This is a genomic window from Streptomyces sp. 3N207 (assembly GCF_052246355.1).
Lineage (GTDB): Bacteria > Actinomycetota > Actinomycetes > Streptomycetales > Streptomycetaceae > Streptomyces.
The window spans coordinates 170,947-285,164 of the sequence record NZ_JBQQBV010000010.1; the positions used below are offsets into that span (position 1 = coordinate 170,947).

The 114,218-nt window shown below is 70.6% G+C and carries 97 protein-coding genes, 2 pseudogenes and 1 riboswitch (2 of these 100 only partly in view); of the genes and pseudogenes, 49 read left to right on the forward strand and 50 right to left on the reverse strand.

What is annotated here, in order from left to right; all coding sequences use genetic code 11:
- A protein-coding gene (locus ACTWP9_RS17740; protein WP_443247147.1) for a carbohydrate kinase family protein crosses the window boundary here: on the forward strand, nt 1–639 show its 3' portion. It extends 336 nt beyond the left edge of the window; the window shows 639 of its 975 coding nt (coding positions 337–975); the start codon falls outside the window, past its left edge; the stop codon is at nt 637–639.
- A 190-nt stretch (nt 640–829) separates the two neighbouring features.
- Here the strand turns inward: ACTWP9_RS17740 and ACTWP9_RS17745 are convergent, their stop codons facing one another.
- The 4 genes from ACTWP9_RS17745 to ACTWP9_RS17760 form a co-directional block, all read right to left on the reverse strand.
- Nucleotides 830–1,522, reverse strand: coding sequence for a response regulator (locus ACTWP9_RS17745; RefSeq protein ID WP_443247148.1), 693 nt, complete (start codon nt 1,520–1,522; stop codon nt 830–832).
- Nucleotides 1,519–2,835, reverse strand: a complete 1,317-nt coding sequence (locus tag ACTWP9_RS17750; protein ID WP_443247149.1) for a sensor histidine kinase — start codon at nt 2,833–2,835, stop codon at nt 1,519–1,521. Before ACTWP9_RS17750 ends, ACTWP9_RS17745 begins: the two co-directional genes overlap by 4 nt.
- Before the next feature lie 143 nt (nt 2,836–2,978).
- The gene (gene pspAA, locus ACTWP9_RS17755) at nt 2,979–3,257 is read right to left on the reverse strand and encodes a PspA-associated protein PspAA (protein WP_443247150.1); all 279 of its coding nucleotides are present in this window, start codon (nt 3,255–3,257) and stop codon (nt 2,979–2,981) included.
- A 45-nt stretch (nt 3,258–3,302) separates the two neighbouring features.
- Nucleotides 3,303–4,091, reverse strand: coding sequence for a PspA/IM30 family protein (locus tag ACTWP9_RS17760; protein ID WP_443247151.1), 789 nt, complete (start codon nt 4,089–4,091; stop codon nt 3,303–3,305).
- 253 nt (nt 4,092–4,344) lie between these two features.
- Between ACTWP9_RS17760 and ACTWP9_RS17765 the strand changes: the two genes are divergently transcribed.
- Both ACTWP9_RS17765 and ACTWP9_RS17770 read left to right on the forward strand, forming a co-directional pair.
- A complete protein-coding gene (locus tag ACTWP9_RS17765) occupies nt 4,345–4,941 on the forward strand; it encodes a DUF3043 domain-containing protein (RefSeq protein ID WP_443247152.1) in 597 nt (198 codons plus the stop codon).
- Nucleotides 4,938–5,624, forward strand: a complete 687-nt coding sequence (locus ACTWP9_RS17770) for a class I SAM-dependent methyltransferase (RefSeq protein ID WP_443247253.1) — start codon at nt 4,938–4,940, stop codon at nt 5,622–5,624. Before ACTWP9_RS17765 ends, ACTWP9_RS17770 begins: the two co-directional genes overlap by 4 nt.
- Nucleotides 5,625–5,635: 11 nt before the next feature.
- On the opposite strand, the gene ACTWP9_RS17775 is transcribed toward ACTWP9_RS17770, so the two are convergent.
- On the reverse strand, nt 5,636–6,073 hold the full coding sequence (locus tag ACTWP9_RS17775; protein ID WP_443247153.1) for a hypothetical protein: 438 nt from the start codon (nt 6,071–6,073) through the stop codon (nt 5,636–5,638).
- A 57-nt stretch (nt 6,074–6,130) separates the two neighbouring features.
- Nucleotides 6,131–6,367, reverse strand: a complete 237-nt coding sequence (locus ACTWP9_RS17780) for a hypothetical protein (protein WP_443247154.1) — start codon at nt 6,365–6,367, stop codon at nt 6,131–6,133.
- Between the two features lie 84 nt (nt 6,368–6,451).
- Here ACTWP9_RS17780 and ACTWP9_RS17785 point away from each other — a divergent pair, with 84 nt between their 5' ends.
- From ACTWP9_RS17785 to sucB, 6 genes are all read left to right on the forward strand, one after another.
- Complete coding sequence (locus ACTWP9_RS17785; RefSeq protein WP_443247155.1) at nt 6,452–7,660, forward strand: bifunctional adenosylcobinamide kinase/adenosylcobinamide-phosphate guanylyltransferase; 1,209 nt, start codon at nt 6,452–6,454, stop codon at nt 7,658–7,660.
- A 235-nt stretch (nt 7,661–7,895) separates the two neighbouring features.
- Nucleotides 7,896–9,017 (forward strand): nicotinate-nucleotide--dimethylbenzimidazole phosphoribosyltransferase, encoded by a 1,122-nt coding sequence (locus tag ACTWP9_RS17790; protein ID WP_443247156.1) that lies wholly within the window; start codon nt 7,896–7,898, stop codon nt 9,015–9,017.
- 41 nt (nt 9,018–9,058) lie between these two features.
- Nucleotides 9,059–9,874, forward strand: a complete 816-nt coding sequence (locus ACTWP9_RS17795) for an adenosylcobinamide-GDP ribazoletransferase (protein ID WP_443247157.1) — start codon at nt 9,059–9,061, stop codon at nt 9,872–9,874.
- A 121-nt stretch (nt 9,875–9,995) separates the two neighbouring features.
- Nucleotides 9,996–11,570: a leucyl aminopeptidase gene (locus ACTWP9_RS17800; protein WP_443247158.1), complete on the forward strand. Its 1,575-nt coding sequence runs from the start codon at nt 9,996–9,998 to the stop codon at nt 11,568–11,570.
- 205 nt (nt 11,571–11,775) lie between these two features.
- The gene (gene lpdA / locus ACTWP9_RS17805) at nt 11,776–13,182 is read left to right on the forward strand and encodes a dihydrolipoyl dehydrogenase (RefSeq protein ID WP_443247159.1); all 1,407 of its coding nucleotides are present in this window, start codon (nt 11,776–11,778) and stop codon (nt 13,180–13,182) included.
- A gap of 61 nt (nt 13,183–13,243) precedes the next feature.
- A complete protein-coding gene (sucB, locus tag ACTWP9_RS17810; protein ID WP_443247160.1) occupies nt 13,244–15,076 on the forward strand; it encodes a 2-oxoglutarate dehydrogenase, E2 component, dihydrolipoamide succinyltransferase in 1,833 nt (610 codons plus the stop codon).
- Between the two features lie 93 nt (nt 15,077–15,169).
- On the opposite strand, the gene ACTWP9_RS17815 is transcribed toward sucB, so the two are convergent.
- From ACTWP9_RS17815 to ACTWP9_RS17825, 3 genes are read right to left on the reverse strand one after another with little or no spacing between them, the layout of a single operon-like run.
- On the reverse strand, nt 15,170–15,742 hold the full coding sequence (locus tag ACTWP9_RS17815) for a hypothetical protein (protein ID WP_443247161.1): 573 nt from the start codon (nt 15,740–15,742) through the stop codon (nt 15,170–15,172).
- A 31-nt stretch (nt 15,743–15,773) separates the two neighbouring features.
- Complete coding sequence (locus ACTWP9_RS17820) at nt 15,774–17,249, reverse strand: hypothetical protein (RefSeq protein WP_443247162.1); 1,476 nt, start codon at nt 17,247–17,249, stop codon at nt 15,774–15,776.
- 24 nt (nt 17,250–17,273) lie between these two features.
- Nucleotides 17,274–17,762, reverse strand: a complete 489-nt coding sequence (locus tag ACTWP9_RS17825; protein ID WP_443247163.1) for a hypothetical protein — start codon at nt 17,760–17,762, stop codon at nt 17,274–17,276.
- Nucleotides 17,763–17,983: 221 nt separating this feature from the next.
- Between ACTWP9_RS17825 and ACTWP9_RS17830 the strand changes: the two genes are divergently transcribed.
- The 3 genes from ACTWP9_RS17830 (at nt 17,984) to ACTWP9_RS17840 (ending at nt 22,826) form a co-directional block, all read left to right on the forward strand.
- Entirely contained in the window at nt 17,984–18,610 is a 627-nt protein-coding gene (locus ACTWP9_RS17830; RefSeq protein ID WP_443247164.1) for a GntR family transcriptional regulator, read from the forward strand.
- A 264-nt stretch (nt 18,611–18,874) separates the two neighbouring features.
- On the forward strand, nt 18,875–21,565 hold the full coding sequence (gene aceE, locus ACTWP9_RS17835) for a pyruvate dehydrogenase (acetyl-transferring), homodimeric type (RefSeq protein ID WP_443247165.1): 2,691 nt from the start codon (nt 18,875–18,877) through the stop codon (nt 21,563–21,565).
- A gap of 223 nt (nt 21,566–21,788) precedes the next feature.
- The gene (locus ACTWP9_RS17840; protein ID WP_443247166.1) at nt 21,789–22,826 is read left to right on the forward strand and encodes a helix-turn-helix transcriptional regulator; all 1,038 of its coding nucleotides are present in this window, start codon (nt 21,789–21,791) and stop codon (nt 22,824–22,826) included.
- Here ACTWP9_RS17840 and ACTWP9_RS17845 read toward each other — a convergent pair.
- Nucleotides 22,817–23,797, reverse strand: a complete 981-nt coding sequence (locus tag ACTWP9_RS17845) for an SDR family oxidoreductase (RefSeq protein WP_443247167.1) — start codon at nt 23,795–23,797, stop codon at nt 22,817–22,819. The two genes, ACTWP9_RS17840 and ACTWP9_RS17845, sit on opposite strands and share 10 nt — an antisense overlap.
- Nucleotides 23,798–23,954: 157 nt before the next feature.
- Here ACTWP9_RS17845 and ACTWP9_RS17850 point away from each other — a divergent pair, with 157 nt between their 5' ends.
- Nucleotides 23,955–24,476 (forward strand): DUF4240 domain-containing protein, encoded by a 522-nt coding sequence (locus ACTWP9_RS17850; RefSeq protein WP_443247254.1) that lies wholly within the window; start codon nt 23,955–23,957, stop codon nt 24,474–24,476.
- Between the two features lie 36 nt (nt 24,477–24,512).
- Here the strand turns inward: ACTWP9_RS17850 and ACTWP9_RS17855 are convergent, their stop codons facing one another.
- A complete protein-coding gene (locus tag ACTWP9_RS17855; protein WP_443247168.1) occupies nt 24,513–24,956 on the reverse strand; it encodes a MarR family winged helix-turn-helix transcriptional regulator in 444 nt (147 codons plus the stop codon).
- A gap of 203 nt (nt 24,957–25,159) precedes the next feature.
- Here ACTWP9_RS17855 and ACTWP9_RS17860 point away from each other — a divergent pair, with 203 nt between their 5' ends.
- From ACTWP9_RS17860 to ACTWP9_RS17880, 5 genes are all read left to right on the forward strand, one after another.
- A complete protein-coding gene (locus tag ACTWP9_RS17860; RefSeq protein ID WP_443247169.1) occupies nt 25,160–26,164 on the forward strand; it encodes an SMP-30/gluconolactonase/LRE family protein in 1,005 nt (334 codons plus the stop codon).
- A gap of 43 nt (nt 26,165–26,207) precedes the next feature.
- Entirely contained in the window at nt 26,208–27,095 is an 888-nt protein-coding gene (locus tag ACTWP9_RS17865; RefSeq protein WP_443247170.1) for a TIGR01777 family oxidoreductase, read from the forward strand.
- A gap of 255 nt (nt 27,096–27,350) precedes the next feature.
- Nucleotides 27,351–28,850, forward strand: a complete 1,500-nt coding sequence (locus ACTWP9_RS17870) for an FAD-dependent oxidoreductase (RefSeq protein ID WP_443247171.1) — start codon at nt 27,351–27,353, stop codon at nt 28,848–28,850.
- 108 nt (nt 28,851–28,958) lie between these two features.
- A complete protein-coding gene (locus tag ACTWP9_RS17875; RefSeq protein ID WP_443247172.1) occupies nt 28,959–29,282 on the forward strand; it encodes a hypothetical protein in 324 nt (107 codons plus the stop codon).
- A gap of 100 nt (nt 29,283–29,382) precedes the next feature.
- Entirely contained in the window at nt 29,383–30,387 is a 1,005-nt protein-coding gene (locus tag ACTWP9_RS17880) for a DMT family transporter (RefSeq protein WP_443247173.1), read from the forward strand.
- Here ACTWP9_RS17880 and ACTWP9_RS17885 read toward each other — a convergent pair.
- Nucleotides 30,302–32,539, reverse strand: a complete 2,238-nt coding sequence (locus ACTWP9_RS17885) for a terpene synthase family protein (RefSeq protein WP_443247174.1) — start codon at nt 32,537–32,539, stop codon at nt 30,302–30,304. The two genes, ACTWP9_RS17880 and ACTWP9_RS17885, sit on opposite strands and share 86 nt — an antisense overlap.
- A 160-nt stretch (nt 32,540–32,699) precedes the next feature.
- On the opposite strand from ACTWP9_RS17885, the gene ACTWP9_RS17890 reads away from it, so the two are divergent.
- From ACTWP9_RS17890 to ACTWP9_RS17905, 4 genes are all read left to right on the forward strand, one after another.
- A complete protein-coding gene (locus ACTWP9_RS17890; RefSeq protein WP_443247175.1) occupies nt 32,700–33,431 on the forward strand; it encodes a DUF7873 family protein in 732 nt (243 codons plus the stop codon).
- 450 nt (nt 33,432–33,881) lie between these two features.
- A riboswitch (cobalamin riboswitch) is annotated at nt 33,882–34,063 on the forward strand.
- A gap of 66 nt (nt 34,064–34,129) precedes the next feature.
- On the forward strand, nt 34,130–35,170 hold the full coding sequence (locus ACTWP9_RS17895) for an ABC transporter substrate-binding protein (protein ID WP_443247176.1): 1,041 nt from the start codon (nt 34,130–34,132) through the stop codon (nt 35,168–35,170).
- A gap of 242 nt (nt 35,171–35,412) precedes the next feature.
- The gene (locus ACTWP9_RS17900; protein ID WP_443247177.1) at nt 35,413–36,429 is read left to right on the forward strand and encodes a FecCD family ABC transporter permease; all 1,017 of its coding nucleotides are present in this window, start codon (nt 35,413–35,415) and stop codon (nt 36,427–36,429) included.
- On the forward strand, nt 36,426–37,241 hold the full coding sequence (locus tag ACTWP9_RS17905) for an ABC transporter ATP-binding protein (protein WP_443247178.1): 816 nt from the start codon (nt 36,426–36,428) through the stop codon (nt 37,239–37,241). Before ACTWP9_RS17900 ends, ACTWP9_RS17905 begins: the two co-directional genes overlap by 4 nt.
- Nucleotides 37,242–37,260: 19 nt before the next feature.
- On the opposite strand, the gene thrS is transcribed toward ACTWP9_RS17905, so the two are convergent.
- Both thrS and ACTWP9_RS17915 read right to left on the reverse strand, forming a co-directional pair.
- A complete protein-coding gene (thrS, locus tag ACTWP9_RS17910) occupies nt 37,261–38,487 on the reverse strand; it encodes a threonine--tRNA ligase (RefSeq protein WP_443247179.1) in 1,227 nt (408 codons plus the stop codon).
- Between the two features lie 234 nt (nt 38,488–38,721).
- Nucleotides 38,722–39,090, reverse strand: coding sequence for a hypothetical protein (locus ACTWP9_RS17915; protein WP_443247180.1), 369 nt, complete (start codon nt 39,088–39,090; stop codon nt 38,722–38,724).
- Between the two features lie 129 nt (nt 39,091–39,219).
- Here ACTWP9_RS17915 and ACTWP9_RS17920 point away from each other — a divergent pair, with 129 nt between their 5' ends.
- Entirely contained in the window at nt 39,220–40,605 is a 1,386-nt protein-coding gene (locus ACTWP9_RS17920) for a DUF5685 family protein (protein WP_443247181.1), read from the forward strand.
- A gap of 43 nt (nt 40,606–40,648) precedes the next feature.
- Here ACTWP9_RS17920 and ACTWP9_RS17925 read toward each other — a convergent pair whose 3' ends face one another.
- Nucleotides 40,649–41,122 (reverse strand): Lrp/AsnC family transcriptional regulator, encoded by a 474-nt coding sequence (locus tag ACTWP9_RS17925; protein ID WP_443247182.1) that lies wholly within the window; start codon nt 41,120–41,122, stop codon nt 40,649–40,651.
- A 93-nt stretch (nt 41,123–41,215) separates the two neighbouring features.
- On the opposite strand from ACTWP9_RS17925, the gene ACTWP9_RS17930 reads away from it, so the two are divergent.
- The gene (locus ACTWP9_RS17930) at nt 41,216–41,683 is read left to right on the forward strand and encodes a rhodanese-like domain-containing protein (protein ID WP_443247183.1); all 468 of its coding nucleotides are present in this window, start codon (nt 41,216–41,218) and stop codon (nt 41,681–41,683) included.
- Between the two features lie 191 nt (nt 41,684–41,874).
- On the opposite strand, the gene ACTWP9_RS17935 is transcribed toward ACTWP9_RS17930, so the two are convergent.
- A complete protein-coding gene (locus tag ACTWP9_RS17935) occupies nt 41,875–44,094 on the reverse strand; it encodes an NADP-dependent isocitrate dehydrogenase (RefSeq protein WP_443247184.1) in 2,220 nt (739 codons plus the stop codon).
- A 180-nt stretch (nt 44,095–44,274) separates the two neighbouring features.
- Nucleotides 44,275–45,744 (reverse strand): glyceraldehyde-3-phosphate dehydrogenase, encoded by a 1,470-nt coding sequence (locus ACTWP9_RS17940; RefSeq protein ID WP_443247185.1) that lies wholly within the window; start codon nt 45,742–45,744, stop codon nt 44,275–44,277.
- A gap of 235 nt (nt 45,745–45,979) precedes the next feature.
- Between ACTWP9_RS17940 and arsM the strand changes: the two genes are divergently transcribed.
- Both arsM and ACTWP9_RS17950 read left to right on the forward strand, forming a co-directional pair.
- Complete coding sequence (arsM, locus tag ACTWP9_RS17945; RefSeq protein ID WP_443247186.1) at nt 45,980–46,801, forward strand: arsenite methyltransferase; 822 nt, start codon at nt 45,980–45,982, stop codon at nt 46,799–46,801.
- Nucleotides 46,802–47,350: 549 nt separating this feature from the next.
- The gene (locus ACTWP9_RS17950) at nt 47,351–48,595 is read left to right on the forward strand and encodes a PP2C family protein-serine/threonine phosphatase (RefSeq protein ID WP_443247187.1); all 1,245 of its coding nucleotides are present in this window, start codon (nt 47,351–47,353) and stop codon (nt 48,593–48,595) included.
- Nucleotides 48,596–48,704: 109 nt separating this feature from the next.
- Here ACTWP9_RS17950 and ACTWP9_RS17955 read toward each other — a convergent pair whose 3' ends face one another.
- A complete protein-coding gene (locus tag ACTWP9_RS17955; RefSeq protein WP_443247188.1) occupies nt 48,705–49,232 on the reverse strand; it encodes a DUF5994 family protein in 528 nt (175 codons plus the stop codon).
- Between the two features lie 301 nt (nt 49,233–49,533).
- On the opposite strand from ACTWP9_RS17955, the gene ACTWP9_RS17960 reads away from it, so the two are divergent.
- From ACTWP9_RS17960 to ACTWP9_RS17970, 3 genes are all read left to right on the forward strand, one after another.
- On the forward strand, nt 49,534–50,109 hold the full coding sequence (locus ACTWP9_RS17960; protein WP_443247189.1) for a DUF5994 family protein: 576 nt from the start codon (nt 49,534–49,536) through the stop codon (nt 50,107–50,109).
- Between the two features lie 5 nt (nt 50,110–50,114).
- A complete protein-coding gene (locus tag ACTWP9_RS17965; RefSeq protein ID WP_443247190.1) occupies nt 50,115–50,261 on the forward strand; it encodes a hypothetical protein in 147 nt (48 codons plus the stop codon).
- Nucleotides 50,262–50,384: 123 nt separating this feature from the next.
- A complete protein-coding gene (locus ACTWP9_RS17970; RefSeq protein WP_443247191.1) occupies nt 50,385–50,645 on the forward strand; it encodes a hypothetical protein in 261 nt (86 codons plus the stop codon).
- Nucleotides 50,646–50,793: 148 nt separating this feature from the next.
- Here ACTWP9_RS17970 and glnA (ACTWP9_RS17975) read toward each other — a convergent pair whose 3' ends face one another.
- Nucleotides 50,794–52,209 (reverse strand): type I glutamate--ammonia ligase, encoded by a 1,416-nt coding sequence (gene glnA, locus ACTWP9_RS17975; protein ID WP_443247192.1) that lies wholly within the window; start codon nt 52,207–52,209, stop codon nt 50,794–50,796.
- A gap of 395 nt (nt 52,210–52,604) precedes the next feature.
- On the opposite strand from glnA (ACTWP9_RS17975), the gene ACTWP9_RS17980 reads away from it, so the two are divergent.
- The gene (locus tag ACTWP9_RS17980; protein WP_443247193.1) at nt 52,605–53,075 is read left to right on the forward strand and encodes an RDD family protein; all 471 of its coding nucleotides are present in this window, start codon (nt 52,605–52,607) and stop codon (nt 53,073–53,075) included.
- 97 nt (nt 53,076–53,172) lie between these two features.
- On the opposite strand, the gene ACTWP9_RS17985 is transcribed toward ACTWP9_RS17980, so the two are convergent.
- The 4 genes from ACTWP9_RS17985 to lipB form a co-directional block, all read right to left on the reverse strand.
- Complete coding sequence (locus ACTWP9_RS17985; protein ID WP_443247194.1) at nt 53,173–53,862, reverse strand: DUF4191 domain-containing protein; 690 nt, start codon at nt 53,860–53,862, stop codon at nt 53,173–53,175.
- A 149-nt stretch (nt 53,863–54,011) separates the two neighbouring features.
- A complete protein-coding gene (locus ACTWP9_RS17990; protein WP_443247195.1) occupies nt 54,012–54,200 on the reverse strand; it encodes a hypothetical protein in 189 nt (62 codons plus the stop codon).
- Between the two features lie 207 nt (nt 54,201–54,407).
- Entirely contained in the window at nt 54,408–55,349 is a 942-nt protein-coding gene (gene lipA / locus ACTWP9_RS17995; protein ID WP_443247196.1) for a lipoyl synthase, read from the reverse strand.
- A gap of 150 nt (nt 55,350–55,499) precedes the next feature.
- On the reverse strand, nt 55,500–56,351 hold the full coding sequence (gene lipB / locus ACTWP9_RS18000; RefSeq protein WP_443247197.1) for a lipoyl(octanoyl) transferase LipB: 852 nt from the start codon (nt 56,349–56,351) through the stop codon (nt 55,500–55,502).
- Between the two features lie 249 nt (nt 56,352–56,600).
- On the opposite strand from lipB, the gene ACTWP9_RS18005 reads away from it, so the two are divergent.
- Entirely contained in the window at nt 56,601–58,322 is a 1,722-nt protein-coding gene (locus tag ACTWP9_RS18005; RefSeq protein WP_443247198.1) for a regulator, read from the forward strand.
- Between the two features lie 57 nt (nt 58,323–58,379).
- Here ACTWP9_RS18005 and ACTWP9_RS18010 read toward each other — a convergent pair whose 3' ends face one another.
- The gene (locus tag ACTWP9_RS18010; RefSeq protein WP_443247255.1) at nt 58,380–59,639 is read right to left on the reverse strand and encodes a sensor histidine kinase; all 1,260 of its coding nucleotides are present in this window, start codon (nt 59,637–59,639) and stop codon (nt 58,380–58,382) included.
- 340 nt (nt 59,640–59,979) lie between these two features.
- Here ACTWP9_RS18010 and ACTWP9_RS18015 point away from each other — a divergent pair, with 340 nt between their 5' ends.
- Complete coding sequence (locus ACTWP9_RS18015; protein ID WP_443247199.1) at nt 59,980–62,319, forward strand: MMPL family transporter; 2,340 nt, start codon at nt 59,980–59,982, stop codon at nt 62,317–62,319.
- Nucleotides 62,320–62,382: 63 nt separating this feature from the next.
- Here the strand turns inward: ACTWP9_RS18015 and ACTWP9_RS18020 are convergent, their stop codons facing one another.
- From ACTWP9_RS18020 to ACTWP9_RS18030, 3 genes are read right to left on the reverse strand one after another with little or no spacing between them, the layout of a single operon-like run.
- Nucleotides 62,383–63,846 carry an APC family permease gene (locus ACTWP9_RS18020; RefSeq protein ID WP_443247200.1) on the reverse strand — a complete coding sequence of 488 codons (1,464 nt, stop codon included), beginning with the start codon at nt 63,844–63,846 and terminating at the stop codon, nt 62,383–62,385.
- Nucleotides 63,846–65,435, reverse strand: a complete 1,590-nt coding sequence (locus ACTWP9_RS18025) for a GMC family oxidoreductase (RefSeq protein WP_443247201.1) — start codon at nt 65,433–65,435, stop codon at nt 63,846–63,848. The genes ACTWP9_RS18020 and ACTWP9_RS18025 overlap by 1 nt, the downstream gene beginning before the upstream one ends.
- A 19-nt stretch (nt 65,436–65,454) precedes the next feature.
- Complete coding sequence (locus tag ACTWP9_RS18030; RefSeq protein ID WP_443247202.1) at nt 65,455–66,921, reverse strand: aldehyde dehydrogenase family protein; 1,467 nt, start codon at nt 66,919–66,921, stop codon at nt 65,455–65,457.
- A 196-nt stretch (nt 66,922–67,117) separates the two neighbouring features.
- Here ACTWP9_RS18030 and ACTWP9_RS18035 point away from each other — a divergent pair, with 196 nt between their 5' ends.
- Nucleotides 67,118–68,005 carry a Gfo/Idh/MocA family protein gene (locus ACTWP9_RS18035; protein WP_443247203.1) on the forward strand — a complete coding sequence of 296 codons (888 nt, stop codon included), beginning with the start codon at nt 67,118–67,120 and terminating at the stop codon, nt 68,003–68,005.
- Between the two features lie 104 nt (nt 68,006–68,109).
- On the opposite strand, the gene ACTWP9_RS18040 is transcribed toward ACTWP9_RS18035, so the two are convergent.
- Entirely contained in the window at nt 68,110–68,907 is a 798-nt protein-coding gene (locus ACTWP9_RS18040) for a putative protein N(5)-glutamine methyltransferase (RefSeq protein ID WP_443247204.1), read from the reverse strand.
- A 370-nt stretch (nt 68,908–69,277) separates the two neighbouring features.
- Between ACTWP9_RS18040 and ACTWP9_RS18045 the strand changes: the two genes are divergently transcribed.
- The 8 genes and pseudogenes from ACTWP9_RS18045 (at nt 69,278) to ACTWP9_RS18080 (ending at nt 79,146) form a co-directional block, all read left to right on the forward strand.
- Entirely contained in the window at nt 69,278–69,658 is a 381-nt protein-coding gene (locus ACTWP9_RS18045) for a hypothetical protein (protein WP_443247205.1), read from the forward strand.
- Between the two features lie 71 nt (nt 69,659–69,729).
- Nucleotides 69,730–70,770, forward strand: coding sequence for a S1 family peptidase (locus ACTWP9_RS18050; protein WP_443247206.1), 1,041 nt, complete (start codon nt 69,730–69,732; stop codon nt 70,768–70,770).
- Between the two features lie 95 nt (nt 70,771–70,865).
- Nucleotides 70,866–71,243 (forward strand): annotated as a pseudogene (locus tag ACTWP9_RS18055) (VOC family protein); the annotation flags it as partial.
- Nucleotides 71,244–71,309: 66 nt separating this feature from the next.
- Nucleotides 71,310–71,756: pseudogene (locus ACTWP9_RS18060) on the forward strand (nuclear transport factor 2 family protein); the annotation flags it as partial.
- 67 nt (nt 71,757–71,823) lie between these two features.
- Nucleotides 71,824–72,471 carry a LuxR C-terminal-related transcriptional regulator gene (locus ACTWP9_RS18065; RefSeq protein WP_443247207.1) on the forward strand — a complete coding sequence of 216 codons (648 nt, stop codon included), beginning with the start codon at nt 71,824–71,826 and terminating at the stop codon, nt 72,469–72,471.
- Nucleotides 72,472–72,559: 88 nt separating this feature from the next.
- A complete protein-coding gene (locus tag ACTWP9_RS18070) occupies nt 72,560–75,829 on the forward strand; it encodes an alpha-N-acetylglucosaminidase (protein WP_443247208.1) in 3,270 nt (1,089 codons plus the stop codon).
- 63 nt (nt 75,830–75,892) lie between these two features.
- Nucleotides 75,893–77,005 (forward strand): histidine kinase, encoded by a 1,113-nt coding sequence (locus tag ACTWP9_RS18075; protein WP_443247209.1) that lies wholly within the window; start codon nt 75,893–75,895, stop codon nt 77,003–77,005.
- Between the two features lie 341 nt (nt 77,006–77,346).
- Complete coding sequence (locus ACTWP9_RS18080; RefSeq protein WP_443247210.1) at nt 77,347–79,146, forward strand: hypothetical protein; 1,800 nt, start codon at nt 77,347–77,349, stop codon at nt 79,144–79,146.
- A gap of 16 nt (nt 79,147–79,162) precedes the next feature.
- On the opposite strand, the gene ACTWP9_RS18085 is transcribed toward ACTWP9_RS18080, so the two are convergent.
- Nucleotides 79,163–79,933, reverse strand: a complete 771-nt coding sequence (locus ACTWP9_RS18085; protein ID WP_443247211.1) for an ABC transporter permease — start codon at nt 79,931–79,933, stop codon at nt 79,163–79,165.
- Between the two features lie 2 nt (nt 79,934–79,935).
- Nucleotides 79,936–80,874, reverse strand: a complete 939-nt coding sequence (locus ACTWP9_RS18090; protein ID WP_443247212.1) for an ABC transporter ATP-binding protein — start codon at nt 80,872–80,874, stop codon at nt 79,936–79,938.
- Between the two features lie 188 nt (nt 80,875–81,062).
- Here ACTWP9_RS18090 and ACTWP9_RS18095 point away from each other — a divergent pair, with 188 nt between their 5' ends.
- Complete coding sequence (locus tag ACTWP9_RS18095) at nt 81,063–81,713, forward strand: response regulator transcription factor (protein ID WP_443247213.1); 651 nt, start codon at nt 81,063–81,065, stop codon at nt 81,711–81,713.
- A 10-nt stretch (nt 81,714–81,723) separates the two neighbouring features.
- Here ACTWP9_RS18095 and ACTWP9_RS18100 read toward each other — a convergent pair whose 3' ends face one another.
- From ACTWP9_RS18100 to ACTWP9_RS18120, 5 genes are all read right to left on the reverse strand, one after another.
- Complete coding sequence (locus ACTWP9_RS18100) at nt 81,724–82,731, reverse strand: LacI family DNA-binding transcriptional regulator (RefSeq protein WP_443247214.1); 1,008 nt, start codon at nt 82,729–82,731, stop codon at nt 81,724–81,726.
- On the reverse strand, nt 82,728–84,392 hold the full coding sequence (locus ACTWP9_RS18105) for a glycoside hydrolase family 13 protein (protein WP_443247215.1): 1,665 nt from the start codon (nt 84,390–84,392) through the stop codon (nt 82,728–82,730). The genes ACTWP9_RS18100 and ACTWP9_RS18105 overlap by 4 nt, the downstream gene beginning before the upstream one ends.
- 61 nt (nt 84,393–84,453) lie before the next feature.
- Nucleotides 84,454–85,284: a sugar ABC transporter permease gene (locus ACTWP9_RS18110; protein WP_443247216.1), complete on the reverse strand. Its 831-nt coding sequence runs from the start codon at nt 85,282–85,284 to the stop codon at nt 84,454–84,456.
- A 5-nt stretch (nt 85,285–85,289) separates the two neighbouring features.
- Nucleotides 85,290–86,216: a carbohydrate ABC transporter permease gene (locus ACTWP9_RS18115; RefSeq protein ID WP_443247217.1), complete on the reverse strand. Its 927-nt coding sequence runs from the start codon at nt 86,214–86,216 to the stop codon at nt 85,290–85,292.
- Between the two features lie 353 nt (nt 86,217–86,569).
- Nucleotides 86,570–87,844: an extracellular solute-binding protein gene (locus ACTWP9_RS18120; protein WP_443247218.1), complete on the reverse strand. Its 1,275-nt coding sequence runs from the start codon at nt 87,842–87,844 to the stop codon at nt 86,570–86,572.
- A gap of 244 nt (nt 87,845–88,088) precedes the next feature.
- Between ACTWP9_RS18120 and ACTWP9_RS18125 the strand changes: the two genes are divergently transcribed.
- From ACTWP9_RS18125 to ACTWP9_RS18135, 3 genes are read left to right on the forward strand one after another with little or no spacing between them, the layout of a single operon-like run.
- Entirely contained in the window at nt 88,089–89,783 is a 1,695-nt protein-coding gene (locus ACTWP9_RS18125; RefSeq protein WP_443247219.1) for a glycoside hydrolase family 13 protein, read from the forward strand.
- 25 nt (nt 89,784–89,808) lie between these two features.
- Nucleotides 89,809–90,876, forward strand: a complete 1,068-nt coding sequence (locus tag ACTWP9_RS18130) for a LacI family DNA-binding transcriptional regulator (RefSeq protein ID WP_443247220.1) — start codon at nt 89,809–89,811, stop codon at nt 90,874–90,876.
- Between the two features lie 36 nt (nt 90,877–90,912).
- The gene (locus ACTWP9_RS18135) at nt 90,913–91,794 is read left to right on the forward strand and encodes a phosphatase PAP2 family protein (RefSeq protein ID WP_443247221.1); all 882 of its coding nucleotides are present in this window, start codon (nt 90,913–90,915) and stop codon (nt 91,792–91,794) included.
- 22 nt (nt 91,795–91,816) lie between these two features.
- Here ACTWP9_RS18135 and ACTWP9_RS18140 read toward each other — a convergent pair whose 3' ends face one another.
- Together ACTWP9_RS18140 and glnA (ACTWP9_RS18145) are read right to left on the reverse strand one after the other, a co-directional pair.
- Nucleotides 91,817–94,831, reverse strand: a complete 3,015-nt coding sequence (locus tag ACTWP9_RS18140; RefSeq protein ID WP_443247256.1) for a bifunctional [glutamine synthetase] adenylyltransferase/[glutamine synthetase]-adenylyl-L-tyrosine phosphorylase — start codon at nt 94,829–94,831, stop codon at nt 91,817–91,819.
- 184 nt (nt 94,832–95,015) lie between these two features.
- Entirely contained in the window at nt 95,016–96,377 is a 1,362-nt protein-coding gene (gene glnA, locus ACTWP9_RS18145) for a type I glutamate--ammonia ligase (protein WP_443247222.1), read from the reverse strand.
- 280 nt (nt 96,378–96,657) lie between these two features.
- On the opposite strand from glnA (ACTWP9_RS18145), the gene ACTWP9_RS18150 reads away from it, so the two are divergent.
- Both ACTWP9_RS18150 and ACTWP9_RS18155 read left to right on the forward strand, forming a co-directional pair.
- On the forward strand, nt 96,658–97,779 hold the full coding sequence (locus ACTWP9_RS18150; protein ID WP_443247223.1) for an LLM class flavin-dependent oxidoreductase: 1,122 nt from the start codon (nt 96,658–96,660) through the stop codon (nt 97,777–97,779).
- Entirely contained in the window at nt 97,776–98,429 is a 654-nt protein-coding gene (locus ACTWP9_RS18155; RefSeq protein ID WP_443247224.1) for an FMN reductase, read from the forward strand. Before ACTWP9_RS18150 ends, ACTWP9_RS18155 begins: the two co-directional genes overlap by 4 nt.
- 79 nt (nt 98,430–98,508) lie before the next feature.
- On the opposite strand, the gene ACTWP9_RS18160 is transcribed toward ACTWP9_RS18155, so the two are convergent.
- From ACTWP9_RS18160 to ACTWP9_RS18180, 5 genes are read right to left on the reverse strand one after another with little or no spacing between them, the layout of a single operon-like run.
- Nucleotides 98,509–99,183, reverse strand: a complete 675-nt coding sequence (locus tag ACTWP9_RS18160) for a hypothetical protein (RefSeq protein ID WP_443247225.1) — start codon at nt 99,181–99,183, stop codon at nt 98,509–98,511.
- Nucleotides 99,180–100,040, reverse strand: coding sequence for an SMI1/KNR4 family protein (locus ACTWP9_RS18165; protein WP_443247226.1), 861 nt, complete (start codon nt 100,038–100,040; stop codon nt 99,180–99,182). Before ACTWP9_RS18165 ends, ACTWP9_RS18160 begins: the two co-directional genes overlap by 4 nt.
- A 14-nt stretch (nt 100,041–100,054) precedes the next feature.
- Entirely contained in the window at nt 100,055–100,207 is a 153-nt protein-coding gene (locus tag ACTWP9_RS18170; RefSeq protein ID WP_443247227.1) for a DUF397 domain-containing protein, read from the reverse strand.
- Nucleotides 100,204–100,395 (reverse strand): DUF397 domain-containing protein, encoded by a 192-nt coding sequence (locus tag ACTWP9_RS18175; RefSeq protein WP_443247257.1) that lies wholly within the window; start codon nt 100,393–100,395, stop codon nt 100,204–100,206. Before ACTWP9_RS18175 ends, ACTWP9_RS18170 begins: the two co-directional genes overlap by 4 nt.
- Nucleotides 100,304–101,227: a helix-turn-helix domain-containing protein gene (locus ACTWP9_RS18180; RefSeq protein WP_443247228.1), complete on the reverse strand. Its 924-nt coding sequence runs from the start codon at nt 101,225–101,227 to the stop codon at nt 100,304–100,306. The genes ACTWP9_RS18175 and ACTWP9_RS18180 overlap by 92 nt, the downstream gene beginning before the upstream one ends.
- A 144-nt stretch (nt 101,228–101,371) precedes the next feature.
- Here ACTWP9_RS18180 and ACTWP9_RS18185 point away from each other — a divergent pair, with 144 nt between their 5' ends.
- The gene (locus tag ACTWP9_RS18185; RefSeq protein WP_443247229.1) at nt 101,372–101,587 is read left to right on the forward strand and encodes a hypothetical protein; all 216 of its coding nucleotides are present in this window, start codon (nt 101,372–101,374) and stop codon (nt 101,585–101,587) included.
- Between the two features lie 135 nt (nt 101,588–101,722).
- Here the strand turns inward: ACTWP9_RS18185 and ACTWP9_RS18190 are convergent, their stop codons facing one another.
- The 8 genes from ACTWP9_RS18190 to ACTWP9_RS18225 form a co-directional block, all read right to left on the reverse strand.
- On the reverse strand, nt 101,723–102,469 hold the full coding sequence (locus tag ACTWP9_RS18190; RefSeq protein WP_443247230.1) for a hypothetical protein: 747 nt from the start codon (nt 102,467–102,469) through the stop codon (nt 101,723–101,725).
- Between the two features lie 114 nt (nt 102,470–102,583).
- Nucleotides 102,584–104,563 carry a glycoside hydrolase family 127 protein gene (locus ACTWP9_RS18195; RefSeq protein ID WP_443247231.1) on the reverse strand — a complete coding sequence of 660 codons (1,980 nt, stop codon included), beginning with the start codon at nt 104,561–104,563 and terminating at the stop codon, nt 102,584–102,586.
- Nucleotides 104,560–106,587, reverse strand: coding sequence for a glycoside hydrolase family 31 protein (locus ACTWP9_RS18200; RefSeq protein ID WP_443247232.1), 2,028 nt, complete (start codon nt 106,585–106,587; stop codon nt 104,560–104,562). Before ACTWP9_RS18200 ends, ACTWP9_RS18195 begins: the two co-directional genes overlap by 4 nt.
- A 5-nt stretch (nt 106,588–106,592) precedes the next feature.
- Entirely contained in the window at nt 106,593–107,435 is an 843-nt protein-coding gene (locus tag ACTWP9_RS18205) for a carbohydrate ABC transporter permease (RefSeq protein ID WP_443247233.1), read from the reverse strand.
- Nucleotides 107,432–108,439 (reverse strand): carbohydrate ABC transporter permease, encoded by a 1,008-nt coding sequence (locus tag ACTWP9_RS18210; protein ID WP_443247234.1) that lies wholly within the window; start codon nt 108,437–108,439, stop codon nt 107,432–107,434. Before ACTWP9_RS18210 ends, ACTWP9_RS18205 begins: the two co-directional genes overlap by 4 nt.
- 22 nt (nt 108,440–108,461) lie before the next feature.
- Nucleotides 108,462–109,712, reverse strand: coding sequence for a sugar ABC transporter substrate-binding protein (locus ACTWP9_RS18215; protein WP_443247235.1), 1,251 nt, complete (start codon nt 109,710–109,712; stop codon nt 108,462–108,464).
- Nucleotides 109,709–110,764: a LacI family DNA-binding transcriptional regulator gene (locus tag ACTWP9_RS18220; RefSeq protein ID WP_443247236.1), complete on the reverse strand. Its 1,056-nt coding sequence runs from the start codon at nt 110,762–110,764 to the stop codon at nt 109,709–109,711. The genes ACTWP9_RS18215 and ACTWP9_RS18220 overlap by 4 nt, the downstream gene beginning before the upstream one ends.
- A 79-nt stretch (nt 110,765–110,843) precedes the next feature.
- On the reverse strand, nt 110,844–113,621 hold the full coding sequence (locus tag ACTWP9_RS18225) for a cellulosome protein (protein WP_443247237.1): 2,778 nt from the start codon (nt 113,619–113,621) through the stop codon (nt 110,844–110,846).
- Nucleotides 113,622–114,142: 521 nt separating this feature from the next.
- Between ACTWP9_RS18225 and ACTWP9_RS18230 the strand changes: the two genes are divergently transcribed.
- On the forward strand, nt 114,143–114,218 hold the 5' portion of the coding sequence (locus ACTWP9_RS18230; protein ID WP_443247238.1) for a CAP domain-containing protein. It continues 401 nt past the right edge of the window; only the first 76 of its 477 coding nucleotides appear in the window; it begins with the start codon at nt 114,143–114,145; its stop codon lies off the right edge, out of view.

Below are 114,218 nucleotides of genomic sequence, written 5' to 3' on the forward strand. Positions count from 1 at the left end.
ATCGGCTCGTTCTACACCGGCGCCATGAGCGAGGCCCGGAACATCGAGATCAAGTACGTCGCCGACCGCGTCGGCCGGCTCGACCTCGTGCTGATCGGTGCCGACGACCCCGAGGGGATGATGCGCCATACCGAGGAGTGCCGTACCCGCAGCATCCCCTTCGCCGCCGACTACTCGCAGCAGATCGCGCGGATGGACGGCGAGGGCATCCGCAACCTCACCGACGGCGCGACCTACCTCTTCTCGAACGAGTACGAGAAGGAACTGATCGAGACCAAGACCGGCTGGAGCGACGAGGAGGTCCTCCAGCGCGTCGGCACGCGCGTCACCACGCTCGGCAAGAAGGGGGCCCGCATCGACCGGGCGGGCGAGGAGCCGATCGTCGTCGGCGTCGCCGAGGAGAAGCAGAAGGCCGACCCCACCGGGGTCGGCGACGCGTTCCGTGCCGGTTTCCTCTCCGGGCTGGCCTGGGGAGTCGGTCTGGAGCGCGCCGCGCAGGTGGGGTGCATGCTGGCGACTCTCGTCGTCGAGACGGTCGGTACGCAGGAGTACGAGTTGAAGCGGGTGCACTTCATGGAGCGCTTCACCAAGGCGTACGGACACGATGCCGCCGCCGAGGTCCAGGCCCACCTCCCCTGAGGGCCCCAGCGTTGCCGGGGGGCCCAACACTGGGCCCCCCTCCCGTTGTTGGGGCCCCGGGCAGTGGATGACAGCACCCAAGGCGGCGGGCAGACAGCGGGTGCTGCCTACTCCCTCACCCACGGACGGCATGGAGTACTCCGCCGCAGGTCCCCTTCTGCCGCCGGGCGCGTCCTCCGGCCGCAGTACGTCACTCCGAGAGGGAGGGCCGCACCAGTCCGCTCTCGTACGCGGCCACCACCAACTGCGCCCGGTCCCGGGCGCCGAGCTTGGCCATGGTGCGGTTGACGTGTGTCTTGATCGTGAGCGGGCTGACGTCGAGCCGTGCGCCGATCTCGTCGTTGGACAGCCCGGCGGCCACCTGGGCCAGCACCTCGCGTTCGCGTGCGGTGAGCACGTCCAGCCGGGCCGCGCCGCGCCCCTCGGCGGCAGGGTCGTCCGGGTCCGAACTGCCGCCCTGGGCAAGGAACTTGGCTATCAGTCCCTTCGTCGCCGCCGGGGAGAGCAGGGCCTCGCCCTTGGCCGCCGTGCGGATCGCGGCGAGCAGTTCGCCCGGCTCGGCGCCCTTGCCGAGGAACCCGGAGGCCCCGGCGCGCAGCGAGCTGACCACGTACTCGTCCACCTCGAAGGTGGTGAGGATGACGACCTTGACGTCGGCCAGCGCCGGGTCGGCGCTGATGGCGCGGGTGGCGGCCAGACCGTCGGTGCCGGGCATCCGGATGTCCATCAGCACCACGTCCGCGCCCTTTTCGCGGACCAGCGCCACAGCCTGCTCCCCGTCGGCCGCCTCGCCCACGACCTCCATGTCCGCCTCGGAGTCCACCAGCACCCGGAACGCGCTGCGCAACAGCGCCTGGTCGTCGGCGAGTACGACTCGGATCATGCGGGGGTCTCCTTCCGGGGAGCCGTCGTCTGCAGCGGCAACCGTACGCGGACCCGGAAGCCGCCGCCGGGCAGCGGTCCGGTCTCGCACGCGCCGTGCAGCGCGGCGGCCCGCTCCCGCATCCCGACCAGGCCGTGCCCGCCGCCCGCGCTCTCCGCGGGGTGGGCGGCGTCGGGATCGGCGGGGTCGCCGGCGGGGGTGGCGTCCTCGGGGATGGTGTGGGTGGTGCCCGCGCCGTCGTCGATGACCACGATCTCCAGCGCCTCCGCGTCCCGCCGTATCCGCACCTCGGCATGGGCGCCGCTGCCCGCGTGCTTCTGCACGTTGGTGAGGGCTTCCTGGACGACGCGGTAGGCGGTCAGGTCAACCGCCGAGGAGAGCGGCGCCGCCGCGCCGGGCGGCGAGGTGTCCACGACGACGGACATCCCGGCGTGCCGGAAGCCGTCCACCAGCTCGTCCAGCACCTCCAGCCCCGGTGCGGGTTCGGTGGGTGCGGTGCTCTCCCCGGACTGCCGCAGCAGCCCGACGGTGGTCTGCAGCTCGGCGAGGGCGTGCCTGCTGGCGTCCCGGACGTGTGCGAGTGCCTGTTTGGCCTGGTCGGGGCGCTGGTCCATGACGTGCGACGCCACCCCGGCCTGTACGTTGACCAGCGCAATGTGGTGGGCGACCACGTCGTGCAGTTCCCGGGCGATCCGCATCCGCTCCTCCGCGACGCGGCGCCTGGCCTCCTCCTCGCGGGTGCGTTCGGCCCGCTCGGCGCGCTCCCGGATGGCGTTCACGAAGGCACGCCGGTTGCGGACCGCCTCACCGACGGCGGCGGCCAGCGCGGTCCAGGCGAGGATGCCGAGGTTCTCCTGCGCGTACCACGGGCGAGCCCCGAAGAGCATGCTCGTGGCGGTGAGCACTCCGACGGTGACGGCGCCGACCCGCCAGCTCGTGCGGCGGTCGGTGGTGTTGGTGACGGTGTAGAGCGCGATGACCGCGGCCATGACGAGCGGCGCCTCGGGTGCCGAGCCGGCGTCGGATCCCTGACCGGTGACGAGCGCGACGACGGAGATCAGGCCGGTCAGCAGCAGCACAGGCATCGGGGCCCGGCGGCGCAGCGCCAGTACTCCGCAGGTGAGGACTGCCAGCAGCACGGTCTGCCCGCTGATCTCCCGCTCCGCGAACCGGGGCTGGCCGTTCGGGCCGTGCGGCTCGGTGGCGGCGCCGAGGAGGATGCAGCCGAACGTGCCCAGGGCGATGAGGGCGTCGACCGCGTAGGGGTGCGCACGAAGTCGCTCGCGGATGTCGCGGAGTGTCACGGCAGGCACCGTAGGCCCGGCTCTCCTGAAGTGTGTGCTGTCGGATCTGCTCTTGCAGGTCGCGTTGTGCGGTGGTGCGTATGGGCTGTGCGGGGGGGCGCGTGTGGGGGGTCGGGAACGGGGCCCGCCTGTGCGGGGTGCCGGCGCCGGGGCTAGCCGGGGATGAGTCCGCCGTCGCCGAGCATCTGCCGCACCTCGTCCAGGCCGGCGTCGGGGGCCGGCAGGATCAGCTCGGAGGGTTCGAGTGCGTCGTCGGGAAGCGGGCTGCCCAGTCTGCGGACGGCTTCGAGCAGCGCGTGGAGGGTGCGGCGGAAGCCGGCCTCGTCACCGCTCTCCATCTCCGCGAGCAGCTCGTCGTCGAGCTTGTTCAGTTCGACGAAGTGGCTGTCGTCCAGCCTGACCTGGCCTTCGCCCATGATCCGTACGATCATGACGTTCTCCTCCTCCGGCTCCGGGGGTGCCGCCGAGGCCCGGGTTCACTCCTTGTTGAACTTGGGCGCGTCCTGCTGCTCGCCGTTGGTCTGGCCCTGCTGGGCCTGGCCCCCCTCGATGGCCTGCGGGCCGCCGCTGCTGCCGCCGGCCAGCTCCGCCTTCATCCGCTGGAGCTCCAGCTCCACGTCGCTGCCGCCGGAGAGGCGGTCGAGCTCGGCGGTGATGTCGTCCTTGGCCATACCGGTGGGGTCGTCCAGCGCACCGGAGGCCAGCAGCTCGTCGATGGCGCCGGAGCGGGCCTGGAGCTGGGCCGTCTTGTCCTCGGCCCGCTGGATGGCCATGCCGACGTCGCCCATCTCCTCGGAGATGCCGGAGAACGCCTCGCCGATCCGGGTCTGTGCCTGGGCTGCCGTGTAGGTGGCCTTGATGGTCTCCTTCTTGGTGCGGAACGCGTCCACCTTGGCCTGGAGGCGCTGCGCGGCGAGGGTCAGCTTCTCCTCCTCGCCCTGCAGGGTCTGGTGCTGCCCCTCCAGGTCGGTGACCTGCTGCTGGAGCGCCGCCCTGCGGGAGAGCGCCTCGCGGGCCAGGTCCTCGCGGCCGAGCGCGAGCGCCTTCTTGCCCTGTTCCTCCAGCTTTGTGGACTGCCCCTGCAGCTGGGTCATCTGCAGCTCCAGGCGCTTGCGGGAGGTCGCGACGTCAGCCACACCCCTGCGCACCTTCTGCAGCAGTTCCAACTGTTTCTGGTAGGAGTAGTCGAGCGTCTCGCGCGGGTCCTCAGCCCGGTCCAGGGCCTTGTTGGCCTTCGCGCGGAAGATCATCCCCATACGCTTCATGACACCGCTCATGGGCCTCGCGCGCCCCCTTCGTAACGGACTCAAGCCCTCGGCAATCTACAGACCCCAGAGTACGGGGCTGTCTTCCATTACCGCACCGTTCGGGCGCGGATGCGCTCATCCTGGAGGACGATCAGCCGCCCGCCCTCTCCGGCGCAGGGAGTAGGCACTCCTCCACGGTGCGTCCCGGTACTTCGGGCTGCTTTCCCCTGGGGGCTGGGGCCCACTCTGATTCACACCGTACTCTTGAGATGTGTTCCGTAGCCGTTCGACGAAAGCAGGACAGGCCGACTCACCTCAGGTGACGGCGGCCGAGTCCCAGCAGCCCCGCGACCCGCAAGCCCCCAAGGGTCGCCCCACCCCCAAGCGCAACGAGGCGCGCGGTCCGCGCCGCCCGGTGGCCGGGCCGCAGACCCGCAAGGACGCGGTCAAGCGGCAGCGCGAGGCCCGCCGGGCCGCGCTGGCCAAGCAGCGCGAGGCGCTGGCCAGCGGGGACGAGCGTCATCTGCCCGCACGGGACAAAGGCCCGGTGCGGCGGCTGGCGCGCGACTTCGTGGACTCCCGGTTCAGCGTGGCGGAGTTCTTCCTGCCGCTGGCCGTGATCATCCTCGTCCTGAGCATGCTGCCCTCGCTCCAGGTGAAGAACATCTCGCTGCTGCTGTGGCTCGTGGTGATCCTGCTGATCGTGGTCGACTCGATCGGCATCTCCGTACGGCTGAAGAAGAAGATCCGCGAGCGCTACCCGGACGAGAACCGCCGGGGCGCCATCGCCTACGCGCTGATGCGGACCCTTCAGATGCGCCGTATGCGCCTGCCCAAGCCGCAGGTCGCCCGCGGCGAGAAGCCCTGATCCGGCAGGAGCTGGTCGCCCGGCAGCTCGAGGAGCGGATCGCCGCGCGCTTCGAGGTGGGGCGGCGGCTCAGAGTGCTCGACGCCGGGCTGGGCGGCGGCGCGCAGGCGCTGCGGCTGGCCCGGGCGGGCCACGCGGTGACGGGGCTGGAGTCCGATCCGGCGCGGCTGGCCGCTCTCGACGCGGCACTGGCGGACGAGCCCGAGGGCATCCGCGCCCGCTTCCGCACGATGGCCGGCAGCGGCCAGGACACCGGGGCCCACTTTCTGCCCGGCACCTTCGACGTGGTGCTCGGCCACGATGTGCTCGGCAGGACACGGGACCCGGACAGCACACTGGCCGGGCTCGCCCGGGTGCTCGACACCGGAGGGCTGCTCTCGCTGGTGCTGCCCAATGTGACGGCACGGGCAATGCGCCCGGGGCTCGGCGGTGACTGGGCCGGCGCCCGTGCGGCCCTGGTGGCCGAACCCGCCGAGAGCGACCGCCTTCTGCGGCTGGAGTCGCTGACCTCGTTCCTGGCCCGGATCGGGGTGCCCATGGAGCGCTGGTACGGCGTGGGAGTCTTCGCAACGGACGATACGGCCACGAGCGCGGAGGCCCTCGATGTGGAGGAGCGCGCCTGCCGGACGGACCCGTACCGGGGAGTGGCGGAGTCGCTGCACCTGTTCGGGGTGCGGGCCTAGCGCCCGTACGTTCAGCTTCCCGGGGGCTGGAACTCCGGAGGCTCGCGGAGCTCTATGTCGGAGATGTCGATGCCCCGCTCGCGGGCCAGGTGAGCGAGGGTCTCGGCGCGGGCGGGCGCGGGGGCCTGGGTGTCGATGAAGGCACCCAGCCACTCCCCCGTCCGCCGGTTGTAGGCCAGCCGACGGGAGGCGGCAGCGCTGCTGATGGTGCCCGTCTCCGCGACCTTGAAGTCGGTGCCGATGGCCGCCTTGGCGACATGCGCGGCGCAGGCGTCCATGAAGCGAGGGCTGGGGCGCTCGTCGCCCCCGTAGAAGAACGCCTCTATCACCTCGGAGCCGCGGACGGACTTCTCGGCGAAGATGCCCGCCTTCTTCAGCGTCGTCAGTGTCCGGTCCCGCTTCTCGGCCGGACCCCGCAGAACCACGTAAACCGCGCCACGTACGTTCATGAGTACCGAGGGTAGCGGTTCCGCGGGAAGATCAGACCCCGCAGCGGGAGCTCGCCCTCACTCCGAGGCGGCGCCCCCGGTGTCGCTCTCCTTGGCGGAGTGCAGGCTCATCGGCCCGTAGACGGTGCTGCCGTCCTCCTGGAGGGTCACCTGATCGGTCCCGCCCTCCAGCAGCTCCCGCCACACCTCACCGAGCCAGGACTCGGCGTCCGACTGGGTGGGGAAGTCCTCGGGCTGCACGGCGGGTTCCGTCTCGGTGCCGTCGGCCTTCTCGAACCGCCACGTCCACGCCATCAGTGCCTCCGTAAGATCGCCGGTTGCTCCCGGAAGCGTAGTCCCCTGTGCGCACGCGGCGGCAGCTCACGAGACGATCAGAGGGTGGAACTCACTCTGCTCGGCACCGGCGAACCCGCCGGTCTCCCCCGGCCCGACTGCCCCTGCGCGCGCTGCGCCGCCGCGACCGGCCACGAGGCGCGGGCCGCGACGGCGCTGCTGGTGGACAGCACCCTGCTGCTCGACCTGACCCCTGGACCCGCGTTCGCCGCGGCGCGGGCCGGGCAGTCGCTCAGCGGCGTACGGCAGGTGCTGCTCACCCATCCGCACGACGGGCCGGCGTTGGAGGTGCCCGCCGGGCTGCCTGCCCCCGTCCGGGTGCCGGAGCGGCAGGAGCTGGCGCTGATCAGCGGGCATCGGGTGCGGGCGCTGGCGCTGGACTCGCCGGGCACCGGCTATCTGGTGACCGGCCCGGACGGCGAGCGGCTGCTCTATCTGCCGCCGGGTGCCGCGCTCGCCGGGAGCGGGGGCGGTCACGGCGGCCCGTACGAGGTGGTGCTGCTGGACGTGGTAGGGCGGCCGGACGCGCTGGCCCGGCTGCGGGACGCGGGCCCGGTCGGCGCGGCCACGGATGTGCTCGCCGTCCACCTCGGGCACGACGTACCGCCGGGCCCCGAGCTGCACCGGCGGCTGGCCGCGGCCGGTGCGCGCGCGGTGCCGGACGGTACGACGCTCACGGTCGGTGAGTTCCACGGTGGCGTGGACGTCTCCGAGATCCCGCGCCGGACGCTGGTGCTGGGCGGGGCGCGCTCGGGCAAGTCGGTGGAGGCCGAGCGGCGGCTGGCCGCGTTCCCCGGGGTGGTGTACGTGGCAACGGGCGGCACCCGCGAGGGGGACTCCGAGTGGGCCGCCCGGGTGGCCGAGCACCGCGAGCGGCGGCCCGCCTCGTGGCGGACCGAGGAGACCTGCGACCTGGTGCCGCTGCTGGAGCAGGACGGGCCGCCGCTGCTGATCGACTGTCTGGCGCTGTGGCTGACCCACACCATGGACGAGGTGGAGGCGTGGGACGACGACCGGTGGGCGCGGGGCGGCGCCGCGGAGCTCGCCGCGCGAGTACGGGCACTGGTGGAGGCCGTACGGGGCACCCGGCGGCGGCTGGTGGCGGTCAGCAACGAGGTGGGCTCCGGGGTGGTGCCGGCGACCCCGGCCGGGCGGCGGTTCCGGGACGAACTGGGCAGGCTGAACGCGATGTTCGCGGAGCAGTGCGAGCACGTGCTGCTGGCGGTGGCGGGCGTGGTGCTGCCGCTGCGGTAAGAGGTTCGGCCGACGATTGTGCGTACCCCGCACCGGGGGCTGCGCTTGCCCACCCTGCGCCCTGGGGGCACCTCCCGGCCGGAGGCTGGGGGAGCAGACTGCCCAAGCTTGCGGGGCAACCAAGTAAGGGGCGCGGGGAACTGCGCGACCAGCCAGAAAGCACCCGCAGCCTGCGACGCACAGCAAGGGGCACCCCCCTGCGCAGCCCGCAATGGCTGACGTACGCTCGGCGAGCATGAGCGAGCGCAGCCTGGATCTGGATGACTTCTCCGACCTCATCGAGCGGCCGCACGGCGGTCTGCGCCGGGAAGCCGAGGAACGCCGGGCGCTGACCGGGCTGCCCCCGCAGGCGCTGGGGCGACTGGAGGACGTGGGCGAGTGGCTCAGCTCCGCGCAGGCCCGGGTGCCGGTACGGCCGGTCGCCGCCCCGCGCCTGGTGGTCTTCGCGGGCGACCACGGCGTCGCCGAACTCGGTGTCTCCACGCGGCAGCCGGGCACCGCCGTGGAACTCGTGCGCGAGCTGCTGGACGGCGCCTCCCCCGCGGCCGTACTGGCGCGGCGCTTCGAAGTGCCGGTCCGCGTGGTCGACATGGCGCTCGACTGCGACCCGGGCGAACTGCCCGCCGAGGTGACCCGGCACCGGGTGCGCCGCTCGTCGGGGCGGCTGGACATCGAGGACGCGCTGACGCCGGACGAGGCCGAGGCGGCATTCCGCGCGGGGATGGCCGTCGCCGACGAGGAGGCCGACGCCGGGACCGACCTGGTGGTGCTCGGCGATCTGAGCGTGGGCGGCACCACGGCGGCCGGAACGCTGGTCGCCGCACTGTGCGGCACCGACGCTTCCGTGGTGACCGGGCGCGGCGGGGGCGGCATCGACGACCTGACGTGGATGCGCAAGTGCGCCGCCATCCGCGACGGACTGCGCCGGGCCCGGCCCGTACTGGGCGACCAGCTGCAGCTGCTGGCGACGGTGGGCGGCGCCGATCTGACGGCGATGACGGGGTTCCTGCTGCAGTCCGCGGTACGGCACACCCCGGTCATCCTCGACGGGGTCGTCTCCGCGGCGTGCGCGCTGGTCGGCCAGCGGGTGGCCTTCCGTGCCCCGGACTGGTGGCTGGCGGGCCAGGCCGGCAGCGAACCGGCACAGGCCAAGGCGCTGGACCGGCTGGCCGCCGACCCGCTGCTGGAACAGGGTGTCGAGGTCGGCGGCGGCACCGGCGCGCTGCTGGCTCTGCCCCTGGTGCGGGCCGCGGCAGCGCTCGCCGCCGAACTCCCGGTGCGGGAAGGGCCGGTGGACCCGGCGGAGGACCCGTCCGCCGAGCAGGCTTCCGGGGTGGGGGCGATGGACGCCACCTGAGGCCGCGGGCGGTGCGGGCGGCGCCGGTAGCCTGCTCGGCCATGGAATCCTCCTCGCCGCCTGCGGACACCAACAGGGCCTCGACAGCCGAGGGGCTGCGGTTCGCGTTCGGCACGCTGACCGTGCTGCCCGTACGCGTCGCCCGGTGGGACAGGGCCGCCGCGCGGACGGGCATGGTGTGCGCGCCGCTGGTCGGGCTGGTGGTGGGGCTGGTGGCCGCCGCCGTGGGCGCCGTGCTGCTGTGGTGCGGGGCCTCTCCGCTGCTCGCCGCGGTCGCGGCCGTCGCGGTGCCCGCCGTACTGACCCGGGGCCTGCATCTCGACGGGCTCGCCGACGTCGCCGACGGGCTGGGCAGCGGACGGCCCGCCGAGGAGGCGCTGCGGGTGATGAAGCAGTCCGACATCGGGCCGTTCGGCGTCATCACGCTGGTGTTCACGCTGCTGGGCCAGGTGGCCGCGGTCGCCGCGCTGTACGGACAGGGGTGGGCCTGGGGGGCCGTCGGCGCCGTGGCCTCCGCCGTCGTCGCGCGGGGTGCGCTGACCCTCGCCTCCCGGGAGGGCGTTCCCGCCGCGCGGCCCGAGGGGCTCGGCGCTGCTGTCGCGGAGACAGTGCCGTTCGGCGCTGCGCTGGGGGTGGCCGGGTGCTGTGTCGCGGTGCCGGCCGCTGGGTCGGCCGCTGTTGCGGGGTCGGCGGGGCAGGTGGTCGGGGCTGCGGCCGGCGCCGTGCTCGGACTGTGTGCCGCTGAGGTGTTGTTGCGGCGCTGTGTGCGGCGGTTCGGGGGTGTGACGGGGGATGTGTTCGGCGCTGTGGCCGAGGTTGCGGCTTGCGGCACGCTCGTTGTGCTTGCGGTCCTTTGATCCTGCACGCCCGTAACTCCCCCGACGTTGTGGGAATGCGGGCATACGATGCCGGGAGCGTCCGAAGCCGGAGGCGCCCCTGCGCCTTCGAAGTCAAGTCCAGAAAGAAGGTCTCTCCCACGTGTCTGCACTGACTCTCAGCTCCTCGTCCGCGGCGACGCTGCGCGCGGACGCTGTCGTCGTCGGCATCGCCAAACGCGACACCGGCGGCAAAGCGACCCGCACGGCCAAGGCGTCCGTCGTCCTCGCTCCCGGCGCCGAGGCCGTGGACAAGGCGTACGGCGGCAAGCTGGCCGCGACGCTGGAGACGCTCGGCGCGAGCGGCGGCGAGGGCGAGGTCACCAAGCTGCCGGCACCGGCGAGCGGTCTGAAGGCCCCGCTCGTGGTGGCGGTCGGCCTCGGCAACGCGGCCGGCAAGCAGGAGTCGTACGACACCGAGGCGCTGCGCCGCGCGGCAGGCGCCGCGGCCCGTGCGCTGTCCGGCACCAAGAAGGCCGCGTTCGCGCTGCCCGTCGAGGACGCCGAGGCGGTGTCGGCGGTTGCCGAGGGCGCGCTGCTGGGTGCGTACTCCTTCACCGCGTACCGGGGCAAGGAGGAGAAGACCGGAAAAGCCGCCAAGGACTCCTCGGCGCCGCTCGCGGAGATCGCGCTGATCGGCGCCAAGCCGCGGGACAAGGCGCACAAGGCGGCCGTGGAGCGGGCGCTGGTGGTGGCCGAAGAGGTGCACCGGGCCCGCGATCTGATCAACACCCCGGCCAACGGGCTGGACCCCAAGACCTTCGCCGCCGAGGTCCGGGCCGCGGCCAAGGCGTTCGGCCTCACCGTCGAGGTGCTGGACGAGAAGGCGCTGGCCAAGGGCGGCTACGGCGGCATCCTGGGGGTCGGCAACGGCTCGGCGCAGCCGCCGCGGCTGGTCCGTATCGGCTGGTCGCACCCGAAGGCGAAGAAGTCCCTCGCGCTGGTCGGCAAGGGCATCACCTACGACTCGGGCGGCATCTCGCTGAAGCCCGCGGGCCACAACGAGACGATGAAGTGCGATATGAGCGGTGCCGCCGCCGTCTTCTCCGCCGTCGTCGCCGCGGCCCGGCTGGGGCTGCGGGCCAATGTGACCGGCTGGCTGGCGCTGGCGGAGAACATGCCGTCCGGTTCGGCCACTCGTCCGGGTGATGTGCTGACCATGTACAGCGGCAAGACGGTGGAGGTGCTCAACACCGACGCCGAGGGCCGGCTGGTGCTGGCGGACGCGCTGACCCGCGCCGGTGAGGAGCAGCCGGACGCGATCGTGGACGTGGCGACGCTGACCGGCGCAATGGTGCTGGCGCTGGGCAACCGGACGTTCGGGATCATGGCGAACGACGACGCCTTCCGCTCCGCGCTGCACGAGGTGGCCGAGGAGGCGGGCGAGGCCGCCTGGCCGATGCCGCTGCCCGGACATCTGCGCAAGGGCATGGACTCCCCGGTCGCCGACCTCGCCAACATGGGCGAGCGGATGGGCGGCGGTCTGGTGGCCGGCCTGTTCCTGAAGGAGTTCGTTCCCGAGGGCACGCCCTGGGCGCACCTGGACATCGCGGGCCCGGCCTTCAACGACTCCGGCCCGTTCGGCTACATCCCCAAGGGCGGCACGGGCTCGGCGGTGCGCACGCTGGTCCGCTTCGCGGAGCGCGCCGCCGAGGGCGACCTGCCGTCCCTGGGCTGAACCTGCCCGGCCGAGGGGCCTGGGGGCTTCGCCCTCAGGCCCTCCAGGGCCCCACGTCCGGGTTCTCCGGCGGCGTGCGAAGATGGGTGACTGGCAGGACAGGGCCCCGCACGGCTTGCCAGAAGCCGGTACATAAAGGGCCGAGCAGACAAAAGCGGCCGAACCTCAAGCCGCCCGGTCGCAGGAGACCGGCTACGGCGTACCCATGCATGGAGGACGTGACGTGGCGAACGACGCCAGCACCGTTTTCGACCTAGTGATCCTCGGAGGCGGCAGCGGCGGTTATGCCGCTGCCCTTCGCGCCGCGCAGCTCGGTCTTGATGTCGCCCTCATCGAAAAGGACAAGCTGGGCGGTACCTGCCTGCACCGGGGCTGCATCCCGACCAAGGCGCTGCTGCACGCCGGCGAGGTGGCCGACCAGTCCCGGGAGAGCGCCGAGTTCGGTGTCAAGACCTCGTTCGAGGGCATCGACATGGCCGGCGTCCACAAGTACAAGGACGGCGTGATCTCCGGGCTCTACAAGGGCCTGCAGGGGCTGGTCGCCTCCCGCAAGGTGACCTATGTGGAGGGCAGCGGCTACCTCTCCTCGCCCACTTCCGTGGACGTCAACGGCCAGCGCTACGAGGGCCGCCACATCCTGCTGGCGACCGGCTCCGTGCCGAAGTCGCTGCCGGGTCTGACCATCGACCACGAGCGCATCATCAGCTCCGACGACGCGCTGGTCATGGACCGGGTGCCGAAGTCCGCGATCATCCTGGGCGGCGGCGTCATCGGCGTCGAGTTCGCCTCGGTGTGGAAGTCCTTCGGCGCGGACGTCACCGTCATCGAGGGGCTCAAGCACCTGGTGCCGGTGGAGGACGAGAACAGCTCCAAGCTGCTGGAGCGGGCCTTCCGCAAGCGCGGCATCAAGTTCAACCTGGGCACCTTCTTCGACAAGGCCGAGTACACCAGCGACGGTGTCAAGGTCACGCTGGCGGACGGCAAGGAGTTCGAGGCCGAGGTGCTGCTGGTGGCCATCGGCCGCGGCCCGGTCTCCGAGGGCCTGGGCTACGAGGAGGCCGGGGTCGCCATGGACCGCGGTTTCGTGACGGTGGACGAGTACTGCCGCACCGGCGTCCCGACGATCTCCGCCGTCGGTGACCTCATCCCCACTCTCCAGCTCGCGCATGTGGGCTTCGCGGAGGGCATCATGGTCGCGGAGCGGCTGGCCGGGCTGAATCCGGTGCCGCTGGACTACGCCGGTGTGCCGCGCGTGACCTACTGCAACCCGGAGGTGGCCTCGGTCGGCCTCACCGAGGAGCAGGCGAAGGAGCGGTACGGTGCCGACAAGGTGGTCACGCTCAAGTACAACCTCGCGGGCAACGGCAAGAGCAAGATCCTGAAGACGACGGGCGAGGTGAAGCTCGTCCAGGTGCGCGACGGTGCCGTGGTCGGCGTCCACATGGTCGGTGACCGCATGGGTGAGCAGGTCGCCGAGGCCCAGCTCATCTACAACTGGGAGGCGCTGCCCGCCGAGGTGGCCCAGCTCATCCACGCCCACCCGACGCAGACCGAGGCGCTCGGCGAGGCGCACCTGGCGCTGGCCGGCAAGCCGCTGCACTCCCACGACTGACCGCCGGGTTCCAGTCAGGGCGCGACCCATCCGCACAGTTTTGTAAGGAGCAACAGAAACCATGGCGGTTTCCGTAACCCTGCCGGCGCTCGGCGAGAGCGTGACCGAGGGCACCGTCACCCGCTGGCTGAAGGCCGAGGGTGAGCACATCGAGGCCGACGAGCCGCTGCTCGAGGTCTCCACCGACAAGGTCGACACCGAGATCCCGGCCCCCGCTTCGGGGACCATCGCCTCCATCAAGGTCGCCGAGGACGAGACGGTGGAGGTCGGCGCCGAGCTGGCCATCATCGACGACGGCTCCGGCGCACCGGCCGCCGCACCGGCCGCCGAGCAGCCCGCGCCGGCCGAGGCCCCGGCTGCCGCTCCGGCCGCCGCGGAGCAGCCCGCGCCGCAGCCGCAGCCCGAGCCCGCTGCCGCGGCCCCGTCCGGCGGCGGCGCGGCCGAGGGCACCGATGTGGTGCTGCCCGCGCTGGGCGAGTCCGTCACCGAGGGCACCGTCACCCGCTGGCTGAAGCAGGTCGGTGACGAGGTCGAGGCCGACGAGCCGCTGCTGGAGGTCTCCACCGACAAGGTCGACACCGAGATCCCGGCCCCGACCTCCGGCACGCTGCTGGAGATCAGCGTCGGCGAGGACGAGACGGCCGAGGTCGGCGCCAAGCTGGCCGTCATCGGTGCGGCCGGTGCCGCTCCGGCCGCCGCTGCCCCCGCCCCTTCGGCCCCGGGCAAGCCTGCCGAGGCCGCGCCGCAGCCCGTGCAGGAGGCCCCGCAGGCCCCGGCCGCTCCGGTGCAGCCCGCCGCGCCGCAGACGCCCCCGGAGCCCTCGCAGGCCCAGCCTGCTCCGGCCCAGCCGGCGCCGCCCGCCCAGCCCGCTCCGGCTCAGCCCGCTCCCGCGGCGCAGGCGCCTGCGGCCCCTGCCGCTCCGGCTGCCCCGGCCGCTCCTGCCCCGGCAGCGGCGCCGGAGAGCGAAGGCGCCTATGTGACGCCGCTGGTGCGCAAGCTGGCGGCCGAGCAGGGCGTGGACCTCTCCGCGGTGCGCGGCACCGGTGTGGGCGGCCGGATCCGTAAGCAGGACGTCATCGAGGCGGCCGAGGCCAAGAAGGCGCAGGCTCCGGCGGCCCCCGCCGCTCCGGCGGCTGCCGCCCGGCCGACGTCGCCGAAGCTGGAGCCGTCGCCGCTGCGCGGTCAGACGGTGAAGATGCCGCGGATCCGCAAGCTCATCGCGGACAACATGATGAAGGCGCTGCACAGCCAGGCACAGCTGTCCACGGTCGTCGAGGTGGACGTCACCCGCATCATGCAGCTGCGGGCCCGCGCGAAGGACTCCTTCGCGGCGCGGGAGGGCGTCAAGCTCTCGCCGATGCCGTTCTTCGTGCAGGCGGCGGCCGAGGCGCTGAAGGCCCACCCGTCCGTCAACGCGCGGCTGAACGACGACGGCACCATCACCTACCACGACGTCGAGAACATCGGCATCGCGGTGGACTCGGAGAAGGGTCTGATGGTCCCGGTCATCAAGGAGGCCGGGAACCTCAACCTGGCGGGCATCGCCCGTAAGACCGCCGAGCTGGCCAAGAAGGTCCGCGAGGGCGGTCTGGGCCCGGACGACATGTCCGGCGGCACGTTCACGATCAGCAACACCGGTTCGCGGGGCGCGCTCTTCGACACCATCATCGTGAACTACCCGCAGGTCGCCGAGCTGGGCGTCGGTGCCACCGTGCGCCGCCCGATGGTCGTCAACCACCCGGACCTGGGCGAGACCATCGCGATCCGCGACATGGTCTATCTGACCCTGTCCTACGACCACCAGCTCGTGGACGGTGCCGACGCCGCCCGCTACCTCAACGACGTCAAGGCCCGTCTGGAGGCCGGCGAGTTCGAGGGCGAGCTGGGGCTGTAAAGGCCCACGTCCGCCGAAAGCGGTGCCCCCGTCACACCTGCCGTGTGACGGGGGCACCGTCGCGTGCGCGGGGTGGGTTGCCCCCGGAGCGGCCTATTCGATGTCCGACCTGATGTAGAGGCGCGTGGCACCGGGCTCGAAGTCGTGAGTGAAGAGGCGGACGCAGTGGTTCAGGCGTTTGAGCCCGGGAGGCTCTTCGCCCACCTCCTCCACAGGCGCACTGTCCGGGCAGAGCGATATTGTGCGCAGCCCCTCGGTGAGGGTCTCGGGCTCCGGGACGTGCAACCGGCGGAAGGGCGCCGTGGGGCGGTAGTCGGGCCCTTCGGGATGGTCGTTGGAAACCATCTCCTCGTCCGGCGGCTTCAAGTCGGCGAGATACTCTTTCGCTTCTTTTGCAGGAAGCGTGAAAGTCAGCAGCGCAGTGTCGTATCGGGAGCCGGTCTTGAGGGCTGCCCGCTTCTCGGTGGCGTCATCCGGTATCCGTACCCCCACCTTGCGGCTCAGCGACGCCGACGTCACGCCCTTCTTCCAGCAGCACTTCTCTTCCTTCTCGGCCTGGTCCGACTTCACCGTGTCGGCGAGGAGGGAAAGCCCGAGGATGAGAGCGGCCGCACCGCCCAGCACGGCCGCGCCGATGATGACGGTCAAGCGTGCAGTCCGCGACATGAGGGGCCTCCCGTCGTTCTTGCCAGCGTTTTCACAATTGCCGGTCAGGGTCTGCCCTTCCGCCGTCCCGCCCCAGACCGGGCCCTTCCGGCTCCGGGAATGTGCCCTCCCCCGGGGTGTCGACCAGTTCGCGGCGCAAGACCGAACTGTTGCCGGACACGTCGAACTCTTTGGCCAATCCGGTCTCATGAAGGCTCGCAGGCTGTCCGTCAGGAACGGAAATCGGGCCGATATGTATTCCCTTTCCCTTGGACCAGTTGTAACGGTCCCATACGTTCACCTGGTAATCGAGACCGACTTTGGGATCACCGTTGTCATCGGCCTTCACAGTGACCACGCCGGTCACGTTGGCCTGCGCCGAACCGATGGCGTAGAACCAGTTCGGATCGTCGTCCTGATCGAACCTGTAACCGTTGGCGCTGGTCTCCACAGGGATGGAAACCGGCCTGTTGCCGTTGTTCTTGAATTCTTGCAACGCCTGGTCGCGCCACTCGCCCTCCTGGCTCTTGATCAACTCTTCGGTATATTCCTTGAAGTCGTCGGAGTCATCCATCATCTTGTCGACGGAAATCTCCAGGGGGCTGCCGTCGTTCGACAAGTAATGGTCCAGGTACCGAGAGGCATCCGACATGCCCAGCCAGCCCCCGCCCCCGGCGAATGCCAGCATCTCCGCCTCGGTCACGCGCTCCCGTACCCCCGGCTCTCGGGCCCCGTGCTGTCCGGACCCGGCGTCCGGCGAGATTCGTTTGACGGTGGGCCCGAAAATCCCGGCGTCCTTCAGCCCGTCCTGGTGCTTCTCCCACACTTCGGCACGGGCTCCCGGGCTCAGAGACTGCCAGAGTCGTCGTAGCTCGGCCTTCTCCTCCTTGCCGGCGCTGTCGCCCTGCGCGGCGAGCTTCATGGCCCGGGGCAGTTGGGCGGCGTCGAGCGAGGTGTACTTCCCATGACCCGCGTTGTGCGGCGACTTTCCATGGCTCTTGCGCAGCAGATCCCGGGTGACCTTGTCGATCTCCGCGGCATGCGCGACCAGGTCGGTCAGATTTTGGGCGTAGTACTCGATCAACCCCTGCGCCGGGGCCGGGATGTAGCCGTCCACCCGGCACTCCATCGGCGAGACCCGCACGGTTCCGTCTTTGCCGTCGATGATCAGGAGGCTGGGGTCTTTGGACTTTATATCGGGTGAGCCCGCCTTGGCCTCATGCGTCAACGACTTCGCCAGTTTCTGTATATGGGAAAGCTCGGAGTGTGCGTCGTCCAAAACGGCGTGAATACTCTTCGCTTCCGCGTGCAGATCCCAGATCTCGGTGGCCGTGGCGTCGACGAATTTCTTCGTCACTGTGGCGTCGGCGCCCTTCCAGTCAGCCGCCTTCGCTTTTGCCCGCAATCCGTCGGTGACCAGCGTCCTCAGGTCTGCGAGATCGTCCACCATCGTCTTCCAGTCGTCGACCGCGGACTTGAGCTTGCCCAGGTCCAACTCGATGAGATCGGTGTACGTAAATTTAGCCACCCGTCCGCCTCCCGCTCACTGCCGCTACTTCACGTACTTGAGGATCTCGGACGGGCTCATCGGCGTTCCGTCCCGGTGGCGCATCGAGGCGGCTATCTCGATGTCGTTGTTCTCGTGAGCCTTCTTCGAATAGTCCAGGTGATTCGATATATGGGCACACATCTGAAGTACCGTCTTCACCTGGGAACCCCACATGGCGAGCGTGTTGTCGAGTTCGTCGCCCGTGAGAAGGTGATGGGAAGACAGTTCCTTCGCCGCACTCGCAGTGGAGCACATATCTCCCTTGCCCCGGCCTGCGTTGGCGATGTCGGCCTTCTTCCGCAGCGCCCCGTGCAGCTTGAACGCCTCGTGTCCGACGGCACCAAGATCGTCCTGGTGCACCACGAGAACGGGCTCGCCCGAAGCCGCACCGCCGCCCGCGCCGTCGGCAGGCAGGGCGTGGTTCAGTTGCATGCGGGTTTCCTGCGGCTCTTGGCCGGCTTTCAATTGCGTCCATTCACGTTCGAAGGTCATCTCGTCCCCCATTGACCAGCAAAGCGGACAGCGCGCACGCTCAACTCCACGTAAGGGTATGACGGCAAGGATCGTAGCCGTCCGCCGTCAACGGAGCGCCGGCTCCCTTCGGCCCGGTCGGGAATGGCAGCCCTCCGGGGGTGGCACGGAGTGCCTCAGTTGGTCGTATCGTCTATAGCGCCCTCGGCATCGACTCGCCAGGCAATCGGTAAGGAGCTTCCATGACCCCGCCCGTCGTCCAGTCGCTGCGCGAGCAGATCCGCGAGCACCTTGTGGAGGGCATCGTCAGCGGGCGGTGGAAGCCCGGCGAGCGGATCGTGGAGCGGCGGATCGCGGTGGAGCTGGAGGTCAGCCAGACCCCGGTGCGGGAGGCGCTGCGGGAGCTGGAGGCGCTGCGGCTGATCGAGTCGTCGCCGAACAAGGGCGTACGGGTACGGGAGCTGTCGGCGGCGGATCTGGAGGAGATCTATCCGGTCCGCGCCGGGCTGGAGCAGATCGCCGCCGAACTGGCGGTGCCCCGGCTGGCCGGCGACGTCTCGGCGCTGCGGCCCCACGTGGCGGCCCTGTACGAGGCCGACCGGCATGAGGACGGGGAGGCCCAGGTGCGGCACACCGTGGCCTTCCACCGCGAGCTGGTCCGCGCCGCGGGCAACAGCGTGCTGCTGCACACCTGGGAGGGCCTGGGGATCGAGGTGTGGACCGCACTGTCGATCCGCTGGCTCGGCACGGTGCAGCAGTCCTACGCCGAGGAGCACGAAGCTGTTATGGCCGCCATCGAGCGATGTGACCCGGACATCGGGCTGCTGGTGAAGGAGCATGTGCTGGGCTGCGCCCCGGCGCCCCGATAGGGCGCGGGGAACGGCGCGACCAGCCATCCGAGACCCGCACGCGGCGACGAGCCCAGCGCAACGGCGAGTTTCCGGCATCGAGTGCCTACTTCCACGGCACGGAATGCCAATTTCAGCGGGACCCTTTGATCGATCATCGATCAGAGGCGTACAGTCCCTCCGTTGGGTGCCCCCTGTCCTGCCCGTCAGGGTTCACAACACCCACCCGCACAACCGCCCTCCCGACCCGTTTGGAGGGGCCTACACGTCCGGAAGGTGGCCACCATGCCCGATCCCGTACGCCCGCGTCCGAGCGAGCTGGACCAGCTCCCGGACCGTGATCCGCAGGAGACCGGCGAGTGGCGCGAGTCGCTCGACGCCGTCGCGGCGCATGCGGGCGACGAACGAGCCGCGTACCTGGTGCGTCGTACCGTAGAGCACGCGCAGCACAGCGGACTGGCCGTACCGGCCCTGCTGGAGACGGAGTACGTCAACACCATCCCGACCTCGGCCGAGCCCGCCTTCCCGGGCGACGAGGCGATGGAGTCCCGTATCACCGCGTGGAACCGCTGGAACGCGGCGGCCATGGTCACCCGCGGCAGTCGCTACGGTCTCGGCGGTCACATCGCGACCTTCGCCTCGGCGGCCTGGCTGTACGAGACGGGGTTCGAGCACTTCTTCAAGGGCAAGGAGGCTCCGGGAGGCTCCGGCGACCAGCTCTTCGTCCAGGGCCACGCCTCCCCCGGCATCTACGCCCGCGCCTTCCTCGACGGCCGCCTCACCGAGGCCCACCTGGACCGCTTCCGCCAGGAGGCGGGCGGCGACGGGCTGCCGTCCTACCCGCACCCGCGCCGGCTGCCGTGGCTGTGGGAGTTCCCCACCGTCTCCATGGGAATCGGTCCGATTTCCGCGGTCTACCAGGCGCGGTTCAACCGCTATCTGACCCACCGCGGGATCAAGGACACCTCCTCCTCGCACGTGTGGGCCTTCCTCGGTGACGGCGAGATGGACGAGCCCGAGTCGACCGCGTCCCTCGCCCTGGCCGGACGCGAGCAGCTGGACAACCTCACGTTCGTCATCAACTGCAACCTCCAGCGCCTGGACGGCCCGGTCCGCGCCAACTTCAAGATCGTGCAGGAGCTGGAGAGCCAGTTCCGCGCCGCCGGCTGGAACGTCGTCAAGTCGCTGTGGGGCTCCGCCTGGGACGAGGTGTTCGCGCTGGACACCACCGGCGCGCTGACCCGGCGGCTGCGCGAGGTGCCGGACGCGCAGTTCCAGACGTACGCCACCCGCGACGCCGGCTACATCCGCGAGCACTTCTTCGGCGCCTCCCCCGCCCTCGTCGAGATCGGCAAGCTGCTGTCCGACGACAAGATCACCGAGCTGTTCAAGACCTCCCGCGCCGGCCACGAGCCGCGCAAGGTCTACGCGGCGTACAAGGCGGCCGTCGAGCACAAGGGCGCCCCGACGGTGATCCTGGCGCAGACCGTCAAGGGCTGGACGCTGGGCCCGGGCTTCGAGTCCCGCAACGCCAACCACCAGATGAAGAAGCTCACGGGCAAGGAGTTCCGCGCCATGCGGGACCTGCTGGAGCTGCCCATCCCGGACAGCAAGCTGGACGACGAGCTGGTGCCGTACGTGCACCCGGGCCCCGACTCCCCCGAGGTGCGCTACCTCCAGGAGCGCCGCGCCGAGCTGGGCGGCCCCGCGCCGGCCCGCAAGGTGCACCCGGTCGGCCTGCCCTCCCCCGCCGACAAGCCCTTCGACGTGCTGAAGAAGGGCTCAGGCTCGCAGGAGATCGCCACCACCATGGCGTTCGTCCGGCTGGTCAAGGACCTGATGCGGGAGAAGGAGACCGGCAAGCGCTGGGTGCCGATCGTGCCCGACGAGGCGCGTACGTTCGGCATGGAGTCGCTGTTCCCGTCGGCCGGTATCTACTCGCCGCTCGGCCAGAACTACGACCCGGTCGACCGCGACCAGCTGCTGTACTACAAGGAGGCCAAGGACGGCCAGATCCTCAACGAGGGGATCACCGAGGCCGGTTCGCTGGCGGACTTCACCGCGGCTGCCACGTCGTACGCCACACACGGCGAGCCGATGATCCCGTTCTACATCTTCTACTCGATGTTCGGGTTCCAGCGCACCGCCGACCAGTTCTGGGCGCTCGCCGACCAGCTCGGCCGCGGCTTCGTCATCGGCGCCACGGCCGGCCGTACGACGATGACCGGCGAGGGCCTCCAGCACGCCGACGGTCACTCGCACCTGCTGGCCTCCACCAACCCGGCGGTCATCTCCTACGACCCGGCGTTCGCCTACGAGGTGGGCGTCATCGTCAAGGACGGGCTGCGCCGGATGTACGGGCCGGACGCGGCGGCGCAGGAGAACGTCTTCTACTACCTGACGGTCTACAACGAGACCAAGGTGCAGCCGCCCATGCCGGAGGGCGAGGGCATCGAGGAGGGCATCCTCAAGGGGCTCTACCGCTTCAAGGAGGCGGCGGACGCCTCCGCCGACGCGCCCCGTATCCAGCTGCTCTCCTCCGGTACGGCCATCCACTGGGTGCTCGAAGCCCAGCGGATCCTTGCCGAGGAGTGGGGCGTGGCCGCCGATGTGTGGTCGGCGCCGTCCTGGACGGAGCTGCGCCGCGAGGCCCTGGAGTGTGACGCGGCTGCGCTGCGCGGCGAGGAGCGGGTGCCGTATGTGACCCGCGCGCTGGAGGGCGCACCGGGCCCTGTGCTGGCCGTCAGCGACTGGATGCGGGCCGTGCCCGACCAGATCAGCCAGTGGGTCGAGCAGGACTGGGCCTCGCTGGGGACCGACGGGTTCGGGCTCTCCGACACCCGGGAGGCCGCGCGGCGGTACTTCGGCGTGGACCCGGAGTCCGTGGTGGTGGCTGCCCTGTCGCGGCTTGCGCGGCGTGGTGAGGTCAAGTCCGAGACGGTGCGCCAGGCCGCCGAGAAGTACGGCCTCGCGTAGGCCGTCGGCCTACGCTTCGCCGGGTTCGCCCAGGGGGCGCCGCCAGAGGGCTTCGCCCAGGGGGCGCCGCCAGGGCACTGCCGCCCACGCCTGTCCCCTGCGGCTGCCCGTTGCCCCGTTGCGTGCGGGTGTGGTGTGGCCGAGCGCGCAGAACCCCGCGCCCCTTCGGGGCGCGGGGTTCGCTGTATAACGGGCGGGACGGTAACTGCGGGAGGTATTCAGCATGCGGGCGGCCCGGCTGATCAAGATGGTGCTGCTGCTCCAGGCGCGGCGGGAGATGACGGCCGCGGAGCTCGCTCAGGAGCTGGAGGTCTCCGAGCGCACCGTCTCGCGTGACGTCCTGGCGCTCTCCGAGGCAGGTGTGCCGGTGTACGCGGACCGGGGCCGCGCGGGGGGCTACCGGCTGGTCGGCGGCTACCGCACCCGCCTCACCGGTATGGGCCGCAGCGAGGCGGAGGCGCTGTTTCTGTCCGGGGTGCCCTCGGCCCTGCGGGACCTGGGGCTGGACGACGCGGCCTCCGCGGCGAAACTGAAGGTCTCCGCTGCGCTCGACCCCACGCTGCGCAATGTGCACGACAGTGCGGCGCAGCGCTTCCACCTGGACGCCCCGGGCTGGTGGCAGGCGCCCGAGACACCGCCGCTGCTGCCCGCGCTGGCCGACGCCGTCTGGTCGGACCGGCAGGTCGCCGTCCGCTACCGCCGCAGGGACGAGCGGGACGGCGGAGAGGTGGAGCGGGAGCTGGAGCCGTACGGGCTGGTGCTGAAGGCGGGCCAGTGGTATCTGGCGGCCCGCGTCCCGGCGGACGCGGGGCACCCGCACCGCAGCCCCTGGAGGGTCTACCGGGTCGGCCGGTTCACCGAGGTCTCCGTCCACGACGAGCACTTCGACCGCGACACCGGTTTCGACCTCGCCGCGTTCTGGACGGAGCAGGCGGCGGCTTTCGCCCGCTCCCTCCAGCGGTGGGAGGTGGCACTGCGGCTGACCGGGCCCGGCGCCCGCCGGCTGCGGTACGTCATCGACCGGGCCGCGGCCGACGAGGCGCTGGCGGACGGCACCGTCGACGATCAGGGCCGTACGACGGTGACGCTGCGGGTGGAGAACGAGGAGGTCGGGTACAGCCAGCTGCTCGCTCTGGGCCCGGAGTGCGAGGTGCTGGGGCCGCCGTCGCTGCGGGAGCGCTTCGCGGACGCGGCGCGGCGGACGGCGGCCCTCTACGGACCTTCCGGTGCGGAGCCGGACGGCGTTGCGGCTCAGCGGTAGCCGGTCACGTCCGCCGACTTGCCCGCGTGTTCGACCTCGGTGATGTAGCGCCAGGCGTCGGGCGCCGAGCCGTCCACATCGGTGAAGCCGTAGACCTGGGCGAGTCCGCCGCTGGAGAGGGACTGCCCGTTCCAGCGGGCCACGTCCGGGTCTCCGGCGAGCGCGGCCACGGCGCGGCCGACGAAGACGGGGCTCTCGGAGATGGCGAAGTGCGGGTCTGTGGCACAGCCGTCCCGCCAGTTCTCCTCCGTCACCTTGAAATAGGTATCGAGCATCGCCTCCGAGCGCAGCCAGCCCGGGGTCAGGCAGACCACGGTGGTGCCGTACTCCTTGGTCTCCTCCGCCAGCGCGCGGGCCATCCGCAGCGGGGCCGCCTTGGCCAGGTCGTAGTAGACCGGCTCCCGGTAGCGCTGGTTGAACTCTTCGGTGCCGTCGGTGACCTCGATCAGCAGCCCGCCGGGCCGCCGGTTCAGCAGCGGCAGGGCGTAGCTGCTGGTGATCAGGTGGCTGTCGATACCGAGCCGCAGCACGCGCAGCCCCTCGGCCAGATCGTGCTCCCACAGCTTCTTGCCGAAGCCGACCAGGTGGTCGCCGCCCCACAGGTCGTTGACGAGGATGTCGAGGGCGCCCTGTTCGCGGTCGATACGTGCGATCAGTTCCTGCACCTGCTCGGGGTCGAGGTGGTCGACAGCGACGGCGATGCCCGTACCGCCTCTCTTCCCGCCCGCCTCGGTCGCCAGTTCGGCCGTCTCCTCGATGGTCTCGCTCGCCCGGCCGACCTCGCTGGCCTTCTCCCGGGTGGTGCGGCCGGTCGCATAGACGGTGGCCCCGGCCCGGCACAGCTCGACGGCCATGGCCCGGCCCGCTCCTCTGGTGGCGCCTGCGACCAGGGCGACCTTGCCGGCCAGCGGCCCCTGGGAGCTGCTCGGTTCGTGCTGCACCTGTTCCTCCTCGCTGTTGTTCTCGTGCACAGCTCGTGCACAGGAGGAACACGCTGACAGCGATACCGGACAGCCTCTGTCGGGTATGTGCCAGGTATCACCTCTGCATCACGTCTCATAACGACACAGCCGCATCTGGCGCACTCCGCGTGCGTTGTGGGCGTCCAGGCCCGATGCTGAGGGCGTGATGGACGAGACGGAGTTCTGGGAGCTGATCGACTCCACCCGGCAGGAGGCCGACGGCGACGCCCAGGAGCAGGCGGATCTGCTGGTCGAGCGGCTCACACGACTCGACCCCGACGCGGTGACGTACTTCGCCCGCCACTTCGAGTCGCGCTACAACCGTGCCTATCAGTGGGACCTGTGGGCAGCTGCCTGGATTCTGCTGGACGGCGCGAGCGACGATGTGTTCGACGCCTTCCGCTGCTGGCTGATCGGCCAGGGCCGGGAGGTCTTCGAGGGCGCGGCGCACGACGCCGACGCGCTCGCGGAACTGCTGGAAGACTTCGACGAGGAGCTGGACGGCGACGGCGAGGAGCTGGGCTTCGCGGCGGACGAGGCGTACGAGCAGCTGACCGGTACCGTTCTGCCGGACCTGGGGTTGCCGGAGGCGCCGGCCGACCCCGACGGCATCCCTCTCGACATGGAGGATCCGGCAGCGCTGGCCGACCGCCTGCCCCGGCTCTGGGACCGCTTCCGGAGCGAGTGACCCGCGGCCCCACTCACCGGAGCGCCGGTCGCCGGCTCACTCCGGCCGTACCGATTCCAGATACTCCACGCTCCGCGCCAGCAGCGAGATCAGCTGCTCGCGCTCCTCGTCGGTGAACGCGGCGGCCAGTCCCCGCTCGACGCGGATCGCGTTCTCGTCCGCCTGTGCCATCACCTCCGTGCCCTGCTCCGTCAGCCGGGTCTCCAGCACGTTGCGGTGCCAGGCGTGCGGGGTGCGGGTGATGAGACCGCGCTGCTGGAGGTTCTTGAGGATCGTGTTCATCGTCGGCGCCGTCACCCGGCACGCCCGGGCGAGGGCCGCCGCCGGCATGCCGGGGTTCTCCGCGAGCTGGAGCAGCGCCGCGTACTGAGGGACCGTCAGCCCGGCGGGCTTGAGCACGGCGTGCTTCGTCGCGCTGAGCGCGTGCTCGGCGGCCTTGATGTGCGAGCCGAGGCGCTCGGCGGCGGGCATGGAGGTCATCCCTGCATCGTATCGACCGGCACATGCATAAGTACCTTGACGAAGATTAGAGCTCTAACTAACGTGTGTACACGTCATGCCGATAGGGGTCTCAGAACCGTGGCGGCCATGCGCGCCGCCCGTGCCCCTTCTGCCACTGGAGGCACACCATTTCCCGCACACTCCCCCTCTCCCGGCGCCGTGTCGCGCTGACCGCGCTCGCCGTGGCGACGGCGGCCACCGCACTCACGGCGTTCACCGCGCCGGCCGCCGGCCCAGCGCCGACCGCGCACACGGCGCCTGCCGCTCACCCCTCGCACGCTTCCCAGCTGCGGATCTCCACCGCGTACGAACTGCCCGGCGACCGCGTCTACCCGGAGGGGATCGCCGCCGATCCCCGTTCGGACCGGCTGTACGCGGGGTCGTACGAGACCGGTGCCGTCTACCGGATGACACCCGGCCACCGGGTGGCCGAGACGTTCCTGCCCGCCGGTGCCGACGGGCGGCACACCGCCAACGGGCTCAAGGTCGACGACGCGGGACGGCTGTGGGTCACCGACTCCACCCAGGGCGTCTCCGTCTACGACACCCGCACCCGGAAGTTGCTGGCCCGGTTCGACGTCTCCGGCACCGATCCCTCCTTCGTCAACGACCTTGTCCTGACCCCGGACGGCTCCGCCTATCTGACGGACAGCGTGCGCAATGTCGTCTACCGCGTCACGCCTGCGCAGTTGGCCCGCGCGCAGGCGGAGGGAGGACGCGGGCGGCTGGTCGCCCGCTTCGACCTGAACGGGGTGCTGCCCCCGCCGTCCGGCGAAAACCCCTACGCCCTGAACGGCATCGCGGCCGGACCCGGTGGCCGCTATCTGCTCACGGCCGACATGACCGGTGGCGGCCTCTACCGCCTCGACCCGGTCACCGGCAAGGTGTCCCGCGTCCGGCTGCACGGCGCCGACCTGCGCAACGCCGACGGCCTGGAGACCGCGGGCAACCGGCTGTGGGTCGTACACAACACGGACAACGCGCTGAGCCGCTGGCGGCTGAGCCACGACGGCACCGAAGCCCGCCAGGAGGCCCGGGCGAGCGACCCCGATCTGCAGCTGCCCACCACCCTCGCGCGGGCGAACGGCACCCTGTTCGTGGTCCGTTCACAGTTCGACAAGGGCGGGCCGATGGGCCCGGGTACACCGCAGACGCCGTTCACGATCGCGGCCGTGCGGGGACTCTGAGCGGCGGCCGGTGCACCCGGCAGGCATGCGTCAGGATGGGCGCATGCGTATTGCGGTCACCGGCTCGACCGGACTCATCGGCTCGGCGCTCACCCGCTCGCTGCGGGCCGAGGGCCACGACGTGCTGCGGCTCGTACGGCGGCCGGCGGCGGCAGCCGACGAGCTGCGGTGGGATCCGGCAGGGGGCACGGTGGAGGTGGCCGGACTCGCCGGCTGCGAGGCCGTCGTCCACCTGGCGGGCGCGGGCGTCGGCGAACACCGCTGGACGGAAAGCTACAAGCGCGAGCTGCGCGACAGCCGGGTGCTGGGCACCCGGACCCTCGCCGACGCCCTCGCCGCGCTGGACACCCCGCCGCACACCCTGATCGTCGGTACCGCGATCGGCTACTACGGCGACACCGGGGACCGGGCCGTCGACGAGAGCGCCGGTCCCGGCACCGGTTTTCTGGCCGAGCTGTGCCAGGACTGGGAGGCCGCGGCGAAGCCCGCGCAGGACGCCGGGATCCGTACGGTGTTCGGCCGCACCGGGCTGGTCGTCGCGCGCGGCGGCGGGGCGTGGGGGCGGCTGTTCCCCCTCTTCAGGGCCGGGCTCGGCGGCCGGCTGGGCAACGGCCGCCAGTACTGGAGCCACATCGCGCTGCACGACCATCTGGCGGCGCTGCGCTTCCTGCTGGGAGAGCAGTCGCTGAGCGGCCCGGTGAACCTCACAGCGCCGCAGCCCGCCACCAACCGTGAAGTCACCGCCGCCATGGGGCGGGTACTGCACCGTCCCACCCTCTTCGCGGTCCCCGCCCCCGTGCTCCGTATCGCACTGGGCGAGTTCGCCCAGGACGTGCTGGGCAGCCAGCGGGTGCTCCCCCGCCGCCTGCTGGACGCGGGCTTCCGCTTCGCCTTCCCGACGGTCACGGACGCCATCCGCGCCGCTCTTTGAGCCCGGCGGCCTGCTGAGGCGGGTTCCCGTTCTGATCCCCTGTGCCTCCGGGCGCCCCCCGCGCGACGTACCGCGAGCGCGATCACACACCAACTCTCGAACACGGGTATGAGCCGAGCCCGGTGGGGCATCAGGACGACAACTGTCCCCACAGCGGCACAAGAACGCACGCACAGCACCAACGCGACAGCAGCGAAAAGGCTGACCCCCATCGGACCCATCAGACCAGCACGCGCGTCGACGTCGGGAGGACACGTGCTGACCAGCAGCGCAGACGCAGGCACCCGCACCGGGAGTGGCGGCGAGGAGGTGGAGGCCGTCGGCAGAGACCGGACCGCGGACGTGGTGATCGTCGGTGCGGGACTGGCCGGGCTGGCCGCCGCGCACCGGCTGACCGGCGCCGGGATGCGCGTCCTCGTCCTTGAGGCGGCCTCCCGCGTCGGAGGGCGGCTGCGTACCGACCACGTCGAGGAGTACCGGCTCGACCGCAGCCCCGGGGTGGTCAGCCTGGACCGGGACGCGGATGCTTTCGCGCGGCTGCCCGCGCTGGACACGCTCACCCTGCGCCCGTTCACACCCGGGGCACTGCTGCACGCGGAGGGCCGGACGCACCGGGTGGCGGCCCGGTCGGCGGAGCGCGCTTCCCAGTCGGTGCGGGCCGGCCGTACGGGCCAGCTCGACCGGCGCACGAGGGGCGCAGGAAGCACGCGGGGCGCACTGACAGCACTGACGACGGCTCGCGCGCTCACCGGCGCGCGCAGCCGCGCCGACATGTCCGACGCGCTGGGCCTGGTGCGGCTGCGCGCATCCCTCGCCCGGTTCGCGGCAGCACCGCCCCAGGGGCTGCTCTCGCGGCCCGAACTCCCCGCCGGCCAGGCCCTGTCGGCGCGCGGCCTGCCCTCCCGGCCGGCCGAGACGCTGGTGCGTCCGCTGCTGACCGCACTGCTGTCGGACCCGGCGCTGACCACCTCCAGCCGCGTCGCCGATCTGACGCTGCGCGGCTTCGCGCGGGGCGGGCTCGGCGTACCGGCGGGCGGGCAGGCCACCGTTCCGGAGCTGCTGGCGGCAGCGCTGCCGCCGGGCACGGTGCGTACGGGCGTACGGGTCACCTCCGTGAGCACGCACACCGTGGAGACCGAGGAGCACGGCACGTTCGGCTGCGAGGCGGCGCTGGTGGCCACCGGTGCCCGCTCGGCCGCCACGCTGCTGCCGGGGTTGCGGGTGCCCCGGTTCCACCCGGTGACCGTCCTGCACCATGCGGCGCCTGCCGCCCTCCCGCCGAATGCGCCCGGGCCGTCGTTCACCGTGTGCGCCGAACGGGACGGCACGGAGCCGGATCCGGTCAGCCACACCTGGGTGGCCTCGGCGGTGGACCCCTCGCGGGCGGCGCCGGGCCGGACCCTGGTCACCTCCGTCGTACTGGGCGGGCGGGCAGCCGAGCCGCCCGCGGCGCTGGACAAGGCCGCACGTGAGCAACTCGCGGGTGTCTACGGCACGTCGACGGACCGCTGGGAGCTGCTGGCGGCGTACCACGACCCGGAAGCGGTACCGGCGATGCCCGCGCCGCACGACCCGAGGCGGCCGGTGCGAGTGCTGTCGGGGCTGTACGTCTGCGGGGAGCACCGGGACACCAGCACGCTGCGCGGGGCGCTGAGTTCGGCGCAGCGGGCGACGGAACAGATCCTGCGGGACTTCGGCCGTCCGGCCGCCTCGGAACAGACCGCGCAAGAGCCCGCACAGGAGACCGCCGCCTAATCGAACAAAGATCCCGAACTCCCTGATGACCAGCGGGTTTTGTCAGTGGTGCGGGGTAGAATCGAAGTAGTTTCCAGGAAGCGCACCGACGTCGTGAGGAGACCGTCGATGACTGCTGTCCGTGCCCGTACCTCTCGTTCGCACACCCGCCCCACGACCCGCAACCAGTCGCACCAGCAGCAGCACCTGCCGAAGATGTCCACTCTGCCCGTTCTGCCCAAGAAGCCGCTCCCGGCGGGCCGGCCGCGCGAGTGGTACGAGACACACAACCGCCGCCTCAAGGCCATGCGGATCGCCATAGCCCTGCTCGACACCGGCGTCTACACCGCCGCGCAGGCCCGCAATCACACCATCCGAGCGACGGCGCACCGCATCGGCGTGCACCCGCCGTCGCCGACCACCTGCCGCCTGGTGCGCTCCCTGCTGCCGTAGCAGTCCGGAAGGGAGCACCGGAAAACCAGTGGCGTCATGAGTATGGGTAGCCTACGGTCCTGACTCGCATATGCGGTCGGTGAACCATGAAGGAGCCCTCATGGCGGCAGGCAAGGGACGCGCCGAGGCCACAGCGCTGGCAGCAGCCGGAGTCACGGTTGTGCTGTGGGCCTCGGCATTCGTCTCCATACGCAGCGCGGGTGAACACTACGCCCCGGGCGCCCTGGCGCTGGGACGGCTCGGGGCCGGTGCCCTGGTGCTGTGTGCGGTGCTGCTCATCCGGCGCGAAGGGCTCCCGCCCAAGGCCGCCTGGCCCGGCATCGCCGCCTCAGGGGTCCTGTGGTTCGGCGGCTACATGGTCGCGCTCAACTGGGGTGAACGCCTCGTGGACGCGGGCACGGCCGCAATGGTCGTCAACATCGGCCCCATCCTGATGGCGGTGCTGGGCGGCTGGCTACTCAAGGAGGGCTTCCCCAGCCGGCTGCTGGCCGGGATGGCGGTCTCCTTCGCGGGCGCCGTCGTGGTCGGCCTGTCCGTCTCCGAGGGCGACGGTTCCTCGCCGCTGGGGGTGGCGCTGTGCGTGCTGGCAGCCGTCACCTACGCCCTCGGGGTCGTCTGCCAGAAGCCCGCACTGCGGCACGCCTCCCCGCTCCAGGCCACCACGTTCGGCTGCCTGATCGGCTTCGTCGCCTGCCTGCCGTTCAGCGGTCAGCTGGTCTCGCAGGTGGCGGACGCGCCGCTGTCCGCCACGCTCAACACCGTCTACCTGGGCGTGTTCCCCACCGCGCTGGCCTTCTCCACCTGGGCCTACGCCCTCTCCCGCACCACCGCGGGCCGGATGGGCTCCACCACGTACGTGGTGCCCTTCCTCGTCGTCCTGATGTCCTGGCTCTTCCTGGACGAGGTGCCCGGCCGACTGGCACTGGCGGGCGGTCTGCTGTGCCTGGCGGGGGTGGCGGTCTCCCGCTCGCGCAGCCGCACACCACGACCCCCGCAGCCCGGCACCGCGGCCGGTGCCGCTACCGCGACATCAGCCGCGCGGCAGAGTGACCCAGCCGCGCAGCCGACGTCCCCAGACCCGCAGGCCCGTCGAACGGCCACGTAGGCAGGAAGTGGCGGCGCAGATCCGCCTCCGTGTAGCGGCGGCAGTCGCGGTGCCACACCAGGATCCCCGCCATCCAGTTCTCCAGCTCCCGCACATAGCCGTCCAACGCCGCCCGCCCGGCCTCGTCGAGCCCGAAGTCGTCGTAGAGCACGGGAAACTCGTGCGCGGCGACATGCTGGAACTGCCGCATCCTGGACTTCATCAGGTCGTCGACGATGCGCAGCGCCGTCGGGTAGTCGCAGTCGAAGAAGGCGCGGACGACCAGCAGCCCGTTGTGCAGCTCGCCCTCGAACTCGATCTCCTTCTGGTACGAGAAGACGTCGTTGAGCAGGCAGGCGTAGTCGGCAGCCGCGTTCTCCAGCGACTGCATCGGGCCGCTGCGGTAGATCTCCTCCGGGATGGTGTCCGGCTGGGAGAGCCGGCACAGGCTCATGGTCAGGTCCGAGCCGAAGGTCCGCCGCCGCATCTCCACGTAGTCGACGGGGTCGGGGATGCGGTTCTGCGCCTGGTTGTCGAGCTCCCACAGCCAGCTCTCGGCCATGATCTCGATGGCGGTACGGAACCGACGGCGCTTCCCGGGGCTCATCGGGCCCGCCGTCCTGACCCACAGATCGGCCAGTGAACGCTCGAACGGGCCGGCCGGAGGCGGCGGCTCACCGTCGACGGGCATGAAGAGGGACAGCCGCTCGGTGCACGCCTTGGCGCCCGCCAGATCGCGGGTGCGTCCGAAGCGGGCCGGATAGTAGTCGTCGCCCCAGGTGCCCCAGGCCAGCCAGGCGGAGGCCAGATCGAGCTCGTCGGCCGTCGCGTCCGGGTGCAGTCCGGCGGCGCACAGCGGCAGGTCGTAGTCCCGCATCAGCTCCTCGTCCCACAGCCGGCCGCCGGGCACTTCCGGCTGCGGCTCCAGCAGTCCCATCCCGTGGGCCCAGCTGACGACGCGCTCCCGGGCGCCGCCCAGGTGCGGGCTGAGCCGGTGCTCGAACGGCATCTCGAAGTCGGGCAGCACGGAGGGCCCGGTGCGCTCGTGCGGTACGTGGGTGAAGAAGCGGGCGCGCCGCAGCTGCGCGCGGGCGTGCGGGCGCAGCACGTCGGCCGCCGAGGTGCCGAGACCGGCCGGGACGAACGGCAGCCGCGCCGGGCCGGTGCCGCCCGCTCCGCCGCCGTTCATATAGCGGCTGGAGCGCATGTGCCACTCGTGGCCACCGGACTGCCAGTCCTGAAGTCCCTTGGTATAGGCGGCGATATCGGCACACGCGGCCGGGTCCAGGCCCTTGTCGGCGCAGAGCGCAGGCACTTCGGTCAGCGCGGTGTGCTCGAACTGCTGGAGGCGGGAGGTGAGCAGGTCATTGACGGCGTCGGCGGCCTCCTGGGTGCCGCACTCCAGGAACGTCTCCAGGACGAGTACGCCGTTGGACAGCTCGCCCTCGTCCTGCGTCTCACGCTGGTACGAGAACAGGTCGTTGCGCAGATGGACGGCGTCGGAGAAGGTGTCGCGCAGTACGCACAGCGGGCGGGAGGCGGCAACGGCGGCGGGCACCTCGGCGTGCGCCGCGAACTCCACCAGCCCGGCCGACCACGGCGCACCGCCGACCTTGCGCCGCATCTCGATGTACTCGACCGGGTTCGGCACCCGCCCGATGTTGATGTTGGAGAGCTCCCACAGCGACTCGTTGAGCAGGTTCTCGGTGCTGACGGCGAACCGCGCGCGCCAGTCGGCCGACATCGACGGCACCGTTCTGGCCCACAGGTCGGCCAGGCCCGCCTCGACGGGGTTGGTGGGTTCGGGCACCGGGGACGCCGGGACGTCCTCCAGCGGCATGAACAGCGGCAGCCGGTCCAGATACGCCTTGCCGCCCGCCCGGTCCTGGGTGCGCTTGAACTCCTCCAGGAAGTGGTCGTCGAAGAAGAAGACCCACACGTACCAGTCGGTGACCAGCGCCAGATCGTCCGCTTCGGCGTCGGGATGGGTGTAGGCGCACAGCAGCGCGTAGTCGTGCGCGTCCAGGTCGGCGGTGTCCCAGATCCCCGAGCCCTCCAGCATCCCCATCTCCCGTGCCCACTCCCGTGAATGGGTCCGGGCCTGGTCGACGTGCGGGTTGAGCCGGGCCGGGTAGGGCACATAGAAGTCGGGCAGTTCGAAGGGTTGCGACAACGTCACTGTCCCCCAGCTCGTCGGATCGGTAGCTGACTTGGCCTACCCGGCCCAAGCTGACGAACATCCATTTTCACTCGGACGTGGGACCCCGCCTGTTACGAAGTCGTCGAACAAAATGCCTGGAACGGCTGAGGATCGGACTGCTAGCTTCGCGTTCGTGGCGAAGCTGAATCAGATCATCGCAGTCGAGAAAGGCGTCAAGTCCAAGGTGGTCCAGGACCTGGCGCAGGCACAGCACGGGCTGGCGAAGCCCCAGATGCTGGCCGGTATCTCGCGTACGTACCAGCCCAAGGACGAAGAGGGCGAGCAGCTTCCGCCGGAGTCGACGCGGGTCCAGGTCAAGGCCGAGGATGTGCTGAAGGAAACGGCGAAGATCCTCACCCGGCTGTTCGATGTGACGGCGACGAAGGACTGGGCGAACCTCACGGCTCGTGCGGACGTCGTCGTCGACGGACGCACCGTCCTGTCCGAAGTGCCGGTCTCCTACCTGCTGTTCCTGGAGAAGCAACTGGGCGAGCTCGGCTCCTTCCTGCGGAAGCTGCCGGTGCTGGACGGCGCGGAGGCGTGGGAGAAGGACCCCTCCACGGACTGGTGGAAGACCGAGCAGGTCCGTACGGTGCGCACCAAGAAGGTGCCGCGCAACCATGTGAAGGCGGAGGCCACGGAGAAGCACCCGGCCCAGGTCGAGGTGTACTACGAGGACATCCCCGTCGGCTACTGGACCACGGTCAAGTACTCCGGCGCCCTGCCCGCACGACGGGTCAACGAGCTGCTGGAGCGGCTGGACAAGCTGGCGGCCGCGGTGAAGTTCGCCCGTGAGGAGGCCAACGGGACCGAGGTCACCGACAAGCGCGTCGGGGACGCCGTCTTCGGCTACCTCTTCGACTGACAGCCAGGAGGCATCTCACCACCACAGACACCCCGGCGCACGTTTCGACGACGTGGCGGCCGGGGTCCCCCGGGGCCAGGGTTTCAGCGACCTTCGGTCACCGGGTGCGCCAGGAGCGCAAAGCTGAAGCTGAAGCTGATGTGTGACCCCCCGGGTCGCCCTGTCCTGAACACAGGGTGCCCGTCAGTCTCAACCTCTCGCTCCAAGCTCAGTATCGCCGCTCATCGTCCGGCAACCGGGGCGGTGACGACCTTGAGACGCTGGTTCGAACCCAGCCGGCGCATCCACGCTGCGCCGTGGTGGAGTGGCTCCACGCAAGGGCATCGCCGAACGATCCGCCCATCAACAGGCCGGTGCGTGTGAACGAGCGGCACCCAGGACCCCGGGGCCGGGTAAAGCCTCGGGGTCCCTTTTGTCGTTTCTCCCGGTTCCTGCGGGATGCCGCCCGCGTGGTACGTTTCAGCGGCCAGTCAAACCCTTGAACGGGTCAGGGAATCCGGTGCGAATCCGGAGCTGACGCGCAGCGGTGTGGGACTGGGGCGTGCACGAGGCCACTGGGGACGTACGTCCCTGGGAAGGCGCACGCTCCCACAGTCCCGAGCCCGAAAACCTGCTGGCACCCGCGCTCGGACTGCCCCGGGCACGGTGGCACGCCGGGCCCCGCGACTGGGCCTCTGACGGAGAAGGAACCCCTGGCCATGCGCCGACCGCGCCGTATCCGCGTACTCGTGCCGGGCCTCGCCCTGGCACTCGTCCTGGGCGCCGCCGGCTGCGGCGGGGACTCCCCGACGGAGGCGTCCGGCAAGGGCGCGGCCCCCGGTTACCCCCGTACGCTGCACAACTGCGGGCAGGACGTCACCCTCCAGCGGCCCCCGCGGCGGGCCGTCTCCCTCGACCAGGGCTCGACCGAGATCCTGCTCGCTCTCGGGCTGGGCGACCGGATGGCGGGCACCGGCACCTGGACCGACCCGGTCATGAAGGGGCTCGGTGAGGAGAACGCGAAGGTCCCGCGGCTGGCCGACGGTTACCCCGCGCTGGAGAAGGTGCTCGACAAGGACCCGGACCTGGTGACCGCCTCCTTCTCCGCCACCCTCGACAAGGGCGGCGTCGCCCCGCGCGGCAAGTTCGCCGACCTCGGGGTGCCCACCTACCTCTCCCCCGCCGACTGCGCCAAGAAGTCCGGCTCCAACGGCGACGGAGCGCGCAGCAGCCGGCTGGAGCTGAGCACCGTCTACGGCGAGATCCGCGACCTGGCGAAGGCGTTCGGCGTGCCGAAGCGCGGCGAGCGGCTGGTGGCCGGCCTCAAGGCGCGGGTGGCGAAGGCCACCCGGGGCACCGACGCGCGCGGCACCTCCGTCATGTACTGGTTCGCCAACTCCGAGTCGCCGTATCTGGCGGGCTGCTGCGGGGCGCCGGGCATCATCACCCGCGCGGTGGGCGCGAAGAACGTCTTCGACGACACCCACGACGAGTGGCCGCAGATCGGCTGGGAGACGGTCGCCGACCGGGACCCCGATGTGATCGTGCTGGGCGATCTGACCCGCAAGAACCAGACCGCGGAGACCGCGAAGGCCAAGATCCGGAAGCTGGAGTCCGACCCGGTCACCCGCCATATGACGGCAGTCCGCCACAAGCGCTACATCCTGCTGCCCGGCGCCGCGATGAATCCCTCGATCCGCACGGTGGAGGGAGTGGAGAAGGTGGCAAGGGGACTGCGAGATTTGGGGCTGGCGAAGTGAGGGGGGAACGGGCTGGCGGGAGCTCCGAAGCTGCTGCCGACCCGGCAACGGGGGCTGCGCTTGCCCACCCTGCGCCCCTGGCGCAGACTGCCCAAGCACAGCCGGGGGACGCGGACGCGCCCCGTCAGGGGCGCGGGGAACTGCGCGATCAGCCACAACGCAAGCCGCACCCCGCAAACTTCAGGCAGGGGCACCCCCTCAGCGGAGCGCTCCGCACCGGGCAGGGCGCAGCCCTCCTGTGCGTGGTCGCCGCGCTCGCCCTCGCGGCGTCAGTGGCCCTGGCCATCACCGCCGGGCAGGCCCGTATCGGCGTAACCGACGTATGGCTGGTCGTCATAGAAGGACTGGGCGGCGCCGATGCAGGGGTCTCACCACTGCGCGAGGGCATCATCTTGGAACTGCGCCTCCCCCGCGCCCTGCTGGCCGCACTGTGCGGCGCCGGCCTCGGGCTGTGCGGCGCCGTCCTCCAGTCACTGCTCCGCAACCCGCTTGCCGACCCCTTCGTGCTGGGCGTCTCCTCCGGCGCCTCCACCGGGGCGGTCGCCGTGGTGGTGCTCGGCGTGGGCGGCGGCGCCCTCTCGTTGTCGGCGGGCGCTTTCGCGGGCGCCGCACTCTCGTTCGGGCTGGTGCTGCTGCTGGCGCACACCTCGGGCGGTACGACGGACCGGGTGCTGTTGTCGGGCATCGCCGGAATGCAGCTGTTCTCGGCGCTGACCTCGCTGATCGTCTTCACCTCGGCCGACGCCGAGCAGACCCGCGGGGTGCTGTTCTGGCTGCTGGGCTCGCTGGGCTCGGCCGACTGGGGTGAGGTGGCGCTGGGCGCGGGCGCGTTGGGGCTGGCGCTGGTGGTGTGCCTGGCGCGGGCCGACGCGCTGGACGCCTTCGCCTTCGGGCAGGAGGCCGCCGCCTCGCTGGGCGTACCGGTGCGGCGGGTGCGGCTGACGCTGCTGCTGGTCACTGCGCTGCTGACGGCGGTACTGGTCAGCTCGTCGGGCGCGATCGGCTTCGTGGGGCTGGTGCTGCCGCACGCGGCCCGCGCGCTGACCGGGCCGGCGCACCGGCGGCTGCTGCCGGTGACGGCCCTGGTGGGCGCGGTCTTCCTGGTGTGGGTCGACACCGCGGCGCGCACCCTGCTGGACCCGCGTGAGCTGCCGGTCGGAGTGGCGACCTCGCTGCTGGGGGTGCCGGCCTTCGTGGTGATCCTGCACCGGGGGCGGCGCGGCAGGGCGCACGGCGTAGGCGGAGGTGCGGGGCTGTGAGCCTGAGTGCGCACTCGGTGTCCTGGCAGGCAGGGGGGCGGCTGATCGTCGACGGGGTGAGCCTGGATCCGCAGCCCGGCCAGACGGTGGGGCTGCTGGGGCCCAACGGCTCGGGAAAGTCCACGCTGTTGCGGCTGCTGGCGGGCATCCGGCCGACCGCCTCGGGAGTGGTCACCCTTGACGGCAGACCGCTGCGCGAGCTGGGGCGCCGCGCTGTGGCCCGTCGGGTGGCCGTCGTCGAGCAGCATGCGGAGACCGGCGTGGAGCTGACCGTCGGCGATGTCGTACGGCTCGGCCGCATCCCGCACCGCGGCATCTGGTCGGGGCAGCGGGCCGAGGACGAGACGGCCGTGCTGGAGGCTGCCGTACACACCGGGCTGGCCGACCGGCTCGATCAGCCCTGGCACAGCCTCTCGGGCGGCGAACGGCAGCGGGTGCAGATCGCCCGCGCGCTGGCGCAGCGGCCGAGCGAGCTGCTGCTGGACGAGCCCACCAACCACCTCGACGTCCAGTACCAGCTGGAGCTGCTGGCGCTCGTCGTCCGTACGCCCGTCACCAGCGTGATCGCCCTGCACGACCTCAACCTGGCGGCGATGTTCTGCGACCACCTGGTGGTGCTGCGGCAGGGCCGGGTGGTGGCGGCGGGTCCGCCGGGCGAGGTTCTGACGGAGCGGATGGTGGCCGACGTCTACGGGGTGCGCTCGGTGGTGATGCCGCACGGCCCGGACGGGCGGCCCTCGGTGCGCTTCCTGCCCCCGGAGCCCATGGAGCCGCCGGTGCCGCTCGAGCCTGCCGACATCACCTCGAAATAGCATTCATAACCGGCCGCGTTCACCACAGTTCGGTGCTGTGCCGCCCCACGAGAGCGGTGATCCGGGCGAGGGCCTCGTCGATCGGCAGCGGGTCGAGGCGGCGACCGTCGCGCAGCCGCAGCGCGAGCCGGCCGTCGGCGGCCTCCCGGGCGCCGATCACCGCCTGGTACGGCACGAGGCGCGCTTCCCGCACCCGGGCGCCCAGGCTGCCGCGTTCCGGTGCGGCGAGCTCGGCGCGCAGACCGGCGGCGGCGCAGCGCCGCACCAGCGCCTCGCCGTCCGGAACCTCCGCCTCGGACACCGGCAGCACGACGATCTGGGTGGGCGCCAGCCAGCCGGGGAAGGCGCCGCCGTGCACCTCGATCAGCTGCGCGACGGCACGTTCGACGCTGCCGATGACGGCCCGGTGCACCATCACGGGCCGGTGCTTGGCGCCGTCCGCGCCGATGTAGTGCAGGTCGAAGCGTTCGGGCTGGTGGAGGTCGACCTGGACGGTGGAGAGGGTCGCTTCCCGGCCCGCGGCGTCGGCGATCTGCACATCGATCTTCGGCCCGTAGAAGGCGGCCTCGCCCTCCGCCGCCTCGTACGGCAGCCCCGCCTCGTCCAGCACCTCGGTCAGCAGCGCGGTGGCCTGCCGCCATTTGCCCGGGTCGGCCACGTACTTGCCGCCCGGGGCCGGGAGGGAGAGCCGGTAGCGGGCCGACTCGATACCGACCGCCCGGTATGCGTCGCCGATCAGCTCCAGCGCCGCCCGCGCCTCGGCGGCGACCTGGTCGAGGGTGCAGAAGATGTGCGCGTCGTTCAGCTGGATGGCCCGTACCCGGGTCAGTCCGCCGAGCACGCCGGAGCGCTCGGACCGGTACATGGCGCCCAGCTCCGCCATACGCAGCGGAAGTTCGCGGTAACTGTGGGAGCGGGACCGGTAGATGACCGCGTGGTGCGGGCACAGGCTGGGCCGGAGCACGAGCTGTTCCCCGTCGCCCGCTTCCAAGGGAGGGAACATGTCGTCGGCGTAGTGCGCCCAGTGCCCGGAGAGTTCGTACAGCTCCTTTTTCCCCAGCACCGGCGAGTACACATGCTGGTAGCCCGCGCGGCGCTCGGCGGTACGAACGTACTCCTCCAGCTCGTGCCGGACGGTGGCCCCGTCCGGCAGCCAGTACGGCAGACCGGCCCCGATCAGCGGATCGGTACCGAAGAGGCCCAACTCGCGGCCGAGCGAACGGTGGTCGTGGCGGGCGGCGGTCATGTGCTTCTCCCTCGGGGGTGCGGGCGGGCGCCCGAGGGAGCGAACGACGAAGCCCCGGGCGCTCGGCCCGGGGCTTCGGTGTACGTCTGTACGTCGGTCAGCGCGCCGGGACTGGGTCCGGCGTCGTCGTCCTCGCGATACGTACGGCGCGCTGCATGAAGGGAACGTAGCAGAGCTTCCCTCGATGGGTCGTGGGGTTTCCCAGCGACGGGATCTTCCCGGCGACGGCCGGGCTCAGGAGGAGGGCACGGAGGGCAGCCACCGCCGGGCCGCCTCGACGCTGTCGCCGATACTGGTGTTGAAGGCGATGGCGGCGCCGGGAGCGTGCCGGTGCACCAGATTGACGACCCGCTCGAAGAAGAGCAGTGCGGGCTCCGGCTTCCGGATGCCGCCGCCGATGACGACGACATCCCACTCGCGCTCGGACAGCGCGGTCCTGAATACGGACTCGTCGGGCCCGTGGGCGGCCACCACTGCCACGGACGCGTCGACGGAGAGTTCCGCGAACCGGGCCAACTCCTCGTCGAGAGCGGCGTGCAGGGCGTATCCGTCCACGCCGGGAACAGTGTGCGGGTCGAAACCGAGGACCAGAACAGCGGGCATACCCCGCAAGACGCTACCGAGCACCGTCCCGTTGCTCTTGCGGGGGCCCGGAAGTGGCGGTTAGGCCGGTGGGTACGATCGCCGCACTGCACAAGCACCGCAGCAGTCGAGTCACGTACGGGGGAGCTCGTGTTCGGAATCGTCAGGCCCTGCAAGCACCGGCTGTCGGAGGGGCTCAGGAGCGAGTGGATGGCGCATCTGTGCGGGCTGTGTCTCGCACTCCGCGGCGACCACGGGCAGTTCGCCCGGGTGGTGACGAACTACGACGGGCTGCTCATCTCCGTGCTGACGGACGCGCAGACCGGTGTCGCCGCCGCCCGGCGCCGCACCGCGGGCCCGTGCCCGCTGCGCGGTATGCGGACCGCGTCCGTCGCACAGGGCGAGGGGGCGCGGCTGGCGGCGTCGGTGTCGCTGGTGCTGGCCTCGGCGAAGGTGCGGGACCACATAGCCGACCGTGACGGGCTGCTGCGCCGCCGCCCGGTCGCTGCCGCAGCGCGCCGGATAGCCGCGGGCTGGGATCGCGCCGGTGCCCGTACCGGCGGCACGCTGGGTTTCGACACGGCCGTACTGGTCGACGCCGTGGACAGGCAGACCGACGTGGAGCACGCCGCGGGCCCCGGCACCCCGCTGACGGCCGTCACCGAGCCCACCGAGACAGCGACGGCCGCGGCCTTCGCGCACACCGCGACGCTCGCGGGCAAGCCCGGCAACGCGGCCCCGCTCGCCGAGGCCGGCCGGCTCTTCGGGCGCCTCGCCCATCTGCTGGACGCGGTCGAGGACCGGGTCACCGACGCCGCCGAGGGCGCCTGGAACCCGATCAACGCCACCGGCGCCACCCGCGCCGAGACCCGCCGGCTGTGTGACGACGCGGTGCGCGGCATCCGGCTGGCGCTGCGCGATGTGGACTTCGCCGACCCGCGGCTGGCACACGTCCTGCTGGTGCATGAGCTGCCGCGCGCCGTGGACCGCGCGTTCGGCACGACATCGTGCGCACACACGGCGGATCACGCCACCGGCCACGCCCCTGGCCCCGGCCCCGGCAACCCGTACCAGCAGCAGCAGTACGGCCAGCCGCCGCAGGGCCAGCCCCCCTACGGCCAGCCCCCGTACGGGCAGGCCCCGCAGAACCTCAACGGCCCCGCAAATCCCTACGCAGGCGGAGGCGGCGGCCAGCTGCCGCCCGGCGGCGGGGGCGAAGGCTGGGGTGGCTGGGGTGATGACCCGGGCGGCCAGGGCAACCCCGGCCCCCACTCCCCCAACCAGCGTCCCCCGCGCAGCTTCTTCGCCGGCTGCGCGGCCTTCGTCGGCCTCTGCTGCACCTGCCAACTGTGCTGCGCCTCGGAGTACGAGGGCCCCTGGTCCCGCCGGAAGCGCGAGGGCCTGTGCTCGGACTGCTGCGACTGCTGCGACTGCTGCAGCAACTGCAACTGTGACTGCTGCGGTGGTGGTGGCGAGGGCGGTGGCGCTGAAGGCGGTGGCGGCTGCTGCGACTGCGACTGCGGCTGCGACTGCTGACGACCCCGCACCCCCGTCCGCCCGCCCGCACGCCGTGCGGAGGTCAGCGGTGACCGGGCCCGGCGGGTGCCGGTGCCGTCAGGGAGCGGTGCGGCAGCGGGCTGGAGTACACGACGCTGGTGGTGACGGAACCGAGCGCGGCGATCCGGCCGGTGGTCGTCTCCAGATGGTGCATGGAGCGGGCGAGGACCTTCAGCACGAAGCAGTCGTCGCCCGTCACATGGTGCGCCTCGGTGATCTCGGGCGTCGTCGCGAGCAGATCGTGGAACGGCTTGTAGTTGCCGGTCGGATAGCGCAGCCGGACGAAGGCCAGGATCGTGAAGCCGAGGCGCTCGGGGTCGACGACGGCGGAGTACCCGGAGATGACCCCGCTCTCCTCCAGCCGCCGGACCCGCTCGGTGACGGCGCTCGCGGACATGGAGACGGTCCGCGCCAGCTGCGCGTAGCTCGCCCTCCCGTCCTGCTGGAGGGCGTTCAGTATGCGCATATCGGTCTCGTCGATGGATTCCTCGGTCATCCCCGATGACTACCACGGAAATCCCGGCGAAGCGACGGGAACAGCGGGGATCTCCGGTTCCGGGCCCGGTCTGCGGTCCGTAGCGTTCCGGCCATGACGACAGCAATCACCCCCTCCCCGGCCCCGTTCCCTTCCCCCGCCACGGCCGTCGAGTTCTTCACCGCACGGCTCGCCTTCCAGACCGATGTCTCCGATGTCCGCGCCGCGCTCGTCTCCGGCACGCCGGGCTTCGTTCTGATCGACTCGCGCACCGACCAGGGCTGGCAGCAGGCCCGCATCCCCGGCGCCCTGCACCTGCCCACCGGCGAGATCCCCACCCGCGCCGCCGCCCTGCTGGACCCCGCCGTCCCCGTCGTCACCTACTGCTGGGGCCCGGGCTGCAACGGCGCCACCCGTGCGGCCCTCGCCCTGTCCCGACTCGGCTACCAGGCCAAGGAGATGCTCGGCGGCATCGAGTACTGGATCCGCGAGGGCTTCCCCACCGAAGGCCGCACCGGCCTCGGACAACACTCCCCCGACCCCCTGACGGCCCCGTCGGGAGCGGTCAGCTGCGGCTGCTGACGGGCGTGGCAACAGCAGCGGAACAACACCGCTGCGAGACAGGGGCCGTGGCACAGCGCGGGCTGTCTCCCCCGGCGGGCGGCCCGGCCCCGACCGCGGCATGCCGTCGGCTGTCGGCCGCCGGCAGGACGAGGGCCCCGGGAACGGCCGGTGCCGTTCCCGGGGCCCGCTCATCAGCGGTGTGCGCTGTGTCAGCCCAGCGAAGCCAGCGCCTCGTTGAAGGTCTTCGACGGGCGCATCACGGCCGCCGCCTTCTCCGGGGACGGCTGGTAGTAGCCACCGATGTCGGCGGGCGCACCCTGGACGGCCAGCAGCTCGTCGACGATGGTCTGCTCCTGCTCGGCCAGCGTCTTGGCCAGCCCGGAGAACGCCTGCGCGAGCTGCGCGTCCTCGGTCTGCTTGGCCAACTCCTGCGCCCAGTAGAGGGCGAGGTAGAAGTGGCTGCCGCGGTTGTCGATGCTGCCGAGCTTGCGGCTGGGCGACTTGTTCTCGTTCAGCAGCGTGCCGGTGGCGCGGTCGAGGGTGTCCGCGAGGATCTGCGCCCGCGGGTTGCCCGCCTTGTGCGCCAGGTGCTCGAAGCTGACGGCCAGCGCCAGGAACTCGCCCAGACTGTCCCAGCGCAGGTAGTTCTCCTTGACGAGCTGCTGCACGTGCTTGGGGGCCGAGCCGCCCGCGCCCGTCTCGAACAGCCCGCCGCCGTTGATCAGCGGCACGACGGAGAGCATCTTGGCGCTGGTGCCCAGCTCCATGATCGGGAACAGGTCGGTGAGGTAGTCGCGCAGCACGTTGCCGGTGACGGAGATGGTGTTCTCGCCGCGGCGGATGCGCTCCAGGGAGAACTTCATCGCGTCGGCCGGGGACATGATCTCGATCTGCAGGCCCGCGGTGTCGTGCAGCGGAAGGTACTCGCGGACCTTCCCGATCAGGTTCTTGTCGTGCGCCCGGGCCTCGTCCAGCCAGAAGACGGCCGGGTCGCCGGTGGCGCGGGCACGGGTGACGGCCAGCTTGACCCAGTCCTGGATCGGCACGTCCTTGGTCTGGCACATCCGGAAGATGTCGCCCTCGCCGACCGCCTGCTCCAGCACCAGCTCGCCCTCGCCGTCGAGGACCCGCACCGTGCCGGTCGCCGGGATCTCGAACGTCTTGTCGTGGCTGCCGTACTCCTCGGCCTTCTGCGCCATCAGGCCGACGTTCGGCACCGAGCCCATGGTGGCCGGGTCGAAGGCGCCGTTGGCGCGGCAGTCGTCGAGGACGGCCTGGTAGATGCCCGCGTAGCTGCTGTCCGGAATGACCGCGAGCGCGTCCTGCTCCTGGTCGTCCTTGTTCCACATGTGGCCCGAGGTACGGATCATCGCGGGCATGGAGGCATCCACGATGACGTCGCTGGGCACGTGCAGGTTGGTGATGCCGCGGTGCGAGTCGACCATCGCCAGGTCCGGACCCTGGGCCAGCTCCGCGTCGAACGACGCCTTGATCTTGTCGCCCTCCGGCAGCGACTCCAGGCCCTTGAAGATGCCGCCCAGACCGTCGTTCGGCGTCAGACCGGCAGCGGCCAGCTTGGCACCGTATGTGGCGAAGGTCTTCGGGAAGAAGGCGCGGACGGTGTGCCCGAAGATGATCGGGTCGGACACCTTCATCATCGTCGCCTTCAGGTGCACCGAGAACAGCACACCCTCCGCCTTGGCCCGGTCGACCTGCGCGGACAGGAACTCACGCAGCGCGGCCACCCGCATGACGGCGGCGTCCACGACCTCCCCCGCCTTGACCGGCACCGACTCGCGCAGCACGGTGGTGGACCCGTCGTCGCCGTGCAGCTCGATACGGAGCGCACCGTCCTCGGCCAGTACGACGGACTTCTCGGTGGAGCGGAAGTCGTCACCGTCCATGTGCGCGACGTTCGTCTTCGAGTCGGCGCGCCACTCGCCCATCCGGTGCGGGTTGGCCTTGGCGTAATTCTTCACGGAGGCCGGGGCACGGCGGTCGGAGTTGCCCTCGCGCAGGACCGGGTTGACGGCGCTGCCCTTGACCTTGTCGTAGCGGGCGCGTACCTCCCGCTCCTCGTCGGTCTGCGGGTCGTCCGGGTAGTCCGGCAGCGCGTACCCCTTCTCCTGCAGCTCCGCGATGGCGGCCTTGAGCTGCGGGATGGACGCCGAGATGTTCGGCAGCTTGATGATGTTGGCCTGCGGGGTCTTGGCCAGCTCGCCGAGCTGCGCCAGGGCGTCCTCGATGCGCTGGTGCTCCGCCAGGCGCTCCGGGAAGCTGGCGATGATCCGGCCCGCCAGGGAGATGTCGCGGCTCTCGACGGCGACACCGGCCGTCGAGGCGTACGCCTCGACCACGGGCAGGAACGAATACGTCGCCAGGGCCGGGGCCTCGTCGGTTTGCGTATAGATGATGGTCGAGTCAGTCACCGCTACTCCGCTTCGCGTCTACATCGTCTCGATATCAAGATATCCCGTCGGGCGGCGCCGGAGTAAAGCGGCCCGCGCTTGGCCGCCTGCATGCGGGGGGCACACTGCGCAAGGCAGGACAGGGAGTCGCCCGGGCCCGCCCGACAAGCGGGAGCCGAGCCGCCCGGACGCTCCGCGAGATCAGCCGGCCGGGGCCGACGCAGGAGCCGACGCCGGGGCCGGATAGGTCGGGTACTCCGTCCCGGAGACGTACTGGACGACGCGGATGACCTGGCAGGAGTAGCCGAACTCGTTGTCGTACCACAGGTACAGGATCGCGTTGTCGCCGTCGACCTTGGTGGCGCCGGCGTCGACGATCGAGGCGTGGCGCGAGCCGATGAAGTCGTTGGAGACCGCGTCGGGAGCGCTGATGAAGTCGATCTGACGCTTGAGCGGCGAGGTCAGGGAGACGTCGCGGAGGTAGTCGAGGACCTCATCCCGACTGGTCTCGCGGGCGAGTTGCAGATTGAGGATGGCGATCGAGACGTCCGGCACCGGAACGCGGATCGAGCTGCCGGTGATCTTCGCCTCGAGGTCCGGCAGCGCCTTGGCGACGGCGGAGGCGGCACCGGTCTCGGTGATGACCATGTTCAGCGGCGCCGAGCGGCCACGCCGATCGGACTTGTGGTAATTGTCCAGCAGGTTCTGGTCGTTGGTGAACGAGTGGACGGTCTCCACGTGACCGCGCAGCACCCCGTACTCGTCGGCCATCGCCTTCAACGGCGGAACGATCGCGTTGGTGGTGCAGGACGCGCAGGAGATGATCTGCTCGTCCGGCTTGATCATGTCGTGGTTGACGCCGTGCACCACGTTGGGCACGTCACCCTTGCCCGGCGCGGTCAGGATCACCTTGTCGATGCCGGGGCGCAGATGCTTCGAGAGTCCCTCGCGGTCGCGCCACCGGCCGGTGTTGTCGATGAGGATGGCGTCCTTGATGCCGTACGCCGTGTAATCCACCGACGTCGGGTCGTCGGAGTAGATCACCTTGATCTCGTTGCCGTTGGCGACGATCGTGCTGTTCGCCTCGTCGACGGTGATGGTGCCCTGGAACTGGCCGTGGATGGAGTCGCGGCGCAGCAGCGAGGCGCGCTTGACGAGGTCCTGGCCGGCGCCCTTGCGGACGACGATGGCGCGCAGCCGCAGCCCGTTGCCGGACCCGGCCTTCTCTATGAGCAGGCGGGCGAGGAGGCGGCCGATGCGGCCGAACCCGTAGAGCACGACATCCCGCGACGCGCGCCGGTCGCTCTTGTCGGGCCCCGTCGCACCGGCGACCGCCCGCGCGGTGAACTCCTCCACCGACAGCCCGCGGTCGTCGGCCCTGTACGTCGCGGCGAGCATGCCGAGGTCGATCTGGGAGGGGCCGAGGTCGAGCGTGGTGAGCGCTTGCAGGAACGGCAGCGTCTCGGTGACCGACAGCTCGGCGCCGGCTATCTGCCGGGCGAACCGATGGGCCTTGAGGATGCTGATCACCGACTTGTTCACCAAGGAGCGGCTGTGCAGAAGGACCGTTACGTCCCGCTCCCGGTGCAGCTTCCCGATGATCGGGATCATCGACTCCGCGATCTCCTCGCGGTGCTTCCAGTTGGTGAACACGTCGTCGTTGACAGTCACAGATTTATCTTTCGAGCTAGGCGGTGCTCACATGCTAACGCCTGGCCGAGACAGCCTTGCGCAGGGCCTCACGGACGGCGACGTGGGCGGGCACGGGCGTACGGGCGGACGGACGTACGGGCGTACTGTTTCGACACCCTTCTATCTTGACGTTCTTCGATACAGCGCGCAGTCTTGTATTCAAGAGCATCGAATCAACATTTCGAAGCCGCGCAATCTCTTCAGGAGCGCAGTCATGAGTGAGACCGACGAACTACGCGAGACCGTCCGACAGCGGTACGCAACCGCAGCCGTACGCGTATCCGAGGGAAGCACGGCGTGCTGCGGCGCCGACGCCGCCGGGACCGAGGACAGCTGCGGCGCCACCTATTACGCAGCCGACCAGCGCGAGGACCTGCCCCCCGAGGCGGTCGCCGCCTCGCTGGGCTGCGGCAACCCCACAGCCGTCGCCGAACTCCGCGAGGGCGAGCACGTTCTGGACCTCGGCTCCGGCGGCGGCATCGACGTACTCCTCTCCGCCCGCCGCGTCGGCCCCACCGGCAAGGCGTACGGCCTGGACATGACCGAGGAGATGCTCGCTCTCGCCCTGGCCAACAAGGCGAAGTCCGGTGCGACCAACGTGGAGTTCCTCAAGGGCACCATCGAGGCCATCCCGCTGCCCGCGAACACCATCGACGCCGTCATCTCCAACTGCGTCATCAACCTCTCCACCGACAAGCCCGCAGTCTTCGCCGAAATGTTCCGGGTCCTGCGCCCCGGAGGCCGCCTCGGCATCTCCGACATCGTGGCCGACGACCACCTCAGCCCCCAGCAGCGAGCCGAACGAGGTGACTTCGCCAGTTGCCTCGCCGGCGCCCTCTCCTTCACCGAGTACCGCCAGGGCCTGGCGGCTGCCGGCTTCACCGACATCCGGGTACTCCCCCGAACTCTCGGCTCCGCCCGCGAAGCGGGGACCCCCACAGTTGCCGACAGCATGCACTCCGCCACCATCCAAGCCACCAAGCCGACCCCCACGACCGCACCGCCGGGAGCCGCCCCCGACTCCACACCCGATTGATCGGGGCTCTACGCCCTCCCTCGCGCCGTCCCGCGGTGCCGTCCCGGGGATGACGTTCTCCGGCCCGATGCGCTGCGGACCGCCGTACGGGAGCGGCGGGCGAGACGGGCCTGGTGTCCGCCCGCCCCCTCCGAACCCGACCCCCTCCCCAACGACTGTGGGCCGCACCCCCCGAAGCGGGAAGTGCGGCCCACGGCCCATGAACAGCCCAGGCGAGCGGAAACCCGCTCTGGCCTGTGGCGTTCTTAGATGTCGAAGTAGAGTCGCGAAGCGCCTCTGACCTGCACGGACGGCGCCCGAGGAGGCGGGTCGGTGCACAGCGGGTGCACAGCCGGACGGGTCGCGGAGCGCTGACCGGTGACTGCTGGTCGATGCGGCCATACGTTCGCCGACTTCCCGAGTGACAACCTGCCCGAGTGTCGTGCGGGAGGGTTCGCTGCGATGCTGGTCAGTGGCGGCGGAAGTCCCATGCAGTACCGGGACAGGAGTCCTGGGGAACACAGGGGTTGCGGCCGGGAAGGGAATCTCCGGCAGAGGTTCGAGGTACCGATGACAGGACGCGGGCATGGCGAGGGCAGATCTGCGGTGGACCTGTCCGAGGGATTCGGCGAGCGGCTGCTGGGGCAGCTGCTGGACCGGGCGCACGAGATGCCGCCCCAGCTCATCGCTCCGCTGGTGGCGGAGGAAGTACGCAGGATCGGTGGCCGGGAGGTCTCGATCCTTTTGCAGGACTACGAGCAGCGCGAACTGGTGCACCTCCCGGGCAGGGGGCTCACTGTCGGCAAGACGCTGCCCATCGACGGTACACGGGCCGGTGAGGCGTTTGTCCGCAAGACCACTGTCGAGGACGAGCAGGCCGACGGCGTACGCATGTACCTGCCGCTCCTGGATGGCAGCGACGAGGTCGGGGTCATGGCATTCACCCTGGACAGCGTCGAGGACGACGACCGCCGGCTGGCACGGCGGCTGGCCGGACTGGTCGCCGACATGCTGGTCACCAAGAACAGCTACACGGACCGGTACACCCAGGCACGGCGCCGTGGACTCATGAGCGTCGCCGCGGAGATCCAGTGGTCCCTGCTGCCGCCGCTGGCGATGAACACCCCGCAGGTCGCCGTGGCCGGAGCCCTGGAGCCCGCCTACAACGTCGCGGGCGACAGCCTTGACTACGCGCTCAACGACGACATGCTGCACCTTGCCGTCATCGACGCGATGGGCCACGGCCTGAACGCTTCCGTGCTGGCGACCGTCGCGGTGAGCGCCTACCGGCACGCCCGCCGGGCCGACGTGGGGCTCGCGGAGCTGTACACGTTCATGGACACCGCCATCGACCAGCAATTCGGACCCGACCAGTTCGTCACGGCACAGATGATGCGCCTGGACGTAGGGACCGGCCAGTTGCAATGGGTCAACGCCGGCCACCCGGAGGCGCTGCTCATCCGCGGCAACAAGGTCATCCGGCGCCTGGAGAGCGAGGGCACGCTGCCCGTCGGCTTCGGCGGCGTCACCCCGCTGATCAGCACGACCCAGCTCCAGCAGGGCGACAGGGTGATGTTCTACAGCGACGGCCTCGTCGAAGAACACAAACGGGGCGAAGAGCAGTTCGGCGAACAACGCATGATCGACGTCCTCGAACACGTCAGCGCCGTCACCGAAGACGTACAGGAGACGGCGCGCGTCCTCTCCCACACCCTGATGCGGGAACGCGGCGGCACCACCAGCGACGACGCGACCCTCTTCCTCGTCGAGTGGCGAGGCGGCACCGCAGACCACCTGGCCACCGTCGCCATCTGACGTCGGACGCCGCGACCGGTCCGGGCTCGTAGGAGCTTCGAAGTCCAGGGCAGCACTGGGCAAGCGCTTGCGACCGACCCGACAGAGAGAGCCGGACCCCAGGAGAGCGTCAGGTCGAGTCGCCGCCCCGCTGTTCTGTGCGACCGCGTTCCGCGGGATTCGAGTGTGCGGGATTGGTGCTGGTGTCGATGAGGATCTGCTCGGCCGTGGTGATGTTGTCGGCTCGTACGGCCTGGGCCATCGCGGCGCGTGCCGCGTCCGGCGTCGCCTGTGGGGGAACGACCAGGAGGGAGAAATGATCCCTGTCGCCCCGAGTGATGAGGACGGTGTCGTCACCGACCGGGAAGGAGTCGAGGTGCACGACCCGGTCGTCGATGATCAGTCGCGTCGGCAGTTCCTCCCAGGCACTCGCGTCCAGTCCGACGCGGGTGATCGGCCCGAGGTGCCGACTCAACTTGGTGATCAGACGGGGTAGTTCGGCAGCGATGTCACGGGAGCGCGGCCACCATGCGCCGTCGAGGATCCCCTCGCGAAGCCGTGTCGTCTCCAGCCTGAGAAGCGCGGTCCCGGGCTTCACCGAGTGGTGGAGCGCGTCCGGCAGGAGCCTCGGAGGATGTGGGGTGTCGGAGTCGGCCATGGTGAGTTCCCTCGATGGGGCTCGACGTCTTCGCCGGACAGCCTGTGACAAACCGCTGGGGTCGCCACCGCACACTGTGTCGGCAATTCCACCGTACCCTTGTGCCGGCCCGCGGGCTCGTCCGTGAGGCCGGGTGCGGCCGCATTCCTGAGAAATCGGTGGTCGCGGGGCATCCGGCCTGTCGACCGGAGTAGTGTGAAGAGACCGGGAGTACTTCGCACACCGGCTCCCGCGCCGGTGCCGTTCCCGGCGAGTAACAACACCGGGAACTCGAAGACGAGCCCGGAGGCAGGCGCGCGCCATGACCGCGACCACCGAAACCACAGTCACTGATGAGCGCGTCTCCCCGCCACCGGCCCGCTTGTCCCTGACCCCCGCGGACGCGCCTCCGGGGCTCCTGGACGGCGCCTGGTGGCCCCGGTCCCGAGATCTCCTCCGCGAGTTGCCCGCTCTGACAGCAAGGCTGGACGTGTGCTGGGGCCGGATCACCCGTGTCACGGTGAACCCGACTCACTGGCCAGTGATCCCACGGAAGGTGCCCGTCGCCGGGCACACGGTGGGCGTGGGCTGGTTCAGGGAAGAGCAGGACCCACACAAGTTGATATTGCTCTCCTACACCGCCGAACGTGGACGCTGGGATCTGCTGGTGATCCCGCCGGAAACCACTGCGGCCTCCGCTGCCAGGCTGATGTCCGCCGCAGCCGTCCCGGGGAGCCTCCTCACCGCCACCAGGCTGATGGATGACGAGGTCAAGATCCGCGACGCCGCTGAGGAGCGCGGCCGGACATCGGAGTGGGACGCCGAGGGCGGGGCTGCGCCCCCGCGCAGGCTCTCGATCGGGCTCCCGGCCTCCGCCCGCGAGACCTTGGGGAGGTGAAAACAGTGGACCCTCTTGTCACCACAGCTGTGATCATCGCAATGATCACCCTGGGAGTTCTGCTGATCCACCGGCTCAACGCCCAGCACGACCGACGGATCGCGGCCTTCCACTACAACGCCGCTGAACATCACGACGGGAACCGCGAGTGACCCCTACTCTTCTCTGACCAGGGCGCGTCTGACCGGGCGTGGGTGCGACGCCGAGGCGGCGCGCCCCGACAGGTCACACGGATGCCTCTGACTCCCATGTCAGCCAGATGAACGAGGGACACCATGAAACCAGCGGAACCAGTGCCCTCGGCCGGACACGCCGAGGTTCGAATCGTCGCGGCGTCCCCGGCGACGGCACGTCAGGTGGCAGAGGTTCTCCGGCGCTGCTTCGGCTCCACGGAACAACGCAGCTATCCCGTCGGCCAGGAGGGCGGGACGCGTCTCCACTTCACTGTGGACACCACGCAGACCGCCGAGCCCGCCCGCTCCTGGCTGTTGACCAGTGAGTCCTCGGACGACAACCGAACACAATCGGACGAGTGAGGCATCACCTTCGGCCCGTTGGTTCCGGGAACGGCACTGCAGGAACGGCTGAGGGCCGCCACCCCGGGGAGGGGTGGCGGCCCTCAGCATTGTTGCTGACGCCCCGTCAGCGAACCGGGCTCCCTCACAGGCAACCCGACCCCGCGGTTTAGATGTCGAAGTACAGCTCGAACTCGTGCGGGTGGGGGCGGAGCTGCATGGGGGCGATTTCGTTGGTGCGCTTGTAGTCGATCCAGGTCTCGATCAGGTCGGAGGTGAAGACTCCGCCGGCCTGGAGGTACTCGTTGTCGGCCTCGAGGGCTTCGAGGACGGCGGGGAGGGAGGTGGGGACCTGGGGGACGTCGGCGTGCTCTTCGGGGGCGAGCTCGTAGAGGTCCTTGTCGATCGGCTCGGCGGGCTCGATCTTGTTCTTGATGCCGTCCAGGCCCGCCAGGAGGAGGGCGGAGAAGGCCAGGTAGGGGTTGGACGAGGGGTCCGGGGCGCGGAACTCGACGCGCTTGGCCTTCGGGTTGGAGCCCGTGATCGGGATCCGCATCGCGGCGGAGCGGTTGCGCTGGGAGTAGACCAGGTTGACCGGGGCCTCGAAGCCGGGGACCAGGCGGTGGTAGGAGTTCACCGTCGGGTTGGTGAAGGCCAGCAGCGAGGGGGCGTGGCGCAGGATGCCGCCGATGTAGTAGCGGGCGGTGTCCGAGAGGCCCGCGTAGCCCTGCTCGTCGTAGAAGAGGGGCTCGCCGCCCGTCCACAGGGACTGGTGGACGTGCATGCCGGAGCCGTTGTCGCCGAAGATCGGCTTGGGCATGAAGGTGGCGGTCTTGCCGTTGCGCCAGGCCGTGTTCTTGACGATGTACTTGAACAGCATCAGGTCGTCGGCCGCGGCCAGCAGCGTGTTGAACTTGTAGTTGATCTCCGCCTGGCCCGCGGTGCCCACCTCGTGGTGCTGGCGCTCGACCTGGAGACCGGCGCGGATCAGCTCGGAGGAGATCTCGGCACGCAGGTCGGCGAAGTGGTCGACCGGCGGGGCCGGGAAGTAGCCGCCCTTGTAGCGGACCTTGTAGCCGCGGTTGCCGCCGTCCTCAAGGGCGCCGGTGTTCCAGGCGCCGGCCTCGGAGTCGATCTCGTAGAACGAGCGGTTCGCGGTGGTCTCGAAGCGGGCGCTGTCGAATACGTAGAACTCCGCCTCCGGGCCGAAGAACGCGGTGTCGGCGATGCCGGAGGAGGCGAGGTATGCCTCGGCCTTCTTGGCCACGTTCCGCGGGTCACGGCTGTACTGCTCGCCGGTGATCGGGTCGTGGATGAAGAAGTTGATGTTGAGGTGCTTCTCGGAGCGGAACGGGTCCACACGCGCGGTCGACAGATCCGGGACCAGGGCCATGTCGGACTCGTGGATGGCCTGGAAGCCGCGGATCGAGGAGCCGTCGAACATCAGGCTCTCGGCGGGGTCGAATGCCTCCGCCGGCACGGCGAAGTGCTGCATGACGCCGGGCAGGTCGCAGAACCGGACGTCGATGTATTTGACGTCGTTGTCCGCGATGTACTTCTTAGCCTCGTCGGCGTTCTGGAACATCCATCCTCCTAGTCCCGCCGCGTCGGGACGGGCTTGCTCCGGCTCCGGGTGCGGGCACGATGTGCCGCACGCCTGGTGGCCGACCTTAAGCAGGGGCCATTTCTCCAGCATGACCCATCTGTTTCGCCGATGTTAACCACCTGGCTGGAGGGGTGGCGGATAACCGTACGGAGCCCCACTGTTACGGTCGGTTTGCGTCCTGCTTGCGGCCTGCTTGTCAGGTGTTCAACCGGTTACCCGGAGCCACGGGAGAGACGGCGAGCCATGGCGTTCGTACGGCGTACAGCGGTTCGTCTACGCCGTACGAGCCGATCCGGCCGGACAGCCGTATACGGGCCGGCCCAGGAGCCGTACGGGCCCGTCCCCCGCGAAAACCGGCGCGATACCGTTGTCGGGTGGACAACAGGGACGCAATCGGGTCGTGGCTGTCAGGACCGCGCGCCGCGGCGGAGGAGATGGGAGCCGACTTCGGCTACCGCGGCAAACGGCTCGGCCTCCCCGAGGAGGGTCCCGGAGCCATCGCGCCGTTCGGACGGCGGATCGGCGCGCTGTTCATCGACTGGGCACTCTCGGCCCTCATCGCCTTCGGGCTGCTGGCGGGGCGCCGCATCGAGGCCACCAACAACTGGGCGCTGGTCGTTTTCCTCGTCATGAGCCTGCTGACCGTCGGCTCGGTCGGCTCCACACCGGGCAAGCGGCTGCTGGGGCTGCGCGTGGTCGCCCTGGACGGGCTGGAGAAGCTGCCCGTGTGGCGTGCGGCGGTGCGCACGGTGCTGCTCGGGCTCGCCATCCCCGCGTTCATCTGGGACCGCGACAACCGCGGGCTGCACGACCGGCTCTCAGGTGCGGTCCAGGTGCGGATCTGAGCTCTGAGCCAGGCCGCCGGACTGCAAGCGAAGCCGTCGGACAGAAAGCAGGGTGGGGCTCCCTAGAGGGAGCCCCACCCTGCTTCGCGTACGGCGGTCAGCGGCCCTGCGGGCCCTTGGGGAGCTTCATGCCCTTGGGCATCGGACCCTTCGGGATCGGCATGTTGCTCATGAGGTCGCCGAGCGCGCGGAGCCGGTCGTTGATCTGGGTGACCTCGCCGCCCTGGAGCGTACGGGGGAGCTTCACGATCTTGACGCGGAGCTTCTTCAGCTCGACCTGGCCCTCGTCGGTGCCGACGACCAGCGTATGGACCGGTACGTCGCCGACGACGCGGTTCATCTTCTTCTTCTCGGACGCCAGCAGTCCGCGCAGCCGGTGCGGGTTGCCCTCGCCGACGAGCACGATGCCCGCCTTGCCGACCGCACGGTGGACGACGTCCTGGCTGCGGTTCATCGCGACGGCCGGGGTGACCTGCCAGCCGCGTCCGATGTTCTCCAGCACGGCGGCCGCCGCTCCCGGCTGGCCCTCCATCTGCCCGAACGCGGCCCGCTCGGCGCGCCGTCCGAAGACGATCGCGCAGGCCAGCAGGGCCAGAAGCACGCCCACGATTCCCGCGTAGATCGGGTGATCGATCAGAAGGCCGATCGCGAGGAGTACACCGAAGGTGACAAGCCCCACGCCGGCCAGGATCCAACCGATCTTCCGGTCCACGCGCCGGGTCATCTTGTACGTCTGAGCGATCTGCTTGAGCCGCCCAGGGTTCTCGGTGTTGTCCTTCCTCGCCATGCGATGAAGTTTACGTGGGAGGGCGGACGGACCGCTGCGCGGCCGGGGGTACGGGGGTTGCCCCCGTAAGACAGCAGCGCATGGGAGGGCAGGCCGACCCACCGCGGCAGCCGGAGGTGCCGGTCCCGTTCCTCCGGGGGTGGCCCGGCTCAGGTGCGGGAGGTCAGTAGTGTGCGGCGGTCCGATGCGGCGTTCAGTACGGTTTCCGCCTCGTGCCGGGCCCGGGCCCGGCGGCGGTCCTCCAGGACCGCCGTCCACGCGTTGCGCCGGGCGACCCGCTGCCCGTTGCCGAAGAAAAGGTGCTCCAGACCTTCCAGTGCCCACAGGGTGGTCCGCACTGTCGTCCCCTCCGTCAGTCGTCCGTCTGAACCGGGCGCCCGCCCGCACAGCAGGAAGCTGCGCTCAGCCAGGAGGCTGCGTGCGCGATAAGTGGTTTCAGCGTTACGCATTGGTGTTACCAGGCGATGACCGGAGGGTCAAAGTCCACGGAAGCCTGTGCGGCGAAGCTCACTCTCCGCCTCGCCGCACAGCGCCGTGCTGACGCTTCAGGCGGCGGACGTCGTGCCCGTACGGCGGGCCTCGACGGCCTGCTGGTAGAGGCGTCCCGCGCGGTACGAGGAGCGGACGAGCGGGCCGGACATCACGCCCGCGTAGCCGATCTCATCGGCCTCCTGCTTCAGCTCGACGAACTCCTGCGGCTTCACCCAGCGCTCCACGGGGTGGTGCCGCGGGGTGGGACGGAGGTACTGGGTGATGGTGATCAGCTCGGCGCCGGCCTCATGCAGGTCGCGCAGAGCCTCGCTGACCTCCTCGCGGGTCTCGCCCAGGCCCAGGATCAGATTGGACTTGACGACCAGACCCGCCTCGCGGGCGCGGGTGAGGACCTCCAGCGAGCGCTCGTAGCGGAAGCCGGGGCGGATGCGCTTGAAGATGCGGGGCACCGTCTCGACGTTGTGCGCCAGCACCTCGGGGCGGGAGGAGAAGACCTCCGCGAGCTGGTCGGGTTCGGCGTTGAAGTCGGGGATCAGCAGCTCGACGCCGGTGTCGGGCATCAGTCCGTGGATCTGGCGCACCGTCTCGGCGTAGAGCCAGGCGCCGCCGTCCTCGAGGTCGTCGCGGGCCACACCGGTGATCGTCGCGTAGCGGAGCTCCATCGTGCGGACCGATTCGGCGACGCGGCGGGGCTCGTCACGGTCGAGCTCGGCGGGCTTGCCGGTGTCGATCTGGCAGAAGTCGCAGCGGCGGGTGCACTGCTCGCCGCCGATCAGGAAGGTCGCCTCGCGGTCCTCCCAGCATTCGAAGATGTTGGGACAGCCCGCCTCCTGGCAGACCGTGTGCAGGCCCTCGCTCTTGACGAGGTTCTGGAGGGCGTTGTACTCGGGGCCCATTTTCGCCCGGGTCTTGATCCACTCGGGCTTGCGCTCGATGGGGGTCTGGCTGTTGCGGACTTCTAGGCGGAGCAATCGCCGGCCGTCAGGCCTTGGCATTGACTGCCCGTCGGGTGCGACAGCGGACACGTCCGGCTCCCTACGTACTTTCGATTCAGCGGCGGGTATCAGCCTACGCCTGCGGTTTATGGCTTGCGTACGGGCCGGAGCCCAGGAAACACCCTGGCCGACCCTTGGTGGGGACCGGGCTCAGACCGCGCGGGGCATCGGGGTCGCGGACTCCAGCACCTCGCGCAGGTGCTTCTCCATCAGAGGAAGCACCTCGGAGACGGGAACATTCCTGCCCAGCTCGTCGGAGAGCGAGGTGACGCCCGCGTCGCGGATACCGCAGGGGACGATCCGGTCGAAACCGGTTGTGTCCGGGTTGCAGTTCAGCGAGAAGCCGTGCATGGTCACGCCCTTGGCGACGCGGATGCCGATCTGTGCCAGCTTGCGGTCCTCACCGCGCTGGCCGGCGTTGGAGGGCGCGTACTCCGGGCCCATCAGGCGTGGGTCGTAGTCCTCCTGGTCCAGCCGGGGGTCGAGGTCCAGCGCCAGACCCGACGACGGCCGCTCCCCGGCTCTGGCGGGCTTCTCGACGGCGTCGCCCAGCACCCACACCCCGCTGCGGCCCTCCACCCGCGTCGTCTCCAGGCCGAGCTCGGCACAGGCGCGGATCATGGCCTCCTCGAGGCGACGGACGTGCGCCACGACGTCCACCGGGCGCGGCAGCTTGAGGATCGGATAGCCGACGAGCTGGCCCGGGCCGTGCCAGGTGATCTTGCCGCCGCGGTCGACGTCCACCACGGGGGTGCCGTCAAGCGGGCGCTCGTTGTCCTCGGTACGCCGCCCGGCCGTGTAGACCGGGGGGTGCTCCAGCAGCAGACAGGTGTCGGGGATCTCGTCGGCGAAGCGGGCCGCGTGCACCCGCTTCTGCTCCTGCCAGGCGTCCAGGTAGTCGACGGCGTTGTCGCCGAATCCCAGGTGGACAAAGCGGAGTTCGCCGTCCGCCGGACCGTCCACCAGACCGTCCGCCGGACCCTCCAGCCGGGGTTCTCCCATGCCTTCTCTCCTTCGTAAGCCCGCGCCGTACGCCTGCGCACACCCAGTGGCGGGCTGCTTCGCGCTCGCGCCCTCAGCCACTGTACGGCCGTCGCACTCCGTCCCCGCAGGTGGCTGCCCCCTCACACGTACGGATGAATGCGCGACGAAGGGGGCGAACGATGTACGAGGGACCGTTACATTCGCGCCGTTCCAGCAGGGCGCCCCGGCGTCTGACACAAGCCGTGAGGGCAGGAGACCGTAGACCTGATGACGATGGAACGACCTGGGGAGTCCGTGAACGACGCGGCCCAGCCATCCCAGCAGCGCATCCCCAACCGCCAGCTCGCCGCCCTGATCGCCGAGGCGGGCTTCTCCAACGCGGGCCTGGCCAGGCGCGTGGACCAGCTCGGCCTCGAACACGGTCTTGACCTGCGATACGACAAGACATCGGTGACCCGGTGGCTGCGCGGCCAGCAGCCCAGGGGCACCACGCCCGCGTTGATCGCGGAGGTCTTCACCCGGCGCCTGGGGCGGCGGCTGACGGCGCAGGATCTCGGCCTCGACGCATGCGCGCCGGTGTACGCGGGGCTGGAGTTCGCGGCGACGCCCGCCGAGGCGGTGGACATCGTCAGCGGATTGTGGCGTAAGGACTCCGGAAGCCATGCGGAGCTGCGGAAGATCGCCTTCACTCCGGCGGGGCTCGTGGTGCCGAGCCGGGACTGGCTGATCGGTCGGGCGGACGAACGCGTGGCGCGCGGGCCGGAACCGGACAGCCCGGGCAGCCCGGCCGGCCCCGGTTCCGGCAGCGGATCGACGAGCTCGGGGCCGGGACCGGGGCAGTCCGCACCCGGTGCCGCCGCCGGTATGGGCGCGCCCCGCGGACAGGGCCTCGGCCCGGGGCACGGCCCCGGACCCGGTCACGGACCAGGCCACGGGCACGCCGCAGCGGGTGCGGGTGCGGGCGGCGTGGGGCACGGCGGCGGGCTGCGGGTCCCGGCACAGGCCCGGGTCGGCGGCGGTACGGGCGTGACCAGGCCGCCGTCGCTGGCCGCCGCGCGGCTGGACCGGGTGGAGCGTGGGCCCGGACAGCGGGTCTCCGGCGGCGACGTGGCGGCGCTGCGTTCGGTGTGCGAGCTGTTCCGCGCGCTGGACCACGCCTACGGCGGCGGGCACGCACGGCAGGCCCTCGTGCGGTATCTGGAGCACGAGGCCGAGCCGATGCTGCGCGGCGTCTACGGGGAGCAGTTGGGCAGGCGGCTCTTCGCCGCTGCGGCGGACCTGACCCGGCTGGCCGGCTGGACCTCGTACGACATCGCCGCGCACGGGCTGGCGCAGCGCTACTTCGTACAGGCCCTGCGGCTGACCCAGGCGGCGGGCGACCGCGCGTTCGGCGCCTATGTGCTGGTGACGATGAGCAGGCAGGCCGTCTATCTGGGGCACGGGCGCGAGGCGGTGCAGCTGGCCCGGGTCGCCCAGCAGGGCGTGGGCACCTCGGTGTCGCCGGCGGTCCAGGCGCTGCTGCACGCGGCGGAAGCGCGCGGCCACGGGGTGCTGGGCGAGGTGCGGGCCTGCACCGCGTCGCTGGCCCGCGCCGAGCGGGCGCTGGAGGCCGCCCGGCCCAGCGAGGATGTACCCGCCTGGGCGAGGTTCTTCGACGAGGCGCAGCTGGCCGACGAGTTCGGGCACTGCCATCGCGACCTCCAGCAGTACCGCGCCGCGGCGCAGCATGCCGAGCGCTCGCTCCAGCTGCGCGGCGCCGGGTTCGCTCGCAGCCGGCTGTTCTGCCGCGTGGTGCTGGCCACGGCGCGGCTGGGGCTGGGCGAGATCGATCAGGCGTGCGCGCTGGGCGCCGAGGCGGCCCACCAGGCGGCGGAGATGCGATCCGTACGTGCTCACGAATACGTACGGGATTTCGAGCGGCGGTTGGAGCCGTATCGGGATGCGGCGGCCGTTCGGCAGTACCGGGAGAAGGTGTCGGCGCTGGTGTGAGGGTGTTCTGGGGAGGGGGTGCGCATCCCCTCCCCCTGCGCTGTGGTCGCGCACGCCTCAGGTGGGGCGGCAGGGGATCTCCATGGTGACCATGGTGGGGCCGCCCGGCGGGCTGCTGACGGCCAGGATGCCGTCGAACGGGCCCAGTCGGCGCTCGATACCGGCCAGGCCCGATCCGTTGGAGACATCGGCGCCGCCCTGCCCGTCGTCGGTGACGGATATGCGGAGCATGCCGCCCGCGTCGTATGTGTAGTGGATGTCCAGCCAGATGTGTTCGGCCGCCGCGTGTTTGACCGCGTTGGTGAGGACCTCGCTGACCGCGAAGTAGGCGGCCGATTCCACCGGTTCGGCGAACCGTCCCGGTAGTTCGACGTCGACCTCGACGGGCATCTGCATCCGCAGGGCGAGGGCCTCCGCCGCGTCGCCCAGGCCGCGCTCGGCGAGCACCGGCGGGTGGATCCCGCGCACCAGGTCGCGCAGTTCGGTCAGCGCCTCCGCCGAGGACTCTCTGGCCTGCGCGATGAGCTGCTTGGCCTTGGCGGGGTCGTGCTCGATCAGGGCCTCGATGGTGCCGAGGCTCATGCCCATGGCGACCAGCCGCGCCTGCGCGCCGTCGTGCAGATCGCGCTCGATGCGGCGCAGCTCGGCGGCCGAGGTGTCCACGGCGTCGTGCCGCGTCTCGTACAGCTGCTCCACCCGCTGGGCGAGGAGGGCGCCCCTGGTGGGGGCCAGCAGTCCGCGGGCCAGCTGGAAGTGGGCCGTGAGCAGATACGGGTTGGCGTAGCGGGCCAGGAGCAGTACGAAGCTGCCGAGGGCCGCGCACTGCACCGCGTCGCCGAAGGTCTCGACGTGGATGAAGCCGTACCAGTAGTCCCCCGCGACGGCGCGCCACACGCCCGCGAACATCACCCAGCCCTCGATGCCGTAGCCGATCAGTGCGACCGGCAGCAGGGCGAGGACGAAGCCGAAGACGGCGTCGGTGATCAGCCAGATGAAGTCCCGCCAGGTGGCGGGGTCCTTGAGCAGCAGTACGCAGCGCTCGACGTGCCCCGTCACTCCGTGCGGGCCCGGCGGCAGCGGCCGATAGGGAGTGAGGACGCTCAGGCCCGCCCACTCGCCGGCCAACGCGCGCCGCTGGTCGGCATGCATCCGCACGACGTACAGCAGCCACGGGGTGGAGAAGAGACCGATGCCCAGCAGCGTCAGCACGAGCGAGACCAGCGTCGTCACGAACAGGGCCAGGGAGAAGCCGATGGAGAGCACCATCAGCACGAGGCCGCGCCCAGCCGCCAGCAGCGATGCCGCCGGGCTGCCCATACGGGGCCGCGGCACGGCCGACCACTCCGCGCCGTCGGTCCGCATCGTCGCCGTCCCCTTGACCCCAGTCACCACTCGCCCCCAGCTCCGTCATCCTCCGCTGCCCGATTTCCGGGTCACCGTGCCAGTCTGCGCTCTGCCGCCCGCCCGTGCACTGGTCCGGGCTACCGTCCCGTAGGTAGACCTAGCACCACCGTCCGGCTCTCCTTTTGCTTCTCCGGCACGGGTGTTCGCGCCTCCGCGCTACGGGTGCTCGGCGGCTGTGGCCGTCGGCCCGCCGTTTCTAACGTCGTTGCTGCCCGGCAAGGCCAGGCCGACCGACGGAAACGGGGAGAGCCCGATGCACAGACCACCCACACCCATCCGCACTGGAACGTCCGCCCGGACGCCCCGCCCGGGGCTTGCCGCGCGGCTCGGCGGCTGGAGCACCCGGCACCGCAAGACGGCAGTCTTCGGCTGGCTGCTCTTCGTCGTACTCGCCGCGACGCTCGGCGGGATGGCCGGGCTGACAGAGCCCACCGACAGCGAGCAGTCCGTACGGGACTCGGCGCGGGCGACCGCCATCCTGGAGGACGCCGGGATCGAGGAGCCGCCGACCGAGTCGGTGATGGTCTCCAGCACCGGCAAGGGCGGCTGGCGGGCGACCGCCGACGAGGTCACCCGCGCCGTCGAGGACACCGGCCGGGTCAAGAACGTCCGCGACCCCCTCCCCTCCCGGGACGGCAAGGCGGGCCTGATCGGCTTCGAGATGCGCGGCGACCCCGAATCGGAGGACGAGAAGCCGATCAACGAGGTCATCGACGCGGTCGGCGAGGTCCGCGATGCGCACCAAGGTGACGGCATCGAGATCCACCAGTACGGCGAGGCCAGCGCCGAGAAGTGGCTCGGCAAGATGCTCGGCGAGGACTTCGCCAAGGCGGAGTGGACGGCCGTTCCGCTGGCGCTGGGCATCCTGCTGGTGGCCTTCGGGGCGCTGGTGGCCGCGCTGCTGCCGGTGGCGCTCGCCATCACCGCGTTCGTCGCCGCGAACGGCATCCTCGCGCTGGTCTCCAGCCGGCTGCACATGGAGGAGACGACCAACTCGGTGATGCTGCTGATGGGGCTCGCCGTCGGCGTCGACTACTGCCTGTTCTATCTGCGGCGGGAGCGGGACGAGCGGGCTGCGGGACGGGACGCGGAGACCGCCCTGCGGATCGCCGCGGCCACCAGCGGCCGTGCCGTACTGGTGTCGGGCGTGACGGTGATGGTGGCGATGGCGGGCATGTTCCTGTCGGGCCTGCTGCTGTTCAAGGGCTTCGCCGTAGCAACGATCCTGGTCGTCTTCATCGCGATGCTCGGCTCGGTGACGATCCTGCCCGCGCTGCTGTCCTGGCTGGGCGACCGCGTCGACAAGGGCAGGGTTCCCTTCTTGGGCGGCCGCAAGCGGGACCGCGCCGCCGGGTGGCGCAAGCCGGCCGGCCGGGTCTCCGGGGCGCTGCTGCGCCCGGTGCTGGCGGCTCCGGGGCTGTTCGCCGTACTCGCCGCCGCGGCGATGCTCGTACTGGCCGCACCGGCGCTCGGGATGAAGACCGAACAGCTCGCGCTGGACAAGCAGATGCCCAAGGGCGCCGAACTGCGGGTCAACGCCGAGAAGATCGCCGAGACCTTCCCCGGCGGCCCGGAGCCCGCCCGGGTCGTCCTCAAGGCCGACGATGTGCGCTCGCCGGAGGCCCGCGCGGCGCTCGCGGACTTCAAGGAGACGGTCCGCAAGGACACCGAGCACTTCGGGCGGGGCGTCGAGACGGCCGTGCACGCCGAGGAGAACGTCGCCGTCATCGACGTACCGCTGGCGGGGAACGGCACCGACGACACCTCACTGGCCGCACTGGACGTCCTGCGCCATACGGTCGTCCCGGACACGCTGGCGCCGGCCGCCGCCGGCGGGCAGGTCTATGTCACCGGGGAGCTGGCGGGCTCCAAGGACTTCAACGACCAGCTCAAGGACGGCATCGTGCCGGTGTTCGTCTTCATCACCGTCGTCACCTTCCTGCTGATGCTCGTCTGCTTCCGCTCGGCGCCCATCGCGCTGGCGTCGATCGTCCTCAACCTGCTGTCGGTCGGTGCGGCGTACGGGGTGATGACGGCGGTCTTCCAGCACGGCTGGGGTGCCTCGCTGTTCGGGACGGAGGCGGTCGGCGCCATCGAGTCGTGGATGCCGCTGTTCGTACTGGTCGTACTGTTCGGCCTGTCGATGGACTACCACGTCTTCGTGGTCTCCCGGATCCGCGAGGCGAAGGACCGGGGCATGAGCACCCGGGAGGCCATCCGCGACGGAATCCGGGCCACGGCCTCGGCGGTGACCGGTGCGGCGCTCATCATGGTCGCGGTCTTCTCGGTCTTCGCGACGCTGTCGATGCAGGACATGAAGCAGATGGGCGTCGGCCTCGCGGTGGCCGTCCTGCTGGATGCCACCGTGGTGCGGATGGTGCTGCTGCCCGCCGTGATGATGCTGCTGGGTGAGCGGAACTGGTATCTGCCGCGATGGCTTCGCTGGTTGCCGCGGATGGAGCACGGCGAGGCTGTGCTTCCGGTTGCCGCCTCGCATCTGCCCGCGGGGGCGACGCCGCTGGACGCTTGGGGCGCGGGGCCCTACGGGCAGCCGCCGCAGCTGGGGGACCGGCCCCCGGAGCACGTCCGGTAACCAGGACGGCGGTCCCTGGGCGGGCCCAACCTGGATGCCCACGATTGCCCTTACCGCACCCCCTCAGCGTTGCGGAATCGCATCGCCTGAGGGGGCGTCGCCGCGGCCGTAGTGGTGGGTGGTGAACATGTACAGCAGCCCGGTGGCCAGGACGACACCGCCGCAGAGGAGGACGATGTAGTTGGAGTACCAGGGCTCCTCGGGGGTGCGGGCCCAGCAGATGTTGACGATGGCGAAGATGCCGTAGGCCAGGGCCGTGCTGTTGACCAGCAGTCCCCAGCGGCCGAGCTGGAACTCGCCGGTGGCGCGCCAGCCCTTCAGCCGGGCCCGCAGCGCCGCGAGGACGACCATCTGGAACGAGCCGTAGATGCCGAGGATGGCGAACGAGACGATCTTGGTGAGGGCGTCCTCGGAGACCAGCGAACCGAACGCGATCAGGCCGGGGATGACGGCCGCCACCAGCAGCGCCACCTCGGGCACGGCCCGCTTGTGCGAGAAACGGCGCAGCAGCTTGTGGCCGACGACCATCCGGTCGCGGGCGTAGGAGTAGATGAGACGGCCCGCGGCGGCCTGGAGGCTGATGGTGCAGGAGAGGAAGGAGATGAGGACGACGGCCATCACCAGCCGCGCCCCGAACTCGCCCATCGCGTCGAAGAGGACGTTGACGACCGGATCGGTGTCCTTGCCCGAGATCACCGCGCCGTAGTCGGTGACGGACAGCAGCAGCGAACCGCAGGTGAAGGTGGCGGCAGCGCCGCCGACGTAGATGGTGCGGCGCATCGCCTTGGGGATGACCAGGCCCGGGTGCGCGACTTCCTCCGCGGTGTCGCCGCAGGCCTCGAAGCCGTAGTACTGGTAGAAGCCGATGATGGCGGCGGCCAGGAAGACCGGGGCGTACGAGCCGTCGCCCTGGGTGCCGTGGGTGTCGAAGATGACGCCGAGGCCATGGTGGCGGTGGGTGACCAGCAGATAGACGCCGACGATGAGGGCGCCGACCAGCTCCGCGCTGAAGCCGATGAGGGCGGCGAGCGACAGTGCCTTGGTACCGGCGTAGTTGATCAGCGCGGAGACGAGGATGAGGATGACGGTGCAGATCACCGTGGTGTGGACGCTCGAGTCGAAGCCGAAGAGGATGGCGATGTAGGGACCGGCGCCGTACGCGACGCTGGTGATCGTCACCAGCAGCGCCCACATATAGACCCAGCCCGTCATCCACGCCCACCGCATTCCCCACAGCCGCCGCGCCCACGGGTAGACGCCGCCCGCGATGGGGAACTGCGCGACGACCTCGCCGAAGACGAGCGCCACCAGGAACTGGCCGCAGCCCGCCAGCAGGAACGCCCAGATCATCGGCGGCCCGCCCTCGGCGAGGGCCGAGCCGAAGAGGGTGTAGGTGCTCACCACGGGCGAGAGGTAGGTGAAGCCGAGGGCGAAGTTCGCCCATGGGCCCATCTCCTTGCGGAACTCCGAGCCGGGGACGAAGTCGTCGCCGGCCACGTCCGACCGGGGCTGCTGGGGCTGGTCCATCAGCGCTCGCCGCCCTCGGGCTGGGGTCCGGGGCGCCCGGTGATCAGGTCGGCGGCGCGTTCGGCGACCAGCAGCACGGTCACCATCGGGTTGATGGTCGGCATCGTGGGGAAGACCGAGGCGTCGATCACCCGCACCCCCTCCTGGCCGCGCAGCCGCAGCAGCGGGTCGACGACGGCCATCGGGTCCTCGGCGGCACCCATCCGGCAGGTGCCCGCCGGGTGGTAGACGGTGTGCGCGACGCGCCGCCCGTACTCCGACAGTTCGGCGTCCGAGTTCAGACCCGGGCCCGGGGCGATCTCCCGCTTCAGCCAGCCGCGCAGCGGCGCGGTGTTCGCCACCTCGCGGGCCAGCCGCAGCCCGTCGACGATGGTGCGCTCGTCGTGCCCGTCCGGGTCGGTGAAGTAGCGGAAGTCCAGCGCCGGGTGGACGGCCGGGTCGGAGCTGCGCAGCCACAGCCGTCCCACGGAGCGGGCCCGGGGCACGTTCGGCGTCATGCACACGCCGTACGGGGGTGTGGGGTAGCCGAGGCGTTCGGTGTTGACGGTGAACGGCACCTGGTAGAAGTGCCACATCAGGTCGGGGCGGGGCTGACTGCTGTCGCGGCGTACGAACAGCCCGGCGTCGGAATCCATCGCGGAGTTCGGCGGCAGCGGCTCGTGAGTCTCCCAGACGATCACCGACTCGGGGTGGTCGAGCAGATTCTCGCCCACGCCCGGCAGGTCGGCTGTCACCTCGATGCCGAGCGCTCGCAGTTCGTCGGCGGGGCCGACACCGGAGAGCAGCAGCAGCCGCGGGGTGTCCACGGCCCCGGCGCACAGCAGCACTTCGCGCTCGGCGCGCACGGTGCCGGTGGAGCCGTCGGCGTACCGCACCCGGACGCTGGTGAGCCGGCCCGCGCCGTCGGGCACCAGTTGATAGGCCCAGGTCTCCAGCTTCATCGTCAGATTGCGCCGCCGGTCCATGATCGGGTGGAGGTAGGCGACGGAAGCGGAGGAGCGTTGGCCCGTGGCCGGGTCGTAGGCGAGGGAGAAGAAGCCGGCGCCGTCGGCAAAGGGGCGGCGGTTGAAGTCCTCGACGACGGGCACGTGCAGCGCGTCGGCTGCGGCGGTCACGAAGTCGCGGGCGATGGGGTTACGGTCGTCCTCGCCGACGGGGACGATGTTGTTGCGCAGCCGCTTGCGGTACGGCAGGACGGTCAGCGGGTCCCAGCCTGCGCAGCCCCGCTCCACCCACTCGTCCAGATCCTGGGGAAAGGGGAGGAAGCTGATGAGTGTGTTGTGCGAGGAGCAGCCGCCCAGCACCTTGGCCCGGGAGTGCACGATGTACGAGTTGCCGCGGGGCTGTTCGGTGGTGGTGTAGCCGTAGTCGTACTCCGACTCCAGCAGGTTGATCCAGTTGCGCAGCCGCAGCACCCGCTCGTCGCCGACGTCGCTGGGCCCGCCCTCGATGACGCACACTCGGCAGTCGGGGTCCTCGGTCAGCCGGGCCGCCAGCACGGAGCCGGCCGTGCCGCCACCGACGATGACGTAGTCGTAGCCGCTCTCGGTGTTCCCGGGGTTGTCCGGGTTCTCTTCGGGTCCGTTCATGCTCGCCTCACTCGCCCGCTCAGCCCTTGAACCAGCCGGAGGGGGCCGGTGAGAGGTTCTGGTAGATGTGCTTGGCCTCCTGGTACTCGCGCAGCCCGGTCGGCCCCAGCTCGCGGCCGATGCCCGAGCGGCCGAAACCGCCCCACTCGGCCTGCGGTACGTACGGGTGGAAGTCGTTGATCCAGATCGTGCCGTGCCGCAGCCGGTTGGCCACCCGGTGGGCGCGGCCCGCGTCGCTCGTCCACACCCCGCCGGCCAGCCCGTAGCGGGTGTCGTTGGCCAGCTCGACCGCCTCGTCCTCGGTGCGGAACCGCTCGACGGTGACGACGGGGCCGAAGATCTCCTCCTGGACGATGCGCATGGACCGGTCGCAGTCGGCGTAGACGGTCGGCAGCAGGAAGTACCCGTTGGCCAGTTCGGGATCGTCCGGCCGGCGCCCGCCGGTGACCAGCCGGGCACCCTCCTCGCGGCCGATCTCCAGATAGCCCTCCACCTTCGCACGGTGTTCGGCGGAGCTGAGCGGGCCGGACTCGGTCATCGGCTCCAGACCGTTGCCGAGCCGGATGCCGGCGGCCCGGGCGCCCAGCGCTTCCACGAACTCGTCGTGGACGCCCTCCTGCACCAGCAGCCGCGAACCGGCCGAGCAGACCTGGCCCGAGTGGAGGAAGGCGGCGTCCAGCGCGTAGTCGAGCGCGGCGGTGAAGTCCGCGTCGTCGAAGACCACGTTGGGGTTCTTGCCGCCCAGTTCGAGGGCGAGGTTCTTCACGCCGGGCGCGACGCTCTCCATGATCCGCCGACCGGTCGCCAGCCCGCCGGTGAAGGAGACCAGATCCACCTCGGGGTGGCTGGTCATGGCCGCACCGACCGTGCCGCCCGAGCCGAGCACCAGGTTGGCGACCCCGGGCGGCGCCCCGGCCTCCGCGATGAGGCGGATCATGGCGATGGTGGACAGCGGCGTCGTCTCGCTGGGCTTGAGCACGAACGTGTTGCCGGCGACCAGCGCCGGGGCGACCTTCCAGGATGCCTGGAGCAGCGGATAGTTCCACGGCGCGATCAGACAGCAGACCCCGACCGGGTTGTAGACGACGCGGCTGAGCACGTCGGGGGCGACGTCCACCACCCGGCCGCCGTCCTTGCCGGCCAGCTCCGCGAAGTAGCGGAAGGCGTTCGCGACGTCCACGATGTCGAGGCGGGCCTCGGTGAGGGTCTTGCCGGTGTCGAGGGTCTCGGTGCGGGCGATCTCCTCCTGGTCGCGCAGCAGCAGTTCGTGCACGCGGTAGAGGACATCGGCGCGCTGCCGGGTGGGAGCCGCGGACCAGTCGGCCCGCTCGAAGGCGCGCTTGGCGGCGCGTACGGCCATGTCGACGTCGGTCTCGTCCGCCTCGTCGACGGTGGTGATCACGGAGGCGTCGAACGGGTTGATCACGTCCCGCCGCCCGCCCGCGGTGGCCTGCCGCCACTCCCCGTCGATGAACAGCTCCGCCATCGCCCGTCTCCCTCGCTCGCACCCGACCGGCGCCAAGATTGCGCCAGCGCCTCACCACTGACTACGGGGCACACCGGACGAGGGAACCTGTGGCGGGATATTCAGCACTGATGGGGCAATCCGGGCTGCCTCGCGGCCGGGCCGCACCGCCGGAGCAGCCATGGGGGATACGCCGGGACCTCGTAGGCTGCCCGGTATGAAGTTCGGACTGCTGGGAACGGGCCCCTGGGCGGAGCGCACCCATGGGCCCGCGCTCGCCGCGCACCGGGACGTGGAGCTGGTCGGGGTGTGGGGGCGGCGCGCCGAGCCCACAGGGGCACTCGCCGAGCGGCTCGGGAGTCGGCCGTACGCCGATGTGGACGCGCTCTTCGACGCCTGTGACGCGGTCGCCGTCGCACTCCCGCCGGACGTCCAGGCGCCGCTCGCCGTGCGTGCGGCGAACGCCGGCTGCCATCTGCTGCTCGACAAGCCCGTCGCCACCACACCCGAGGCCGCCCGCGGTGTCGCCGAGGCGGTCGAGCGGTCCGGGGTCGGCTGCGTCGTCTTCTTCACGCTGCACTTCTGCGAGTCGACCGGCGGCTGGCTGCGCGAGCAGGCAGCACGGGCCGACGGCTGGCAGGTCGGTCGCGCCGACTGGCTCTCCCCCGTCTTCGGCGGCGCCGACTCGCCGTACACCGCCTCCCCCTGGCGGCGTGCGAAGGGCGCCCTGTGGGATGTGGGGCCGCACGCGCTGTCCGTACTGCTGCCGCTGCTCGGCCCCGTCGAGGAGGTCACGGCAGTACGCGGCGGCGCCGGGGACACCGTGCACCTCGTGCTGCGGCACACCTCGGGAGCCTCCAGCAGCTGCACGCTGACCCACTCCGTGACCCCCGCAGCGGCAGGGGTCACGGCCGAGGTGCGGGGCGCCCCGGGCGTCGCGGAGCTCCCCGTCCGCGACGAGGCTCCCGCCGTCTCGTTCGGGCGCGCGGTCGACGCCCTGCTGAGTGCCGTCCGCACCGGCGAGGAACCCCAGTACGGGGTGCGCTTCGCTGAGACGGTCACTTCGCTGCTGCACGCGGCGCAGTTGCAGCTGCGCGACGTGTGAAGGGCCACCCCTCGACCCGCGCCCGGCCTGGCCGTTCGGCACCGCTGGAGTCCCCGGGTGGGGGCTGATCGCCGTCGCGGCGGGAAAAGGGGGAGCGGCAAGGCTCAAGGGGCTGTGGGGTGGCGGCCCGTGATCGTGGTGGCGGTGAGGTCGGGGTCGGTGGTGACCGTGACCGTCAGACCGGCGGCGGACAGAATGTCGGCGGCCCCCTCGGCCTGGCGGGAGCTGGTTTCCGTCAACAGCGCTCCGCCGGGGGCGAGCCAGTCCCCGGCGTCCGCGGCGATCCGGCGCAGCAGGGAGAGGCCGTCGGGCCCGCCGTCCAGCGCGGGCCGCGGCTCGTGGTCGCGGGCCTCGGGCGGGAGGAGTGGTATGTCCGCCGTGGGGACGTAGGGGACGTTGGCCGTCAGCACGTCCACGCGGCCCCGCAACCGGTCGGGCAGCGCCGCGAACAGGTCGCCCTCGTAGACGTGTACGCGCGGCCCGGCGAGGTTGCGCCGGGCGCACCGTACGGCGGCGGGGTCGAGGTCCGCGGCGTGCAGTTCGCCGCGTCCGCCCAGCGCGGCGAGCAGCGCGGCGCCGATCGCGCCCGTACCGCAGCACAGGTCGACCAGGACCGGGACGCCCGTGCCGGGTGCGCAGGCGGCGGCCCGCCGTACCAGGAACTCGGTGCGGCGCCGGGGCACGAAGACGCCGGGGTCGACGGCGATCCGCAGGCCGGCGAACTCAGCCCAGCCCAGTACGTGTTCGAGAGGATGCCCTGCGATACGCCGGGCTGTCATCTCCCGCAGTTCAGCCGGGCCGCGCGCGGTCTCGTACAGCAGGCGTGCCTCGTCCTCGGCGAAGACGCAGCCCGCGGCGCGGAGTTGGGCGACAAGGCCGGAGGCGTCGGTGGGGTGGTGCATGGCTTGGAAGCCCTTCCAGGTGCTGGAACGCTCCCGTCGCCCGCGACGGCCTCCGCTATCTGCGGGGCCGCCCGCTGTGGGGCGAGAGCGCGTTGTCTGCCGGAGCGGAAATGCGTCTCACCTCCCTCTGTCACCGCGTCGCTCGAACGTCCGTTGCCGGTCGCCGCACCTTATCCCGGGCGGCGTCAGGGCGCACAAGCGCGGGTGCGGCAGCCACCGGGCGGACGGCGCGGCGCGGGGCCTGGGGTACAGCGAGACGCCGGGGGCCCGAGAGGGGGCAGCGAGGCGCGACGTTCGGGTTCAAAAAGCCGTGGACAACCGGGAGTTGAGAGGGTGGGATAGAGGTGCCACAGGTAACGGGGAGATGTTTGTGTCATCTGGTGATGTGGCCGACGCCGGAGCAGAGGGCGTCGGCGGGGCTCCGCCTGACCAGGCGCCGCCCGACGAGGCGCCACCCGAGGGAGCTCCGCCGGACGAGGCGCCGGTCATCGACGCGGAGCCGGCGCACCGGCTGACAGCGACGCTGTTTCCGCAATGGGCCACGCTGCCCGTGCACGGTGCCCCCAGGGTGCGCGGCGCCTTCCGGGCGCCCCCCGGGGTGGACGACGCCCCTTGGGCGCGGGGCCGCGGCTGGGCGCAGGCTGCACCGGTCGCCTCTCTCCCTCTCCCTGACGACTCGTACTCCAGCAGCGACCCGGCGCGGACGGCGAGCCCGCTGCGGCGGCTGGAGGAAAGCGTCGCCGACGGCTGAGCAGCGGCGGCTGCTCAACCGTCGGCGGCTCCTCGACGGCGGCAGGCGCACGGCACGACAGCCGACCGCGCGTGGTGGCGGGTCAGCGCCACCACCCCGTCCCCGCGAGCCCACTACGGCTTGCGGTGCGGGGCTTCCGCCCGAGAGAGCAAGGACCCGGCGCCTGCCTGGCGCCGGGACGGAAGAGAAAGGACAGGCTCATCAAGACCAGCCAGGACAACCTCGGAAACCGCCTCGCGCGCCGCAGTGCCGGGGGCACCGGCAGGGCCGCGCGTGCGCTGTTCGTATCGGCTCTCTCCCTGGGGCTCGCCACGGCGGGCACGGTCGCCTACGCGGCCCAGGGTTCGGGTACGTCCGGGGACTCCGGATACGAGACGAAGATCATCGGCGGTGAAGAGTCCACCGAGAACTACCCGTTCGTCGTCTCCCTGCAGAAGCAGCGCGGCGACGACCCGGACGGCCACACCTGTGGCGGCACCCTCGTGGCGGCCGACTGGGTGCTGACGGCGGGGCACTGTGTCACCACCACGGCGGGAACCAACGACCCGGCCGCCTACCATGTGCGGGTCGGCTCCCTCGACCGGACCCAGGGCGGCGAGGTCGCCAAGGTGAAGAAGATCGTGGTTCACCCGGGCTACGACTACACGGACGAGAACCGCGGGAGCGCCGACGACCTCGCGCTCCTCAAGCTGTCGTCCAAGGTGTCGAAGAAGCCGGCGCCGCTGGCGTCCCGCACCCCGGCCGCCGGGGAGACCGTCAAGGCGACCGGGTGGGGCTACACCAAGGCGACCGGCAACGACCCCTCGCAGCTGCCCGTCAAGCACCGCGAAATCGATCTGCCGGTGCTGGCTCCGGACACCCCCAAGTGCATCTCCAACGAGACGGACGGAGACGCCTGGGGCATCCGTGAGGGAGACTTCTGCACCGACAACCCGGACGGCAACGCCGGTACGTGCGGAGGCGACTCGGGGGCTCCGGCGCTGACGAAGGTGAACGGCCGCTGGCAGCTGTCCGGAGTCACCAGCCGATCCGTGGGTGACTGCGGCACGACGCCCGATATCTACCCGAGCGTCGCGGAGCACCGCGACTGGATACGCGACCTCATCGGCTGACCAGCCGCACTTGCCGCATCAAAGGAGGGGGCTCCCGCGCCCGTCCGGCCCGGGAGCCCCCTCCCCAGGCACAACGCTCGGAAAGGACACTCGGGATGAGCCGGATCGACCTGGTGACGCTGCTGGTGGAGGAGTACGACGAAGCCCTCGCGTTCTACGTCGACCTTCTCGGCTTCACGGTCCGCGAGGACACCCGCGTCGACGCACACAAGCGGTGGGTCGTGGTGGAGCCGCCCGCGCCGGGCGGCACCGGACTGCTGCTGGCCCGCGCCGTGAATCCGGCGCAGCGCAGCCGGGTCGGGGACCAGACCGGCGGCCGGGTGGGGTTCTTCCTGCGCACTCCCGACTTCGCGGCGGAGCACGCCCGTCTCACCGCCGTCGGCGTCCACTTCGAGGAGGTCCCCCGCGAGGAGCCGTACGGGACGGTTGCCGTCTTCCGTGATCTGTACGGCAACCGGTGGGACCTCATCCAGCACCGGTCGGCCCGGCCGGGGTGGGGGTACCTCCCGGCCGGAGGCTGGGGGAAGGAGCTGCTGGCCCGCTACCACCAGGCGATGCTCGACAGGGACGCCGACGCGCTGGCCGACCTCTACGCCGTCGACGGCGTGCACGAGTTCCCCTTCACTTTCCCGGGGCTGCCCGGGCGCTTCACCGGGCGGGAGGAGATCCGGGCGGGCTACCACGCGCTGTGGGACGACTCGCCGGCCAGACCGACCGGGATCCGCGATGTCGTCGTACACGAGAGCACGGACCCTCAGGTGCTCACCGTCGAGCAGACGGTGACGGGGACCGTCGCACCCGAGGGACGTCCGTTCAGCTTTCCCGGGCTGCTGGTGCTGCGGGTGAGCGACGGCCGCCTCGTCCATGTCCGCGACTACATGGACGGGCTCGGGGTCGCACACGTGGGGGTACCTCCCGGCCGGAGGCTGGGGGAGGGCAGGCTCGATGCCGTCGCAGCCGCCCTGCGCAAGGACGCCGGCCGGTAGATTCGCCGGTAGATTCATGGCGTCCTGGCGCCATACGGCCCAACCTGCTGCGAATTTGGAGTTTTCCGTGCGTGTCGTGATCGCCGAGGACCTTTTCCTGCTCCGGGACGGACTCGTACGGATGCTGGAGGCGTTCGACTTCGAGATCGCCGCGGCGGTCGACAACGGGCCGGAGCTGAGCCGGGCACTGCTGGAGCTGGAGCCGGACGTCGCCGTGGTGGACGTACGGCTGCCACCCTCGTTCACCGACGAGGGACTGCAATGCGCGCTGGAGGCCCGCCGCAAGCGGCCGGGGCTGCCGGTGCTGGTGCTCTCGCAGCACGTCGAGCAGCTGTACGCGCGCGAGCTGCTGGCGGACGGGAACGGCGGGGTGGGCTATCTGCTCAAGGACCGGGTCTTCGACGCGGACCAGTTCGTGGACGCCGTACGCCGGGTCTCCGAGGGCGGTACGGCGATGGATCCGCAGGTCATCCAGCAGCTGTTGACGCGGCGCGCGCAGGACGAGCCGATGGGCAATCTGACCGCCCGGGAGAAGGAGGTCATGGAGCTGATGGCGCAGGGCAGGTCGAACGCGGCCATCGCGGCGCAGCTGTTCGTCACCGAGCGGGCGGTCGCCAAGCACACCTCCAACATCTTCGGAAAGCTGGGCCTGCCGCCCTCGGACGACGACAACAGACGGGTACTCGCCGTGCTCGCCTACCTCGACCGAGGCTGACCGCTTCGTTACCGTGCCTCCCCGTACGTGTCTTTGGTCACATACGGCAGGACATCCGACCGGATGCCGTCACCTGGAGGCGCCCCCCATGCACGAACCGATCAACGACCGCGAAAGATACGACAAGTCCGACCAGTCCGGGGACCCCGGCCGGCGCCACGCATCCGCCGACTCCGGTGAGTCCGCGCAGCGCTCGGTCCCCCCGGCACGCTCGCCGCTCGACAGACGCGCCGTGCTGGGCACCACGGGGGCGCTCGGCGCGGGTCTCGCGCTGGGGAACGGGTACTTCCCTGCCATGGCAGCGGACAGAGCGGGCGCACCCCAGGGCGCACAGCACGCACCGACCACGACGGCCGCACCGGGAAAGGCACCCGCCACAGACGCCGCACGCGCGGCGCTCCGGCGGCTGCTCCCCCGGCACGCCGACCAGATCACGCTCCAGCAGATCGGCGGCCCCGAACGGTTCAAGGTCACCGGGCGCGCGGGCCGCATCCAGGTGGCGGGCACCGGCCCGGTGGCGCTGCTGACCGGCGTGCACTGGTACCTCAAGTACAGCTGTGAAGCGCACATCTCCTGGGCCGGCAGCCAGCTCGACCTCCCCGCGACGCTGCCCGCGCCCCGGAAGGAGCACGCGCAGCGGGCCACCGTGCCCAACCGGTTCGCGCTCAACGACACCCACGACGGCTACACGGCCCCGTACGCGGACTGGGGGCACTGGGAGCACTTCCTGGACGTCCTGGCGCTGCACGGCTTCAACGAGGTGCTGGTCACCGCGGGCCAGGAAGCCGTCTACCACCGGATGCTCCAGGACTTCGGCTACAGCGACCAGGAGGCCCGCGCCTGGATCCCGGCGCCCACCCACCAGCCGTGGTGGCTGCTGCAGAACATGGCCGAGTACGGCGGCCCCGTCAGCACGGAGCTGCTGAACCGGCGCACCGCGCTGGGCAAGCGCATCGTGGAGCGGATGCGTCAGCTGGGCATGAATCCCGTACTGCCGGGCTACTTCGGCACCGTCCCCGCCGACTTCGCCAAGCGCAACAAGGGCGGCCGTACCGTTCCGCAGGGCAAGTGGAGCGGGCTGGAGAGGCCGCCGTGGCTGGACCCGCGTACAGCGGTCTTCCGCAAGGTGGCGGCGTCCTTCTACAAGCACCAGCGGGAACTGTTCGGCGAGGCCGACCACTTCAAGATGGATCTGCTGCACGAGGGCGGCGACCCCGGTGACGTGCCGGTGCCGGAGGCGGCGCGGGCCGTGGAGAAGGCGCTGCACACCGCACGGCCCGGCGCCACCTGGGTGATTCTCGGCTGGCAGGAGAATCCGCGCCGTGACCTGCTCGACGGGCTCGCGGCCAAGGACAAGATGCTCATCGTCGACGGCCTCTCGGACCTGGACCGGGTCACCGACCGGGAGAAGGACTGGGGCGGAGTGCCGTACGCGTTCGGCACCATCCCCAACTTCGGCGGCCGCACCACCATGGGCGCCAAGACCCATATGTGGACGGAGCGCTTCACCGCCTGGCGCGACAAGCGGGGCAGCAAGCTGGTCGGCACCTGCTACATGCCGGAGGCCACCCACCGCGATGCGGCGGCGCTGGAGCTGTTCGCCGAACTGGCGTGGCGGCAGCAGCCGGTCGACCGCGGCACCTGGTTCGACAACTGGGCGAAGATCCGCTACGGCGGCGCGGACGCCCAGGCGAAGAAGGCGATGACGGCGCTTCGGGAGACCGCGTACCGCATCAACAGCAAGGACGGCCGTCCGCACGACAGCGTCTTCGCCGCGCGCCCCAGCCTGACCGCGCGCTCCGGCGCCTACTACGCCACCCACACCCCGGCCTTCGACCTGCCCGCTTTCGACGCCGCGTTCGAGGCGCTGCTGGGCGTCGGCGCGCAGCTGCGGAAGAGCGACGCCTACCGCTACGACCTGACCGACACCGGCCGCCAGGTCCTCGCCAACCGCTCCTGGTCGCTCATTCCGCAGCTCCAGGCCGCCTACAAGAAGAAGGACACGGCGACCTTCAAGAAGCTGGCCGCGCTGTGGCTGAAGCTGATGGAGCTGGCCGACGAGATGTCCGGCGGCCACCGCGCCTTCCTGCTGGGCCCCTGGCTGGCGGCGGCCCGCGGCTCCGCCGCCTCCGCCAAGGAGCGCGCCGACCTGGAGCGCACGGCACGGGTACTGGTCACCACCTGGGCCGACCGCCCCACAGCCGACGGCGGCCACCTGGCCAACTACGCCAACCGCGACTGGCAGGGCCTCATCCGGGACTTCCACCTCCCGCAGTGGAAGGCGTTCCTCGACGACTTGCAGGACGCGCTCGAACAGGGACGCGCCCCCAAGAAGTTCGACTGGTACGCGCAGGAGGAGCCCTGGACGAAGAAGACGAACGACTACCCCACCAGGCCGCTCGCCGACCCGTACACCACCGCCACCCGGGTACGTGACCTCCTCGTCAAGGCGCCCTACCAGGGCTCACTGAAGGTCTCCGCCGAGCCGCGCGCCGTCCCGCCGGGCAAGGCGAGCACGGTGGAGGCGGTCTTCCGCAACGAGAACGGGCTGGGCTCCACCGGTGCCGTCGATCTCGCGCTGCACGGCCTGGACGGCGCCGAGACGCAGGACCCGACCTCGCACCGCGCCATCAGCCCCGGCGGCACGGCCACCGTACGCTGGCGGTTCACCACGGCCGACCAGCGGCTGACCGAGCCGCTGGAGCCGCTGGAGTACACCGTCAAGGTGGAGAACGGCCCCGAGGGCCAGGAGCGGGTCACCACCGTCGAGGCCGGGCGGATCTACCGCGCGGGCGCACTCCCCGACGACGTACGGACCGCGACGACCAACGACGCCGCCTTCGGGCATCTGGAGGGGCGCTGGGCGATCGACGGCGCGGGCGCCGACCTGTGGAAGGCCACCGCCGAGTTCGGCACCGTCTACCGTCCGCAGGCGCTGGACGACGGCGGCACGGTGACGCTGAAGGTCGTCTCCCAGCAGGAGAGCGGCCCATGGGCCCGTGCGGGCATCGTCGTCCGCAACCGGCTGGCCGAGCCGGCATCGGGCGGCTTCGTGAACCTGGCGGTGACCCCGGGCAACGGCGTCGTCCTGTCGTACGACAGCAACGGCGACGGCACCCTGGACACCTACCGGGCGGTCCCCGGCGTCAAGGCCCCGGTCCTGCTGCGGCTCTCCCGGTCCGGCACCTCCTACAAGGGAGAGCTGTCCAGCGACTACGGCACCTCGTGGCGTACGGTCTCAACCGTCGAGGTGCCCAGCGCGTCAGGCAAACAGGACGCCGGTCTGTTCATGTCGGCCACCAACGGCGGCAGCGGCGACCGCGCACTCGTGGAGTTCGCGGACTGGCAGGCCCGGTAGGGCCGGCAGGCAGCGCCGGGGCGGGGCAACGACGGGCGGGGAACGGGCGGAGGACACGGGAACGTGACGGAGGACAGACCGCGGGCCGCGGTACAGACGCACGAGTTGATGCTTGCGCTCGTCCGGGGACCCGCGCTCGCGGTCGTCACGCTCCCCCTGTCCATCCTGCTGTTCACGCTCTGCCTCGTCTCGATCGCGCTGCTGCCCATCGGGGTGGGCGTCATCACCACGCCGCCCACCCAGCTGGCGCTCCGCTGGTACGCCGGGCAGCGGCGGCGGCTGGTCCGCGAGTGGGGCGGTCTGGAGGTGCCCGAGCCGTACCGCCCCTGGCCGCGCGAACGGCACAGCGGCATCGTCGGCCACTTCGAACTCTGCATACTGCTGCTCAAGGACCCGGCGACGTGGCGGGACATGGCGTGGCTGCCCGCCGATATGACAGCCGGTTTCGTCACGGCGCTGCTGCCGCCGATGCTGCCGATCAACCACCAGATCACCAAGGCGATGCTGGAGCCCACCCGCGAGATGCTGCTGGCGCAGCGGGTGGAGCAGTTGTACGAGACGCGGCACGACGCTGTGGACGCTTCCGCTGCGGAGCTGCGCCGTATCGAGCGCGACTTGCATGACGGTGCGCAGGCGCGGCTCGTTGCCATGGGGATGAGCCTGGGCACCATCGAGGCTCTGGTCGAGCGGGATCCGGCCCGCGCCAAACAGATGATCGCCCAGGCGCGGGAGAACTCCGCGGAGGCGCTGACCGAGTTGCGGGATCTGGTGCGGGGCATCCATCCGCCGGTGCTCGCCGAGCGCGGGCTGCCGGATGCGCTGCGCGCGCTGGCGTTGCGGATGCCGGTCCCTGTCGAGGAGGACATCGAACTGCCGGGCCGTTTCGACGAGCCCGTCGAAACGGCGGTGTACTTCGCGGTGAGTGAGCTGCTCACGAATGCTGCCAAGCATGCGGAGGCGGGGAAGGTGTGGCTCGATGTGCTGTACGTCGCCCCCGCTTCGGGGGGCGCCGGGATTCGGGTGACGGTCACCGATGACGGCAAGGGCGGGGCCTCGTTGGACGCCGGCTCCGGGTTGAGCGGCGTCCAACGGCGGCTCGCCCGGTTCGATGGCGTCCTCGCCCTGAACAGCCCCTCCGGGGGGCCAACCATGATCACCCTTGAGGTGCCTGTGTGACGGTGTGAGGGCTCCGCGGGTGGGGGGTACGTCGCTTGTGGGGGCACGCCTTGTTTCGTTTTCGGCTGCCTGCCGGTGCTTGTGGGGGCACGCCTTGTTTCGTTTTCGGCTGCCGCCGACAGGTCGTGTCGGGGGGCTCCGCCCCCCAACGGCCCCCCGCCAGGTGGGCTTCGCCCCCCTAGAACCCCCTTCCGCGTGTGCTTGAGCTATTGACGTGAGGGAGCTCCGCCCGGGGGCTGCTGCCCTTTTGCCGCACGTGGCGCCCATATCTGGGGTGGCGCCAGGGTTGGGCCCCCACCCACTCGTGGTGACCCGGGGGGAGGGGGATCGTTCTTTGGGGTGTGAGTGAGGGCACGCTGGACGTCGAGCAAGCCGAACTCGCCCTCGTGGAGCACTACGAAAGACTGGTCCGTCTCGCGTACTGCGTATTGGGCGACAGCCCCCGCCGGGCACACGCAGTGACCCGCGGGGCGCTTCCCCGGCGGTGTACGTCGACGGCGGCGCTCCCCCGGCCCCGGCTCCGGCCGGAGGACGCGCAGGACGAGGACCCCGCGTATGTGTGGCTGCGGCTCCGCGTACTGCGGGCGGCGCTGGCCGGTCCGCGGGGCGGGGCTCCGGCCCGCGCCGCGTACGCGTTGCGGCACCTGGAGCGGATGGCCGAACCGGACATCCGGCAACTGCTGTGCGCCGCCCGGGTGAAGGACCCGGATGCCGCTATGGCGGAGGCTTGCACAGAGGTGACCGCCCGGCCCACGCCGGGAACCCCGTGTCCGCTGTGTACGGCGCAGCCCCCGCACCTCCTCGACGTGGTGCGTCGGCGCCGGTACTGGCGGGCGGCAGGAGCCGCGGTGTTCGCGGCGGTGGTGTGTGCCGGGATGCTGGGGGTGCCCGGGGACACCTGGGGGCCGGACGCCGCGGCACGGCCGCCACTGGTGCGGGGCACCGACGGGGAGCGCGCCCTCGATCCGGACGCGCTGGTCCGCGCGCGGGCCGGTGCCTGGCGGCGGGCCTCCCGTGTGGACTTCGCGGCGTGGCCCGCACGCGGCGCTCTCACCCGCGATGAATCGTTGCTGCGCCGGGCGCTGGTCACCTGGGCGCGGCCGCGTGCCGACGTACGGGTCGGTGCGACGCCCGGCACCCCGAAGGGCCCGCCCCCGGGACCGCCCCAACTGCTGTACGCGGGGCGGCTGGAGGGCTCCGCCGTGGTGCTGCTGTACGACGGGCTGCGGGTGGCGCGGTACTCGGAGCCGCTGGACCCGGACGGCGGTTCGGCCGCCGCCAAGGACGGGGTCTCGCTGGAGCTGGCCCGTACGGCGGGGGCCGGCGCTGTGGCGTCCGGGGCGCTGGTGGTCGCCCGGAGCGAGGAGGAGGTGCGGTATCTGACGGCTCCGTGGATCACCCGCTCCGCCGAGGTGGATCTTCTCGACCCGGCGGATGTGACGGGCCGGACGCTCTCCCGCGGCGAGGACGGGGTCACCGAGCCGGTGCAGCTCCCCGTCACGCTGCCGCGGCACTGCGAGAGTTGGCCGGGCCTGGCGCTGTGGGGCAGCACCGGCACGGTGCGGGATGAGCAGCTGTACACGGACCTGGGCGAGTTGACCCCCGCGCGGCTGACGGACGGCAAGGGCCGGGCACCGGCCACGAGCGCCGCCGCCCGCACGCGGCTGGCGCGTACGGTGTGCCACCTCCCGGCGGTGCTCGACCGGGGCGTCAAGGCCGTCAACTCCTGGCAGTTCGCCCGGCAGCGGCTGCCGGACGGGGACGGCGTGGCGGCATGGGTGTGCACCCGGGCCGGTACCTGGCGCGGTGCCGGTGCCCGGGTGATGACGCAGTTCCAGCCCTCGGCCGCCGCTCCGGGACGCCCGGGAGCCGTCACCTCCCGTGCGGAGGACACCCGGGCGTGCGGGCCGCGCGACCGGGAGGTCCTCACGGGGCTGCTGTGGAAGTCCACAGACGGCCACTGGTACGTACTGGCCGCCGGGGACGCGAGCGTCACGCGCCTGCGGGCCCGCGGCAGCGGCCTGGCGGACAGCCCGGCGGAGGCGAGGGGCAACACCCTGGCCGTACGCGCCGAACGGGACGCCTCCGCCCGGCTGTCGGCGACCCGCGCGGCAGGCGACTCGGCGCGACCGCTGCACTGATCCCGGTGCCGCGCCGTCACACGTCCCGGCGCCGCACCGTGGTGAGCGCCGCCGCCAGCGAGGCGACGGCCCACAGGGTGAGGGCCAGCAGGGCGCCGTACCGGCCGTAGGTGCCGTTGCCGCCCAGCAGCAGGGCCTCCGAGGCGCCGGCGGGCAGCAGATCGGCGGCGACCTCACCACCCGGCAGGACGTCCAGCCCCACGGGGATCAGGAACAGCAGCCCGAAGAGGGCCGTGACCGTCCCGGCGGATCTGCGGACCACGGCGGCGAGCCCCAAGGTCAGCAGGCTCACCAGCGCGGCGTGCACCCCGATGGCCAGCACCTGCCCCGTGACGTGCGAGAGACGGAAGGTGCTCCGGTCCAGGCTCAGGGCACCGCAGACCACGCCCACCAGGGCGCAGCCCAGTCCGGCTGCGAAGGTGACGGCGCCCAGCGTCAGGGACTTGGCGGCCAGCAGGCGGGCGCGGCCGGGCACGCACAGGAAGGCCGTCGTCGCACTGCCGGTGGCGTACTCGCCCGTCACCGACAGCATGGCCACCGCCGCCAGCACGAGGCAGGTGCCGTTGAGTTCGGCGACGACGGCCGAGTCGGCGGGCGAGGCGCCGGGATCGTGGGTGAGGACGCCCGTGGCCGAGGCGATCAGCCCGGTCAGCGTCAGCGCCCCCAGCAGCAGGTACCAGGTCGAGCGCAGGGACCACAGCTTGGTCCACTCGGCGGCCACGGCCCATCGCAGTGCGGTGCTCCGCCGCCAGGTCGAGGTCATCGGGTCCGCGACAGCGGCAGCCATCGTCACACCCCCGCTTCCACGCCGGTACGCCGTTCCTGGGCGTACTCCACGCTCTGGGACGTCAGCCGCAGATAGGCGGCCTCCAACGACGCCTCCGCTGCGCGCAGTTCGTACAGATGCACATGTGCCTCATGGGCGAGATCGCCGACGCGTTCCAGCGGTACGCCGCGCACGGACAGCTCGCCCGCCGCGGGCCGGGTCACCTCGGCTCCCTCCCGTGCGAGCCGGTCGGCCAGGGCCGCCAGCCCGTCGTGCTGCGGGCCGCGTACCCACACGGTGGGGCCGGTGCCGGCCCCGACGACATCCGCGGTCGGTCCGTCCGCGAGCAGCCGGCCCCGGCCGATGACGACGAGCCGGTCGGCGGTCAGCTCCATCTCGCTCATCAGATGGCTGGAGAGGAAGACGGTCCGGCCCTCGGCGGCCAGGGAGCGCAGAAAGGTGCGCACCCACAGCACACCGTCGGGGTCGAGGCCGTTGACGGGCTCGTCCAGCAGCAGCACCTCCGGGTCGCCGAGCAGCGCGGCGGCGATGCCCAGCCGCTGGGCCATCCCCAGCGAGAAGGAGCCCGCGCGCTTGCCCGCGACATCGGCCAGACCGACGGCGCCGAGCACTTCGGGCACCCGGCGCGCGGGGATGCCGTTGCTGCGGGCCATGGCCAGCAGATGCTGGTGGGCGGTGCGCCTGGGGTGCGCGGCGCGCGCGTCGAGCAGTGCGCCCACCACCCGTAGCGGACGGGCGAGTTCGGCGTACGGCGTCCCGCGGACCAGTGCCGTCCCGGAGGTGGGCCGGTCCAGCCCCACGATCATGCGCATGGTTGTGGACTTGCCCGCGCCGTTCGGGCCGAGAAAGCCGGTGACCTTGCCGGGCGCCACCTCCAAGGACAGGTCGTCGACGGCGGTCTTGGCGCCGTATCTCTTCGTCAGTCCGCGCAGTATGAGCATGGTTCCTTCCCCGTGCCGTGGTTCTCGTTCACCTGGGACGGTAGGGAGCGGCCGGTGCCCGGGCAGTGCCCCTTGGTCCCCGGCGGCACTGCACTTTGGTCAGGGCTTCACCCGCCGCCGGGCACGCCCGGCACGCGCTGGGTTAGCGTGCTGCCGTATACGGGGCGGAAGCGGGGGACGGGAGCACGATGATCCGGGTACTGCTGGCGGACGACGAGGCGATGATCCGGGCCGGGATACGGGCGATCCTCGCGTCGGCTTCCGACATCGAGGTGGTCGCGGAGGCGGCCGACGGGCGGGAGGCCGTCACGCTGACGCAGCGGCACCGCCCGCATGTGTGCCTGCTCGACATCCGCATGCCGAGGCTCGACGGGCTGCGCGCCGCTGCCGAGCTGCGGCGCACCTGCCCGGACAGCGCGGTGATGATGCTGACCACCTTCAGCGAGGAGGAGTACATCGCCACCGCGCTCGGCTCCGGAGCCGCCGGCTTCGTCCTGAAGTCCGGTGACCCGCGGGAGCTGCTGTCGGGTGTGCGCGCCGTCCACGAGGGCGGTGCCTACCTCTCCCCCGCCGTCGCCCGGCATGTCATCACGCACATGGCCACCGGGCAACTGAGCCGCCGGGCAACCGCGCAGGCCCGCACCGCAGCGCTGACCCCCCGCGAGCGCGAAGTCCTGGGCCTGGTCGGTGCGGGTCTGTCCAACGCCGACATCGCAGCGCGCCTGCATGTGGTGGAGGGCACGGTGAAGACGTACGTCAGCCAGATCCTCGCCCGCCTGGAGATGAAGAACCGCGTACAGGCCGCGATCCTCGCCTACGAGGCGGGGCTGGTGCCCTGAGTGCCCCGCCTCACCGCCCGGGCGCGTGCGCCGTGGATCCCCGTACCACCAGCTCCGGCTGGAAGACGAACTCCGTGTCCGCCATCGGGCTGCCGCCCATCGGCTCCAGCAGGGCGTGCACGGCGGCGTTGGCCATCGCGCGTACCGGCTGGCGGACGGTGGTCAGGGGCGGGTCGGTGAAGGCGTTGAGCTCGGAGTCGTCGTAGCCCACCACCGACACCTCGTGCGGCACCGCCAGGCCCCGCTGCCGGGCGGCCCGCACGGCGCCGAGTGCCATCAGATCGCTGCCGCAGACGATGCCGGTGCAGCCCTCCTCGATGAGGGCTCCGGCAGCGGCATGACCGCCCTCGACGGTGAAGAGGGTGTGCTGGATGTACGGTCGCTCCTCCCCCACGGCCCGGGTGAACCCCGCGACCTTGCGCCGGGTGGGTACGAACCGTTCCGGGCCGACGGCCAGCCCGATGCGCCGGTGTCCCAGCTGGCGCAGGTGGTCGACGGCCATGGCGGCGGCGGCCTGGTCGTCGGGGGAGACGAACGGCGCGCTGATGCTGTCGTTGTAGCCGTTGATCAGGACGAACGGCACCCCGCGTTCGGCCAGCCTGGTGTAGCGGGTGGGATCGGCGGTCAGGTCGGCGTGCAGGCCGGAGAGGAAGATGATGCCGGACACGTCGCGCTCGACGAGCTGGCCGACCAACTCGTCCTCGGTCGCGCCGCCCAGCATCCGCGTCCCCAGTACGGGCGTGAAGCCGTAGCCGGACAGGGACTGTTCGATGACCTGCGCGAACGCCGGGAAGATCGGGTTGGTCAGCTCCGGGATGACCAGCCCGACCAGCCCCGCGCTGCGCTGCCGGGCGCGCGCGGGGCGCTCGTAGCCGAGCACGTCCACCGCGGCCAGCACCCGCTGCCGGGTGGCCGCTGCCACGCCCGGCTTGCCGTTCAGGACGCGGCTCGCCGTGGCCTCGCTGACGTCGGCCTGCGCGGCGATGTCGGCGAGGCGGGCGGTGAGGGCACCCGTCATCCGGCGACCCACCAGGCGGTCGTGTCGCCGGGCAGCTCGGCCTCGCCTGCTGGCTGCTGCGCGGGCAACGGGCGGCTGGCCAGCAGCAGTTCGCCGGGCTCGAAGTCCAGCCGTACCGGCTCCGTACGGGTGTTGGCCGCGCACACGAAAGCGCCGCGCCGGAAAGCCAGCACGCCCTCGGGTGCGGGCAGCCACTCCAGCGGCTCGCCGTCGCCCAGCTCGGGCCGCTCCCGGCGCATCCGCAGCGCGGTGCGGTAGAGCTCCAGTGTGGAAGTGGCGTCACCGGTCTGGGCGGTGACGGAAAGCGCGCCCCAGCCGGGCGGCTGCGGCAGCCAGCTGCCGCCGCTGCCGAACCCGTAGGAGCTGCCGCCGTCCGCCGTCTCCTCCTCCGCCCAGGGCAGCGGCACCCGGCAGCCGTCGCGGAGCCCGTCCTGCCCGCTGGAGCGGAAGAACGAGGGGTCCTGGCGCGCCTCGTCGGGCAGTTCCGTCACCTCCGGCAGCCCCAGCTCCTCGCCCTGGTAGACATACGCGGAGCCGGGCAGCGCCAGCATCAGCAGCGAGGCCGCGCGCCCGCGGGCGTGGCCGCCGCCGAGCCGGGTGCGGTGGCGTACGACATCGTGGTTGGAGAGCACCCAGGTGGCAGGCGCGCCGACGGCACCCAGCGAGGCGAGGGAGGCGTCGATGACCTCGCGCAGTGCCGCGGCGTCCCAGCCGGTGTTGAGGTAGTGGAAGTTGAACGCCTGGTGCAGCTCGTCCTCGCGTACGTACAGCGCGGTGCGCTCGGCGCTGGGCGTCCATGCCTCGGCGACGCCGACGCGCTCCCCCGGGTACTCGTCGAGGACCTGCCGCCAGGAGCGGTAGATCTCGTGGACACCGTCCTGATCGAAGAACGGCAGTTCGGCCGTCCCCAGCAGCTTCAGCTGTTCGGTGCTGCCCATGTCGGGCAGTCCGGCCGCCTTGACCAGGCCGTGTGCCACATCGATCCGGAAGCCGTCCACGCCCATGTCCAGCCAGAACCGCAGTACGGAGCGGAACTCGTCGCGGACCGCGGGGTGGTCCCAGTTGAAGTCGGGCTGTTCGGGCGCGAACAGGTGCAGATACCACAGCCCCGGCGAGCCGGGCACCGGACTCCAGGCGGGACCGCCGAAGACGGACTCCCAGTCGTTCGGCGGCAGTTCGCCCGCGGCGCCCTTGCCCGGCGCGAAGTGGTAGCGCTCCCGGGCCGCCGCGTCCCCCGCCAGGGCGCGTTTGAACCACTCGTGCTGGTCGGAGGAGTGGTTGGGGACGATGTCGATGATGACGCGCAGCCCGAGCGCGTGCGCGTCCCGGATCAGGGCATCCGCGTCGTGCAGCGTCCCGAACATCGGGTCGATGGCGCGGTAGTCGGCGACGTCGTATCCGGCGTCGGCCTGCGGCGAGGCGTAGAAGGGGCTGAGCCACACGGCGTCGACCCCGAGCTCGGCGAGGTGCGGCAGCCGCTGCCGTATGCCGGGCAGGTCGCCCATCCCGTCGCCGTTGCCGTCCGCGAAGGAACGCGGATACACCTGGTAGATCACCGCGTCCCGCCACCAGCCGGCCGCGCCGGGCAGCGCCGACGGGACGTCCCGGGTCGCCTCTTCCATGGTGCCTTCGGCCTGGGGTGCACTGCTGTGCTGAGTCATGTCGTCCCTGAAGAGTTGAGGTGTTCTCGTCCGGAAGGGAGGGGTGCCCTCCCGTGGGCGGTCACGACTTCGTCGCGCCGGCGGTCAGCCCGCCGACCAGGTGGCGCTGGGCGAAGCCGAAGACCACCGCGGCCGGTACGGCGATGACGACGGCTGCCGCCGTCATGGAGCCCCAGTCGGAGCCGTAGCGGTTGACGAAGGTCTGGAGGCCGCCCGCCAGGGTCAGGTTCTCCTCGCCGGTCATGAAGGCCGTCGCGTAGGCGACCTCCGCCCAGGCGGTCACAAAGGTGTAGAAGCCGGTGACGGCGATGCCCGGCTTGGCCAGCGGCAGGATCAGCCGCCAGAACGTGCCGAACGGGCTGAGCCCGTCCACCCGGCCCGACTCGTCGATGTCGACGGGGATCGTGTCGAAGAACCCCTTCATCATCCAGGCGCAGAACGGCACGGCGATCGTCAGATACGTGATGATCAGCCCGAGCGGCTGGTTGAGCAGCCCCAGCCTGGCCATCGTGTTGTACAGCGGGACGATCAGCACGGCCATCGGGAACATCTGCGTGATCAGCAGCACCCACATCAGCGGCCGCATACCGGGAAACCGGAACCGGCTGAGCGCGTATCCGGTGGTGGCCGCGATGAGGACACCGACGACGGTGGTGCCGAGCACGACGATCAGCGAGTTGCCGAACCAGGTGAGGAAATGGGTGTCGGCGATGACGTGCTGGTAGTTGGCGAAGGTGAAGTTCTTCACGAGCGCCGTCGTGAACGACTCGCTCTTCGGCTTGAACGAGGTCACCAGCAGCCAGAGGGGTGGGAACAGCGCGCATGCGGTGCCCAGCAGGAGGCCCGCGTGCAGTCCGGCGGAGGCGAGTGGGCTTCTCTTCGTTGTTCTCATGGTTGTCACCACGCCTCTCCCTGGCGGCGCAGCGCCCGCCGGTAGACGACCGTGAACAGGGAAAGCAACAACAGGATGAGCACGCCCCAGGCGGCCGACGTGGCGAAGTCGCGGGGGCTGTTGACGAACGACAGCCGGAACGCGTACGTCACCAGGATCTCCGTCGAGTCCTCCGGCCCGCCCTTGGTGAGCAGGAAGATCACCGGGAACATGTTGAACGTCCAGATGGTGCTCAGCAGGATCACCGTGCTGCTGACCGAGCGAACGCCCGGCAGTGTGATGTTGCGGAACCGCTGCCAGGGCCCGGCGCCGTCCATCTCGGCCGCCTCGTACAACTCACCGGGTATCGCCTGCAGCGCACCCAGCATGGCGACGATCATGAACGGGACGCCGAGCCATACGTTGACCGCGATCACGGAGACCTTCGCCCATGTCGGGTCCCCCAGCCACGCGACGCCGTCGATGCCGCCACCGTCCAGCACCTTGTTGAGCAGGCCGTTCTTCTCGTTGAAGAGCATCTTCCAGGCGAAGACGGAGACGAAGGCCGGGATTCCCCAGGGCACGATCATCGCGACCCGGTAGAAGGAGCGGCCCTTCACCTTGCGGTTGAGCATGATCGCGAGGGTCAGCCCGAGGGTGAAGGTGACGCCGACGCAGCCGATGGTCCACGCTGCCGTCCAGCCCAGGCGGTCCCAGAAGACGCTGTCGGAAAGGATTGCCTTGTAGTTGTCCAGGCCGATGAATTCGTAGGTGGCCGGGATGTGGTTGACGCCTATGGTGCGTTCGACGTTGGCTTCGTCGGCGTCGGTGAGGGAGAGGTAGACACCGCGGGCCAGGGGGTAGCCGATGATCAGCCCGGTGACCAGGGTCACCGGGGTCACCATGGCCCATGCGTACCAATGTCTCGCCGCCCACGTTCTGACCCGCGTCATTTTGAAGGTCTCCTCTTTTCTCTCCGGCTCCGCCTTTGCGGGGTACGTCGCTTGTGGGGGCACGCATGAGGGGGCCGTCGCTTGTGGGGGCACGCCTCGTTTCGTTTTCGGCTGCCTGCCGGTGCTTGTGGGGGCACGCCTCGTTGGGTTTCGGCTGCCGCCGACAGGTCGTGTCGGGGGGCTCCGCCCCCCAACGGCCCCCCGCCAGGTGGGCTTCGCCCCCCTAGGACCCCCCTTCCGCACGACCTTGATCTATTGACGTGAGGGAGCTCCGCCCGGGGGTTGCCGCCCTTTGTCCGCGCGTGGCGCCCATATCCGGGGTTGAAGCGGGGTGGCCCAGGGTTGGGCCCTCGTTATTTGTAGTCCTTCAGGAGTTTGCGGAACTCGGCACCGGTCTTGGCGGCGGCGTCCTTGGGTGACTTGCCGCCGGCGAGGACCCCGTCGACCCCCACCCGGATGGGTTCGAAGAGCGAGTTGCCCTCAGCGATCCAAGGCCGCTGGACGGCCTTGGAAACGGCGGGCCGGAAGAACTTCACCATCTCGTTGCCCCGCACAGCGGGCCGCTCGTAGACGGACTTCCGGGTCGGCAGCAGCGACAGCTCCTTCGTGGTGCGGGCCTGCACCTCAGCGCTGCTCATGTACTTGGCGAACTCCTGCGCGGCCCGCATGTTCTTCGTACCGGCGTACACGGACAGGTTCCAGCCGCCCTGCGGCGAACCCTGGGCCTTGCTGCCGGCCGGGACGGGGGCCACCCCGAGGTTGTCCTTGTTCGCGCCCTTGAACTCCTTGCCCTCGCGGGCGAGGGCGATATCCCAGGGACCGTCGATGATCGTGGCGACCTTGCCGTCCTGGAACGCCTTGATCCCGTTCTCCTGGCCGTCGCTGGAGTCGGTGACGGCCGCCTTGGAGTCGACGAGGTCCTTCATCGTCGCGAGGGCGCGCACTCCGGGCTTCTGATCGACGGTGACCTTCTTGCGCTTGGCGTCGATCAGATCGCCGCCCTCGCCGTAGAGGTAGGGCAGGAACCAGTAGGGGTCGTCGCCGCGCAGATAGAGCGCGGTGGCGCCGGTCTTGTCCTTGATCTTCTTGGCGGACTTCTTCAGGTCGGCGAAGGAGGTGGGCACCTCCACTCCCGCCTTCTTCAGCAGCCGCTTGTTGTAGAAGAGGCCGAGGGTGTCGGTGACCTGCGGGACCGCGTAGGTCTTGCCCTTGAACCTGGTGGAGCCGGCCGCCGTCTTGAGGTAGTCGGACTCGTTGTCGAGCGCCGGGGTGCCGTCCAGCGGGGCGAGGTAGCCGAGGTTGGCGAAGTCGGCGACCCAGGCGACCTCGGTACGCATCACGTCGGGGGCTCCGGAGTTGCCGCCCGCGGCGTTCTTGAACTTCTGGTTGGCATCACCGAAGTTGACGTGCACGTACTTGACGTTCACCTTCGGGTGTTTCTTCTCGAAGTCCTCGGCGATCTTCTTGTAGGTGTCCTTCTCGCCGTCGTTCGAGGTGTCCCAGTAGGTGACGGTGCCTTCGATCTTGCCGTTGGCCCCGTTGTCGGTGCCGTCCGAACCGCTGCCGCAAGCCGTTGCCGCAAGTGCCAGCCCCGCTATCAGCGCGGTGGCGCCTATGCCACGCCGCATGTCCGATCCCTCCGCAAGGTGAAAGGGCGCACGCATCGACAACTGCTGGCCTGTGGCGGCGCCCGGCTGCGGAGGAACGTAACAGCGTCGACATCCGATGGAAAGACCTTGCCGCAAATTTCTGCAAGGATGCGAGGGGCCCGGCGCCGCACGTAACCCCGGGGGCGTGTCCGCGTTGTCACCCTTGACACTGGCTTGCCGCACTTCGCGACCCGTTCCGGGTCCCGCCCGATGGGGAAGACTTGTGACCCAGCACGCCACCACCCCGCACGCCACCACCGAGCACGCCGTCTCGCAGCAGAGCGTCGATTCCGACCCCGCACCCGCCGCCCGCGCCGCCCCGCAGCCCTCGCTGGGCTGGTGGCGGGACGCTGTCATCTACCAGATCTACGTCCGCTCCTTCGCCGACAGCGACGGCGACGGCGTGGGTGATCTGCCCGGTGTGCGGCAGCGGTTGCCCTACCTCGCCGAACTCGGCGTGGACGCCGTATGGCTGACGCCGTTCTACGCCTCACCGCAGGCCGACGGCGGCTACGACGTGGCCGACTACCGCACCGTCGACCCGCGCTTCGGCGAGCTGTCCGACGCCCGGGCGCTGGTGACCGAGGCGCATGCGCTCGGACTGCGGGTCATCCTCGACCTCGTGCCCAACCACACCTCCGACCAGCACCCCTGGTTCCTGCGCGCGCTGGCCGGTGACCCCGAGGCACAGGCCCGCTACCACTTCTGCGACGGCCGCGGCGAGCACGGCCGGCTGCCGCCCAACGACTGGGAGTCCGTCTTCGGCGGCCCCGCCTGGAGCCAGGTGCCCGGCTCGCCGGGACGGTGGTATCTGCACCTGTTCGCCCCCCAGCAGCCGGACCTGAACTGGCAGCATCCGCAGGTCCACGAGGAGTTCGACTCCGTGCTGCGGTTCTGGCTGGACATGGGCGTGGACGGCTTCCGTATCGATGTGGCGCACGGCATGGTCAAGGCCGACGGGCTGCCCGACATCGGCTCGGCGAAGCAGGCCCGCATGATCGGCGCGCAGCAGCTGCCGTTCTTCGACCAGGACGGGGTCCATGAGATCCACCGCTCCTGGCGCCGGCTGCTGGAGTCCTACGGCCCCGACCGGATCGGCGTTGCCGAGGCATGGGCACCCACCGCGGAGCGGCTGGCGCTCTACGTACGCCCCGACGAGCTGCACCAGGCGTTCAACTTCCATTTCATGAAGGCCGGTTGGGACGTCGACGAGCTGCGGAAGGTGATCGAGGAGTCGATGGCGGCCACCACCTCCGTCGGCGCCCCGACCACCTGGGTGCTCTCCAACCACGACGTCGTACGCCACCGCACCCGGCTCGGCTCGCTGGCGCGGGCCCGCGCCGCCGCGCTGCTGATGCTGGCGCTGCCCGGCTCCGTCTACCTCTACCAGGGCGAGGAGCTGGGGCTGCCGGAGGTGACCGAACTGCCCGACGAGGCACGCCAGGACCCCGCGTTCTTCCGCGCCGTACCGGGCACGGCCGAGGGCCAGGAGGGGCTGCGCGACGGCTGCCGGGTGCCGATGCCGTGGGAGCCGGACGGGCCCTCGTACGGCTTCGGGACCGGCGGAAGCTGGCTGCCGCAACCGCCGGACTGGCACGAGCTGTCCGTACAGGCGCAGACCGGCGACCCGCTCTCCACCCTGGAGCTGTACCGGACGGCGCTGCGGCTGCGCCGGCTGCTGCCGGGGCTCGGTGACAGCGCGATGGAGTGGCTGCAGGCGCCCGACGGCGTGCTCGCGCTCTCCCGCCCCGGTCTGGTCTGCCTCCTCAACACCCGGCCCGAAGCGGTGTACATGGCCCCTCCCGGCGAGCTGCTGCTCTCCTCCGTGCCCGAGGAATCGCGCGATTCCATGGAGGCCGGGGCGCCCGCCGGAGAGCTGCGGATCCCGGCGAATTCCTGCACCTGGTGGGCAGCATGAAGCGGGGCCGGTAAGGTCCAGTCCTGTGACCGCGCGGCTAGCTGACATCGCAGCACAAGCGGGGGTCAGCGAAGCCACCGTCAGCCGGGTGCTCAACGGCAAGCCGGGAGTGGCCGCGACCACCCGCGAATCGGTGCTGGCCGCGCTGGATGTGCTCGGCTACGAGCGCCCCGTCAAGCTGCGCCGCCGCAGCGAGGGCCTGGTGGGGCTGATCATCCCCGAGCTGGAGAACCCGATCTTCCCGGCCTTCGCGCAAGTCATCGCACAGGGCCTCACCCGGCAGGGCTACACCCCGGTCCTCGCCACCCAGACCCCCGGCGGCTCCACCGAGGACGAGTTGACGGAGATGCTGGTGGACCGGGGCGTCGCCGGGATCATCTTCGTCTCCGGGCTGCACGCCGACACCACGGCCGACATCGGGCGGTACGAACGCCTGCACGGCCAGGGTGTCCCCTTCGTCCTCGTCAACGGCTTCTCCGAGGGGGTGCGGGCGCCGTTCGTCTCGCCGGACGACCGCGCCGCCATGCGGCTGGCCGTCACCCATCTGGCCTCGCTCGGCCATGAACGCATCGGGCTGGCCCTCGGCCCGGAGCGCTTCGTGCCCGTGCAGCGCAAGATCGAGGGCTTCACCCGGACCATGCGCGAGCACTTCCGGCGGGATACCGCCGAGCTGATCGAGCACTCCCTCTACACCCTCGAAGGCGGTCAGGCCGCGGCCGGTGCGCTGCTCGGGAGGGGCTGCACCGCCGTGGTGTGTGCCAGCGACATGATGGCTCTCGGCGCGATCCGCGCGGCCCGGCAGCGCGGGCTGTCGGTGCCCGACGATGTCTCGGTCATCGGATTCGACGACTCCCCCCTCATCGCCTTCACCGATCCGCCGCTGACCACCATCCGGCAGCCCGTCACCGCGATGGGGCAGGCCGCCGTACGGGCGCTGCTGGAAGAGATCGGCGGCACTCCCGCACCGCACAGCGAGTTCGTCTTCCTGCCGGAACTGGTGGTACGCGGCTCCACCGCATCCCGTAGGAGAAGTGGTCGTCGGAAGTCCACCGACGGTACGACGTCAGGTGTCCAAGACCCGACCGCAGGATGATCGGGCGGGGGCCCCTGTCTGGCAGACTGTCGCCCTATGGGGGTACCGACCACGAGGACCGAAGACGCCAGCCCGCAGGAGACGAGCGAAGCCCCGGCTGAGCAGACCGCTGCACATGCCGAGAGGGACGATGCGGAAGTCGGCGGAGCGCAGGCCGCGGGCCGCGGGACCTTGGCACGGTGGCGTTCGCCCCGACACCCCCGGCTGTGGTTCGAGATCGTGCTGATCGCGGTCAGCTACTGGACGTACTCCCTGATCCGCAACGCGGTCCCGGAGCAGCGTGCGGAGGCGTTGCGCAACGCCGACTGGATCTGGCGTACCGAGCATGCGCTGGGTATCGCCGTCGAGCACTCCATCAACCATGCGGTGGGCGGCGTGACGTGGCTGATCGTCACGATGAACTACTACTACGCCACGCTGCACTTCATCGTGACGATCGGTGTGCTGGTGTGGCTCTACCGCGCGCATCCGGGGCGGTACGCCGCGACGCGGCTGGTGCTGTTCGCCACCACCGGCAGCGCGCTGCTGGGCTACTACCTCTTCCCGCTCGCGCCGCCGCGGTTGATGGGCGGAGGGCACTTCATCGACACCGTGCAGGTGCACCAGACGTGGGGCTCCATGGCGTCCGGGAACCTCGCGCAGATGTCCAACCAGTACGCGGCCATGCCCTCCATGCACATAGGGTGGTCCGTCTGGTGCGGGATCACCATCGCGATGCTGGCTCGGCCTGTGTGGGTGAAGGTGCTCGGGGTGTTGTATCCCGTCACCACGCTGACCGTCATCGTGAGCACGGCCAACCACTTCTGGCTCGACGCCGTGGGAGGGCTGCTCTGCCTCGCCTTGGGCTTCGCCCTCTCCTATGCCTGGTACGGCCGCGTCTCCTATCACCTCCCCCGTTTGGCCGCCGCTCCGGCGTGAGGGGTGAGGTTGTGGGGGCGACTCACTCCGCGGCGTAGAAGACGCGGTCGACGACGGCACGGGCCCGCCGGGTGACGCGGCGGTAGTCGTCGAGCATTTCGCCGACGTGGCCCGGCTCATAGCCGAGATAGCGCCCGACGGCGGCGAGTTCCCGGGACTCGGAGGGAAAGGTGTCCCCGGGCCGCCCCCGTACGAGCATCACGGCGTTGCGGACCCGCGAGGCGAGCACCCACGCCTCGTCGAGGACATCGGCGTCATCGGCACCGAGCAAGCCCGCGTCGCGCGCAGCGGTCAGCGCGTCCCGCGTCCGGGTGGTCCGCAAGGCGGACACCTGCGCACCGTGCCGGAGCTGCAGCAACTGCACGGTCCACTCGACATCGGTGAGCCCGCCGCGGCCCAGCTTGGCGTGGGTCGTGGGGTCGGCACCGCGCGGCAGCCGTTCGCTCTCCATACGGGCCTTGAGCCGGCGGATCTCGCGCTCGGCGTCGTCGGCCAGGCCCCCGGCGGGGTAGCGGAGCGGGTCGATCAGCTCGATGAACCGCTCCCCCAGTCCGGCGTCGCCCGCCACGAACTCGGCCCGCAGCAGCGCCTGGCTCTCCCAGACGACGGACCAGCGGTCGTAGTAGGCGGCGTAGGAGCTCAGCGAGCGGGCGAGGGCGCCGGACTTGCCCTCGGGGCGCAGGTCGGCGTCGATGACCAGCGGCGGGTCGGAGGTCGGCAGCTGGAGGAGCCGCCGCATCTCGGTGGCGACCGCGAAGGCGGCCTTGCCCGCCTCGTGCTCGCTGACGCCCTCCCGGGGTTCGTGGACGAAGAGCACGTCCGCGTCGGAGCCGTAGCCCATCTCGTGGCCGCCGAAGCGCCCGACGGCGATGACGGCGAACCGGGTGGGCAGCTCGTCGCCCCACTGCTCGCGGACGGCGGCGCGCAGGGCTCCGGCGAGCGTGGCGGCGTTGATGTCGGTGAGCGCGTTGCCGACCCGGTCCAGGGCCTCGCCCGGCTCCTGCTGGGCCACGTCCTCGGTGCCGTACGCGCCGATCAGGTCGGCGGCGGCGGTACGGAACAGCTCCCGGCGGCGCACCCCGCGCGCGGCGGCGACGGCTGCTTCGGCTCCCTCGGCGCGGCCGACGGCGGCCAGGGTCTCCTGGCTGAGCGCGGGCCGCGACCGGGGGCGCAGCCCGTTCTCGTCGCCGAGCAGGGCGACGGCCTCGGGGGCGCGCAGCAGCAGATCGGGGGCGAACCGGCCGGCCGACAGGACGCGGGCGAGGTTCTCCGCGGCGGCGCCTTCGTCGCGGAGGAGGCGGAGGTACCAGGGCGATTTGCCGAGCGCGTCGGAGACCTTGCGGAAGCCGAGCAGTCCGGCGTCCGGGTCGGCGGAGTCGGCGAACCAGCCGAGCAGCACCGGCAGCAGGGTGCGCTGGATGGCGGCCTTGCGGGTGACGCCGGAGGCCAGCGCCTCCAGATGGCGCAGCGCGGCAGCCGGGTCGGCGTAGCCGAGGGCTTCGAGGCGCTGCCGGGCCGCCTTCGGCGAGAGGCGTTCGTGCCCGGCCTCCAGCTGGGCCACGGCGTCCAGCAGCGGACGGTAGAACAGCTTCTCGTGCAGGCGGCGTACGGCTGTGGCGTGCCGCCGCCATGCCTTGTGCAGCTCGGTGACGGGCTCGCTGCGGTAGCCCAGCGAGCGGCCGAGGCGGCGCTGGTCGGGCTCCGACTCGGGCATCAGATGCGTACGCCGCAGCTGGTGCAGCTGGATGCGGTGCTCCATGGTGCGCAGGAAGCGGTAGGCGGCATCCAGCGCCGCCGCGTCCTGGCGGCCCACATAGCCGCCCGCGGCCAGCGCGTCGAGCGCCTCCAGGGTGGTGGAGCTGCGCAGCGAGGTGTCGCTGCGGCCGTGTACGAGCTGGAGGAGCTGGACGGCGAACTCGACGTCCCGCAGCCCGCCGGGGCCCAGTTTCAGCTCGCGGTCCAGCTGGGCCGCGGGGATGCTGGCGACCACGCGGCGGCGCATCTGCTGGACGTCGGTGACGAAGTTGTCCCGCTCGGCCGCCTGCCAGACCATCGGCGCCACGGCTTCCACGTACTCCTGGCCCAGCGCCACATCGCCCGCCACCGGGCGGGCCTTGAGCAGCGCCTGGAACTCCCAGGTCTTGGCCCAGCGCTGGTAGTAGGCCAGATGGCTGCTGAGGGTACGGACGAGCGGCCCGTTGCGGCCCTCGGGGCGCAGGTTGGCGTCGACGGGCCAGATGGTGCCCTCGGCGGTGGTGGCGGAGCAGATCCGCATCAAGTGCGCTGCCAGCCGGGTGGCGGCCTTGAGCGCCTGCTCGGCCTCCTCGCCCGATTCGGCACCCTGGCCGACGGTGGCCGGTTCGGCGACGAAGATGACGTCCACGTCGGAGACGTAGTTGAGCTCGTGGCCGCCCGCCTTGCCCATGGCGACGACGGCCAGCCGGCAGGCGGCGGCATCCTGCGGTGCCGCGGTCTCGGCGATGGTCAGCGCCCGGCGCAGAGTGGCGGTCGCCAGATCCGCGAGCTCGGCGGCGGTCTGCGAGACATCGCTGGTGCCGCACACATCGCGCGCGGCGATGGACAGCAGCGCCCTGCGGTAGGCGACGCGCAGCGCGTCGGGCCCGTCGACGTCCTGCATCGCCACCTCGAACTCCGCCACCCCCGGGTGCAGGTCGGACGACTCGTAGGTGACCAGCGCCTCCCAGTCGTGCGGGTGGCTCGCGAGATGGTCGGCCAGCGCGTCGGAGGCGCCGAGGACGCCGAGCAGCCGGTCGCGCAGCGGCTTGGCCGTCAGCAGGGTGTCGAGGAGCGGCTGCGCGTCCTTGTCGAGCGCTTCGAGGGATTCGATGAGCCGGACGAGGCCGAAGAGGGCCAGGTCGGGGTCGGCGGTGGCGCCGAGCGCGTCGAGGAAGAGGGCGTCGTCACGGACCGGGGCGAGTGGCGGGCTGTCGAGCAGCCGCGCCGCGGTTTCCGGGTCGGTGAAACCGTGCCGCAACAGCCGCCCGTACCGGGTGCCCCGCCGCCCGTCTGGTGTCACGCTCACTCCTGTGTTCCTTTCCCCAGCCCCGCCCCTGCCCATTTTCGCCGGAGGCATCCCACGCCTCAGGAGGGACTACAAATTAGCCCCTCCTGAGGGCACCTTCGGCCGGAGGCCGGGGAGCTGGGGGGAGGGCCGGAACCGCCGCAGCACGGGCGGCTCCCTCGCAGCCCAGGCGGCTCCCTCACAGCACAGGCAGGCTCTTCCGCAGCTCGAAGGCGGTGACCTCGCTGCGGTACTCCTCCCACTCCTGCTTCTTGTTGCGCAGGAAGAAGTCGAAAACGTGCTCCCCCAGCGTCTGGGCGACCAGCTCGCTGCGTTCCATGAGGCTGATCGCCTCGCCGAGGTTCTGCGGCAGCGGCTCGATGCCCATGGCGCGCCGCTCCGCGTCGGAGAGCGCCCATACGTCGTCGTCGGCCCCGGCGGGGAGCTCGTACCCCTCCTCGATGCCCTTGAGGCCCGCGGCGAGCAGCACGGCGTACGCGAGGTAGGGGTTGGCGCCGGAGTCGAGGGAGCGCACCTCGATACGCGTCGAGCCGGTCTTGCCGGGCTTGTACATCGGTACGCGGATGAGCGCGGAGCGGTTGTTGTGGCCCCAGCAGATGTACGAGGGCGATTCGCCGCCCTCGCCGGCGGTGCGGTTGGCGCCGCCCCAGATGCGCTTGTAGGAGTTGACCCACTGGTTGGTGACGGCGGAGATTTCGCCCGCGTGGGTGAGCAGCCCGGCGATGAAGGAGCGGCCGACCTTGGAGAGCTGGTACTCGGCGCCGGACTCGTAGAAGGCGTTGCGGTCGCCCTCGAAGAGGGAGAGGTGGGTGTGCATGCCGGAGCCGGGGTATTCGGAGAACGGCTTGGGCATGAAGGTGGCCTGGACGCCCTGCTCCAGTGCGACCTGCTTCATGACCAGGCGGAACGTCATGATGTTGTCGGCCGTGGACAGTGCATCGGCGTAGCGCAGGTCGATCTCCTGCTGGCCGGGGGCTCCCTCGTGGTGGGAGAACTCCACGGAGATGCCCATGGACTCCAGCATGGTGATGGCCTGGCGGCGGAAGTCCATGCCGACGTTCTGGGGGGTGTGGTCGAAGTATCCGGAGGAGTCGGCGGGGACGGGGCGGGAGCCGTCCACCGGCTTGTCCTTGAGCAGATAGAACTCGATCTCCGGGTGGGTGTAGAAGGTGAACCCGAGATCCGACGCCTTGGCCAGCGCGCGCTTGAGGACGTAGCGCGGGTCGGCGTAGGAGGGGGACCCGTCCGGCATCAGGATGTCGCAGAACATTCGCGCGGTGCCGGGGGCCTCGGCCCGCCACGGCAGTATCTGGAAGGTGCTGGGATCGGGCTTGGCGATCATGTCGGACTCGTAGACGCGGGCGAACCCCTCGATGGCCGAGCCGTCGAAGCCCATCCCTTCATCAAACGCCTGCTCGAGTTCGGCGGGGGCGACCGCGACTGACTTCAGGAAGCCGAGGACATCGGTGAACCAGAGCCGGACGAACCGGATGTCGCGCTCCTCCAGCGTGCGGAGGACGAATTCCTGCTGCTTGTCCATGGGCCTATCCTTGCAGGTCAGAGGGTTCGCTCGGGTCCCCCGGCACACGGGGCCGTATCAGCATTCCACCACAGGGTTTCCGCCAGGTTGCATGGCCGGAGGCGATCGCCTCCAGGCACGCTTTCCGCGCACCCTGATTCGATCGTTTCACAGTGGCCGCCGGTGAGCACCGTGTGCCCGTGCGGCCGGAATTTTCCGGGACCCGGAGGCATTGAGAGGGGCATAGTTCAATAATCAACTACCTCCATCGATGAGCACTCCACCGAGGACGGCGAGCATCATGACGGCCACGGCCACCCCGACCCCGACGGCCCCCCTCCAGTTCGGGATCTTCACCGTCGGCGACGTGACGCCCGACCCCACCACGGGGCGGACCCCGACCGAGCACGAGCGGATCAAGGCGATGCTGGCCATCGCCGCGAAGGCGGAGGAGGTGGGGCTCGACGTCTTCGCCACCGGCGAACACCACAACCCGCCGTTCGTGCCGTCCTCGCCGACGACCATGCTCGGCTATCTGGCGGCCCGCACCGAGCGGCTGATCCTCTCCACCTCCACCACCCTGATCACCACCAACGACCCGGTGAAGATCGCCGAGGACTTCGCGATGCTCCAGCACATCGCGGACGGCCGGGTCGATCTGATGATGGGCCGCGGCAACACGGGGCCCGTCTATCCCTGGTTCGGCCAGGACATCCGGCAGGGCATCCCGCTGGCCATCGAGAACTACGCGCTGCTGCGCAGGCTGTGGACGGAGGACGTGGTCGACTGGGAGGGCCGCTTCCGTACGCCGCTCCAGGGCTTCACCTCCACCCCCCGCCCGCTGGACGGCGTACCGCCCTTCGTCTGGCACGGCTCGATCCGCAGCCCGGAGATCGCCGAGCAGGCCGCGTACTACGGCGACGGCTTCTTCGCCAACAACATCTTCTGGCCCAAGGACCACTTCAAGCGGCTGATCAACCTCTACCGCGACCGCTTCGAGCACTACGGTCACGGCACCCGCGAGCAGGCCCTGGTGGGGCTGGGCGGGCAGGTCTTCATGCGGCGCAGGTCCCAGGACGCGGTCAGCGAGTTCCGCCCCTACTTCGACAACGCGCCCGTCTACGGGCACGGCCCCAGCCTGGAGGAGTTCACCGACCAGACGCCGCTGACCGTCGGTAGCCCGCAGGAGGTCATCGACAAGACGCTGACCTTCCGCGAGTCCTTCGGCGACTACCAGCGCCAGCTCTTCCTCATGGACCACGCAGGGCTGCCGCTCAAGACCGTGCTGGAGCAGCTGGACATGCTGGGTGAGGAAGTCGTTCCGGTGCTGCGGAAGGAGATGGCAGCGGACCGACCGGCCGGTACGGCCGATGCGCCGACGCATGCGGCCCGCGTCGCGGAGCGGGAGGGAGCTGCCGTATGACGTATGTGAACGGTGCCCGGCCGGTGCGGCTGGCCGTCGTCTCTGCGGGGCTGAGCGAGCCCTCGTCCACCCGGCTGCTGGCCGACCGGCTCGCGGAGGCGACACGGGTCGCGCTGCGGGAGGAGGACATCGAGGCCGAGGTCACCACCGTCGAACTGCGGGACGTGGCAACCGAGATCGCCCACAACTTCACCACCGGCTTCGCCGGCGGGGCGCTGCGCGAGGCGATCGCCGGGGTGACGGAGGCGGACGGACTGATCGCCGTCACACCGGTGTTCAGTGCCTCCTACAGCGGCCTGTTCAAGTCCTTCTTCGATGTCCTCGACGAGGGCACCCTGGCCGCCAAGCCCGTACTGCTGGGCGCCACCGGCGGTACCCCGCGTCACTCCCTGGTCCTGGAGCACGCCATGCGTCCGCTGTTCGCCTATCTGCGAGCAATCACGGTGCCGACCGCTGTGTACGCGGCCACCGATGACTGGGCCGCCCCGGACGACGGAGTGACCCCGTCGCTGCCCCGCCGGATGGCCCGCGCGGGCGGAGAGCTGGCGGGGCTGGTGGCGCCGCGCGCCAATGCGGGGGCCGCGCATTCGGGCGAGCCCGAAGTGATCCCCTTCGAGCAGCAGTTGGCGGCGTTGCGGGTGGAGGAGTGACCGAGCGCCCCCGGCCGCACCCCCAGCGCGTCAGGAGAAGGGTGACGTCCTGGGCGAGGCGACCCGCAGCACATCGCCGTCAGCCGGGGGTGGCGGCACGAGGCAAGGGCCCTTCTTTTCTTGCCGAATCGAATGCATCGATAACCGACTGAGCTCGGCGGCGTATCCAGTCTTCCGGTTCGTGCTCGACAAGTTCACATAGGGGCTCGACGAACTGCCAATACCCCGTGTAGCTGCTTCCCCAGAGGGCGGAGTAGCGAATCGCTGGGTCTCCGCTGGACATAGCATCCGTGATGCGATCGAATACTCCTCCGTCGAACTCTGGCGGCGCTGCCAGGCCGAGGCGAAGCACTGATTGCCCGACTGTCCGCACGGTGTCGGCTTCGTCGTATTCTCGGTAGAGCTCCTCCACCGTCCAGGCATTCAGATACCTTGCCACCGCCATGGCAAGCGAATCCGAATAGTCCTGATCCTCCCCGGTGACGACAATGTATCCGATGCCAGCAGTGGCGTCGACGATGTAATGCAGTGCGAGAGCTCCCAAGTGTCTTTCCCACAAGGGATTTCCTTCGGCCGCCCAGACGATCTGGCCGTCGACCTGGTTCTCCCGGTCTCGATCATTCTGGTGGACCACCGGCCACCCATACACTTGCGCATAGTCTTCGACGTCGTCCGCCGTGGTGTCCGGCCGCAGGACGTAGCGGCGCGTTTGGTGCACGAGAGCCTCGTTGGCTCCAGTCTTATCGGTGCTCACAGACTCATCCTGTCAGGATCCAGCGCCCCGGTCGGACAGGACGGAAGGTCCCACGCCGAGTCGCCGTGAGTGGACAGGACTCGGCACCCCATGGCCTCAACAGCGGCGAGTATCTCGGTGCGTGCCCGTTCTTCGTCAGCGAGCGGATAGCCGACGCGTATCTGATGTCCGTACGCCGTTTCGTAGGTCACTTCCCAATCGGACTCGGTGGCGACGAAGTGGTCCTGGTGTGCATCATCATCCGTCCAACTGCCGCGGCTTGCCGTGGGGGCCAGCCGCTCGCGCAGGATGCCAAGCCGTTCCGCGTAGGGCAGCGGCCCTTCGGACAACTCCACGTATACGTAGACGAGGTCTCGGTCGGGCGTGAACCATGGGGCGTCGAATGCTTCCCCCTCCTCTTCCGCCTCTTCGACTCGGAGTTCAATCTGTGCCGTGAGGAACTCGGCAGCACCGCAGTCCCACTCGTGGAATTCACCATCCCTTTGCTTCCACTTCACAACCTCCCATTCGTCCGGTTTTCCCTCGGTAAGCCAGCACAGCACGCCACCAAGGGAATCCAGCCCCCAGACCAACAGCCCACCGGGCTCTGGGTAGAGGGGAAACGGGAATTCCTCGGAGTGCTCTTCACGAAGTGGCCCCCAGGCGGTCAACAGCTCCTGGTTGTACTCGATGATGCGCTCTGGTGGGCAAGTGCTGAGCTCATCGCAGAACTGCCCGGCCCCATAGAGCCGGACCACCTGTTTGAAATCCGCAGGCAGCGAAAGGCCGAGCACTGCCTCCGTCTGCGTCCAGTCGGCATCTGCGCCCACAGGGTGGGCCGGCGGAGGCACCAAGGAGGTCAGCTTCTCAAGGCTCATGCCTCAGACGGTACCTACGCGGCCTGCGAAGCCCCTCCGGTGCTCAAGGGCCGGGGCGCCGACCGCTGTGTACGCGGCCACCGATGCAGTCCCGGGGCCCACTCGACGCAGTTGCCCCCTTGGCCGTCGCTGTAGCTGGACTTGATCCATGCGGGCCTCTCGTTCATGAGCGTCCCTCTGCTCCGCAGCGCTTCACGCCGTCGATGAATGTCTGCCAAGCGTCAGGTGAGAAGGACAGCGGCGCTCGGGTGGTGTCCTTACTGTCACGCACCGGGACGACCCCGCCGCCGGACACGAGACCCGGGGCCCACTCGACGCAATGTCCGCCCTGTTGGTCGGTGTAGCTGGACCTGATCCACATTGCGCTCATGTGCGCTCCTTACATTGCTGATTAGGGACTCAGAAGCCTTTGGCCCCAGCGCTGCGGCTCGCAACTGGTCGTAGAAGGATGACGCTCTGGAGAGGACATCCGGCGTCTCGTAGGACCGCCCGCCCTGCGGGCCCTCGACGTACACAACAGTCTTGCCGCCCGAGTAGTCCAGGATGCTGAACGGTGCGGTGAGTGCAACGCCTGCCGCATCGAAGGGCAGCACCTGCACGACCAACGTAGGATGACGTCTCGCCTCCTCCTCCACATGCAGCAGTTGCTCCGCCATGACTCGCGGAGAACCGATCTGCGTCCAGAGGCACGCTTCGTGCAGCACCACCCATACCCGAGGCGGATTACGGCGGTGCAGGATCTCCCGGCGTCGCAGACGGGTGACGACCAGTGCTTCCCGGTCGAGCTCCGGCGACAAATACCGACCGCTCTGCAGGACCGCCTGCGCGTACTCCTGAGTTTGGAACAAGCCCATGATGAGTGTCGTTGAGAAGTCCCGGATGCTGGTCGCTTCCCGCTCTGCATCAACGTAGGGCGCGAACCACTCCGGATACTCCCCCTTGACCACTCGCCGGAGCTGCCGGGCGAACAGATCGCCAGTGCCGAACGTGCGGTCACACGCCTCAGCGAACTTCGTGGAGGGCAGGATCTTCCCCGACTCCACTTGACTCACGTAGCTCTGGGTGTACCCGGTGGCGGAGGCAAACGCCGTCTGCGAGATCTTCCGCGCTGTCCGGACTCGTTGAACGTCAGCGCCGAGTCCCGGGGGGACATTAATACCCCCTAAGCGCTTGCGCGACGTACCCATACTGACAAGCCCCAACTACTCGCAAAGCTGCCCAGCTTGAAATCAGCGCCATAAAAGATGGCGCTGATAGCGAGCCATCATAGGTCCACCCGTGTTGTTCTCACCACAGCGAGTGACCAGCAACTACCGCGGCAGGTGAGACGCATGGAGCACCCCGAACCAACCAACGACGACCCGCAAGAAAGCCCTCCGCAGGAGCGGTGGGCCTGCGAGGACTGTGGGTGGTTCCGCACGATGATCAGTCGGGCGGCATTCGACCCGGAGCCGCGGGCCGACCTCGAAGCGCTCTTCGGCGCCCATCTGCACCGCAAGCACACGCCGGAGGCGCAAAGCGCGCAGCGGCGGTCGCGGGGTGTGTGAGATGTGGGCCGTGGGCGACGTGGCGCAGGACAGGAAGACCGGCATGACGGGCGAGATCATCCAGGTGACGGGGCCCGCGCCGTTCATCTACCGGCTCATGGTGCGTGAGGGTCGTTCACCCCTCGTCGTCTACCGCTATGGCGACCAACTCCGTCCCGTACCGCCCCACCTGGCGACCACTCGATCCGCCACCAGGTACTCTGCCCCGCAGTCCGGGCAAGCGGCCCGTCCGAAGAGGTAGGGCACGGCGCGGGCCACGCTGTCCTGGCTGTCGGCGAGGGCCCGATCGTGCAGGCGCTTTGCCAGGGGCTCCAGTTCGTTCGGCGGGAGGGGGCGGAGGGGGGACTTGGCGGCGGCCTTCAAGGCGTAGTCGTCGGTGGAGCAGAAGGTCTCGTCCTCTCCGATCACGACGAAGACGTCGACGCCGCAGTGCGGGCAGTCGACTTCGTACTCCCCGGTGTGGAGGCCCTCCAGGCAGCGAGCCCAGACCCCGATCCCCTCGAAGGCGAGCAGGGCCTGCAGCAAGCACACGTACTCGTCCGCGGCTGTCGTCCGGCTCAAGTGCTGGTCCGTGAGCCGGTGCAGGGTCGCGAGGGGAGCCCGGCAGGGGCTGAGGGGGCCGGTGGGGCCCGGTACGCAGGCGACGATCGCCCCGGCGGCCAGCAGTACGTCGGCCAGGCTCTCGGGGCCGCAGGCTGTCGCGATCCGGGCCAGGCGTGGAAGGGCTGCGAAGGCGGCCGGGAAGGCGGTGTCCAGCTGAGGGCACAGGTGATCCATCAGCTCGGACCAGACGCCGCTCGGGTCGGCCTCGAACCGGTCCAGCAGAGCTGGAACGTGCTCTGCCGAACCGCACGCATCGCTGAGCGTCGCCCAATCCGTCACGTACTCATCCAACCAGGCGGCAGCCAGGCGCACCTCGACCGTCTGGAGCTGAGGCTGGAGCTCATCGGGGTCGTCGGCACGTTTGCGGTCGGCGCCGTGGTCGCTGGCGTCGTCTCATGGGTGCCGGGCGGGGAGCCAGACGCGCATGGCGGAGGGGGCGCGTTCGGCCCACTGGTGGTACGGAACGAGGGGGAGCTCGACCGTCCGGGCGCCGTCCGGCGTGTGCGGGGCGGGGGCCGGTCCGTAGGGCCAGGCCGGTCCGGGACCGGGGCGGGGGGTGGTGAACGCGCGGACGAGGACCTGGCCGTCGCGTTCCACCGGCGCGGTGGCGGCGTCCACTGTCAGGGCTTCGAGGGTGGTGTCGGGCGGGAGGTCGAGGGATTCGGCGCAGTAGACGAGGGGGCCGCGTTCGACGGCCACGCAGCCGCGGGTGGCGTCGATGCGAGGGTCCGGCCATGTGTAGCGCGGGGATACCGGGATGCTCAGCCGGATCTCCTCGCCCGCGACGAGTTGACGGTCAACGACGGCCAGTCCGGGGGCTGCGGGGTGCTGGTGGCCGCCCTCGTCGAGTACCGCGCCGCGGGCCCAGGCGGGGACGCGCAGGCGCAGCGCCATCGGGCCCGCGGGCGCGCGCAGTACACGTACGGTCACAAGGCCGTCGTGCGGGTAGGCGGTGTCGACCTCGATCTCGACGGTGCGACCGTCCCCCAGTTGGGCGCTGATTTGTCCCGCGGCGTACTGCAGCAGTGTCAGCTCCCGCTCCCCCGCCGTGGCCAGGTAGGTGTGCCAGGTGGCCAGGGTGCGGGCGACGTTGGTGGGGCAGCACGATACGTCGAACCATGCGGCGCGGGCGCCGCCTTCGGCGCGCGGGCTCACCTCGTCGTCGGATTCCTCGCCGTCGTCGGATTCCTCGTCGTCGGATTCCTCGCCGACCGCCCGCTGGTGCAGCGGGTTGGCGTAGAAGAAGGCCCGGCCGTCCGAGCGCGGCGAGGTGGCGATCACGTTGAAGGCGGTGCGCTCGATGAGGTCGGCGTACCGCAGCTGTCCGGTGGCGAGATAGAGCCGCCAGGACACCATGACCGAGGCGACGCCCGCGCAGGTCTCGCAGTAGGCGCGGTCCGGGGGCAGCTCCCAGTCCTCGCCGAAGCCCTCGTCCTGGTGGCGGGAGCCCATGCCGCCGGTCAGGTAGGTGCGCCGCGCCACCGCGTTCGTCCACTGGCGCTCGACCGCGGCAAGGAGCTCGGCGTCGTCGCACTCCACGGCCACGTCGACCGCGGCGGCCGACAGATACAGCTGGCGTACGGCGTGGCCGCGCCAGGTGGCGGCCTTGCGGATCGGCTCGTCGTCCTGGAAGTAGCCGCCGCTCCCGATACCGAACGGGACCCTCAGGGTCCGGTGACCGCGGCGGTCGAGGAACAGCCGCGCCTGTTCCACGTAACGCTCCTGGCCGAGTGCGCGCCCCAGCTCGGCGAGGCCCACCTCGATCTCCGGGTGGCCGCAGATGCCCGGCAGCCCGTCGGGGCCGAAGGTCGCGCAGACGTGGTCGGCGGCCCTGCGGGCGACGGCCACCAGTTCGTCGTCGCCCCAGGTGCGCAGCCGGGCGACGGCCGCCTGCAGCAGGTGGCCCGTGCAGTACAGCTCGTGCCCGAACTCCAGGTCGCTGTAGCGGGGCGGGTGGTTCGCGTGGCCGAAAGCGGTGTTGAGGTAGCCGTCAGGGTCCTGGGCGCGGGCGACACGCGCGGTCAGCCGCCGTACGGCGGCGTCGTACGCGTGCTCGCCCGAGCGGCCGTACTCCCAGGCCAGGGCCTCGATGAGCTTGTAGACCTCGGAGTCGGAGAAGGACCATCCGGGCCGCTCGGGGCCGGTGGTGCCGTCCGCGACGCGGTCGAAGTTGGCCAGCCAGCCCAGCCGCTCCATCCACTCCTCGCAGTGCGCGAGGGTCGCGGTGGCGTTGGTGGCCTGCAGCTTCGCCCAGAAGCCGCCGGTGAGCGCCACCTCTCCCATGCCGAGTGGCCGGCGGGCGCCCCGAGTCGGGACGACCGGTCGGCCGCCGTTCGGACCGACCGCAGTCGTCGCGTTCTCCTCGGCCGTCACGCGGCTCCTCCCTGGTACTCGTTCAGCGGCACGTCCGCTCCCTCGCGGATGAAGACGGGGATGCGGTCGATGGGTGCGGCGGCTTCCACGGTGGTTCCGCCGTCGTGGAGTTCGCCGGTCGCGGTGTCGGTCCAGCGGGTGCCGGCCGGGAGGTGGACCGGCCGTGAGCGTTGCCCGGCCTGGGCGACGGGGGCGACAAGGATGTCCGGACCGAACAGGAACGCGTCGTCGCTCTGCCAGGCGCGCGGATCGTCCGGGTAGTCCACGAACAGGGGCCGCATCGGCGGCAGCCCGGTCTGCGCGGCGGTACGCATCTGCCGGTGGATGTAGGGGCGCAGCCGCTCGCGCAGGTGCAGCAGACCGGAGATGATCTCGTACGCCTCGTCCCCGTACGACCACACCTCGTTCGGTCCGCCCGATTGCGCGTACGAGGTGGGGGTGCGGGGTTCGCGGTCGCCGTGCAGCCGGAACAGCGGGCAGAACACGCCGAACTGGAACCAGCGGATCATCAGTTCTCGGTAGGCGGCGTCGCGTGCGTCGCCGCCGTGGAAGCCGCCGATGTCGGTGGTCCACCACGGGATGCCGGAGACGGCGACGTTCAGGCCCGCACGGATCTGCTGCCGCAGGGATTCCCAGGTGGCGGGGATGTCCCCGGACCACACCGCGGCGCCGTACTTCTGCGCGCCCGCCCATGCCGAGCGGCACAGCAGAACTGTCGTTCCGGCCTCGCCGTCGGCGGCCATTCCCTCGGCGAACAGCCGGGCGTTGTCCCGCGGGTAGATGCCGGCGACCTCGGCGCCGGGGCCCGCGTACAGGGCCAGGTTCGCCGGGTGGGCCGGGTTCAGCTCGGGTTCGCAGGCGTCGAGCCAGAAGACCCTGATGCCCAGGTCGCGGTAGCCCTTCCGGACCAGCTCCCAGACGTAGGTGCGGGTTTCGGGGTTGGTCGGGTCGTAGAAGGCCACCGGCATCGGCACGGCCATGTGCTTGTCCTGGATGGTCTGGTGGAACTCGGCGCCCTGGTCGGTGCCGACGAGCAGGCCGCGGTCCCGGTAGTCGGCGAAGTGCTCGGACAGCGGGGAGACGGTCGGCCAGATGGAGACCATCAGCTCGACGCCCAGTTCGGCCAGTTCGTCGACCATGGCCCGGGGGTCGGGCCACTCGCTCGCGTCGAAGCGGTAGTCGCCCATTGCCGACCAGTGGAAGTAGTCGGTGACGATCACGGACAGCGGCAGGCCGCGGCGACGGTGCTCGCGGGCGACGGCGAGAAGTTCGTCCTGGTCGCGGTAGCGCAGCTTGGACTGCCAGAAACCGCTGGCCCACTGCGGGAGCTCCGGGGCGTGCCCGGTGGCGTCGGCGTACCGGGCGAGGATCTGCGCGGGCGTGGGGGCAGCGGTGAACCAGTAGTCGATCTCCCGGGCCTGGCCCGCCTGCCAGCGGGTGGCGTTCTGCGCGAACTCGACCCGTCCGAGTGCCGGGCTGTTCCAGAGCAGTCCATAGCCGCGGTCGGACAGCACGAAGGGGATCGACACCTCGCCGTTGCGCTGTACGAGATCCAGGGCCAGGCCCTTGAGGTCGAGCCGGCCGTGGGTGCGCTGGCCCATGCCGTACAGCTGCTCGTCGGGGTGGGCTGCGAACTGCTGGTGCACCTCGTAGGCGCCGGAGCGGTTGCCGTGGAAGACCCGTGCGCCGGGCAGCCAGAAGTGCTCCCGGCTCTCGGACAGCAGCACGGCTCCGGTGCCGGTGCGGGTGAAGGTCAACAGCGGCTCGGGGTGGGCGGCGGAGCGGTCGAAGTCCACCGTCACGGTCAGCTCGCCGTGGACCATCGTCGCGTGGTCCTCGGCGACGTCGATCCGTGGCGCCGGGGACGGCGGAGGCACCTCGTCCAGCGCGCCGTGGCTCTCGGCCGGGATGCGGTACTGCGCCGCGCGTATCCGGACGCTGTCCGCGCCCCACGCCTGGATGGTCAGGACCTCGTGCCGGTGTCGGACTTCGAGGGCGGTGGTGGACGGGTGGAAGGTCACCATGGGTTTCAGTCCTTCACAGCGCCGGCGGTGACCCCGCCGGCGACGAAGCGCTGGGCGACGACGAGGAGCACGGCCGCGGGCACGGACGCGACAACGGCGGTCGCCATGATCGAGTTCCATTCGGTGGTGTTGTTGCCGATGTAGGCGTAGATACCGAGAGTGATCGGGATCGCCTCGCCGTTCCGGTCGAGGGTGGAGGCGAAGACGAAGTCCGACCACGCCCACAGGAACGAGAACAGCGACACCGTCAGAACGGCGTTGCGGCCCAGCGGCAGCACCACGGAGACGAAGGTCCGCCAGGTGCCGGCGCCGTCGATCCGGGCGGCCTGCATCAGCTCGGAGGGGATGCCGGACATGAAGGCGGCGAGGACCATCACGCCGAACGGGACGGCGATGGTCGAGTCGGCGACGATCAGCCCCCATACGGAGTTGATCCAGCCGAGCCGCACATAGACGGCGTAGAAGCCGATCGCCATGACCACGCTGGGGATCATCTGGGCGACGAGCAGGACGAAGCTGACCGTGCCTCTGCCCCGGCGGAGCAGCTTGGCGAGGGCGAACCCGGCAGGTGCGGAGATCAGCAGGGTGAGCGCCACACAGCCCAGGCCGATACCGAGGCTGGTGCCGAGGGCGGGCAGCTGGTCCCGCAGGACGTCGCCGTACCCCTCGAACGTCGGGTTCCAGGGGAACCAGTGCGGCGGGTCGGCCCGCATGTCCTCGGTCCTGGTGAGGGAGACGTTGAACATCCAGTACACGGGGAAGAGCATCAGCGCGGTGAGGAAGACGCCCAGTGCGGTCTTCCACCGGGTGCGGCGCCTGGGTGCGGGCGGTGCCGTGCGGGTGGTCATGGCTGCTCCTCCCCTTCGTCCATGTTTTGGCGGTCTTGTCGACGCTGCAGCTGGAGGTAGACGAAGCCGAAGGCCAGCGCCATGAGGATGAGCAGATTGCCGACCGTGGCCGCTGGGGAGAAGTCGGGCTGCCCGGTGCCGAACGCCTCGCGGTAGGACCAGACCGCCAGGGTGGTGGAGACGTTGCCGGGGCCGCCGGTGGTCATGATCCAGACAACGTCCACGACCTTGAGCGTGTAGACCAGGCCGAGCAGCAGCGTGATCGCCGAGACGGGGCGCAGGAGTGGGAACGTCACGCGCCAGAACTGCTGCCAGGCGTTCGCCCCGTCCAGGGCCGCCGCCTCGTACAGGTCCTCCGGGATGTTCTGCAGCCCGGCGTGCAGGATGACGAGGTTGAACGGGATGCCGAGCCAGATGTTCGCGGTGATCACGGAGGTCAGGGCCCAGTCCGGATCGGTCAGCCAGTTGATCTGGCCGATACCGAACGCCTCCAGGGCCGCGTTGACGATGCCGTTGTCGCCGGCCAGCATCCACGCCCAGGTGGAGCCGGAGACGATCAGCGGCAGCAGCCACGGCACCAGGAACATTGCGCGCAGCACTCCGGAGAGCCGGAAGTTGGCACGGAAGAACACCGCGAGGGCGAGGCCGATCGCGTACTGCGCGGCGATCGAGACGAAGGTGAAAAGCAGCGTGTTGCCCAGCGCGAGGCCGAAGGTGTCGGAGGTGAGGACATCGTGGTAGTTGGCAAGGCCGGTGAACTCGGCGTCGCCGAGCACGAAAGCACGGACCGTGTAGTCGTGCACGCTGAGTTCGAGGTTCCGGTACAGCGGATAGGCGTAGAAGATCAGCAGGTAGGCCAGGAGCGGGGCCAGGAACGCCAGTCCCGCCCACTGGGTGGAGCGGATGCGCCGGTGCCGGCGCTGCCGCGGTGGCGGGGCGACGGGCGGCGGCTCGCCGCCGGTGGCACGCTCGGCGAGCGCGACCGGCTTGGTGGTCACTCTCATATCGGTTTCCTCCGGACGGCGCTCAGCCGACCTTGTCCTTCGCGGTCGACTGCGCCTCCTGCAAAGCCTCCTTGGGGCTCTTGGAACCGCTGAGACTCTTCTGTACGGCGTTCCAGAGCGGCTCGGAGATCTTCGGGTAGTCGGTGCCGAGGTTGCCGCTGGTGCGGCCCTTGGCGGTACGCACTGCCTCGACCCACGGCTTCAACCTGGGCTCGTCCTTGAGGAGTTGCTCCTGGGTGGCCTTGGTCGGCGGGATGTAGTACGCGAAGGTCTTGGCCGTCTCCACCATCCCCTTGGGGGTGGTCATGCACTTCGCGATCTTCTTGGTGACCTTGTAGCGGCCGGTGTCCTTCTGGACGGGCGCGGTGATGAACTCGCCGCCGGTCGGGGTCGGGGCCACGCCGCCGTTCTTGCCGGGGATCTGGATGACGCCGGTGTCGAACTTCGCCTTCGCGGCGCTGTTGACCTGCCAGGTGCCGTTCACGGCGAAGGCGAACTTGCCGGTCAGGAACTCCTCCCAGGTCGTGTTCTGGGAGTTGTTGATCACCGACTCGGGGGCGTAGCCCTTGTTCCGCCAGCCGGTCCACAGCTTCAGCGCGTCGGCCGCCTCCGGCGAGTCGAGGTCGTGCAGATCGGCGCCGGCCCCCCAGAACCACGGCAGGAACTGGAAGGAGCCCTCCTCGGTGCCGATCCCGGCAAAGGTGATGCCCTTCTTGCCCGCTCCGGTCACCTTCTTCAGCGCGGCGGTGAGAGAGTCCCAGTCCTTGACCGAGGCCGGGTCGACACCCGCGTCGTCGAGGACGTCCTTGTTGTAGTAGAGCGCGAGCGTGTTGGCGCCGACGGGGATGCCGTACTCCTTGCCGTCCACGACACCGGCCGCCAGCAGGTTCTTGTCGATGCCGGAGGTGTCGAGGCCGAACTCCTTCATCGTGGCGAGCATGCCGGTGTCGGCGAGGGTGGAGACGGCCGGATTGTCGAGCAGCATGAGGTCCGGCGACGTGTTCTCCTGGGCCGCCAGGAGCGCCTGGTTGGTGAGCGCTGTGGTGTCGTACGCGGTTCGCTTGATCTTGACGCCGGCCTTGTCGCCGCACTTGGCGACGCGCTTGGCCCAGTCGGACGACTTCTTGTGCTGCGGGTACGGGTCCCACCAGGTGTAGGTGTCGCCGGACTGCGCGCCTGAGGCGCCGCCGGTGTTGGACGCGCATCCGGTCACGGCCAGGACGGCGGCCCCGAAGACGGCTATCGCGCGGGCGGGCTTCGATGCGCTGCTCATGATGTTCCTCCTTGAACAGATGAGGTGCTGGGTATCGCGGGAGGCGGCCCGGTACTGCCGCGGTCGACGAGCTCGGGCGGGAGGAGACGCAGGACGTGCGGCTCCGCGCGGTTCTCCGGCGAGACGATGCGGCGCACCAGCTGGGTCACGGCAAGCTCGCCGAGCCGGTCCGGCGCGCTCTCGATCGAGGAGAACGGCAGCGAGAAGGTGCGGGCGAACTCGTCGGAGTACCGGCCGACGACCGACAGGTCCCGCGGCGCCGCGAGTCCGCGTGCGTGCAGCACCGACGGCAGCGCCGCAGCGGCGGCCTCGTTGCCCAGCAGCAGGCCGGTGGCGGTCGGATGGGCGTCGAGCAGCGCGTGCAGGGACCGCCCGACCTGAGGCTGCTGTGACTCGCCGAAGGATGCGTGGAGCCGGATCCCTCGGGCCCGTGCCTGCTGGGCCACCGCGTTCTGCAGCCGCCAGACGTAGGCGCCGCCCCGCTCGACGACGTGCGCGGGCTGCGAGACGAGGATCAGTTCGCGGTGGTGCAGCCGGTACATGTGGTCGACCATCAGCCGCCCTGCCGCCTCGAAGTCGAGGTCGAAGACGTCCACTCCGGAGCAGTCGCCGGGCAGTCCGACCAGCGTGCCGGGCTGCGGGGCCGTGCGCAGCAGGGGCAGCCGGGCGTCGTCCTGCGCCACGTTGAGCAGCACGACGCCGTCGACCATCCGCGAGGAGGTGATCCGGCGGAGTGCGCGGGCGCCGTCGGCCTCCGTGACGAGCAGCGTGTCGTAGCCGAGCGCCCGCGCGGTGTCGCTGACGCCGCGGATGTACTGCAGCATGGCCGGGGCGAACTCGTCCTCGAAGAACTGGGCGAGCAGCCCGATCACCCGCGTCTCCGCGGTGGCCAGCGCCCGGGCACCGGCGTTGGGCGTGTAGCCCAGCTCCCGGGCCGCGTCCCGGACGCGTTCTTGTACCTCCTGGGAGATGGAGCGCTTGCCGGACAGCGCGTACGACGCCGTACTGCGTGACACTCCGGCGGCGCGGGCGATATCGCCGATGGTGACCATGCTGCCTTCTCTCTCGGGCCGTTGACGTCCAACAGCCGGCTGTCGTCGGCGGCCCTCGTCCGAGGGCCGCCGACGGCTTCTACGGCCGTTTCGCGAACCGTGCGAGCGTGATCTTGTCGAGCACGGGTGCGTGCCGCGAGCGCAGCAGGATGCCCGGGAATGTGTCGGACGCGTAGGACGTGCCGTCGAAGTTGGGCAGCTCCTCGGCCGAGAACCGGATCGTGTTGCTGCCCCTCTTCAGCCGCACGGGGACGGTCTGCTCCCAGAAGTTGTTCTCGTGGAACGTGTGCGGGAACAGCGTGCGGCGCGGCTCGGCTCCGTTGACGGAGATGTCCGCGGGCCGGGCGAGCGGATCCGGGTTGTAGTGGGTGGCCTCGGACTGCTCGGGGTTGGAGTAGCGCACGCGCATGGCGTACAGGCCCGCTTCATCGGCCTTGACCCGGAAGGTCGCGGTGTTGCCGTTGCCCGGCTTGCCGCCGATGCCGCGTACCGCGGAGCCGTCGTCGGCCAGCGACAGCTTCGCCGGTTCGGCGGAACCGGCGAGCTCGGCGTCCTCGGCCTGGTAGACGGTCGGCTGAAGGGCCTTGGAGGTCCGCTCGGCGGCGAGGTGGTCGATGAGCGTCGTGCCCGACTTCCCGGTGACGGTGACCTTGTTGATGCCGCCGGACAGGGAGGCGGCCACCTTCTTGGCCGACGGCGTGACGTGCAGTGCGTCCTGGCCGTTCACGCTGAGCTGCGCCTGCCCGGCACCTCGGGTGGCGAGGGAGAGCGTGGACTCCGTGTCGGCGGGCGAGTAGACCCAGAAGGTCGCGCTGTCGCCCTCCTTGATCTCCGCAGCCCCCGCGCCGGTCATGCCGCCCTGGTCGTAGACGGGGCGCCCGCCGTCCAGCGCGGCCAGCTCGCCCTCGTAAACCGCCTTCTGGGCCTTGGGATCGGGCCGGCTGAGCTTGAGCCGGTCGACGATCGCGTCACCCTTGGTGGCCCGCTTGCCGTCGAGGCTCTTGGCCGCGAGCGAGAGGGTGTGCTTGCCCTTGGTCAGCTTGACGGTGGTGTCGGTGTGGTCCCAGACCACCCATTTGTAGCCCAGTGGCAGGGACAGCTCCTGCTCGGCGCCGCCGTCCACCGTGAGGAACACATTGGTGGGGCCCTGTTCCTTGACCTTGTCGAAGGTGTTGAGCGAGTTGGCGAAGACGCTCAGGTCGTAGGTGCCGTCCTCGGGTACGTCGACGGTGAAGTCGAGCTTCACATCGGAGCCCGTCCGCAGGCCCCCGACGTCGTGACCGCCCGAGGTGTAGAACTTCGCCACGTCGGACGGTGAGCCCTCGGGGCCGTTCTTGCTGTAGCCGGAGCCGGTGTGCGCGGCATCCTCGGCCTCGTAACCGGCCTCCCACCGGGTCGTGGGAGCCGAGGTCCCGGTGTCCCTGCCGCCCGGGGCGAGGACGATCTCGTACGCCGACGACTCCTTCAGCGCCGGCATGCCGTCGTCGCCGAAGTCGAACGCCACCGAACCGTCGTCGCGGACCTTGACGTCTCGCTCCGCGATCAGCCGCGGCCGGGCGGAGTCGCCGATCTGCCCGGTCCACGGGATCTCACGGATCCAGGCGTGCACCTCGTCCCCGAAGACCTCGTCCGGCACATGGTCGAACGTGATGTGCCCGCCGCCGTCGGAGCCGCCGAAGAGCGTCCGCGCCTGGCGCTTCTTCCGGTCCAGGGACGCCACGCCCTGCATGGTGTAGTTCTCGCCGGGGGAGGGCGGGTTCACCTGCACAGTACGGCCGGTCATGCTGCCGTACGCCTGGTAGAGCCACCACTGGCCGTTGCCGCGGTTGGACTGGACGGCGGAGTCCGACAGATTGCCGTCGATGTTCCAGTACGCGATGTCGGCGTCGACCTTGGACTCCTCGATCGCGGAGATCCACTGGATCATCTGGCCGGGGACCGAGGTGTGGTAGTTGTACGCGTACTCATTGATGTTGACGGGCAGTTCGGTGCCCTCGTGCGCAGTACCGGCGAAGACCTTCTTCTCCCAGCCGCGGTACTTTCTGACGCTGGTGCGGATCTGCTCCGGGTGGCTCAGCTCGTGCCAGGTCATGACCTCGGGGACGGTGCCGGCCTGCACCGTGTGCTTCAGAAAACCCTCGACCTGGTTGAACAGAACACTGGTGTTGGGTCCGGCGATCCGCGCATCCGGCATCTTGTCCTTGATCAGCCGGTTCACGTCGTCCCACGCGGCGAAGTAGTCGTCCGGCTTGTCCAGCCAACTGGTGCCGTTGTAGCTCCACTTGCCGGTGCCGAACATATTGCCCTCGGGTTCGTTGAAGGGCACGAAGACGATGTTGTCCTGGTACTTCGCGGGCAGCTTCCGGACCTGGTCGACCTGCTTGGCGATCTTCTCCTGGTAGATCCGCATCTTCTCCGCCGGCGTGTCCCCCTCCCACTGGTAGGGGAAGCCGCGGTGGATGTCGGTCATATAGATGTAGACATCGCCGTCCGTACTGTCCGCGATCGGCTTGACGACCTCGAGCGCGTCGGCGCCCGGGTGCTGCGGTCCGTCCTGCGCCTTGGTGGAGACGGTGCGCAGATTCATTCCCTCGATGAGGTTGTTCGTCGGCACGTCCTGCCCGTAGAGCCCGTACAGGGATCCGGACGCGCCGCCATGGAACGCTCCGGTCTCCTTGCCGAGGTCGACGGTGAGCTCCCCCTCGGCGGCGGACGCCGGCTTCGGTGGGCCCGCGCCCAGCAGGCCGATCCCCAGCGCGACGGCCAGCGCCGCGGACAGGCCCGCACGGACCTGTCCCGTTCTCGGGCGTCGCTGCCGTGCTCTCGCACGTATCTGTCGCGCTCTCGGTAGCACCATCGTTGCGGCTCCTGCGAGATGTCGGAGGGCTGTCGAACCGGTTCGACACAGTCGAGGGCTGTGCCGAACCGGTTCGACATCCCGGAGATTCAGTGCCTTCTCGGTGTGCGGCTGGAACGGAGGCCAGGGACACGCATGCGCGCGCCGTGGGAGGTCGGAGAGGGACGGCGTCCGAACCCGGTTGAGCCGTTCGAAATATCGGACGTCATCCCATCTGCCGAACGCAACATAGGGCGAGGCAGATGGGGCGTCAATGCCCTGCGCAGCACCTTTCACAGCCGGATCTCGCCTCATCGAGCGCGTCGCCGCTCTCACGGGACGCGAGACGGAGGTCCTCCCGCTCGTCGTCCGGGATGTCGACCTGGAGATCGCCAGTCCATATCCCTGGAACAGCACTTGGAAGCGTCCCGGAGCGGTCGACCCATATCGCCGCACACAGCAGCAATGAGCAGATTTTCGGGAAATTGCTTCTAAGGTGCCGTTAAGGGTGCCTCGGAGCCGACGAGAAATGAGAGGGACGTATGGCATTCGCGTTCAGCCGGTTCGCCCGGCGCGGCGCGGTCCTCGGTCTCGCCTTGGCGCTGGTGACCGCCACAG

Excerpts from the sequence above, each read along its gene's own strand:
- ACTWP9_RS17745 (WP_443247148.1), bottom strand. The coding sequence starts at position 1,522 with ATGATCCGAGTCGTACTCGCCGACGACCAGGCGCTGTTGCGCAGCGCG.
- pspAA (WP_443247150.1), bottom strand. The coding sequence starts at position 3,257 with ATGATCGTACGGATCATGGGCGAAGGCCAGGTCAGGCTGGACGACAGC.
- ACTWP9_RS17760 (WP_443247151.1), bottom strand. The coding sequence starts at position 4,091 with ATGAAGCGTATGGGGATGATCTTCCGCGCGAAGGCCAACAAGGCCCTG.
- ACTWP9_RS17775 (WP_443247153.1), bottom strand. The coding sequence starts at position 6,073 with ATGAACGTACGTGGCGCGGTTTACGTGGTTCTGCGGGGTCCGGCCGAG.
- ACTWP9_RS17780 (WP_443247154.1), bottom strand. The coding sequence starts at position 6,367 with ATGGCGTGGACGTGGCGGTTCGAGAAGGCCGACGGCACCGAGACGGAA.
- ACTWP9_RS17790 (WP_443247156.1), top strand. The coding sequence starts at position 7,896 with ATGAGCGAGCGCAGCCTGGATCTGGATGACTTCTCCGACCTCATCGAG.
- ACTWP9_RS17795 (WP_443247157.1), top strand. The coding sequence starts at position 9,059 with ATGGAATCCTCCTCGCCGCCTGCGGACACCAACAGGGCCTCGACAGCC.
- lpdA (WP_443247159.1), top strand. The coding sequence starts at position 11,776 with ATGCATGGAGGACGTGACGTGGCGAACGACGCCAGCACCGTTTTCGAC.
- sucB (WP_443247160.1), top strand. The coding sequence starts at position 13,244 with ATGGCGGTTTCCGTAACCCTGCCGGCGCTCGGCGAGAGCGTGACCGAG.
- ACTWP9_RS17815 (WP_443247161.1), bottom strand. The coding sequence starts at position 15,742 with ATGTCGCGGACTGCACGCTTGACCGTCATCATCGGCGCGGCCGTGCTG.
- ACTWP9_RS17825 (WP_443247163.1), bottom strand. The coding sequence starts at position 17,762 with ATGACCTTCGAACGTGAATGGACGCAATTGAAAGCCGGCCAAGAGCCG.
- ACTWP9_RS17830 (WP_443247164.1), top strand. The coding sequence starts at position 17,984 with ATGACCCCGCCCGTCGTCCAGTCGCTGCGCGAGCAGATCCGCGAGCAC.
- aceE (WP_443247165.1), top strand. The coding sequence starts at position 18,875 with ATGCCCGATCCCGTACGCCCGCGTCCGAGCGAGCTGGACCAGCTCCCG.
- ACTWP9_RS17840 (WP_443247166.1), top strand. The coding sequence starts at position 21,789 with ATGCGGGCGGCCCGGCTGATCAAGATGGTGCTGCTGCTCCAGGCGCGG.
- ACTWP9_RS17850 (WP_443247254.1), top strand. The coding sequence starts at position 23,955 with ATGGACGAGACGGAGTTCTGGGAGCTGATCGACTCCACCCGGCAGGAG.
- ACTWP9_RS17855 (WP_443247168.1), bottom strand. The coding sequence starts at position 24,956 with ATGACCTCCATGCCCGCCGCCGAGCGCCTCGGCTCGCACATCAAGGCC.
- ACTWP9_RS17865 (WP_443247170.1), top strand. The coding sequence starts at position 26,208 with ATGCGTATTGCGGTCACCGGCTCGACCGGACTCATCGGCTCGGCGCTC.
- ACTWP9_RS17875 (WP_443247172.1), top strand. The coding sequence starts at position 28,959 with ATGACTGCTGTCCGTGCCCGTACCTCTCGTTCGCACACCCGCCCCACG.
- ACTWP9_RS17880 (WP_443247173.1), top strand. The coding sequence starts at position 29,383 with ATGGCGGCAGGCAAGGGACGCGCCGAGGCCACAGCGCTGGCAGCAGCC.
- ACTWP9_RS17895 (WP_443247176.1), top strand. The coding sequence starts at position 34,130 with ATGCGCCGACCGCGCCGTATCCGCGTACTCGTGCCGGGCCTCGCCCTG.
- thrS (WP_443247179.1), bottom strand. The coding sequence starts at position 38,487 with ATGACCGCCGCCCGCCACGACCACCGTTCGCTCGGCCGCGAGTTGGGC.
- ACTWP9_RS17915 (WP_443247180.1), bottom strand. The coding sequence starts at position 39,090 with ATGCCCGCTGTTCTGGTCCTCGGTTTCGACCCGCACACTGTTCCCGGC.
- ACTWP9_RS17925 (WP_443247182.1), bottom strand. The coding sequence starts at position 41,122 with ATGACCGAGGAATCCATCGACGAGACCGATATGCGCATACTGAACGCC.
- ACTWP9_RS17930 (WP_443247183.1), top strand. The coding sequence starts at position 41,216 with ATGACGACAGCAATCACCCCCTCCCCGGCCCCGTTCCCTTCCCCCGCC.
- arsM (WP_443247186.1), top strand. The coding sequence starts at position 45,980 with ATGAGTGAGACCGACGAACTACGCGAGACCGTCCGACAGCGGTACGCA.
- ACTWP9_RS17950 (WP_443247187.1), top strand. The coding sequence starts at position 47,351 with ATGACAGGACGCGGGCATGGCGAGGGCAGATCTGCGGTGGACCTGTCC.
- ACTWP9_RS17955 (WP_443247188.1), bottom strand. The coding sequence starts at position 49,232 with ATGGCCGACTCCGACACCCCACATCCTCCGAGGCTCCTGCCGGACGCG.
- ACTWP9_RS17960 (WP_443247189.1), top strand. The coding sequence starts at position 49,534 with ATGACCGCGACCACCGAAACCACAGTCACTGATGAGCGCGTCTCCCCG.
- ACTWP9_RS17970 (WP_443247191.1), top strand. The coding sequence starts at position 50,385 with ATGAAACCAGCGGAACCAGTGCCCTCGGCCGGACACGCCGAGGTTCGA.
- glnA (WP_443247192.1), bottom strand. The coding sequence starts at position 52,209 with ATGTTCCAGAACGCCGACGAGGCTAAGAAGTACATCGCGGACAACGAC.
- ACTWP9_RS17985 (WP_443247194.1), bottom strand. The coding sequence starts at position 53,862 with ATGGCGAGGAAGGACAACACCGAGAACCCTGGGCGGCTCAAGCAGATC.
- lipA (WP_443247196.1), bottom strand. The coding sequence starts at position 55,349 with ATGCCAAGGCCTGACGGCCGGCGATTGCTCCGCCTAGAAGTCCGCAAC.
- lipB (WP_443247197.1), bottom strand. The coding sequence starts at position 56,351 with ATGGGAGAACCCCGGCTGGAGGGTCCGGCGGACGGTCTGGTGGACGGT.
- ACTWP9_RS18005 (WP_443247198.1), top strand. The coding sequence starts at position 56,601 with ATGACGATGGAACGACCTGGGGAGTCCGTGAACGACGCGGCCCAGCCA.
- ACTWP9_RS18010 (WP_443247255.1), bottom strand. The coding sequence starts at position 59,639 with ATGGGCAGCCCGGCGGCATCGCTGCTGGCGGCTGGGCGCGGCCTCGTG.
- ACTWP9_RS18015 (WP_443247199.1), top strand. The coding sequence starts at position 59,980 with ATGCACAGACCACCCACACCCATCCGCACTGGAACGTCCGCCCGGACG.
- ACTWP9_RS18020 (WP_443247200.1), bottom strand. The coding sequence starts at position 63,846 with ATGGACCAGCCCCAGCAGCCCCGGTCGGACGTGGCCGGCGACGACTTC.
- ACTWP9_RS18025 (WP_443247201.1), bottom strand. The coding sequence starts at position 65,435 with ATGAACGGACCCGAAGAGAACCCGGACAACCCCGGGAACACCGAGAGC.
- ACTWP9_RS18030 (WP_443247202.1), bottom strand. The coding sequence starts at position 66,921 with ATGGCGGAGCTGTTCATCGACGGGGAGTGGCGGCAGGCCACCGCGGGC.
- ACTWP9_RS18035 (WP_443247203.1), top strand. The coding sequence starts at position 67,118 with ATGAAGTTCGGACTGCTGGGAACGGGCCCCTGGGCGGAGCGCACCCAT.
- ACTWP9_RS18040 (WP_443247204.1), bottom strand. The coding sequence starts at position 68,907 with ATGCACCACCCCACCGACGCCTCCGGCCTTGTCGCCCAACTCCGCGCC.
- ACTWP9_RS18070 (WP_443247208.1), top strand. The coding sequence starts at position 72,560 with ATGCACGAACCGATCAACGACCGCGAAAGATACGACAAGTCCGACCAG.
- ACTWP9_RS18085 (WP_443247211.1), bottom strand. The coding sequence starts at position 79,933 with ATGGCTGCCGCTGTCGCGGACCCGATGACCTCGACCTGGCGGCGGAGC.
- ACTWP9_RS18090 (WP_443247212.1), bottom strand. The coding sequence starts at position 80,874 with ATGCTCATACTGCGCGGACTGACGAAGAGATACGGCGCCAAGACCGCC.
- ACTWP9_RS18095 (WP_443247213.1), top strand. The coding sequence starts at position 81,063 with ATGATCCGGGTACTGCTGGCGGACGACGAGGCGATGATCCGGGCCGGG.
- ACTWP9_RS18100 (WP_443247214.1), bottom strand. The coding sequence starts at position 82,731 with ATGACGGGTGCCCTCACCGCCCGCCTCGCCGACATCGCCGCGCAGGCC.
- ACTWP9_RS18105 (WP_443247215.1), bottom strand. The coding sequence starts at position 84,392 with ATGACTCAGCACAGCAGTGCACCCCAGGCCGAAGGCACCATGGAAGAG.
- ACTWP9_RS18110 (WP_443247216.1), bottom strand. The coding sequence starts at position 85,284 with ATGAGAACAACGAAGAGAAGCCCACTCGCCTCCGCCGGACTGCACGCG.
- ACTWP9_RS18115 (WP_443247217.1), bottom strand. The coding sequence starts at position 86,216 with ATGACGCGGGTCAGAACGTGGGCGGCGAGACATTGGTACGCATGGGCC.
- ACTWP9_RS18120 (WP_443247218.1), bottom strand. The coding sequence starts at position 87,844 with ATGCGGCGTGGCATAGGCGCCACCGCGCTGATAGCGGGGCTGGCACTT.
- ACTWP9_RS18135 (WP_443247221.1), top strand. The coding sequence starts at position 90,913 with ATGGGGGTACCGACCACGAGGACCGAAGACGCCAGCCCGCAGGAGACG.
- glnA (WP_443247222.1), bottom strand. The coding sequence starts at position 96,377 with ATGGACAAGCAGCAGGAATTCGTCCTCCGCACGCTGGAGGAGCGCGAC.
- ACTWP9_RS18150 (WP_443247223.1), top strand. The coding sequence starts at position 96,658 with ATGACGGCCACGGCCACCCCGACCCCGACGGCCCCCCTCCAGTTCGGG.
- ACTWP9_RS18155 (WP_443247224.1), top strand. The coding sequence starts at position 97,776 with ATGACGTATGTGAACGGTGCCCGGCCGGTGCGGCTGGCCGTCGTCTCT.
- ACTWP9_RS18165 (WP_443247226.1), bottom strand. The coding sequence starts at position 100,040 with ATGAGCCTTGAGAAGCTGACCTCCTTGGTGCCTCCGCCGGCCCACCCT.
- ACTWP9_RS18170 (WP_443247227.1), bottom strand. The coding sequence starts at position 100,207 with ATGAACGAGAGGCCCGCATGGATCAAGTCCAGCTACAGCGACGGCCAA.
- ACTWP9_RS18180 (WP_443247228.1), bottom strand. The coding sequence starts at position 101,227 with ATGGGTACGTCGCGCAAGCGCTTAGGGGGTATTAATGTCCCCCCGGGA.
- ACTWP9_RS18185 (WP_443247229.1), top strand. The coding sequence starts at position 101,372 with ATGGAGCACCCCGAACCAACCAACGACGACCCGCAAGAAAGCCCTCCG.
- ACTWP9_RS18200 (WP_443247232.1), bottom strand. The coding sequence starts at position 106,587 with ATGGTGACCTTCCACCCGTCCACCACCGCCCTCGAAGTCCGACACCGG.
- ACTWP9_RS18205 (WP_443247233.1), bottom strand. The coding sequence starts at position 107,435 with ATGACCACCCGCACGGCACCGCCCGCACCCAGGCGCCGCACCCGGTGG.
- ACTWP9_RS18210 (WP_443247234.1), bottom strand. The coding sequence starts at position 108,439 with ATGAGAGTGACCACCAAGCCGGTCGCGCTCGCCGAGCGTGCCACCGGC.
- ACTWP9_RS18215 (WP_443247235.1), bottom strand. The coding sequence starts at position 109,712 with ATGAGCAGCGCATCGAAGCCCGCCCGCGCGATAGCCGTCTTCGGGGCC.
- ACTWP9_RS18220 (WP_443247236.1), bottom strand. The coding sequence starts at position 110,764 with ATGGTCACCATCGGCGATATCGCCCGCGCCGCCGGAGTGTCACGCAGT.
- ACTWP9_RS18225 (WP_443247237.1), bottom strand. The coding sequence starts at position 113,621 with ATGGTGCTACCGAGAGCGCGACAGATACGTGCGAGAGCACGGCAGCGA.